Source organism: Micromonospora sp. NPDC049282 (assembly GCF_043197045.1).
Taxonomy (GTDB): Bacteria; Actinomycetota; Actinomycetes; order Mycobacteriales; family Micromonosporaceae; genus Micromonospora.
Genome location: NZ_JBICSL010000012.1, coordinates 1 through 113,392, shown reverse-complemented (window position 1 = coordinate 113,392; position 113,392 = coordinate 1). Strand labels below are relative to the sequence as shown.

The following is a 113,392-nucleotide window of genomic DNA, read 5'->3' as shown; positions in this document are numbered from 1 at the left end:
TGGTCACGTTGAGCCGTTCGGCGATCTCCCGGAGCGAGGTCTTCTCGTACCCCTGCTCGGTGAAGAGCTCCAGCGCGACGGCCTGGATCCGCTGCCGCGTGCCGCCTGTGCTCTCGCTCACTCGACCGACACCTTCCAATCCGCTTGACGTTGTCCTCGCACCGAGCTTACCGTGCGGCTGGTAAGTAACTAGCCGGGCGGCAAGTAAGTCGATCACCGATCTGCGGGGGAGCCTACCCATGAGTCAACCAGCCCCGGTCACCGCGAGACCGAACGTCCGGGTCGTCCTGTTCGGCCTGATGATCGCGATGATGCTCGCGATGCTCGACAACATGATCGTCAGCACCGCGCTGCCTCGCATCGTCTTCGAGTTCGGCGGCGCCGACCACTTCACCTGGGTGGTCACCGCGTACGTGCTGGGCACCACGGTCTCCACCCCGATCTGGGGCAAGCTCGGTGACCTCTACGGCCGCAAGACGGTCTTCCTCACCGCGGTGGTCGTCTTCCTCGTCGGCTCCGCGCTCTGCGGCATGTCCGGCTCCGGCGTCTTCGGCGGCACCGACAGCGGCATGATCGAGCTGATCGCGTTCCGGGCGGTCCAGGGCCTCGGTGCCGGCGGTCTGATGGTCGGCGTCATGGCGATCATCGGCGACCTGGTCCCGCCCCGCGAGCGGGGCCGCTACCAGGGCATGATCGCCGGCATCATGGCCATCGCCATGGTGGCCGGCCCGCTGGTCGGCGGCTTCATCACCGACCACCTCTCCTGGCGCTGGGCGTTCTACGTCAACCTGCCGCTCGGCGGCGTGGCGCTGCTGGTCCTCGCCACCACCATGCACCTGCCGAAGTACCGCACCGAGCACAAGATCGACTGGCTGGGCGCGGCGCTGCTCTCGGTCGGCATCACCTCGATCGTGCTGGTCACCACCTGGGGTGGCAACGAGTACGCCTGGGCCTCGCCGCAGATCCTCGGCCTGGCCGCGCTGGCGGCGGTCGCGCTCGTCGCGTTCGCGCTGGTGGAACGGCGGGTGCCCGAGCCGATCCTGCCGCTGGGCCTGTTCGCCAACCGCAACTTCGCCCTCATCTCGGTGATCGGCTTCCTGCTCGGCTTCGCCATGTTCGGCGCGATGAACTTCCTGCCGCTCTACCAGCAGACCGTGCAGGGCGCCTCGGCCACCAACAGCGGCCTGCTGCTGCTCCCGCTGATGTTCGGCATGCTGGTGGTCTCGCTGGTGGTCGGCCGGACGATCACCAAGACCGGCCGCTACCGCGCCTTCCCGATCATCGGCGGCGTGGTGATGGCGCTCGGCATGGGCCTGCTCAGCCTGCTCGACCTCGACACCAGCAAGGCGCAGTCCTCGCTCTACATGGTCGTGCTCGGCGTCGGCATGGGCTTCCTCATGCAGACCTCGATGCTGATCGCGCAGAACAGCGTCGAGCAGAAGGACCTGGGCGCGGCGAGCGGCGCGGCCACCTTCTTCCGGTCCATCGGCGGCTCGTTCGGCGTCTCGCTCTTCGGCGCCATCTTCGCCAACCGGCTGGCCGACTCGCCGGCCGGCCCGGCGTTCGCCGGCAAGGGTGGCGGCGAGGGCGGCGCGATGAACCTGGAGAACCTGAAGAAGCTCACCGGCCCGATGCGGGAGCTGGTGCTCGGCGCGCTCTCCGACGCCATCTCACACGTCTTCCTTTGGGCCGTCTTCTTCACCGTGGCGGTCCCGGTGCTCGCCTGGTTCATCAAGGAGGTGCCGCTGCGCGCGACGAACGACGTTCCGCCCGCCGGCACCACCCCCGAGGACGAGGCCGAGGTCGCGCTCGGCAAGGCCCCGGTCTGAGGAGGTAAGGAAGGGGCCCCGGTACAACGCCTGGCGTGGTACCGGGGCCCCTTCTTAACACCGCCGCCGCCCCGGGCGCGTGCTCAGGCGCGGCGGAACAGGGCGGTGAGGCGCCGCCACAGCCGGCCCAGCGGGCCGGCCCCGGCATCGGCGACCAGCGCGTCGGCCGTCGCACGCGTGGGCGGGTCGAGGGCCGGGGTGGCCCGCGCCAGGTGCGCCAGCGACACCGCCTCCGGGGTACGGCGGGCCGGGCCGACCGCCACCCCGGCGAGCCGCCCGGCCACCAGGGCGGCCACGTCGGCGCGTACGGCCGGGTCCACCCAGGCGGCGGTGACCAGGGCGAAGAGTGCTGCCTCGGCGATCGGCCCGGGCTCGCCCCCGGCCAGTTCCCGCAGCACCCGGCGACGGGTCGACTCCGCCCACGGCTCGTCGGTGCGGTGGTGCAGCAGGCCGAGACAGGCCCAGACCTGCGTGCAGCGCACCCAGAGCGCGGGATCCTGGTCGCCGAGCACCCGGCCCAGCGCGGTGGACGGCGCGTCCGGCGGGTACGCCAGCAGGCCGAGCAGGTCGGCCAGGTCCAGCGTGGCCAGTCCGACCGCGGCGTCGTAGGCGGCCGGGGGGTGCGGCCAGGCCGGGTGGGCCAGTTGCCGGAGTCGCCGCACCGCGCTCGCCGGCGGGCGCGTGGCATCGGCGGGCGGCGTCGGGACGGGTTCCGGGCCGGCCGGGGTGACCTGGCCGAGCCACGGGCGCCCCCGGCAGGACTCGGCGAGGTCCCCGTGCTCGTGCGAGTCGTCCGGGTGGTCGCGGACGAAGTCGGCGAGCGCCACCAGGTGGTCCACGTCGCCGTCGCGCTGGAAGCGCAGCCGGTGCGCGGTGTGCACGGCACAGTCGAACGTCGGGTCCTTGGCCAGCGCCCGGTCGACCCACTCCAGCGCCGCGTCGAGCCGGCCGTGGTCGGCCAGCGTGCCGGCGATGTCCGCGTAGACCGCCAGGTCGTCCGGGTCGAGCGCGACCGCGCGTTCCAGCGCGGCGAGCGCGTCGGTGGTGCGGCCGGCGCTGCGGTACGCGTACCCGAGCCACACCTCGCCGAGTTTGGTGGGCTCCGCGCGTACCCCCCTGGTGGCCCAGGCGACGGCGAGGGCGACCTCGCCGAGGCGCCGGGCCAGCGCGGACGCCGCGCCCAGCAGCAGCGGGTGGGCGGGGTGCACGGTGATCGCGTTGCGGGCCAGCGTGAGGTAGGGCAGCAGCGGCTCGTGCAGCCGGCGCGGAACGGGGTCGGGCGTGGCCGCGCAGACCTGCATGAGGATCCGGGCGGTGCGCTCCGGGTCGAGCCGCTCGGGCAGGTCGGCGGCGGTCACCCAGGGCACGGCGGCCCACGGCGCCCCGGGGGCGTAGCCGGTGGCGGCGGCCAGCAGGTCGAGCCCCTCGGCGGGGCGGCCGGCGGCGGCGAGCAGGTGCGCCCGGGCCACCACGGCGCCGACGAAGGCATGCTGGCCGAGGGGGAACAGGTCCAGGTCGCCGCCGCTGGCCGCGGCGAGCCGCGCGAGCGTCTCGTGCGCCTCGGGCAGCGTGGGGGAGCGCACCAGCGCGGCGGCGACGTGGTCGGCGGCGTGCCGGAGGTCACCCTCGCCCAGCGCCAGCCGGGCCAGCGCGAGTTCCTCCTCCGCGGAGAGCGCGGCGTCGTCCTCGGGCACGTCGTCCTTCCATCGCGGCGGGTCTGTCGGTCAGCCGGGCCAGCGTAGGGGATCTTGCCAACCAATGGTGATCCGCTGCGCAGTAGTGCTCGTTGCTTTGCTCGAAGTGGTCGAAACGTGCAAGGCTGAGCATCGAACGCGCGGCAATCGCGCAGAAGGGGGTGCGGGGTGACCCGTCCAGGAGCCGGCATGGCAGCCGACATCGACGAGCAGCCGGCGGCCTACGAGCGGCTGCTCTCCACCGAGCACGCCACGGCGATCGCCGAGGTCGCGGCCGTCATCGCCGAGCGACGACCCCGCCACGTGGTCTTCACCGCCCGGGGCACCTCCGACCACGCGGCGCTCTACGCCGCCTACCTCACCGAGATCCGCCTCGGGCTGCCCGCCGGGCTGGCCTCGCCCAGCGCGATCACCGTCTTCGGCGCCCGCCCCGACCTCTCCGACGCGCTCGTCGTCGGCGTCAGCCAGAGCGGCGGCTCGCCCGACCTGGCCGAGGTGCTCCGGGTGGCCCGGGCCTCCGGCGCGCTCACCCTCGCGGTCACCAACAACCCCGACTCGCCGCTGGTGGAGACCGCCGAACTCAGCGTGGACGTGGCCGCCGGCCACGAGCGCGCGGTCGCCGCCACCAAGACCTACACCGCCGAGCTGCTCGCCCTGCTCATGCTGGTCGAGGGGGTACGCGCCGGCGACGGCGCACTGCCCGCCGAGGAGCGTGCCGCGCTGGCCCGGCTGCCCGAACTGGCCGCGCGCACCCTGGCCGACGACACCTCGGCCCGGCTCGCCCCGCGCTACCGGTTCGCCGCCCAGCTCGTCACCACCGGCCGGGGCTACGCGTACCCGACCGCCCGCGAGGCGGCGCTGAAGCTGATGGAGACGTCCTACCTGCCCGCGCTCGCCTTCTCCGGCGCCGACCTGCTGCACGGCCCGCTCGCCATGACCGACCCGGACGTGCCGGTGCTCGCCGTGGTCGGCTCCGGCCCCGGCGGCACCTCGATGCGCGAGGTGCTGCCCCGGCTCGGCGAACGCCGGGCCGACGTGGTGGTGGTCGGCTCCGCCGACGTGGGCACGATCCGGATGGCGGTGCCGGACGTCGACGAGCGGTACGCGCCGCTGCTCGACATCCTGCCGCTGCAACGGCTCGCGCTGGCCCTGGCGCTGGCCCGGGGCGAGGACCCGGACGCCCCCCGCGGTTTGAAGAAGGTCACCGCGACGATGTGAGCCCGGCGTGGCACGCTGTGGAGCGTGTCCACCCTCCGTGACCTCGCCGAGGAGCACACCGCGCTCCGGCCGGCCGACATCGACCACCTGCACCGCATCGCCGGTGACTGGCAGCTGCTGTCCGACCTGTCCTTCGCCGACCTGCTGCTCTGGGTGCCGGTGGACGGCGACGGCACCTTCCTCTGCGTGGCCCAGGTGCGCCCGACCACCGCCCCGACCGCCTACCTGGACGACCAGGTCGGCCGCATCGTCGGCGGCCCCGAGGTGGCGCACCTGGAGGTCGCCCACCGGCAGGGACGGATCTGGCGGGAGGGCGACCCGGTCTGGTACGGCGACGTGCCGGCCCGGCACGAGGCCATCCCGGTGCGGCTGCGCACCGGCGACGGGGAGAACGGCGAGGTCATCGCCGTGGTCGGCCGGGACACCAACCTCTCCACCGCGCGTACCCCGAGCCAGCTCGAACTGAACTACCTGACCACCGCGGACGACCTGGCCCAGATGATCGCCGACGGCACGTTCCCGCCGCCCCGGCACCCGGGCGAGACCACCTCGGCGCCCCGGGTCGGCGACGGCCTGGTGCGGCTGGACGCCAACGGCAAGGTCACCTACGCCAGCCCGAACGCGCAGTCCGCGTACCGCCGGCTGGGTTACGCCTCCCACCTGGTCGGGGAGGACCTGGCCAAGCTGCAGCGCCGGCTGGCCGGCGACCCCCTCGAAGGCACCGACGCGGGCAACGCGGTGCTCGCCGCGCTACGCGGCGAGGCCCCGCCCCGGCGGGAGATCGACGCGCGCGGCGCCACCATGCTGACCCGGGCGCTGCCGCTGATGCCCGCCGGTGTGCCGATCGGCGCGCTGGTGCTGGTCCGCGACATCACCGAGGTACGCCGCCGCGACCGCGCCCTGATCACCAAGGACGCCACCATCCGGGAGATCCACCACCGGGTGAAGAACAACCTGCAGACCGTCGCCGCGCTGCTGCGCCTCCAGGCCCGCCGGGTGGCCATGCCGGAGGCCCGGGTCGCGCTGGAGGAGTCGGTACGCCGGGTCGCCTCGATCGCGCTGGTGCACGAGACGCTCTCCCTGTCCAGCGACGAGGCGGTGGAGTTCGACGGCATCGTGGACCGGGTGGCCAGCGCCGCGACCGAGGTGGCCGCCACCGAGGTGACCGTCGGCATGCGCCGCCGGGGCAGCTTCGGCGTACTGCCCGCCGAGATCGCCACCTCGCTGGTGATGGTGCTCAACGAACTGCTGCTCAACGCGGTCGAGCACGGCTTCCCGCCGGCCGACGAGGAGGCCGAGCCCGCGCCGGCCGACGCGCCGCGACCCGAGGTGGTGGTCTCGGTGCACCGGCACCGCAAGCAGCTGCACGTCTCGGTCGCCGACAACGGCCGGGGCCTGCCCGGGCAGTTCGACGCCGAGCGCGGCGGCAACCTCGGGCTCCAGATCGTCCGGGCGCTGGTCACCGGCGAGCTGCGCGGCACCATCGAGCTGCGCAACGGCGCGGCCGGCGGCACCGAGGCGGTCCTCGTCGTCCCGCTGGCGCGGGGCACCACCGACCGCCTCACCGGGCGAGCAGGGCCACCGTGAGGCCCGGGCGGGGCCAGACCTGGCGGACCGTGAAGCCGTCGCGCAGCGCCTCGCCCTTGGCGCCGGGCACCGCCGCCAGCGGGTCCGTCCGGCGGCCGGTGACCACGAGCCAGACCCGGTCCACGCCGGCCAGGCAGCGGGCCGGGTTGGCGCACTCGGTGGCCCAGAGGCTCGCGTGCGCCCGCTGGTCGCGGACCACCAGCACGTCGCGCGGCAGCCGCGACCCCAGGTGGTACGCCAGCCCCAGGTCCGGGAAGAGCCAGCCGTCCCGGGGCGAGTAGACGATCGCGTCTCCCGGCCGCTCGCCGGCGCCGATGATCCCGGCCGCGCCCGCGTAGTCGACCGGGGCGCTGCGGGGCCACTCGTGGGTACGCCGCAACGCCGCCTGGTCGGGCAGGCCGAGCAGCCCGGCCAGGGCGACCACGGCCAACGCCGCCCCGAGCCGTGTTCCGGCCGGTCCGGTACCGGCCGGGTCCGTTTCGGGCGGGCCCGCGGTGGCGGGTCGGTTGCCGGTCGGCGTCGCTCCGGCCAGCGCGGCGCCGGCCAGCAGGCAGGCGAACGGCACGGTGAAGACCAGATAGCGGGTCACCCAGAGCGGCACCACCGTGCCGGCGGCGAAGAGCAGCAGCACCGGCAGCAGCACCGCCGCCCCGGGCAGCAGCGCCCGCCGGCCGAGCCGGGCCGCGCCGAGCGCGGCGAGTCCCAGCAGGAAACCGCCCACCACGCCGCTCTGCGCCAGCCCGCCGGGCAGCGCCGCCAGGTCGGGCAGGCGGGCCGGATCGACCCAGTCGAGCTGCCGGCCGCGCTGTCCCCGGGCGACCAGCGCCAGCGGGGTGACGAGCACGACGGCCGGCACCAGCGCCAGCAGCCACCGCGCGAGCACCCGCCGTCCCGGGTCGGAGGAATCGGGGCCGGCGGCGGCCGGACCGCGTGCGGCGGTCAGCAGGACCGCCACGGCGTGCGCGGCGAGCAGGGTGAGCGCGATCAGGTGGAGCAGGCCGAGCGCGGCGACCGCGATCGCGTACCCGGCCCAGCGCCGCCGGGACGGCCGGCTCAGCGCCTCGACCAGCAGCAGCGTGGCGAGCACGGCGAGCAGCGTCGCGAGCGCGTACGGGCGGGCCTCCTGGCCGTACCGCGAGGTGGCCGGCAGCACGGCGAACAGCAGCCCGGCCAGCAGCCCGGCACGATCGCCCACCAGCCGCGCGCCGAGCCGGGCGGTCAGCGCGGCGGCGGCCGCCATGGCGAGCGCGGAAGGCAGCCGCAGCGCCGTGGGTGAGGTGCCGGCCAGCGTGGTCCACCCGTGCATGAGCAGGTAGTAGGGCCCGGTGGCGGCGTCGATGGTGCGGGTCAGCCGGCCCAGGTCCGGCAGCGGTCGGGTGGCGGCGCTCCAGGTGGCCAGCTCGTCCCGCCAGAGCTGGGCGTGCCCGAGCCCGACCAGCGTGAGCGCCAGCGTGAGCAGGCCGGGGACCGCCCACACCGGCCAACCGAGGCGGGCTCGGGGCGGCGCAGGCTCGGCGAACGCGCTCACACCCCGCAGCGTCACACGCCCGCCCGCCCCCGCCCTCCCGCTCCGCCGATTCCACCCCGACCGGTCCCTCCACCGGCCACCCGCCGGTCGATCCCGGGCGGGATCCGGGCTCGGTCCGGGGGTTGGGGCGGGAGTTGACCAAGGAGTTCGCGTCGGCGGAGGGCGGAGTCCGTGACGCGAACTCCTTGATCACGGGCGGGGGTGGAGGAGTGACGCTGGTCACGAGGGGTGCGGGGTGGATGAGTGTCGATCGAGGTGGGGCGCCCGTGATGTGGGATCACGGGGTCGGGCGGTGGTCGGTGGTCCGGCGGTGTGGCAGCATGAGGCACATGACCGCCGCTGTCGTCCGCCGCTTCGTGGCCCGTCGCCACGTCGACTACGGCCGCATGCGCAGCGCGATCTGTCCGGCCCACTGACGACGCCCGACCCATCCGTCTCGGGCGCGTATCCGCGCCGGCCGTCATCGACATCGCCGTCCACGGCCCTCCCGAAGGGCCGGCCGTCGCGTCCGCGCTCCGCAGGCACCGCAGCAGACAACGGAGGACGCCGCGATGGCGGTCAGCAGCACCCCGACCCGCTCGGACCAATTGGCTCCCGCCGCCCGGGCGCCCCGTCGGCCGCGCGGCGAAGGCCAGTGGGCGCTCGGGCACCGCGAGCCGCTCAACCCCAACGAGCGGAACAAGAAGGACGACGACCCGCTGAACGTGCGGGCCCGGATCGAGACCATCTACGCCCACCGGGGCTTCGCCTCGATCGACCCGCAGGACCTGCGCGGCCGGTTCCGCTGGTGGGGCCTATACACCCAGCGCCGGGCCGGCATCGACGGCGGGCGCACCGCCGTGCTGGAGCCGCACGAGCTGGAGGACGAGTTCTTCATGCTCCGGGTGCGGGTGGACGGTGGCCAGCTCAACCTGGCCCAGCTCCGCGTCGTCGCGGACATCTCCCGCGAATTCGCCCGGGACACCGCCGACATCACCGACCGGCAGAACATCCAGTTCCACTGGATCCGGATCGAGGACATGCCGGAGATCTGGCGGCGGCTGGAGGAGGTCGGCCTGCAGACCACCGAGGCGTGCGGTGACTGCCCGCGGGTGATCTGCGGCAGCCCGGTGGCCGGCGTGTCGGCGGCCGAGCTGCTCGACCCGACCCCGGCGCTCGACGAGATCGTCGACCGGCACATCGGCAGCAAGGAGTTCTCCAACCTGCCCCGCAAGTTCAAGACCTCCATCTCCTGGCTGGCCGACATCCCGTACGAGGCGAACGACGTCGCCTTCCTCGGCGTCGACCACCCGGAGCACGGCCCCGGCTTCGACGTCTGGGTCGGCGGCGGTCTCTCCACCAACCCGATGCTGGCCAAGCGGCTCGGCGTCTGGGTGCCGCTGGCCGAGGTGCCGGACGTCTGGGCCGGCGTGGTCGGCATCTTCCGCGACTACGGCTACCGCCGGCTGCGCAACCGGGCCCGGCTGAAGTTCCTGGTCGCCGACTGGGGCCTGGCCCGGTTCCGGGAGGTCCTGGAGAAGGAGTACCTGGGCCGGACCATGCTGGACGGCCCGCCGCCGCAGCTGCCCGACCGGCCGATCGACCACATCGGCGTGTACCGGCAGCGGGACGGCCGCAACTACGTCGGGGCGGCCCCGGTGGTGGGCCGGGTCTCCGGCACCCAGCTCGCCGAGCTGGCCGACGTGGTCGAGGCGCACGGCAGCGGCCGGGTCCGGCTCACGCCGTACCAGAAGCTCCTGGTCCTGGACGTGGCGCCGGAGCGGACCGAGGAGCTGGTGACCGCGCTGCGCGGGATCGGCCTGGAGGCCCGGCCGTCGGCCTGGCGGCGCGGCACCATGGCCTGCACCGGGATCGAGTTCTGCAAGCTCGCCATCGTGGAGACCAAGCGGCGCGGCGAGGAGCTGGTGGCCCGGCTGGAGGAGCGGCTGCGCGACTTCGACGCCGACATCTCGATCCACCTCAACGGCTGCCCGAACGCCTGCGCCCGCACCCAGGTCGCCGACATCGGGCTCAAGGGCCAGCTCGTGGTCGGTCCGGACGGCCGGCAGGTCGAGGGCTTCCAGGTGCACCTCGGCGGCGGCCTCGGCATGGCCGCCGGGCAGACCGCCGGCTTCGGCCGCAAGCTGCGTGGCCTGAAGACCACCGCCGACGAGCTTCCGGAGTACGTGGAACGGCTGGCCCGCCGCTACCTGGCCGGCCGGATCGAGGGCGAGAGCTTCGCCAACTGGGTTGTCCGGGTCGACGAGGAGGAATTGCGATGAGTGATGCCCGATCCGCGCCTCTCTACTGCCCGTACTGCGGGGAGGAGGACCTGCGACCGCACGAGGCCGGGCACGGCGCCTGGGAGTGCCACGCCTGCGCGCGGGTCTTCTCGGTGCGGTTCATCGGCCTGCTGAGCCGGGCGGTGAACCGATGACCGGGCTGCTCTCCGCCGCCGGTCTGGGCCTGGTCGGCGCCGCCGCGACCGCTCCGGCGGACCCGGCCCGCCGGGGTCCGGAGGAGCTGCGCGCGCTGGCCGAGGAGGCCGGGCGGGAGCTGGCGGACGCGCCCGCGCTGGAGATCGCCCGCTGGGCGGCGCAGACGTTCGGCGACCGCTTCTGCGTGACCAGCTCGATGGCCGACGGCGTGGTGGCGCACCTGGCCTCCCGGGTCGCCCCCGGCGTCGACGTGGTGTTCCTGGACACCGGGCTGCACTTCCCGGAGACGCTCCGGGTCCGGGACGAGGTGGCCCGGCGGATGCCGGTGCGGGTCCGCTCGATCCGGCCCCGGATGACGGTCGGCCAGCAGGACGGCCAGTACGGCCCCCGCCTGTTCAACAGGTCCCCGGACGAGTGCTGCCAGTTGCGCAAGGTGGAGCCGTTGGAGCGGGCGCTGGCCGGGTACGACGCCTGGGCCGCCGGGCTGCGCCGGGACGAGTCGCCGACCCGGGCCAACACGCCGGTGGTCGCCTTCGACGCCCGGCGCGGCAAGGTCAAGGTGAACCCGATCGCGGCCTGGACGCAGCGCGAGGTCGACGCGTACGTGGCCCGCCACGACATCCCGGTCAACGAGCTGTTCGCCCGGGGCTACGGCTCGATCGGCTGCTGGCCGTGCACCCGCCGGACCAAGGCGGGGGAGGACCCGCGGGCCGGCCGGTGGGCGATGTTCGAGAAGACCGAGTGCGGGCTGCACACCTGACCGGTACGCCGCCGGTGGTGCTGGTGGCGCACGGCAGTCGCGATCCGCGTGCGGCGGAGGCGACCCGGGCGCTGGCCCGGGCGGTGGCGGCCACCTGCCCGGGCCGGTCGGTGCTGCCGAGCTGGCTCGACCACACCGATCCCGGGCCGGGTGACGTGCTGCGGCAACTGGCGGAGGCGGGACACTCCCGGGTGGTCCTGGTGCCGTTGCTGCTGACCGCCGCGTACCACCGGAAGGTGGACATCCCGGCGGCGGTGGCGACGGCCGGCACGGGCCTCGACGTGCGGGTGACGGAGGTGCTGGGGCCGACCGGCGGCGTGGTCGACGGCCGGCTGCTGGCCGCGCTGCGGCGCCGGCTGGCCGAGGCGGCCGGGGAGAACGCGGATGCGGTGGTGCTGGCCGCGGCCGGCACCCGCGATCCCGGGGCCCGTGCCTCGGTGGGCAGAGTCGCCGCGGCGCTCGGCGGCGAGCTGGACGTGCCCTGCCGCGTCTCGTACGCCTCGGCCGCGCCCCCGGAGGTCGGTGGCGCGGTGGCGCGGCTGCGCGCGGCGGGCGCCCGCCGGGTCGCGGTGGCGGCCTACTTCCTGGCCCCCGGCCGGTTCCACGACGGGGTACGCGCGGCGGCCCGCTCGGCCGGCGCGGTGGCCGTCGCCGACCCGCTCACCGACCTGCCGGAACTGGCCGAGCTGGTGCGTCAGCGGGTGGCGGCGGGCTGAGCGACCCGGACAGCGCGACGCCCCGGCCGGAATCCCGGCCGGGGCGTTCGCGCGTGTGTGGGTCAGGCGGAGTGAGCGCGCAGCACCCGGAGACCGCCGCGGCGCTTCACCGCGCGGCGCTCCTCCTCGCTCATCCCGCCCCAGACGCCGGCGTCCTGACCGGACTCCAGCGCCCACTGCAGGCACTGGTCGGTCACGGGGCAGCGCCGGCAGACGGCCTTCGCCTGCTCCACCTGCAGGAGGGCCGGACCGGACGTCCCGATCGGGAAGAACAGCTCCGGGTCCTCGTCGCGGCAGACCGAATCGTGGCGCCAGTCCATGGCGGCAACACTCCTCATTATTAGTGGATGGCCAGATAACGTTTCGTTGCTATTCCTATATGCATCCGCATTGCCGAGAGGTGACGGTCAGCATCCGTCAATTCGGCGCTGCGTGAGCAGGCTGTGGGGCCCTGGACCTGCTGGAACAGCTCAACCTGCCGAGCATATCCAGGCAATGTCCCGGTAACACGAGTTCGCTTGTGAATACTTTCACGACCTACAGCGATGTCAAGGGTGGCGCTCGGAAAAACTCCGAACCGTGAGCGGGCTCACCACCCATTTGTCCCGGTTTGCGAGGGCTCTCGTTACCCGGCGTGCCACAGTCGAGGATCAATATAGTACGGTCTGCGTGACGTTGCTGACATTTCCGGCACCCTTCCTCGGCGTGGCGGCCACCTCACCGTGCGCGGTGGGGGGCCCGCGTCAACCAACGGGGATACCCGAGACCTAGCAGATTACTCTCAGTGCGGCCGGCACGGAGGTGAATCTGACTTTTTCCCGTTCGCCGAGATAGTCGCCGTCCAGCTGGAATGGCAGCGGACGCGTCGTGACCAGCGTGAACTCCGACAGGTCGTGCAACCGGAGCACCTGCTTGCCGTGTGGATCGGGCTGCCGGGAGAAGAACTGGGTCACCGTCCGTGCGGTGCTGGCCACCTTGAGCTGCCGGATGGCGAGCACGTCGAGCCCGAGGTCGAACGACGCCCCCGGATTCGGATTGATCTCCCGGTCGCCGAGGTAGGTCCACGGCGCGGTGTTCTGGATGATGGCGGTCGCCAACCCGGTCGCCGCAGCCTCGCCCGGACGCTCGAGCGTGATCGAGGGGTGACGGCGGTCCGAGCCGACGAAGTACTGGCTCGCCGTGGAGCGGAAGTAGAGCGCCGGGGTGGAGACGCGCCCCCGTTTGCGGGCCTGTTCCACCCGGCGGATGACGGCCGCGTCGAGCCCGAAGCCCGCGCAGAACGTGAAGTAGCGGTCGTCCGCCCGGCCCAGCCCGATGGTGCGCGACCGGCCCAGCCGCAGCCCCTCCAGGATCATGCTGGTGCCGTCCGGCCACTCCCGTGGCAGGCCGAGGGCGCGGGCGAAGACGTTCGTCGAGCCGCCCGGCACGGTGGCCAGCGCCGGCAACCGCTCGGCCGAGGTCGGCCCGGTGCGGAACGTCGGCGGCTCCGCCGCCATCAACCCGTTGACCACCTCGTTGACCGTGCCGTCGCCGCCGAGCGTGACCACCAGGTCGACGCCCTCCTGGGCGGCCTCCCGGGCCAGGTCCATGGCGTGGCCCCGTCGGCGGGTGTAGCGCACCGACAGATCGACTTCACTGCGCAGTGCCCGGACCAGTACGTCCCGGCTGCGCTCGCTTGTGGTGGTGGCCTTCGGATTGACCACCAGGACGGCCCGCATGGGCGGCACATTACCGCGCCTACCCACCGGTATCGTGGCGGCCGTGACGATCGACTCCGACCCGGTCCCCGGCCCGCTCCGCGCGGCGGTGCTCCTGCTGCGCGCCGAGGCGGTGGCGCTCGGGCTGGTCGCGGTGTGGCTGATCTGGTCCGACCTCACCGCCCGCAGCACCGACCTGACCTCGGCGCTGCTGGTGACCGTCTTCGCGGTCGCCGGTGCGACCGCGCTCTGGGCGCTCGGCGGCGCGCTGTCCCGGCGGCGGGCAGCCGCCCGCGCACCGGCCATCGTGCTCCAGCTCATGCTGCTGCCGATCGGGTGGTACATGATCCAGGGCGGGATGGCCTGGCTCGGGCTGCCGCTGATGGCGCTCGGGCTCGGCGTCGTCGGGCTGCTGGTCAGCGGCCCGGCCAACCGAGCGCTCGGCTTCGGCGACCCGGCCGGCCGGTAGCCGCCGGTCAGAAGCCGCCGGAGCGGCGGGTCAGCAGCGAGATGGTGGCCCGGCCGTCGGCCGCCCGGGCCCCGGCCGAGGTGGTCAACGCGGTGAGCACCTTCCAGGCGAAGGACGACTCGGACGGAAGCGTGGCCCCCCGCACGGTGGGCACCGTCACCTCGACGGTGAGCGCGTCCTCGGTGACCGCGAAGCGGCACTCCAGCTCGGCGTCGCGGGTGGCGATGGCGAGCAGCATGGCGCACGCCTCGTCGACCGCGATGCGCAGGTCCTCGATCTCGTCGAGGGCGAACTGGAGCCGGGCCGCGAGCCCGGCCGTGGCGGTGCGGAGCACGCCGAGGTAACCACCGTCGGCGGGCACGGTGAGGTGCACGACGTCGTCATCCGTCGTCGGCTGCCCGGTCAGTTGAGTCACGCCTCATCCCCCCGGTGCGGGACTCTACCCGGTCAGGTGGCCGGGCGGGTGGGTGCGGGCGTCGACAGCGCGGCGAGATCGCGCAGAGCGGCCCCGGCCAGCCGGTACGGCGTCCACTCGTCCATCGGCGTGGCGCCGATCGCGGCGTAGAAGCGGGCCGCCGGGTTCCAGTTGATCATCCACCACTCGAGCCGCTGGTAGCCGCGCTCGACACAGATCGCGGCCAGGGCGGCCAGCAGCAACCGACCGGCGCCGGTGCCCCGGGCGTCCGGCCGGACGTAGAGGTCCTCCAGGTAGACGCCGTGCACGCCGGCCCAGGTGGAGAAGTTGAGGAACCAGAGCGCGAAGCCCACCGGCTCGTCCGAGGCGTCCACCGCGACGTGCCCGAACAGCGCCGGGTTCCCGCCGAAGAGCGCGGCGTGGAGCTGGTCGGCGGTGAGGTGGCACTGCTCCGGGGCGCGCTCGTACGCGGCGAGTTCGTGCACCATGGCGACGACGGCCGGCACGTCCTCGGGACGTACCGGCCGGATCGTCGGTGCCGTGGCGGGCGAGGTCACGCCTGCTTGGTCTCCCAGAAGATCTTGGAGATCTCGTCGATCTTCGAGAGCAGCTCGTCGGCCTTGGCCGGGTCGGTGCCGCCCTTGGCGCCGGCCGCGCCGGCCAGCTTGGTGGCCTCGTTGAAGAGCTGGTGCAGGTGCGGGTACTTCTCGAAGTGCTGCGGCTTGAAGTAGTCGGTCCAGAGCACCCACAGGTGGTGCTTGACCAGGTCGGCCCGCTGCTCCTTGATCAGGATGGCGCGGGTGCGGAACTCCGGGTCGGTGTTCGCCTGGTACTTCTCGCAGATCATTTTGACCGACTCGGCCTCGATCCGGGCCTGGGCCGGGTCGTAGACGCCGCAGGGCAGGTCACAGTGGGCACTGGCGATCGTACTGGGCATGAGGATGCGAGGAAGGCGCATCAGGGTCCTCCACGGGATGTTTGCGATGATCCAGGACGACATTACTCCTGGAGATGCTTTCCGGCGGGCGGGAGGTGAAACCCGTGCTACCCGTGCTGATCACCGGTCCGTCCATGTCGCCGACGCTGCGCCACGGGGACGCGGTGCTGGTCCGCACCGGTGGCCGGCCGGTCCGCCCCGGCGACGTGGTGATCGCGGTCTTCCGCAGCCGGCCCGACCTGCTGGTGGTGAAGCGCGCGGTCGAGCCGCGCGACGGCGGCTGGTGGCTGCGCGGCGACAACGACCTGGTCACCGACGACTCCCGGGCGTACGGGGTGGCCGACGTGCAGGGCCGGGTGGTGGCCCGCTGGTGGCCGCGCCCCGGCCGGATCAGGGGCGGGCAGGGGTGGTCGTGGATATGACCCCGCTCACATCCTGGGAGCCGGTGCGTGACTATGCTCGGAAAGTGCCCGGGTGACCCCCGCACCGCCGCCCCGCCGGTCGCTGACCACCGCCGACCGCGCCGGCCGGTCCGTCTGCTCGACAGATCCTGGAGTCACCATGTCTGCGTCCACCCCGGACCCCGCCGATCCCGTCTTCCGACTGCACGTCGGCGGCAAGATGGCCGTCGCCTCCACCGTGCCGCTGACCAGCCGGGAGGACCTCTCCCTCGCGTACACCCCGGGGGTGGCCCGGGTCTGCGAGGCGATCGCCGCCGACCCCGACCTCGCCGACACCTACACCTGGGTGTCGCACACCGTCGCCGTGGTCACCGACGGCACCGCCGTCCTCGGCCTGGGCAACATCGGCCCGCGTGCCGCGCTGCCCGTGATGGAGGGCAAGGCGGTGCTGTTCAAGCAGTTCGCGGGCGTGGACGCGGTGCCGGTCTGCCTGGACACCCAGGACGTGGACGAGATCGTCGCGGCGGTCCGGGCGATCGCGCCCTCGTTCGGCGGGATCAACCTGGAGGACATCAGCGCGCCGCGCTGCTTCGAGGTGGAACGCCGGCTCGACGAGGCGCTGCCCATCCCGGTCTTCCACGACGACCAGCACGGCACCGCGATCGTGGTGCTGGCCGCGCTGCGCAACGCGGCGACGCTGCTCAACCGTAAGCTCGGCGACCTGCGGGTGGCGGTCAGCGGCGCCGGCGCGGCCGGCGTGGCGGTCACCAAGATGCTGATCGCCGGCGGCGTCGACCCGGCCCGGGTGGTGGTGTGCGACTCCCGCGGCATCATCGGCCGGCACCGCGAGCTCACCGGCACCAAGGCCGAACTGGCCGACCTCACCAACGCGGAGGGCCGCCAGGGTGACATCACCGAGGCGCTGCGCGACGCGGACGTGCTGATCGGCGTCTCCGGCGGCCAGATCCCCGAGGCGGCGGTGGCCGGCATGGCCCCCGGCGGCATCGTCTTCGCGCTGGCCAACCCCACCCCGGAGGTGCACCCCGAGGTGGCCGCCCGGCACGTCGCGGTGGTCGCCACCGGGCGCAGCGACTACCCGAACCAGATCAACAACGTGCTCGCCTTCCCGGGCGTGTTCCGCGGCGCGCTGGACGCCGGCGCCACCCGGATCACCGACGCGATGAAGGTGGCCGCCGCCGACGCCATCGCGGGCGTGGTGGCCGGATCGCTCACCGCGGACGCGATCGTGCCGTCCCCGCTCGACCCGCGCGTCGCCCCCGCGGTGGCCGAGGCGGTCGCCGAAGCCGCGCGGCGCGACGGGGTCGCCCGCCGCTGAGGGGGTAAGGAAGGGGCCCTTCTTATCGCCTTTTGCATAGGAAGGGCCCCTTCTTAACGGCCGCTCAGCTTGTTACCGTGCCGATCATGCGTGCTGCCTATGCCTCGGCCTTCGACGTCGACAACCCGCTCGCCGCGCTCGCCGTCGGCGACCGTCCCGAGCCGACCCACCCGCAGGACGACTGGGTCACCGTGCGGGTGCGGGCCAGCTCGCTCAACCACCACGACCTCTGGTCGCTGCGCGGCGTGGGCCTGACCGCCGACCAGCTCCCGATGATCCTGGGCTGCGACGCGGTCGGCACCGACCCGGACGGCAACGAGATGGTCATCTACCCGGTGGTGCCCACCCCGGGCGATCCGCGCGGGGTCTCCATCCTCTCCGAGCGCTTCCCGGGCACCTTCGCCGAGCTGGTCGCCGTACCCCGGATGAACCTGCTGCCGCTGCCCGACGGCCTGTCGCCGACCGACGCGGCGTGCCTGCCCACGGCCTGGCTCACCGCGTGGCGGATGCTCACCACCCGCGGCCGGGTCGCCGACGGCGAGTCGGTGCTGGTCCAGGGCGCCGGGGGTGGCGTGGCCACCGCGGCGGTCGCGCTCGGCGTCGCGCTCGGCAAGCGGGTGTACGCGACCAGCCGCGACGCCGCCAAGCGGGAGCGGATCGCCGAGCTGGGCGCCACCGCGCTGGAGCCCGGCGCCCGGCTGCCGGAGCGGGTCGACGTGGTGATCGAGACGGTCGGCGCGGCCACGTTCGACCACTCGCTGAAGTCGGCCGCCCCGATGGCCCGGATCGTGGTCTCGGGCGCCACCGCCGGGCACGAGCCCAAGGTCAACCTGCGTCGCGTCTTCGCCATGCAGCTGGAGATCCTCGGCACCTCCATGGGCACCCCGGACGAGCTGGCCGAGCTGCTCGCGTTCTGCGCCGAGCACGGGGTCCGCCCGGTGGTGGACCGGGTGGTGCCGTTCAGCCGCATCGAGGAGGCGTTCGCGCGGCTGCACTCCGGCGAGGTCTTCGGCAAGGTGGTCGTCGACCACACGGCGTGAGGTGTTGAGCGGGGCCCCCTCCGCTACCAGAGGCGTTGACAGGGGGCCCCGCCTTACAACCGGTCGTCGAGGGTGGCGACGCCGCCACGGGTGGCGTCAGCCGGGAGTCGCTTCTTCGCCGCCGGGTCGCCGTAGAGCGTCCAGCGGAGGAACTCGACAGTGGTGTCGGCGACCACCCGCAGCGCCCTGCCGTCGCCCAGCAACGCCCGGCCGTGGTCGCCCTTCGGCAGGCTGAGCATCGCCTTCGGCCACGGCACCGCGTCGAAGACGGCCTTGCCGGCGGCGTACGACACCACCTCGTCCGCCTCGCCGTGCACGAACATCTGCGGCGCGGCGGCGCCGGCGAACGCGGTGCCCACGCCGAGCGCCGTGCCGGCGAAGACGATCCCGGCGTCCAGCCGCTCGTCCCGGCCCGTGGTGAACAGCCCGATGGTGGTCACGCCGCCGGCGCTGTGCCCGGTCGCGGCCACCCGCTCCGGATCCAGCCGGCCACGCAGCGGGTCGCCCGCCGTCTCGCCGAGCGCGAGCACCCGGGTCAACACGTACGAGACGTCGGCCGGCTGGTTGAGCACGTCCAGCGGGTTGCCGTCGCCGCCCCGGCCGGTGTGCGGGAAGCGCGGCGCGGCGACCACGAACCCGGCGGCCGCCCAGCGGGTCAACAGCACCCGGTAGTCCTCCGGCCGGGCGCCCAGGCCGTGGCTGAACAGCACCACCGGGAACCGCCCGGTGGCCGCCGGGGCGGACCGCTCGGCCGTGCCGCCGGCCGCGCCCGTCGCCGGGTACCAGAGCGTCACCGGCAGCGGCCGGTCACCGTCGCGGTTCAGCTTCACCTGGCGTACGCCGACCGCGAAGCTCTTCGTGGGCGCCTTGCCGGCGGGTACCCGCGGGGCGGGCGTGGTGGCCTGCGGTGGGGCGCCGGGAGCGGGCCGCCCGGCCGGGGCGGTCGGCTCCGAGCAGCCGGCCAGACCGGCGCCGAGCAGGGCGGCGGTGACCAGGGCGACGGAACGACGGCGCATGACCCCGATTGTGCCTCGCGATTCTAAGGGAGGGGTCCCCTCTTGACGCGTGCGGTAGAGGCGGGCCCCTTGTTCACACCTTGTGCGGGCGGTGGGCGGGTCAGCCCGCCGGACGGTGGGCCCGCGACGCCCGCAGGCGGGCCAGGTCGGTCGCGTCCTTGGCGCGACGAGGACGCTCGGGCATCCAGACCGGGAACATCTCCTTGAACTCGATCTGGGCGGTGACACTGATCACCGGCGCCACGAGCGACCCGATCCGGCCGGGCGGGGCCGTCAGCATCCCGTCCGGCAGGGCGGTGCCGGCCCACGGCCCGGCGCCGACGACCACCCGGCCGGCCGGGTCCCGGTCCAGGTAGGCGAAGCTCAGCTCCACGTCGCCGCGGAGCAGGTCGAGCTGCTCGGCGGCCGGCATCCGCGGGTCCGGGCGCCAGCCCTGCCCGCCGAGCCGGGCGGCCAGCCGGTCGGCGTCGTGCCGCCAGCAGTACCAGTCGACGTCGACGTGCGGGCGGCTCACCGCGCCGAGGTGGAAGTCCATCGCCCAGCCACCGCGCAGCCAGACCTCGATCCCGGCCGCGCCGGCCAGGTCGACGACGTCCCGGATCGCCTCCAGTTGCCGCCGCTCCCGTTCGTCCATCTCGGCGAGTTTAAGGCGGGCCCCTTCTTGACGCCTGCGGTATAGGAGGGGGCCCCGCTTGACACCCGCCGTCCGAGCGAGCACGCCTCAGGTGGGGAAGGCGCGGGTGGTGAACCTGGTGGTGTCCGGCGCGGCGGAGTCGGCGGGGAGGCGGCGCAGGGCCGCCCGGTCGCCGTAGAGCGTCCAGCGGAGGAAGTCGGTGGTGGTGGCGATCACCTGGGCGAAACCGGGACGCCCCGGGGTGAGGTATTCCCCGTGTCCCTGCCGGAGCAGGCTGAGGAAGGCGGCCGGCCCGAGACAGCGGGCGTACGCGGCCCGACCGATCGACTGCGGGACGATCCGGTCGGCGGCGCCGTGCACGAACAGCACAGGAGCCAGCGGCCGGACCGGGCCGACGACCGACCGGCCCCCGGCGATCACGATGCCCGCCCGCAACGGAACCGGTGGCGCGGACGCGAACATGCCGAGGGTGGTGTGGCCGCCCGCCGAGTGCCCGGCGGCGGCGAGCCGGTCCATGGCCAGGTGCGCGCCGAGCGGATCACCTGCGCGGGTGCTGAGGCGGACGAGGTGGCGGACCAGCCGCCAGGCGTCGGCCGGTTGGTTGCGGACGTCGTCGCGGCTGAAGGTCCGGGCCCTCCGGTTCGTACGCGGATAGGTGGGCGCGACCACCACCAGGCCGGCGGCCGCCCAGCGGCTGGTCAGCGGCGCGTGCAGCGCGGGCAGGCTGCGCAGCCCGTGGCTGTAGACGACCACCGGGAAACGTCCGGCGGCCACCGGCGCTCCGGCCCACACCGTCGGCCCGGTCTGCGTGGCGGGGCTCGGCGCGACGGCCGGTCGACCCGGTCCGGCCCGACCGGGTGGGGACGGCGTGGGCGCCGAGCCGGTGGGGGCGTCGGCGGCCGGACCGGGGGAGGGCGGCAGGTCCACCGGGTACCAGACGGTGACCGGCAGGGGCCGGGGGCCGTCCGGGTCGACGGTGAACTGCAGGATCCCCACCGCGTACGGGCGCTCGGGCGCGGGGCGGACGGCCGCCGGGACCGGGTCGGAGGTGGCGACGGCCGGCCCGCAGCCGGCCAGCAGCGCCGTCATCAGCGCGGCCACCAGCCGCTGCCCCCTCACCCCTGCACGGTAGGCAGCCGAGTGGGCCGTGCGCGCCCGCCGTCCGGCCGGGCGGAGCCTCCACCGACCGGGCGGGATCACCGGAGCGGGTCGCCCGGGTTCGTGGGCACCGGCCCGGCGGGGCTACGCGGGCCCGGCCGGTTTCGCTAGGGTCACGCGCATGACTGAGAACTACACCGATCCGAGCGGCAACACGGCGCAGTTCCGTGCCTTCGTCGACGCGCCCGAGTCGGCCCCGGCGTCGTCGTCCGCCCCGTCCCGGCTGCCGCTGATCGCCGGCGTCGGCGTGGCCGTCGTGGTCGTCGTCGCCCTGGTCGCCTGGCTCGCGCTGGGCTGAGCCCGTCCGCACCGCGCCGGGCGGGGACCAGGCGAGCCGTCCGCATCGCCCCGGGCGGGGATCAGGCGAGCACGTCGCGGGTCTCGCGGGCGATTTCCCGCTCCTCGTCGGTGCCGACCACCAGCACGGTGACCTCCGCGCCCTCGGGGGAGACGACCCGGTCGCCCGTGCCGTCGTTGCGGGCCGGGTCGACGGCGATGCCGAGCCGGTCCAGGCCGGCCAGCGACGCGGCCCGGACCGCCGCGGCGTGCTCGCCGACCCCGGCGGTGAAGGCGATCGCGTCGACCCGCCCGAGCAGCGCGTAGTACGCGCCCACGTAGCCGGTGATCCGGCGGCAGTAGACGTCGAACGCCAACGCCGCCGCCGGGTCGCCGGCGTCCCGGCGGGCCAGCACCTCGCGCATGTCGTTGACGCCGGTGAGCCCGAGCAGGCCGCTGCGGTGGTTGAGCAGGTCGTCGATCTCGTCCACGCCCATCCCGCCCTCGCGGCGCAGGTGGAAGATGACGGCCGGGTCGAGGTCGCCGCTGCGGGTGCCCATCACCAGCCCTTCCAGCGGGGACATGCCCATCGAGGTGGCGACGCTGCGGCCACCCCGCACCGCGCACGCGCTCGCCCCGTTGCCCAGGTGCAGCGTGATGGTGTTCAGGTCGTCGTACGGCCGGTCCAGCAGCTCGGCGGCCCGCCGCGAGACGTACGCGTGCGAGGTGCCGTGGAAGCCGTAGCGGCGCACGCCGTAGCGTTCCGCGGTGGCCCGGTCGATGGCGTAGGTGGCGGCGGCCTCGGGCAGCGTGTGGTGGAACGCGGTGTCGAAGACCGCCACCTGCGGGGTGTCCGGCAGCGCCTCCCGGGCCACCCGGATGCCGGCCAGGTTGGCCGGGTTGTGCAGCGGGGCGAGCGGGACCAGTTCCTCGATCGCGGTGACGACCGCGTCGTCGATCAGCACCGGGGCGCTGAACCGCCGCCCGCCGTGCACCACCCGATGCCCGACGCCGGCGAGCCCGGTGAGGTCGAGCCGGTCGATGATCTCGCGGACCGCGCTCTCGTGGTCGGCCGGCCCGCCGCCCGCCTCACCGATCCGCTCCACGGTGCCCTTGTCGAGGACGTCGTCGCCGTCGTACAGCCGGTACTTGACCGACGAGGATCCGGTGTTGAGGACCAGGATGCGGCTCATCTAAGACGCCTCCGTGGCGGCCTGGATGGCGGTGATCGCCACCGTGTTGACGATGTCCGGCACGGTGGCCCCCCGGGACAGGTCGTTGACCGGCCGGCGCAGGCCCTGCATGACCGGACCGACCGCCACCGCGCCGGCCGAGCGCTGCACCGCCTTGTAGGTGTTGTTGCCGGTGTTCAGGTCCGGGAAGATGAACACGGTGGCCCGGCCGGCCACCGGGCTGTCCGGCAGCTTGGTGGCCGCGACCTGCGGGTCGATCGCCGCGTCGTACTGGATCGGGCCCTCCACCAGCAGGTCCGGCCGGCGTTCCCGGACCAGCTTCGTGGCCGTCGCGACCTTCTCCACGTCCGCGCCGGCGCCGGAGCTGCCGGTCGAGTAGGACAGCATGGCCACCCGTGGCTCGATGCCGAACCGGGCCGCGGTGTCGGCCGAGGAGATGGCGATGTCGGCGAGTTGGGCGGCGTCCGGGTCCGGGTTGACCGCGCAGTCGCCGTAGACCAGCACCCGGTCGGCGAGCAGCATGAAGAAGACGCTGGACGCGACCGAGACACCGGGCACGGTTCGGATGATCTCGAAGGCCGGGCGGATGGTGGCGGCCGTGGTGTGGGTGGCCCCGGAGACCATCCCGTCGGCGCGACCGGCCTGCACCATCATCGTGCCGAAGTAGTTGGGCTGCGCCACGATGTCGTGTGCCAGCTCCACGGTCACGCCCCGGTGCGCGCGCAGCTTCGCGTACCCGGCGGCGAACTCGTCCCGCCACTCGCTGGTCGTCGGGTCGACCACCTGCGCGTCGCCGACGTCGACACCCAGCTCCCGGGTCCGCCGGGCGATCTCGTCCGGCCGGCCGAGCAGGGTCAGGTCGGCGACGCCCCGCCGTAGCAGCACCTCCGCCGCGCGCAGGATCCGCTCCTCGGTGCCCTCGGGCAGGACCAGCCGGCGGCGTCGGGCCCGGGCTCGGTCGATCAGGTCGTTCTCGAACATCAGCGGGGTGACCCGCGCGGAGCGGGTGACCCGCAGCCGGCGGGCCAGGTCGTCGGTGTCCACGCACCGCTCGAACGCGCCCAGCGCGGCCTCCACCTTGCGCGGGTTGGCCGAGCTGGGGCGTCCCTCGATCCGGCTGGACGCCTCGACCGTGTCGTAGCTGTCGCTGGTCACCGAGAGCACGGCCAGCCCGGTGTTCATCCGCTCGACCAGTCGCATGGCCCGCGGGTCGGGCTGCTCGCCGAGCGTGAGCACCAGCCCGGCCAGCGAGACCTGCCCGGCCACGTGTGCGGCGCCGGCGGCCACCAGCAGGTCGGCCCGGTCGCCGGGGGTGATCACCAGCGCCCCGTCGGTGAGGTGGTCGAGCAGGGTCGGCACGTGCGCGGCACCGACCACGTAGTCGAGCACGTCGCGGTCCAGCGCGGCCTGGTCGCCGGCGAGCCGGGTGGCGCCGAGCGCCGCCGCCACCTCGGCCACCGTCGGCGCCGACACGGTCGGCACCTCCGGGATGGCGTACGCGGGGACCGGCAGCTCGGGCGGCGCCGTCGGCTCGGGCACCCGGTTGGCGACCACCGCGACCACCGTCGCGCCGAGGTCGGCCAGATCGTGGTACGCGCCACGCATCGCCGCCGCGATCGTCTCGGGCGGCTGCCCGAACCCGTCGACCACGGGCACCACGACACTGCCGAACTCGGTCGCGAGGCGGGCGTTGAAGGCCAGCTCGCGAGGGCCGGCGCCGTCGCCGTCGGCGAAGTCGCTGCCCACCACCACGACGGCGGGGCAGCGCCGCTCCACCTCCCGGTAGCGGGCCACGATCCGCGAGATCAGCTCCTCCCGCCGGCCGTTCGCGACCAGGTCGGTGGCCTCGGCGTACGTCGCGCCGTGCAGTTCGTCGACCGGCAGCTCCACCCGGTAGCGGTCGGTGAGCAGGGCCAGGATCGGGTCGGTGCCGTCGCCGGCGACCAGCGGCCGGAACGCGGCTATCCGGCCGACCTGCCGGGACAGCAGCTCGGCCAGCCCGAGGGCCAGGGTCGACTTCCCTCCGCCCGAGCCCACGCTGGTCAGGTACACGCTGCGCGCCACGCCCCCACGCTACAAGATCGCCCGTACCCCCGCCCGGGTCCTTGTACCCGGACCCCCGCCCGCGTCGATCTTGCGGTTGCGGCCCGGCGGATGCCGGAAAAGCGGCCTTCGCCGGTGCGGCAACTGCAAGATCGCGGAGGGGATCACGCGGGGGTGGGAGAGCGGGGGTCCGGCTCGGTGACGTCGAGGCCGTTGAGCGGTTCGGCGGCGCGCAGCAGGGCGTCGCTCTTCGCCACCCAGGCCGCGCCGAAGGCGAACACGGCGAGCGTCTCGCACCACAGCACCGGCTTGACGGTGTGGCGGACGTCGTCCGGAAGCTGCGTGCTGGCCAGCGCGATCGCGATCGCCAGCACGATCAGCCCGCCGCACACCCGGTAGAACACCACCGCCGAGCGGCGCGGCGGCACGCCTGCGGGGTCCGGGCGGACGAACAGGACCAGGCAGAAGATCGCGAGCAGGGCGAAGAGGCCGGCGGCCGCGATCTGGTGCACCAGGCCGGCCGTGCGGTCGAGCCCGTCGACCGTGGCGGCCGGCACGCCGGTCGCGGTGGGGAAGAGGGCTACCGTGATCGCCAGGACACCGGCGACGGTGCCCAACAGGTCCTCCGGCCGGCGGTAGCGGTAGCCGATCAGGAAGACGCCGACGGCGCACATCGAGCCGACGAAGACGTCCCGCATCTCGGAGTGGTAGTAGCCGCTGAGCGAGTCCAGCAGGGTGGGTCGCCGGGTGGCGGCGATGTGGCCGACCACCAGCACGACGGGCAGCGCGAGGCCGACCGATCCGACACCGAGGCGCAGGTGGCGCACCGTCAGCGCGTCCTGCGGCGGTTTGTGGCTCCCGGGGTTCATACCTCAACAGTGGACGTCACGCAGCGGAACTAGTCAAACGCGAACCGTCACTCGTCATCCTCGTCGTCGAGGCGGGCCAGCCAGGTGGCGAACCGCTCGACGGGGGTCTCGAACTCCGGGTTCAGGTCGACGAAGTCGCGCAGGCGCTCGGCCAGCCACTCCAGGCTGACCTGCTCGTCGCCCCGGCGCTCGACCAGCTCCTCGATGCCACGGTCGGTGAAGTACACGGTCGTCCTCTCGTCGTACGGCAGCGGCCCGCCCCGGTGCCGGGACGGGCCGCTGCCGGCGGTGTCACGGGCGGGGAAGAGCCGCCTCGATCAGCGCGTTCTGCTCGACCTCGTGCATCTTCGCCGAACCGACCGCCGGGGCGGCGGCGGCCGGCCGGGAGATGCGGCGCAGCCGGACCTCGGGCAGGTGCTCCAGCAGGTTGAGCGCGACGAACGACCAGGCGCCCTGGTTGGCCGGCTCCTCCTGGACCCAGGCGAAGTCCTCCGCGTTCGGGTACTGCGCCAGCGCGGCGCGGACCTCGTCCACCGGCAGCGGGTAGAGCTGCTCCATCCGGAGGATCACGGTGTCGGTGACGTCCCGCTCCTGGCGGGCCTGGAACAGGTCGTAGTAGACCTTGCCCGAGCAGAGCAGCACCCGCTTCACCTGCTCCGGCGCCGGGGCGCCGATGTCGCCCAGCACGGGCTGGAAGGTGCCGGTGGTGAAGTCCTCCACCGACGACACGCAGAGCTTGTGCCGCAGCAGCGACTTCGGCGTGAACACCACAAGCGGCTTGCGCTTGGGCGACAACGCCTGGCGGCGCAGCAGGTGGAAGTAGCTCGCCGGGGTGGTCGGGACGGCCACCCGCATGTTGTCCTCGGCGCAGAGCTGGAGGAACCGCTCCGGGCGGCCGGAGGTGTGGTCCGGCCCCTGGCCCTCGTGACCGTGCGGCAGCAGCAGGGTGACCGCGGAGCGCTGGCCCCACTTCACCTCGCCGGAGGAGATGAACTCGTCGATCACCGACTGGGCGCCGTTGACGAAGTCACCGAACTGGGCCTCCCAGGCGACCAGCGCGTTGACGTTCTCCACCGAGTAGCCGTACTCGAAGCCCATGGCGGCGTATTCGGACAGCAGCGAGTCGTGGATGAAGAAGCGGGACCGCTCGCCGTCGGCGGTGAACGTCTTCAGCGGCAGGTAGTCGTCGCCGGTACGGGCGTCGACGATCGAGGCGTGTCGCTGGACGAACGTGCCGCGGCGCGAGTCCTGCCCGGCGAGCCGGACGGTCACGCCGTCGTGCAGCAGCGCGCCCAGCGCGATGATCTCGCCGAAGCCCCAGTCGATGTTGCCCTCGACGGACATCTTCCGGCGCCGCTCCAGCAGCTGCTGGATCCGCTTGTGCGGGGTGAAGCCCTCGGGCAGGTTGACGTGCGCCTCGCCGATCGCCTTCACCACGGACGCGTCGGTGGCGGTGTCGACCTGCGGCTCCGGCTCGTCCTCCCGCTTCGGGCGGCCGAGCTGGCGCGGCGTGGTGGCGGCGTCCCGGGTGGCCTTGAAGACGCGTTCGAGCTGGGCCTGGTAGTCGCGCAGCAGCTCCTCGGCGTCCTCCACGGTGATGTCACCGCGCCCGATCAGCTCCTCGGTGTAGAGCTTCCGGACCGACCGCTTCGAATCAATGATCTTGTACATCTGCGGGTTGGACATCGACGGGTCGTCGCCCTCGTTGTGCCCGCGCCGGCGGTAGCAGACCAGGTCGATCACGACGTCCTTGTTGAACGCCTGACGGTATTCGAACGCGAGCCGGGCCACCCGGACGACCGCCTCCGGGTCGTCGCCGTTGACGTGGAAGATCGGCGCCTGGATCATCCGGGCCACGTCGGTGCTGTAGAGGCTGGACCGGCTGTATTCCGGGGCGGTGGTGAAGCCGACCTGGTTGTTGACCACCACGTGCACGGTGCCGCCGGTGCGGTAGCCGCGCAGCTGGGACAGGTTGAGCGTCTCGGCGACCACGCCCTGCCCGGCGAAGGCGGCGTCACCGTGCACCGCCAGCGGCAGCACGGTGTAGCCCTCCAGCTTGAGGTCGATCCGGTCCTGCTTGGCTCGGACTATGCCCTCCAGCACCGGGTCGACGGCCTCCAGGTGTGACGGGTTCGCCACCACCGACACCTTGACCGCGTGCTCGCCGTCCGGGGTGGTGAACTTGCCGTTCTGGCCGAGGTGGTACTTCACGTCGCCCGAGCCCTGCGTGGACCGCGGGTCGAGGTGCCCCTCGAACTCGGAGAAGATCTTCTCGTACGGCTTGCCGACGATGTTGGCCAGCACGTTGAGCCGGCCGCGGTGGGCCATGCCGATGACGACCTCGTCCAGCCCGGCCTCGGCGGAGGACTCCAGCACCTCGCCGAGCAGCGGGATCAGCGACTCGCCGCCCTCCAGCGAGAAGCGCTTCTGGCCGACGTACTTGGTCTGCAGGAACGTCTCGAACGCCTCGGCGGCGTTGAGCCGGTTGAGCACGTGCTTCTGCTCGTCGGAGCCGGGCTTCTCGTACTTGCGCTCGACCCGCTCCTGGATCCAGCGCCGCTCCTCCGGGTCCTGGATGTGCATGTACTCGATGCCGACCCGGCGGCAGTAGGAGTCGCGCAGCACACCGAGGATCGAGCGCAGCTTCATCCGCTGCTTGCCGGCGAAGCCGTTGACCGGGAAGACCCGGTCCAGGTCCCACAGCGTCAGCCCGTGCTGGAGCACGTCCAGGTCGGGGTGCTTGCGGATCTCGAACTCGAGCGGGTCGGTGTCGGCCATCAGGTGGCCGCGCACCCGGTACGCGTGTATCAGCTCGTGCACCCGCGCGGTCTTGTTGATCTGGCCTTCGCTGTCGACGGCCACGTCACGCATCCAGCGCACCGGCTCGTACGGGATGCGCAGCGAGGTGAAGATCTCGTCGTAGAAGCCGCGTTCGCCGAGCAGCAGCTCGTGCATCACCTTGAGGAACTCGCCGGACTGGGCGCCCTGGATGATCCGGTGGTCGTACGTGCTGGTCAGCGTGATGACCTTGCTGATCGCGTTCTCGGCCAGGGTGGCCTCGCTCATGCCCTGGTAGGGGGCCGGGTATTCCATCGCGCCGACGCCGATGATGGCGCTCTGCCCCCGCATCAGGCGGGGGATCGAGTGCACCGTGCCGATGCCGCCCGGGTTGGTCAGCGAGATGGTGGTGCCGGAGTAGTCATCCATGGTCAGCTCGTTGCGGCGGGCGCGCCGGACCACGTCCTCGTACGCCTGCCAGAACTGCCGGAAGTCCATCTGCTCGCAGGCCTTGATGGACGGCACGACCAGGTTGCGGGAGCCGTCCGGCTTGGCCAGGTCGATGGCGATGCCCAGGTTGACGTGCTCGGGGCGGAGCATCGCCGGCTTGCCGTCGACCTCGGTGAAGGAGTTGTTCATCTCCGGGTGCTCGATCAGCGCCCGGACCATGGCGTAGCCGATGAGGTGGGTGAAGCTGACCTTGCCGCCGCGGCCCCGGGCCAGGTGGTTGTTGATCACGATGCGGTTGTCGACGAGCAGCTTCGCCGGGACCGCGCGCACGCTGGTGGCGGTCGGCACGGTGAGCGAGGCGTCCATGTTCTGGACGATCTTGGCGGCCACACCGCGCAGCGGGGTGGTGCCGGCGGTGCTCGCGGCCGGCACCTTGGCGGCCGGCCTGGCCGGGGCCGCCTTCTTGGCCGGGGCCGCCTCGGCGGTCTTCGGCGCCGGCCGGGCGGCGGGCTTCTCGGCCGGCTTGGCCGGCGCGGCCTTGGCGGGAGCCGGCTTCTCGGTGACCCTGGCCACCGCCTCCTGCTGCTCGGCGGGCTCCGGCCTGGCGGCCGGCTTGGCCGGCTTCTCCGGACGCGGTGCGGCGGCGCCGGGCGCCGGCCGGTAGTCGGCGAAGAAGTCGTGCCAGGCCGAGTCGACGCTCGATGGGTCGGCGAGGTAGCGCTGGTACATGTCCTCGACGATCCACTCGTTCGGGCCGAAACCCGCCAGTGGGTTCTCCTGCGATGTCTGCTGGGTCGACACGGCCGCTAATCGCCTCTTTCACGCGGTTGTGAATGTCACGCGGTGGGCCCCGTGCCCGGTTCGCCGGCACAGGGGACGGATCCCAGGCTACGCCGTGCGATTGCCGCAGGCATTCTCGCCTCCGGCTGGTGGCCCGTTTCACAGAAGATGCCAGAAGTTCGGCAAACGCTACGTGTGCAGGCGACTCCTGCTAGACGGCACCAGGCCCCGACCGGTGACGCAGGGTCACCGGTCGGGGCCAGGGTCGGTCGGTGGCTCAGGAGATGTCGCGCCGCCGGATGGTCAGCACGCCGATCACGCCGGTCACCACCGCGTAACCGATCAGCACCGCGGCGCCCGCCCAGCGCGGCGGGTTGCCGGGGATCTCGACCCCGCTCACCATCAGCGAGGAGGCCAGCGACGGCACCAGCAACTGGAGTTCGTTGATCCAGTCACCGAACCGCGACGCCAGCAGCCCGATGGCGATGGCCGCGCCGATGGTGCCGCCCAGGTAGAGCAGGATGCCGGTCACGGTCGCGCCGATCTGGCTGCGGATCAGCACGCCGAGCCCGACACCGAGCACCGACCAGAGCAGGTAGGCCAGCCCGTTCAGGGCCACCGCGCGCCACACCGCCCCGCTGTCGAGATGCGAGCCGACGTCGGTGGCGTTCAGGATCAGCGGCGCGAAGATCAGGTTGAGCACCGTGGTGGCGATCCAGAAGAACAGCGCCAGCACGCCGGCGGCGGCCAGCTTGGCCAGCATCACCGCGGTGCGGTGCGGCGCGGTGAGGAACGTGGTGGTCACCGTCTGGTGGAAGAACTCGCTGGTCACCACCACGATGCCGAGCAGCATCACGATGAGCAGGCCGAAGAACTGGCCGTTGGTGTAGAGGTTGGCGGCGATGCTGTCGGCGCTCGAGACCGCCTGGACCTGGTCGGCCTTGTCGGCCGGCACGTCGCCCACGTTCCCGCTGGCCAGCGCGTCGGTCTGCAACCAGTTGAAGCCCAGCGCGAGCGCCCACAGCGGCAGGCTGATCAGCCCGAAGATCCACCAGGTGCTGGTGGTACGGATCTTGAGCAGTTCGGATCGGACCAGCGTCATCGGATCTCCGCCTTTCCGGCCGTCAGCTCCAGGAAGACCCCTTCGAGGTCCGGACGTTCGGTGGTCAGCTCGTGCAGCTCGACCTTCGCGGCCAGCGCGATCCGGCCCACGGTCGGCGCGTCCACGCCGCTGACCAGCAGCGCGCCGTGCGGGTCGGCGTCCACCGTGGCGGACTGCTCGCGCAGCGCCGCGGTCAGCTCGTCCGCCTGGGGGGTGCGCACCCGGATCCGGGCGCCGTGCGTCATCGAGCCCATCACCTGCTCGACCGGCCCCTGCCGGATCAGCTTGCCGGCCGCGATGATCACTACGTCGTCGGCGAGCAGCTGCATCTCGGAGAGCAGGTGGCTGGAGACCAGCACCGTGCGCCCCTCGGTGGCCAGGCCCTTGAGGAAGCCGCGCATCCAGCGGATGCCCTCCGGGTCCAGGCCGTTCGCCGGCTCGTCCAGGATCAGCACCTGCGGGTTGCCGAGCATCGCGGCGGCGATCCCGAGTCGCTGCTTCATGCCCAGCGAGTAGCCCTTGAACTTGCGCTTCGCCGCCGGGGAGAGCCCGACCAGGGCGAGCGCCTCGTCCGCCCGCTCCTTCGGCAGCCCGGCCGCCGCGCAGATCACCCGCAGGTGGTTGATGCCGGTGCGGCCCTTGTGCGCGCTCGATGCCTCCAGCACCGCACCCACCGTGCGCAGCGGGTCGGTCAGGTCGGCGTACCGGTGGCCGCCGATGGTGGCCGTGCCGGCGGTCGGCGTGACCAGGTTGAGCAACATGCGCAGCGTGGTCGTCTTTCCGGCGCCGTTCGGGCCGAGGAATCCGGTGACCCGGCCCGGCTCGACGGTGAACGACAGATCGTCGACCGCGCGGACGTTCTTGTACTGCTTGGTCAAGCCGGACACGATGATCTGGCCGGTCCCGGCACTGGGGCGTGGTTGCCCGTCGGACATCATTCTCCTCTCCTGCCCCGGCGCGCTCGACGCACGCCGGTGGGCGCCGTTGCGGGGGCGCCCCGCACAGCCTTCCAACCCGCCGCAAGCGGGTCAATCAGGCGGGATGTGTACGCGCCGTCCTCCTCAGGGAGGAGATCACCCGGTCGGCAGCGCGACCCAGGTGGCACGGGCCCGGCCGAGCAACGCGCCGTCCAGACCGTACAGGCTGGTGTGCACCTCGGCCTTCCGGCCCTCGCGGCCGACCGCGAGGCCGGTCACCACGCACGCGTCGCCGGGCCGCGGCAGCGCCGTGACCTGCGCGGCGATCCGACCCAGCACGTACGGGCGGCCGGCGGAGAGCACCGCCCACCCGCCGGGGCAGTCCAGCGCCGCCCAGACCGTGGCGGGCACCACCTCGGCCGGGGCGCGGAACGGCGCGGCGGTCCGCCCGTCCGGCAGCCGGCCGGGAAAGATCCGCAGCCCGTCCGGGTGGTCCGGGCCGCAGACGTAGCAGCCGGGGAACGGGTGGTCCACCAGCCCGGGGTACGCCCGCGCGGCGTCCTCGGCCGTGGCCGGGTCCACCGGCGGCACCACCGCGTCGACCGGCTCGACCCGACGCACCTCGGCGACCAGTCGGCCCTGCGGGTCGCGCACCTCGCCGTCGGCGGCGGCCAGCGGGGTGTCCAGCGGCGGCGGCCGGCGCAACGTGACCTCCACCGGCCCCCGGTCGTCGACAAGCGCGGCGAAGATCCCGGCGCTCCAGCCACCGTTGCCGGAGCCGTCCGGTCCGTGGAAACGGGCCTCGACCAGCACGTGCACCTCCGGGTTCGGGGCCGCCGGCGCCGCCGCCGGTGGTCGCCCGGCAGCCTCGCACACCCGCCGTCCCCGCTTCGCACGCCACCGCCGACGGGCGTTCACCGGATCGACACCCCTCACCCCGGGTACGGCAACCCGCGGCCCTTACACAGGACCCATGGCCGTTCTGCACGCCGCTGGCGCACCCATCACGACCAGCGGTTATACCCTGCTGATCGCCGACGACCCGACCCTGGTCGCGGCCGCGCAACGCCTGCGCCACGAGGTGTTCGCCGGTGAACTCGGCGCCTCCCTGCCGCCCGGGGCCGCCGGGCTCGACGCCGACGAGTTCGACGCGCACTGCGACCACCTGGTGGTGCTCCGCGAGGGTACCGGCGAGGTGGTCGGCACCTACCGGCTGCTGCCGCCCGGCCGCACCGACCGGCGGTACGCCGACGGCGAGTTCGACCTGCGCGCGCTGGCCCCGCTCCGCCCCCACCTGGTCGAGGCCGGCCGCTCCTGCGTGCACCCGGACCACCGCACCGGCGCCGTGATCAACCTGATGTGGGCCGGCATCTGCCGCTACCTGCACCTGCGTGGCTCCCGCTGGCTCGGCGGCTGCGCCTCGGTGCCGGTCGCCGACGGCGGGGTCGCGGCCGCCGAGGTGTGGGCACAGGCCACCGACCGGCACCTCGCCCCGCCGCCGCTGCGGGTGACCCCGCGCCGGCCCTGGTTCGCCGAGGCGCCGGCCGCCGCCGTGCCCGCCCCGCTCACCCCGGCCGAACGCCGAGGGCTCGTCCCGCCGCTGCTCCGCGGTTACCTGCGGCTCGGCGCCTGGGTGGCCGGCGAACCGGCGTACGACCCGGACTTCGGCTGCGCCGACTACTACGTGCTGTTCTCGCTGGACCGGATGAACCCGCGCCACCTGCGGCACTTCCTCGGTGAGGTGGGCTCGTGACGCTGCTCGTGGACGCCGCCCGCCCGAGCCGGGCCGGCGTCGCCGGTTTCCCGGCCGGCGTCCACCCGCCCGGCGACGGGCTGTGGCGGCCCGCCTCTGGCTGCGGGCCGTGCTGCCTGCCCCCGCCGGCCGCGCCGGACGTGTCCGCCCCGCGCCGGGCCGGCCGGCTGCTCGGCGTACTCGGAATGCTCGTGGCCGGGGCCGGTCTGGCCGCGCTGCTGCCGGTGCTGCCGGCGGCCGACCGGCAGGCCGCGCTGCGCGGTTGGGCCCGGGCGACGCTCCGTGCCCTCGGCGTGCGGCTGGAGGTCCGGGGCCGGCCGCCGCGCCGCCGCGCGCTGCTGGTCGCCAACCACGTCTCCTGGCTGGACGTCCTCGCGGTGCTGGCGGTGTCGCCGGCCCGGATGCTGGCCAAACGGGAGGTCCGGGGCTGGCCGGTCATGGGCGCGCTGGCCGCCGTGGCCGGCACCGTCTTCGTGGACCGGGCCCGGCCGCGTGAGCTGCCGGCCACGGTCGCCCGGGTGGCCGACGCGCTGCGCGCCGGGCATCCGGTGGCGGTGTTCCCGGAGGGTACGACGTGGTGCGGCGCGGCGGCCGGCTGCCGTCCCGGCCGCGGCTTCCGTCCGGCGATGTTCCAGGCGGCGGTGGTGGCCGGCGCGCCGGTGGTGCCGCTGACCGTCGCCTACCGGTACGCGGGCGACCCGAGCACGCTGCCCGCCTTCCTCGGTGCGGAGACGCTCTGGGCGTCGGTGCGCCGGGTGCTGGCCGCCCGGGACCTGACCGTGGCGGTGACCGTGGCCGCCGCGCTGCACCCGGCCGACGGCGCGGACCGCCGGCTGCTGGCCCGCGCCGCCGAGGCCGCGATCCACCTGTCGCGACCCCGGTGAGGCGCGGTCGGAGACGCGACACAGTCTTGTTGAGTCGCGATGTATCGCGTTATGCTCCTCCCGTGACTCGACGTGTCGGGCGACACGTCGTCGAGGGGAGGACGCCATGGCCAGCTGGACGGTCGACGGCCCGCAGCGGATCACGTTGGACGAGCCGGTCACCCGGCTGGACGTCCGGCTGGTCAGCGGCCGGCTCAACGTGGTCGGCACCGACGGTCCGGCCCGGGTCGACGTCACCCGGATCAGTCGCCGGCCGCTCGTGGTCGAGCTGCGCGACGGGCGGCTGAGCGTCCGGCACGAGCGGTTTCCCCGCTGGCCGGGCGTGCTCTGGTGGCTCGGTCAGCTCCGCCGCCGGTTCCGCGCCGAGGTGTCGGTCGCCGTGCCCGCCCAGGCGCTGGCCGACCTGCACCTGGTGGACGGCGCGCTGGTCGCCTCCGGGTTGCGCCGCGACACCCGGGTCGACGTCACCTCCGGCCAGGTCACCCTGATGGGGCTGCGCGGCCGCACCACCGCCAAGGTCGTCTCCGGCCCGGTGGAGGCGCTCGGCATCGGCGGCGACCTCGACCTGGAGACCGTCTCCGGCGAGCTGATCCTGGCCGACAGCGCGCCCGAGCGGGTCCGCGCCCACGCGGTCTCCGGCTCGATCACCTGCGACCTGGACAATCCCCGGGGCAGCGAGATCCGGCTCAGCGCCATCTCCGGCAGCATCACCGTCCGGGTCCGCGAGGACAGCGACCTCAGCGTGCACCTGCACACCACCTCCGGCCGGATCACCAGCGGCTTCCCGCAGATCTGCGGCGGCCAGCACGGCTTCGGCGCGGTCAAGGACAGCCACGGGGTGCTCGGCGGGGGCGCGGGTAAGCTCTGGGCGTCCGCGACGTCGGGCAGCATCGCGCTGCTGGCCCGCCCGGTCACGGACGTCGACGATCAGGAGGACCTGCCGTGACCGCCGTGTTCAGCCACGGGCGGCTCCGGCTCTACCTGCTCAAGCTCCTCGACGACGGTCCCAAGCACGGCTACGAGCTGATCCGTCTGCTGGAGGAGCGCTTCCTCGGGCTCTACGCGCCCAGCGCCGGCACCATCTACCCCCGCCTGCAACGGCTGGAGGTGGAGGAACTGGTCACCCACACCGCGGCGGGCGGGCGCAAGGTCTACGAGATCACCGAGGCCGGGCGCGCCGAGCTGCGGCAACGCGCCGACGAGCTGGCCACCCTGGAGGCCGACATCAGCGCCTCCGTCGAGGATCTCTCCGCGCTGGCCGGCGAGATCCGCACCGAGGTACGCGGCTCCGCGCGCGACCTGAAACGCGAGCTGCGCGAGGTGGCCCGGCAGACCCGGCAGGGCCGCTGGACGCCGCCGCCGACCGTCCGGTCCGGCGGCAACGGGGGCGCGACCCGGCCCGCCGGGTCGCCGCTGCTCGCCGAGTTCGACGAGCGGCTGGCCGCGTTCACCGTCGAGGTCGGCGCGCTGGTCCGGGCCGGGCGGCTGAGCGACAACCAGCTCCGCACCGCGATCCGGCTGCTCGACGGCGCGCTCGACGGGCTGCGGCGACTGCTCCGCTGAGCTCACAGGTTGTTTCCAGCTTCCGCCCAGCGCGACCGCAGCCGGAGCGCGGATGATGGGAGCCATGGCGGCTACCCAGACCGAGGCCCGACTTCTCGTCGTCGAGGACGATCCCAACATCCTCGAACTGCTCTCCGCGAGCCTGCGCTTCGCGGGCTTCGACGTGGCCACCGCGACCAGCGGCAGCGCGGCGCTGCACGCCGCCAAGGACCACCGGCCCGACCTGGTCGTGCTCGACGTGATGCTGCCCGACCTCGACGGCTTCGAGGTCATCCGGATGCTCCGCCAGGGCGGCACGCGTACCCCGGTGGTGTTCCTGACCGCCCGGGACGCCACCGACGACAAGATCCGAGGGCTGACCCTGGGCGGCGACGACTACGTCACCAAGCCGTTCAGCCTGGAGGAGCTGACCGCCCGGATCCGGGCCGTGCTGCGGCGCACCGCGACCGGCGAGCAGGCCCCGTCCCGGCTCACCTTCGCCGACCTGGAGCTGGACGAGGAGACCCACGAGGTGCACCGGGCCGGCCAGCGGGTGCAGCTCTCGCCGACCGAGTTCAAGCTGCTGCGCTACCTGATGCTCAACGCCAACCGGGTGCTCAGCAAGGCGCAGATCCTCGACCACGTGTGGAACTACGACTTCCGCGGCGACGACAACATCGTCGAGTCCTACATCTCCTACCTGCGGCGCAAGGTCGACAACACCCAGCCCCGGCTCATCCACACCCTGCGCGGGGTCGGGTACGTGCTGCGCAAGCCGGCGGCGTGAACGCCCTCCACGACGCGAAGGGCTGGGTGCGCACCGTCCCGCTCCGCCTGAAGCTGGTCGCCTCGGTGCTCGCGCTGGTCGCCCTGGCGCTGGTGGTGATCAGTGGCCTGACCGCCTTCCTGCTGCGCAACTACCTGATCGGGCAGGCGGACGACCAGCTCCGCGGCGGCGCCATCAACGTGGCTCGCACCCTGGACCAGGCAAACGGCAACCCCGTCAAGGTCAACATTCCGTCCGACTACGTGGCCACCACGGTGGCGCCCGACGAGTCGCCCGCCGCGCCCGCGCGCTACGCCGGTCTGCGCGACGAGGAGTTGCCCCGGTTCCCCGCCGACTACGCCGGCTACAAGGACCAGGTGGGTGACCCGTTCACCGTGCGCTCGGAGGACGGCCGGAGCCGGTGGCGCATGTTGTACACCACCCTTCCGGACGGCCGGATCATCGCGTTCGGTCAGCACCTCACCGGCGTCGACGCCGCGGTCCGGCAACTCGTATGGATCGACCTGCTGGTCGGAGGGGCGGTGCTGATCTCGCTCGCGTCGGTCGGCGCGGGCATCGTGCGTACCAGTCTCAAGCCGCTGGTGGAGATAGAGCGGACCGCGGCGGCCATCGCCGGCGGCGACCTGACCCGGCGGGTGCCCGACCCGGAGGAGGGCCGGCCGTGCCCGACCTCCGAGCTGGGCCGGCTCTCCCGGGCGTTGAACGCGATGCTGGCGCAGATCGAGGCCGCGTTCACCGCGCGGGCCGCCTCCGAGGCGGCGGCGCGCAGCGCCGAGGTGGGCGCCCGGGACGCCGCCGCGTACGCGCAGGCGTCCGAGGCGCGGGCCCGCCGCTCCGAGGAGCGGATGCGGCAGTTCATCGCGGACGCCTCGCACGAGCTGCGGACCCCGCTGACCACGATCCGCGGCTTCGCCGAGCTGTACCGGCAGGGCGCGGCGCGGGCCCCGGAGCAGACCGCCGACCTGCTGCGCCGCATCGAGGACGAGGCGTCCCGGATGGGGCTGCTGGTCGAGGACCTGCTGCTGCTCGCGCGGATGGACCGGGAGCGGCCGATCGCGCTGGCCCCGGTGGAGCTGCCGGTGCTGGCGTCGGACGCGGTCGAGGCGGCCCGGGTGGTCGACCCGGACCGGCGGATCGAGCTGGAGCGGGAGCCGGGCGCGGGCCAGTTGGTGGTGCTCGGCGACGACGCCCGGCTGCGGCAGGTGATCGGCAACCTGATGACCAACGCGCTCACCCACACCCCGTCGGACGCCGCGGTGACGCTGCGGCTGCGGGCGGAGCCGGGGAACCTCGCCGTGGTGGAGGTTTCGGACACCGGCCCCGGCCTCACCTCGGAGCAGGCCGAGCGGGTCTTCGAGCGGTTCTACCGGGTGGACGCCGCCCGGACCCGCCGGGCCGGCCGGCCGGCCAGCACCGGCCTCGGCCTGGCCATCGTCGCCGCGCTGGTGGCGGCGCACCACGGCACGGTGGAGGCGGCGGAGACGCCGGGCGGCGGAGCGACGTTCCGGGTGAAGCTGCCGCTGCTGACCGAGGCGCCCGAGCCGGGCGAGTGACTTACAGAAAACATTCAGGCGGATCCCAGGCTGGTGACAGTGCCACGGGGAAAGCTGTAGGCATGACCGACCACGAGACCGAGCCGCAGCGGTCGCCGGCCCCCGCCGACGCCGAGCCGTCGCACCACACCGCCGAGCTGCCCCGCGCCCAGAGCGGGACATCGGACTCCACCCCGGCCGCCGCGTCGGTTCCGGCCGACTCCCCGGCCGCCGGAACCACCGCACCCGCCGACACCCCGGCCAGCCCGTACGCGCCCGCGTCCGGCGCGCCGGCCGGCCCGTACGGTCCGCCGGCCGGCCCGTACGGTCCGCCGGCCGCGACCCCGGCCAGCCCGTACGCCCCGCAGTACCCGGTCTCCGGGCAGCCGCAGCAGCCGCATCCCTGGTACGGGGGGCAGCAGCACGGCGGCTGGGCCCAGCAGGGCGGCGCCGGCTACCCACCGGCCCAGCACGCCGGCGGGCCGGTGCCTTCCTACCAGGCGCAGCCGGAACACCAGCCGTATCACCAGCACCAGCACCAGGCCGGCCAGCCGGTCCCGCCGTGGGGCCAGCAGCAGCCGGCGCGGCCGAGCCGGGCCGGCAAGTTCGTCGGCGCGGGCGCGCTGGCGCTGGCCCTGATGCTCGGCTCGGGCGTGGCCGGTGGCGCGCTGGCGCTCGCCCTCGACGACGGCGGCGGGATCACCCGCACCTACTCCGCCGCTCCGGTGATCAACAGCGCCGATCTGCCCAAGATCGCGGCGTCCGTGCAGGACAGCATCGTCACGATCATGACGGACAGCGGTGAGGGCTCCGGGGTGATCCTCAGCGCCGACGGGTTCGTGCTGACCAACAACCACGTGGTCGCCTCCGCCGCCGGCAACACCGTGAAGGTGGTCTTCGCCGACGGCAGGACCGCCTCGGCGAAGATCGTCGGGACCGACCCGAAGACCGACCTCGCGGTGGTCCAGGCCAGCGGCGTGAGCGGCCTGAAGGCGGCGAAGTTCGGCGACAGCGACGGCATGCAGGTCGGCGACCAGGTGCTCGCGCTGGGCAGCCCGCTCGGCCTGCAGGGTTCGGTGACCGCCGGCATCCTCAGCGCTCGCGACCGCACCATCTCCGCCGGTGAGGGCGGCCAGCAGCAGCAGAGCCCGCAGGGCGCCAGCTCGATCTCCGGCCTGCTGCAGACCGACGCCCCGATCAACCCGGGCAACTCCGGCGGCGCGTTGGTCAACACCCGGGGTGAGGTGATCGGCATCAACACCGCGATCGCCACCGCCGGGCAGGGCAGCAACGGCAACATCGGCGTCGGCTTCGCCATCCCGAGCAACAAGGCCAAGGACGTGGCCGAGAAGCTCCAGCGCGGCGAAAAGATCAGCCACCCCTCCCTCGGGGTCAGCGTGAACGCGGCCGAGGACGGCGGCGCGCTGGTCGCCGCCGTCACCCCGGGCAGCGCCGCCGAGAAGGCCGGGCTCCAGCGGGGCGACGTGATCACCAAGTTCGGTGACAAGCCGGTCAACGACTCCAACGACCTGGTCGGCGCGGTGCAGGCCGGCAAGGTCGGCGACCGGGTCGAGATCCAGTTCAAGCGAAACGGATCCGACGAGAAGGCAACCGTGACGCTCGCCGAGACGTCATAGTCCACGAGACCTGCCTCCCTCCCGGGCGGCGGGCGACGGAGCCAAGGGGGTTGGCTCCGCCGCCCGCCGCCCCTCCTCGTCTGCTCACCCGATGCGGGTGAGCCCGGCCGACCTGGCCGGCGGGCCGCCGTTTACCGCCTGCCGCCTCGGGAACCCGTCGCCGATCGGGTACGCCGGGGTACCAGCGGGGAGGGACTCGTGGCCGTGAACCAGCCGCCGTCCGAGCGCGCGCGGGCCGGGCCGCTCCGGATCGCGATGGTGGTCCCGCCGTGGCTGTCCGTGCCGCCACCCGGCTACGGCGGGCTGGAAACCCTGGTGGCCGGTCTGGTCGACACGCTCGTCGACCACGGGCACGCGGTGACGCTCTTCGGCGCCGGCACGGAGCACGGCACCGCCGCCGAGTTCGTCTCGACCTGCGCCGAGCTGCAGTACGACAGGCTGGGCGAGTCGCTGCCCGAACTGGCCCACCTGGCCCACGTCGACCGGCTGGTCGGCCCGGCGGACTTCGACCTGGTGCACGACCACAGCACCATCGGCCCGCTGGTGGCGGGCCGGCGTCGCGTCCCCACCGTCGCCACGGTGCACGGCAACCCGGTCGGCGAGTACGGCACCGTGCTGAGCAACACCGACCGGGGGGTCGGCCTGATCGCGATCTCGCACGCCCAGCGCCGGGCCAACCCCGGCCTGCCCTGGGTCGGCACGGTGCACAACGCGATGCCGCTGCGGGACTTCCCGCGCAAGCGGGCGCCGGGGCGCGGGCCGGTGCTCTGGCTCGCCCGGTTCAGCCCGGACAAGGGCCCCGACGTGGCGATCCGCGCCTGCCGGGCGGCCGGGTTGCCGCTCACCCTGGCGGGCAAGTGCAACGAGCCGGCCGAGCGCCGCTATCTCGAGCAGGTGGTGGAGCCGCTGCTGGGCGACGACGTCAGCCTGGTGGTGAACGCGGACCGCGAGGTCGTGCTGCGGCTGCTGCTCGAGGCTCGGTGCCTGGTCATGCCGATCCAGTGGGCCGAGCCGTTCGGCATGGTGATGGTGGAGGCGATGGCGACCGGCACGCCGGTGGTGGCGTTGCGCCGCGGTGCCGTGCCGGAGCTGGTCCGTACCGGGATCACCGGGCTGGTCTGCGACCACGCCGAGGAGTTGCCGGCGGCGCTGCGCGCGGCGGCCGACCTGGACCCCGCCGACTGCATCGCGCACGTGGCCCGGAACTTCTCGGTGGAACGGATGGCCGCCGACCACGAGGCGGTCTACCGGGGCTTCCTGGCCGGGCGGGCGACGGCGGACGGCCCCTGGGCGGTCGCCCCGCTCCTCGCCGGCTGACCGCTGCTCAGGCGCGTCCGGCCACCAGTGCCGCCGCGGCGGCGTCGAGCTGCCGCGCGTACCCGGGGGCGATGCTGCCCTCGCGCCGGCGCTCGACGATCTTGCCGCGGAGCCGTTCCACGGCGGCGGTCACCGCGCCCTCGTCACTCGCGGCCACCGCGTTGCGCAGCAGGTTGCGCAGGTCCACCCCGACGTCCTCGCGGATCTGACCGTCCGCCAGCCCGGCCTCGATCAGCCCGTCCACCCGCTCGGCCGGATCCGTCGCGTCGCCCGCCGGCGGCGTCGGGGCGGCGGTGGTCGGCGCGCCGGTCGGCTCGGTCGGCGCCGTGGCGGTCGGGTCCTGCGTCGCCGGCGGCGCGCCGGTGGGCGCCTCCACCGGCCCGGCGGTCGGCAGCACCCGCGGGTCGACCGGCCGGTCCGGGGTCAGCGCCGGCACCAGCAGCGCGGCGGCGGCGACCAGCACCACGCCGGCGCCCGCCAGCACCAGGCCCCGCCGCCGCGCCGGCGGGGACGGCGGCTCCGGGGGCGTGGACGTCGACGTCGACGGCGTCGGCGCCGACGCCGGCCGGGTCGGCGCGGACGTCAGCGCGGGCAGCGTCATCGTCGGCGCCAGCATGGTGGTCGCCTGCGGGTCGGCGGGCAGCAGCTGGTCACGCAGCGCGGCCGCGACCTGGTGCGCGGTGGGCCGCTGCCGTGGGTCGCGGGCCAGGCAGCGCAGGCAGATGTCCGCGACCGGCCGGGGCAGCCCCGGTACGCCGTCGAGCGTGGGCGGCGGGCTCTCCGCCAGCGCCGCGCTGAGTTGCTCCCAGGTGTCCGCCGGGTACGGCGGTTGGCCGGTCAGCGTCTCGAAGAGCAGCACGCCGAGCGAGTAGACGTCGGTGGCCGGCTGGGCCGGCGCCCCGTCCAGCCGTTCCGGCGCCACGTACGCCGGGGTGCCGAACGTGCCGCCGTCCTCGTCCTCGTCCGGCGCGCCGACCCGGGTGGCGATGCCGAAGTCGAGCACCTTCGCCCCGACGCCGGTCATCATCACGTTGGCCGGGGTGACGTCCCGGTGCACGATGCCGAGCCGGTGCGCCGCGGCCAGCGCCTCGGCCACCTGGGCGCCCGTCTCCACCGCCGTCGGCCAGGGCAGCGGGCCCTCGGTCAGCCGGTGTTCCAGCTCCTCGCCACTGAGCAGCTCCATCACCACGAACGAGGTGATCGAGCCGTCCGGGGCCACCGTCTCGCCGTAGTCGTGCACGGCGGTGACGTGCGGGTGGTCGAGCTGGGCGGCCGAGCGGGCCTCCTCGCGCACCATGTCGCGGAACCGGGCGTCGGCGGCGAGCGAGGGGGCGAGGACCTTCACCGCCACCACCCGGTCGAGGACCTCGTCGCGGGCCCGCCAGATCACCGACATGCCGCCGGCGCCGATCCGGTCGATGAGCCGGTACCGCCGGGCCAGCAGACGGCCGGCCTGGAGTGTCGCCTTCACCTCGCACCTGCCCTGGGCTCGGGAGCGCTATCAGGTTGCGGGAATGTGTCCGACCTGTCAACGGGCCTCGATCTCCGGTGGCGCTGCGCGCCGCCGCGATGGCGTGGGGTGACCGGCCGTCCGGCCCGGTGGCACCGGCGGGCCGGGCTGTGGGCCGCGTGCCAGGATGAACGGCATGGCAGGCGGTCCGGTGGCGTTCGTGCTCGGCGGCGGGGGAGTGCTGGGCGCGGTCGAGGTGGGCATGCTGCGTGCCCTGTTCCGCGCCCGGATCCACCCCGACCTGGTGCTCGGCACGTCGATCGGCGCGGTCAACGGCGCGCTGGTCGCCGCCGACCCGACCGAGTCGGTCACCGACCGGCTGGTCCGGCTCTGGGCCTCCCCGGAGGCGAGCGAGGTGTACGGCGACTCGGTCGCCCGGCAGCTACGCCGGTTCGCCGCGCGCACCCACCTGCACTCGCCGCGCCCGCTGCGCCGGCTGCTGGAGAGCGAGCTGGGCGAGGCGACCACGTTCGCCGACCTGGCCGTGCCGTTCCGGTGCTGCGCCGCGAACATCGAGCGCGCCGCCGAGCACTGGTTCTCCGCCGGGCCGGTGGTGCCGGCGGTGCTCGCGTCCGCCTCGGTGCCCGGGCTGCTGCCGCCCGCCCAGATCGCCGGGCAGCACTACATCGACGGCGGGGTGGTCAACTCGATCCCGGTCGGCGAGGCGGTGGCGGCCGGGGCGACGCGGATCTTCGTACTCCAGGTGGGCCGGATCGAACGCGAGCTGAGCCCGCCCCGCCGGCCGTGGGAGATCGCCCAGGTCGCGTTCGAGATCGCCCGAAGGCACCGGTTCGCCCGGGAGATGGCGGCGCTGCCCGACGGCGTCGAGGTGCACGTGCTGCCGACCGGCGGGCTGGACCCGCGCGACGACAGTCCCTGGGCATACCGGGACATGGCGGCGGTGGGGCGGCGGATCAGCCGGGCGTACACCGCCTCCCGCCGCTACCTGGACACCGCGCTGGACCGCTGATGCCGCTGCCACCCCGCTGGGTCCGCCGGCTGCTGCTCGCGCCGGGCGTCGTGCTGCTCGCCTTCGCCGTGGTGATCACGCTGCCGGGCTGGGCATTGCTGGCGCTGGCCGCGTCGCCGCTGGTACCGGGGCGGCTGCGCCCGCTGCGGCTGCTCTGGATCGGCGCCGTCTACCTGGTCTGGGACGCCGCCGCGCTGCTCGCCCTCTTCCTGCTCTGGCTGGCCTCCGGGTTCGGCCGGCACAAGCGGTCGCCGGCCTTCCAACGGGCTCACTACGTGGTCGCCGGCCGCTTCCTGCGGGCGCTGTTCTGGCAGGCCCGGTGGACGCTGCGGCTGAGCATCGACGTGGTCGGCACCGACCCGGACACCGCGCTGCCCGGCCGGCCCGAGCTGGTGCTCTGCCGGCACGCCGGACCGGGTGACTCGTTCATCCTGATCCACGCGCTGGTGAACTGGTTCCACCGGGAGCCCCGGATCGTGCTCAAGGAGAGCCTCCAGTGGGACCCGGCCATCGACGTGCTGCTCAACCGGTTGCCCAACCGGTTCATCGCGCCCGGCCCGGACGGCCGTGACTCGGCGGTGCGGCAGATCGGGCACCTGGCCACCGGCCTCGACGACGACGACGCCTTCGTGATCTTCCCGGAGGGCGGCAACTTCACCCCGTCGCGCCGGCTGCGCGCGATCGCCCGGCTGCGCGCGCTCGGCCTGGAGCGGATGGCGCTGCGCGCCGAGCGGATGCAGCACGTGCTCGCGCCGCAGCCGGGCGGTCTGCTCGCCGTGCTCGACGCCGCGCCGGACGCCGGGGTGATCTTCGTGGCGCACACCGGCCTGGACCAGATGCTCACGGTCGCGGACGTGTGGCGTGAGCTGCCGATGGACAAGCGGATCGTGATGCGGTTCTGGTCCGTGCCGCCCGAGGAGATCCCGGCCGGCAGGCAGGAACGGATCGACTGGCTGTTCGACTGGTGGGCTCGGATCGACAGGTGGGTGGCGGCGAACCGGGACGGCACGACCGACGCCTGAGCGGGCTTTCCCGCCCGGGTCCGGCGCGGCGGCCCGGTCGCCGCGTAGGGTGCGCTGGTGGAGCAGATCTGCGTGGTGACGACGGTGGTGGACGCCCGCCGGGTGGCGGACGTGTTGGCGGCCGCGGCCGTCGCCGGCCGCCTGGCGGCGTGTGCCCAGGTCGGCGGGCCGGTCGACAGCACCTACTGGTGGCAGTCGGCGATCCAGACCACCGCCGAGTGGTGGGTACGGTTCAAGACCACGCCGGACCGGGTGGACGCGCTTGTCGACCAGCTCCGCGCCAACCATCCGTACGAGGTGCCGGAGATCCTGGTCAGCCGGGAGGACAGCGGCAACCCCGACTACACGGCCTGGGTGCGCGAACACACCCGCCCCTAGGTACGCCTACTCTGTCCGCCCACCGTGCCGTCCGCGAGGCTGGCGGGGTGGAGAACACCGGCTACCCCTGCCCCGGTTGCGGCGCACCGGCCGACCTCGTCGTCGGCTGCCGCGCCTGCGGTCGCCCGCCCTACCCGCCCGCCGCCGAGGTGCTGCGGCTGGACCGGGAGATCGTCGCGTTGACCCCGCGGGTGGACGCGGCCCGGCTCGCGTACCAGGAGTTGTCCGGCCGGCTGTCCACGGTCCGCCAGCGGCGCTCGGCGCTGGCCGCCCGGATCCGGCAGGAGATCCCCGCCCCGCGCCCGGTCGCCGCTCCGGTGCCGGTGCCGGCCCGGCCGGCGCCGCCCGCCGCCGTCCCGGTGCGCCCCGGCGGCGCGGAAACCTCCACCCGGGCGGTGCAGGGCCTGCTTTTCGTCCTCGGTGGACTGCTGCTCGGCACCGCCGCGGTGGTCTTCACCGCGGTCGCCTGGGCGGCGTTCGGGGTGGCCGGCCGGGCGCTGATCCTGCTCGGCGTCACCGTGCTGGCGCTCGCCGCGCCGCTGCCGGCCCGGGCGCGCGGCCTGCGCGGCACCGCCGAGACGATCGCCGCGGTCGGGCTGCTCCTGGTGCTCCTGGACGGGTACGCGGCGTGGTCGGTGGACCTGCTCGGGGTGGCCGGCTGGCCGGGTAGCCGGTATGCCGCGCTGGTCGCGGCCGTGACCGGGGTGGTGGCGGCCGGGTACGCGCGGCTGAGCCGGCTCACCGCGCCGTGGTTCGCGGCGTGGCTGGCCGCGCAGCCGGTGCTGCCGCTGGCCGTGGCGGCGGCCCGGCCGACGGCGGCCGGCTGGGCGCTGGCCCTGACCGCGCTGGCGCTGGGCGACCTCGTGGTGGTGGTCGTCCTGCGCCGCCGGGTCGCCGGCGGCGCGTCGCGAGGGGGCGACGCGCCGCCGGTGGCGGCCGGTCCGGCGGCCCGGGCCGGGGTGGTGCTCGGCTGGCTCGGATACGGCGGGGCGCTGGTCCTGGCGGCCGGTTGCGCGCTGGTGCCGCTGGCCGTGGGCCGCGCCGCCGGTACCGCGCTGCTCGCCGGTGGCCCGCTGCTGGTGGTGGCGTCGGCCCTGGTGGTGGGCGCGTTCGCGGCCGGCGGCCCGGTGCTGCGCGCGGAGGCCACCGGACTGCTGGTGCCGGTGCTCGCCGCCGCGCTGGTGCGACCGGTCGCCGCCGGGCGGCCCGGGCTGCTGCTGCTCGCGGCCGGGCTGGTGGTGGCGGCGCTGGCCGGGGCGGTCCGCGCGCTGCCGGCCCGGCTCCGGACCGGTCCCCGGCTGGGGGCCCTCACCGTGGCCGCCGGCCTGGGGGCGCTCGCCGTGGTGCTGACCGGCCTGGTCGCCGCCGCCACCGCGATCGCGGCGTTCCCGGCCTGGCAGGGCGGCCGGGCCGTGCCGGTCCCGTCCTGGGGCTGGCAGTTGCCGCCGGCGCTGCTGCTCGTCGCCGGGGCGGTGGCGTTGCTCGCGCCCCGGGCCGCCCGGCCGCTGGTCGGGGTGCTCGCGGCCACGCTGACCGTCCTCGCCGCGCCGGCCGTGGTGGCCGTGCCCTGGCCGGCGGTGCTGGTCGCCGACCTCGCGGTGGCCGCCGTGCTGCTGCTGGGCGCCGTGCTCCGGCCACGCCGAGGCGCGGTCACCGTGACGGTCGCCGCGTCGACCGCCGCGCTGCTGGCCGGGCACGCGCTGCTGGTCGGCTGCGCGGCGCCGGCCGGCGCCGGTGCCGTGCTCGCGGTGACCGCCGGGCTCGGCGTGGCGGTGGCCGCGCTGGGCCGGCGCGGGTCGGGGGCGCAGCCGGTCGTCGCCGGGATCGCGTTGGCCGTGGCGCTGCTCGCCGTGCCGGCGGGCGTGGCCGTCGCGCTGTTCGGCCTGGGCGCGCCGCCCTGGTGGCAGTTGCGGGGCGGGACCGCCGCCGTCGTGCTGCCGGTGCTCGCCGTCGTCGCGGTCCGCCGCCGGTGGCCCGACCTTCGCCGGTACGCCTCGGCAGGACTCGCGGTGGCGCTCGCCGGGGTCGGCCTCGGGCCGCTGGTCGCCTCCGGCGGCGAGCCGGTGGGGCTCTACGCGGTGGCGGGGGCGCTGCTGGCGCTCGCGGCCGGTGGCGGGGCCCGCCCGCCGCTGGCCCTCCGGGTGGTCGGCGTGGTGCTGGCCGGCCTGGCGTTGCTGGCCGCCGCCCCGGCCGCGCTGACGGTGCTGGGGGGCCTGCCGGTCCGGCCCTGGTCGGGCGCGCCCGCCGGCACGGCGGTCCCGGTGGGGACGGGCCGCGCCGGGCTGGTGCTGCTGCTCCTGGGTGTCGCCGCGGCGGCGTACGCCCGGTCGGCGGCGACGCCTGCCCGGGCTGCTGCGGCGGGCCCGACCCGGGCTGCGGCGGGCCCGGCCGGGCCGGGTGCCGGTGCTCCGGCGTACGGCGGGGGTTCCGGCTGGTGGTTGTCGGCGCCGGCCGGGCTGCCCTTCGGCGCGGTGGCGCTGCCGGTGCTGCTCGCTGCGGCCGGCGCGCCCTGGCCGGTGGTGCCGGCGGTGGCGTTCGGGACCGGGCTCGCCGCGCTGCTGACCGCCGCGCTCGTCGGCGTGCGCGCGGTGCTGCCCGCTGGGGCGCGTCCGGAGGCGGGCGCCCAGGCGGTCGCGCTGCCCGGCGCGCGTTCAGCCGGGGCACCGGCTGCGCGCGCGGCGGCGGTGCTGCTGCCGCTGGGGGCGGTGCTCGGTGGCTTCGGGTTCGGCGGGCTGCTCGCCACCCGGGCCGGGACGCTGGTCGGGCTGGGGGCGCTGGTGGTGGCCGGCATCGTGGCGGGGATTGCGGGCCGCTCGCCCGGGGTCCGGCTCACCGGCTGGCTCGGCGCCGTGTCGGCGGCCACCGGCTTCGCGGTCACCGCGCCGCTGGCCGGCGGGCTGCCGCTGCGTACGGCCGGGTTCACGGTCCTGGCCGTCGCGGCCCTGACCCTGCACGCGGCGCCGGCCCTGCGGACCACCCCCGGGTTCGTCGATCTTGGACTTGTGGTCGTTGACGAAAGGCGCGAACCCGACAACGTGGGCGCCACAACTCCTGGATCGACGAGGCGGGTGGCGGCGGCGCTGGAGGGGGTGGCGCAGGGGGTGGCGCTGCTTGCGTTGCTGCTCACCGGTGGGGCGCTGCGGCACGCGGCGGGGGTGTGCGTGCTGTGGGGCGTGGCGGTGGCGGTCCGGGTGCTGCGCCGGGGCGAGACGCCCGCCCGGCGTCGAGGGCTCGCGGCGGTCGCGGCCGGCAGCGAACTGCTCGGTGGCTGGCTGCTGCTGGCCGCCGGTCAGGTGGCGGTGCTGGAGGCATACACGGTGCCGGCGGCGCTGCTCGCCCTCGGCGCCGGCCTGGTGGCGCTGCGACACCGGCCGGGGCTGACCAGCTGGCTGGCGCTCGGCCCGGGGCTCGCTGCGGCGCTGCTGCCCAGCCTGGTCTCGGTGCTGGCGGCGCCGGACCCGCAACCGTTGCGGCGGCTGGCGCTCGGCACGGTGGCGGTCGGCGCCGTGTTCGGTGGGGCGGTCCGGCGCTGGCAGGCGCCGGTCGTGCTGGGCGCGGCGACGCTGGTGCCGTTGGCGCTGCACGAGCTGGCCCGGGGGTGGGACCTGCTGCCCCGATGGATCTTCCTCGCGCTGGGCGGGTTGGCGCTGATCGGCCTGGCGGCCACGTACGAGCGACGCCGGCGCGACCTGGCGCGGCTGCGGGCGGCCGTCGCCCGGCTGGGCTGACCGGCATCGAACGGTGGACCCTGGTGGGGTGGCCGGAGCCCGGTCAGGACGCTGCCGCCACCGGCCCGTCGACGCGGGTGGCGGGGGCCGGGCGGCGGGTCAGCACCCGGGGGCCGGCTTCGGTGACCGCGACCGTGTGCTCGGAGTGGGCGGTGCGGGAGCCGTCGGCGGAGCGGATGGTCCAGCCGTCGTCGTCGACCCGGATCGCGTCGGTGGATCGGCAGAGCCAGGGCTCGATGGCGATGGTGAGGCCGGGGGCGAGCCTCATGCCCCGGCGGGGCCGGCCGCTGTTGGCCACGTGCGGGGCCTCGTGCATGGTGCGACCGATGCCGTGGCCGCCGAACTCGCCGTTGACGCGGTAGCCGTAGGAGTGGGCGACCTCGCCGATCGCGGCGGAGACGTCGCCGAGGCGGCCGCCGGGCTGGGCGGCGGCGATGCCGGCCTCCAGCGCGACCTCGGTGGCCTCGATCAGCGTCAGGTCGGCCGGGTCGGGGTCGCCGACGACGAAGGAGAGCGCGGAGTCGGCGGCCCAGCCGTCGATGGTGACCGCCATGTCGATGCTGAGCAGGTCGCCGTCGCGCAGCGCGTAGTCGTGCGGCAGGCCGTGCAGCACCGCGTCGTTGACCGACAGGCACAGCACGTTGCGGAACGGACCGCGACCGAACGAGGGGGAGTAGTCCCAGTAGCAGGATTCGGCGCCCCGTTCGGCGATCCGGCGGCGGGCGTGGTGCTCGATGTCCATCAGGTTGACGCCGACCGCGGCCACGCCGCTCAGCTCGGCGAGCAGTTCGCCGACGAACTGGCCGGTCACCGCCATCCGGTCGATCTCCGCGGCGGACTTCAGCTCGATCACGATACTCTTCCTCTCCCCGATGCGGTATTTTTATACCACGCCCGGTCCGGGCGCTCCCGGAGGGTTATCCTGCTGCCATGGTTCGCCAGCCACTGACGCCCGAACAGATCGCCGCGGGCCGGCGCCTCGGTGCCGCGCTGCGGTCGGCACGGGCCGGCCGCGGCCTCGTCGAGGTGGCGCTGGCGGCCGGCATCTCACCCGAGACGCTGCGCAAGATCGAGGCGGGTCGCCTGCCCGCGCCGGCCTTCGGCACCGTGGTCGGCCTCAGTCGCGCCCTCGACGTCCCCCTCGCCGACCTGGCCGACGTCTGGCTGGCCGACCTGTCCGCCCGCCGGGCGTCCTGACCGCGCCGGCCGGCCGGAGGTAGGGGCAGCACCACCCTGAACGTGGGGGCTGACGGGATTACCCAGCGCTACCAATCATGGCAGCATCAGTAACGGAGAGTCGCCTACCGGAGCGCGACTCGCGGCACCGGAGGGCGACATCGGATGAGTTCTTCGACGTTGGCGGCACCGAACGTCCGGCGGGGCAGCGACTACGCGCGCCTGTCCCGCCAGGTCGCCGAGGCGGGGTTGTTCGACCGGCGGCCCGGCCGGTACGCGGTCCGTATCGCGCTCACCCTGGGCGCGTTCCTGGCCGGCTGGGTGCTGGTGGCGGCCGTCGGCGACTCCTGGTGGCAGCTCCCGCTGGCGGTCGTGATGGCGGTGGCCACCACCCAGGTCGCGTTCCTCGGGCACGACGCCGGGCACCGGCAGATGTTCCGCCGGCGCGGGCCGAGCGAGGCGGCCGGCCTGGTCGCCGGCAACCTCGCCGTGGGGCTCAGCTACGGCTGGTGGGTGGACAAGCACAACCGCCACCACGCCAACCCGAACCACGCCGACGAGGACCCGGACGTCGGCGCGGGCGCGCTGGTCTGGACGCACGAGCAGGCGCTGGCGACCCGGGGCCTGAGCCGGTGGATGGCCCGCCGGCAGGCGTGGCTGTTCTTCCCGATGCTGCTGCTGGAAGGGCTGGCGCTGCACGTGGCGAGCGTCCGGGCGCTGACCGGACGGGAGCCGGACGGCCGGTGGCGCGTCCCGATGCGGCACCGGGCCGTGGAGGCGCTGCTGCTCGCGGCGCACGGCGTCGGCTACGTCGGCCTGCTCCTGGCGGTGATGTCACCGGGCAAGGCGTTGCTCTTCGCGGCCGTGCACCAGGGACTCTGGGGCCTCTACATGGGGTGCGCGTTCGCCCCGAACCACAAGGGCATGCCGATGCCCACCGCCGACGACGGGCTCGACTACCTGCGCAAGCAGGTGCTCACTGCCCGTAACGTGCGCGGCGGCCGGCTCGTCGACCTGGCGCTGGGCGGCCTGAACTACCAGATCGAACACCACCTGTTCCCGAACCTGCCCCGCGCCAACCTGCGCCGGGCCCAACCGCTGGTCCGGGCGTACTGCGGCGAGCAGGGCATCCCGTACGCGGAGACCGGGCTGATCGAGTCGTACCGGCAGGGTCTGGCGCACCTGCACGACGTGGGGCGACCGCTGCGCGCGGGCTGAGCGCGGCGGGCCGGGCGGGGTGTCGGGGGCACCCCCGCCCGGTGGCGCGTGTCCCTTACCGGCGTACGCGGAAAGCCGCCGGTGAGGGCGGCCGGTAGGGTCGTCGCATGGTGGACGGGCGCGACATCGTGCGGAGCGCGGCATGAGATTCGAGATCAGCAAGGTGCTGGACGCCATCGAGGGACGGGTCTGCACCGACCCCTCGCTGGCGCGGGCCGTGGTCGACCTGGCCGAGGTGATCCGGTGGCAGAGCCTCGACGGCGGGCGGCCGGCCAGCCTGTTGCGGCTCGGAATGGTGATCGACGCGTTGTCCCGGCAGATCGGGGAGGACAGCGTCCAGGTCTACGCGATCGTGCACCGGGCGCTGCTGTCCGACGCCGACCTGACCTCCAACGAGCGGATGGTGGTCCGCCGCTGGGCCGACGACGGCCTGGTCGAGGTGCTCGACCAGCCCGGGGACCGGATGCTGGAGGTGGCCGACCTGCTCGGCCTGCCGGTGCTCACCCGGGCCCGGCTCGACGGGCTGATCGGCCGGTACCCGTGGGTCGGCCAGGCCGGCCGGGTGCTCGCCCCGGTCCCCGGCGCCGGCGGACCGGTCTTCATCGCGCACGTCGGCGGCGGCCAGGACCCGGCCACGGGCAGCCGCTCACCGGCCGGGGTCAAGCTGCTCTCCCGGCAGTGGCGTTGTCCCGAGTCGGGCTGCGCGCTCTTCGGCGGCGGTGGGGGCGGCGGCGCCTTCGCCGACCTGGCCGGGATCGACCGGGCCCCGTCCGAGCAGCCGCCGCCCACGCTGCGTACCGGCGCGCCGACCTGCCCCCGGCACGGCGCGCGCCTCTCCGACGCCGGTCAGCGCCCGCGCAGCGAGGTGCTGGCGGTGCGGATCGGCGGGTTGGTGCGGCAGCGGTTCGTGCTCACCGAGACCGAGCCGGTGGCGGTCGGGCGGGCGCCGGACGGGCCCGGCGGGGTGCAGCTCGGCCAGTGGCTCAACGACGAGGCCCGGCGCTGGGTCAGCCGCAGCCACGTCCGCTTCGACCTGGGGCGCGCGGGCGAGGTGGTGGTCACCGACACCAGCACCAACGGCTCCGGCGTACGGCCGGGCGGGTCGATGGTCGAGGCGGAGCGGATCCCGCTGCCGCCGCAGCAGTCCCGGACGCTCGGCGAGGGGGACCTGATCGAGCTCTACCCGGGCGTGCAGATCGGGCGGGCCGCCGAGACGGCCAGCGACGCGACGTACACCCCGAACTCGGTGATGGCCGAGGCGCCGACCATGGCGATGCGGCTGCCGCGCGCCTGACCGACGTGCGAGAAGGGCGCCGGGACCGTCGTGGTCCCGGCGCCCTTCTTCGGGTACGAGGTCAGCCGGCCAGCACGGCGGCGAGCTGCGCCACCGCGTGGTCGATCTCGTCGGCGGTGATCACCAGCGGCGGGGCGAGCCGGATGGTCGAGCCGTGGGTGTCCTTGGCCAGCACCCCCCGCTCCATCAGCCGCTCGCACGCCTGCCGGCCGCTCATCAGCGCCGGGTCGATGTCGACGCCGGCCCACAGGCCGCGCACCCGGACCGCGACGAGGCCCTTGCCGAGCAGCCCTTCCAGGCCGGCCCGCAGCCGCTCACCCAGCTCGGCCGAGCGGCGCTGGAACTCGCCGGTGGCGAGCAGCCGGACCACCTCGGTGGCGACCGCGCAGGCCAGCGGGTTGCCGCCGAACGTCGAGCCGTGCTGGCCCGGCTGGAGCACACCCAGCACGTCGGCGTTCGCGGCCACCGCGGAAACCGGCACGATGCCGCCGCCGAGCGCCTTGCCCAGCAGGTACATGTCCGGGACGACGCCCTCCAGGTCGCAGGCGAACGTGGTGCCGGTGCGGCCCAGGCCGGACTGGATCTCGTCGGCGACGAACAGCACGTTGCGCTCGGTGCAGACCGCGCGGACGCCCGGCAGGTAGCCCTCCGGCGGCACCACGACGCCCTGCTCGCCCTGGATCGGCTCCAGCAGCACGGCCACCGTGTTCTCGTCGATCGCCGCGGTCAGCGCGGCCAGGTCGCCGTAGGGGACCACGGTGAAGCCCGGCGTGTACGGCCCGAAGTCGGCGCGCGCGTCCTCGTCGGTGGAGAAGCTGACGATCGTGGTCGTACGGCCGTGGAAGTTCCCCTCCGCCACCACGATGTTGGCCTGACCCGGGGTGACGCCCTTGACCTGGTAGCCCCACTTGCGGGCGACCTTGATGCCGGTCTCCACCGCCTCGGCGCCGGTGTTCATCGGCAGCACCAGCTCCTTGCCGCAGAGCGCGGCGAGTTCCCGGCAGAAGTCGGCGAACTGGTCGTGGATGAACGCGCGGCTGGTCAGCGTGAGCCGGTCGAGCTGCGCGTGCGCGGCCTCGATCAGCTTCGGGTGCCGGTGGCCGAAGTTCAGCGCCGAGTAGCCGGCCAGGCAGTCCAGATAGCGGCGGCCGTCCACGTCGGTCAGCCAGGCGCCCTCGGCCGACGAGATCACCACGGGCAGCGGGTGGTAGTTGTGCGCCGTGTGGCGCTCCGCGTCCCGGACCGCGGAGGGCGTCCGCAGCATGTCGTCGATGATCACTTGATTGCCTTTCCCTGGCGGAGTCGCAACGTGCAGCACTTCGGTCCGCCGCCGGCCTTGCGCAGCTCGGACAGGTCGATCCCGATGGTCTGGTAACCCCGGTCGCGCAGCTTCGCGGCCAGGTCGGTCGCCTGCGCCGGCAGCACCACGTGCCGGCCGTCGCTGACCGCGTTCAGGCCGAGCACCTCGGCGTCGGCCATGGTGGCGTGGACCGCGTCCGGGAACAGGCGGCGCAGCACCGCCCGGCTGCCCGGGGAGAACGCCTCCGGCAGGTACGCCACGGTCCGCTCGTCGAGCACGGTGAGCGCGGTGTCCAGGTGGTAGAAGCGCGGGTCCACCAGCTGCATGGTGACCACCGGGTAACCGAAGACCTCCTGGAGCTGGGCGTGCGAGGCGTGCGCGGTGCGGAACCCGGTGCCGGCGAGCAGGTGGTCGCCGACCAGCAGGACGTCGCCCTCACCCTCGTTGACGTGCTTCGGGTCGTACATCTCGAAGCCGGCGGCCTCGAACCAGGCCCGGTAGGCGGGGGCCTCGTCGGCGCGCTGCGGGTCGCGGAACTGCACCGCCATCGCCCGGCCGTCGATCACCGTGCCGCCGTTGGCCGCGAAGACCATGTCCGGCAGGCCGGCGACCGGGTCGATCAGCTCGACCTCGTGACCCAGGTCGAGGTACGTCTGGTGGAGCTGCTCCCACTGCCGGATCGCCAGGTCGGGGTCGACCGGGGCGGTGGGGTCCATCCACGGGTTGATCGCATAGTCGACGGCGAAGTACGTCGGCCGGCACATCAGGAAGCGCTGGCGGGTGGCGTCCATCGTCATGTGGTGCTCCCAGAGTCGGGCGCGCCCGGCCACGGTCGGCCCACGGGCTGGCGCCGTGGTCCAACCGTATGCGGCCCGGCGCGTCGACTTCCACCGTGAGGCTTTGCGTTGAGCAGCGGATCGTTGCGTTTGCCGGCTCGGCTCCGGCCGATCGTTGCGTCCAGGCGCTCTCCGACCGCACAGCTTCCTCGGCTGGCCTTCTCGCGGGCCTCGCGGGCTCGCGGGCCTCGCGGGCCTTCCGCGCCGGGCTCGCCACTTCGGGGAGGTGGCGGTGTCGAGCGCCCACCGTTGCCGCCACTCCGGCGAACCGGCGTCGCTCGACGCACCTCGCGCGCCGATTTCCCCGCCAACTCCCACCCGCAGAGACGAACGTTCGTCAGTTGAGACGCTTAGAGATCTTGGAAAGTTCGGGCCCCTACAGGGGCCATTCCGTACCAAGATCTCGCCGCCTCGCCGCCTCGCCGCCTCGCCGCCTCGCCGCCTCGCCGCCTCGCCGCCTCGCCGCCTCGCCGCCTCGCCGCGTAGGTCGCTTGGGTCACGTGGGCCGCCTGGGCCGGCGAGGGTTGGCCGGGCTGAGGGCGCGTAGACCGGGCCCGGGAAACACTTCGGGGGCGGCGAACCGCCGCCCCCGAAAGAGGTGTTGCCCGGCCGGTGAACCACCGGATCTGGTCGGGCTGCCGGTCGCTGCCGGCGATCGGAACAGTGCCCTCAGAAACGATCGGCAAACTGTGAATCAAGCCACTCGCGGAGCCGGCCCACCCACTCGCCATCCGTGGTCGGCCAGTCGAACTGGCCGGTCATCGCCACGATGCCGAGCACCACGGCAGCCAAGCCGACCACGGTGCCGATCAGCGCGTCCGTCTTGCCGGCCACGTGCCGGCGTCGGGTGGCGAGCAGGCCCAGCACGGCGAGCACCGCGCCGATCGCGCCGAGCCCGATGCCGTAGCCGGCAAGCGTGCCGGAGAGCACGAAGAGCGCGCCCACCACGGACACGATCAGGCCGAGCGTGGCCAGCAGGCTGGCGCGCGGCTTCTTCGCCGGTGCCGGGTCGAGTTCCCGGTCGGGACGGCCGTCGCCGTCCAGGTCCGCGTGGCCGTTCCGGTCCAGGTCGACGGCACGGTCGGTTCGACCGTCCCCGTTCAGGTCGACGGCACGGTCGGTTCGGTCGTCGCGGTCCAGGTCGACGGCACGGTCCGGACGGCCGTCCCCGTTCAGGTCGACGGTGTGCTCCGGGGTGTGCTCCGGGTCGACGGTCCGGGTGTTCCGGCCCAACGGCCGGCTGGTCGCCGCCCGTGCCGAGGCGGCCCGCCGTGTCGCCCGTCGCTCCGCCTCGCCGGTCCGCGCCACGGTCTCGACGCGCCCGCCGTCGGTGACCGGCCCGGCCGCGCCGACCCGTCCGCCGTCCCGGACCCGCTCGGCGTCGGCGGTCCGCTCGGCGTCGGCGGTCCGCTCGGCGTCGGCGGTCCGCCCGGCGTCTGCGGTCCGCTCGGCGTCGGCGGTCCGCCCGGTGTCCGCGGTCCGTTCGGCGTCGGCGGCGCGCTCTGCCTCGGTCGCGTCGCTGCGGTACGTGGTCCGCGCCGCGTCGCGGTCGGTCACCACCGGTCGGCCGGTCGTTCCGTCCGCGACCGGGTCACCGTCGCGGGCGTCCACGACACCGTCGCCGTTCACATCGGTACTACGCGCCGGAGAGTTCCGGCGGGAAAGAATGTTCACGTTGGCACCTCCTGATGCAGGCGCGGAGGCCGCGCATGACAGGGAGGTGGTACCCAGGCGTGTGGAAGTCGACACCCGTCGACGGAGCACGGCCCCTCCCGGCCGGCGTGGTGGGGCCGGGAGGGGCCGCGATTCCCGCCGACCGTCAGGACTGGGTACGCGACCACTGCTGGTTGGTGCCGGCCCCGCAGGTGTACTGCTGGACGTCCGCGCCGTCGCCGGTGGCGGAGTTGACCACGTCCAGGCACTTGCCGCTGTGCCGGGCCCGGAGCTGGAACCAGCTACCGGTCGCGGCCCACTGCCACTGCTGGTTGGCGCCGGCGCCGCAGGTGTACTGGATGATGTTGGCGCCGTCGGCGGTGGACGCGTTGGCCACGTCGAGACACTTCCCGCTGTTGGCGTTGACGAGCCGGAACCAGCCGCCGCCGGCGTCCTGGAACTCCCACCGCTGGTTGCTGCCGCCGTTCCACGACCACTGTTTGACCTCGGCGTTGTTCGCGGTGGAGTTGTCCATCACGTCCAGCACCCGCCCGCTGTGCCGGGCGGTGACCCGGTAGGTGGTGGGCGAGCTGCCGGTGACGGTGCCGGTGGCGGTGTCGATGGTGACGGACGGATACCAGGTCAGGCTCATGCTGGTGGCGGTCGGGAAGCTGATCGGCAGCCACACGTACTGCGAGTCGTTGACCGGGCCGCCCCAGGCGCCCGCCCAGCGGTCACCCAGGTAGAGATAGCTGGTCGTGGCGGTGCCCTGGATCGGCAGCACGAAGGCCGGCTGGGAGCTGAACGTGTTGCTGTTGCCCACGTCGGACCAGCCGCTCCACGGGCCCGAGATGCTCGGCGCGGTGGCGTACCTGGCCTGGTTCGGGCTCCAGCCGGTCGCCCCCGAGGTCAGCAGGAAGTAGGTGCTGCCCCGCTTGAACATCGCGGGCGCCTCGCGGGTCGCGCCGGCCCAGAAGTTGCCCACCAGGCTGGCCACGTTGAGGTAGTCCGAGGTGAGCCGGTAGATGTTCAGATCGCGGTTCTCGTTGGCGGCCGAGATCATGTACGCGGTGCCGTTGTCGTTGTACAGCGTGATGTCCCGCGACATGTGCTGCCCGAGCGGCCGGAAGCTGCCGTGGTAGGTGTAGTTGCCGTCCACCGTGGCCGACGAGGCGACGGCGGCCCGCGCCTCGTTGTAGTCGGACCCGTTCTCCTTGTGCATCCACATCACGAACCGGCCGGTGGCGGCGTTGTAGATGACCTTCGGCCGCTCGATGTTGGCCCGTTGCAGCTCGGTGGCCGACGACGGGGTGAGCACGTTGTTGCGGAACTCCCAGGTGCGAAGGTCCGTGGAGCGGTATACGGACACCGCCCGGAAGGTGTTGTCCGGGTTACGGTTCTCACCGAACCAGTAGTAGTAGTTGTCGACCTTGAGGACGCCGCCGCCGTGGGCGTGCACCACCCCGCCGCTGGTGTCGGTGAACTGCGTGCCGTTGGTGACGGTCACCGGTGCCGCCAGCGCACCCGTGGCCGGCCAGACCGCCGCCGCGACGGCCACGACGAGCGCCATCCCGGCCGCCAGGAGGCGTCCGCCACCGCCCGTCCGAGCGGTCCTTCCGTGCGTCCGGTCCGTCGACCGCATGCCGGTCACCGACCGCAGACCGGCGTGATGCCGCCGGGAGACGTGGTGGACGCCACGTACAGGCCGAACATCGCCGAACCACCCGGGGCGATCGTCCCGTTCCAGGAGGCGTTGCGGACCACGACGTTCTGACCGGAACCCTCGGCGACCCCGCCCCAGATCGTCTGGATGCGCTCGTCACCGGACCAGCGCCACGAGACGAGCCAGCCGCGGGTCGGCTCGGTCCCGGTGTTGCGCACGGTGACCGTGGCGATGAAGCCACCGCTCCAACGACTGTCGATCGTGGCCGTCGCGACGCACGTCGACGTCGGCAGCGTCCGGTCCGGCCCACCGATGATGTACGGATCGCGCGTGCCGTGCGTGTCGCTGAACCGGAACCAGTATTCGGTGTCGGGGGTGAGCCCGCCGACGGTCACCGTCCCGTAGCGTTCCGGCCCGGAGATGCCCTCGGCCACCGGGTTGCGCCACCCGGTGGCGTCCTCGCGGCTGGCGAAGAGGGTGACGACCATCGGCGGGTCGTAGCCGCAGGGCGGGCTGAGAATCATCGAGTAGGTGACGGTGAGGCTGGTGGCGGTGGCCCCGGTCACCCGGCCGCTGACCGGCAGTGCCGGCGGGCAGGCCACCGTCGGGGTGGGCGTGGGGGTCGCCACCGTGGTGGCGGGCGACCGGACGGCCCCGGTCGAGGTGGCCAAGCCGGTCAGGGTGAGGGCGGCGGCCAGCGCCGCGCCGAGCGTACGAAGCATCTGTTTCTCCTGCACTGAGAGCCCCGCCCCGCAGCGCGATCGGCGGGAATGGCGGCACGGCGGATGAACCGGAGAGGACTGCCCGGCGCCGGGTGGCGCATCACCCCGCGCGTCACTCTCCTGCTGGACCGAGCGGATCGCACCGGCTCCCGAGTGCGACCGGAGTCAGTCTCTCAGTCGACAACCGTCGATTCAACGACGTCCCACGGCCCGGCCACTACCGCTGCTCGGCGACGAAGGTTCCCCGCGCGTGCACGGTCACCACGAGGCCCCGGTCGCGTAGCTCACGCATCGCCATCCGCACGGTTCCCCGGGCCACACCGTAGGTCTGCTGCAGGTGCAGTTCGCTCGGTAGCGGCTGGCCGGGCCGCAGCTTACCCTCTTCGATCTGCTTGGCAAGCAGGTCCGCCAACTGCCGGTAGAGCGGCACGCTGTTGAGCGGACTCGTCATGGGCGGCAGCGTAGACACGCACACCATCTGTACGTGTCCGGGGATGTCCAGCCAATAGACGTCTAGCATCTAGACGTCTATTGGCTGTACGTTCATTCAGGCCGTACGAAGGCGGCCCTCGGACAGCGATTGCGCCGCTGGCCGAGGGCCTTGACCGCCTACGAGGAGGCGACCCGTGAGCACCCTACCCACGCTGCCCGACTGCGGAGAACCGGCGACCACGCGGATCGAGCTGTACACGGCGGACTCCCTGGACGCTTGCGCGTACACCTGTGCCGCACACGCCCGGCAGGTCACCGCCGCGATCGGCGGAGCCGGGCTGGAGGCGTACCCCTCGGGTCTGGGGTTCGGGGTGTCCCGGCCCTGCGGGCACGTCTACGTCTATCCGACCGGCGCCCTCGCCGCCGCCCCGGACCATCCGCGCTGGTGCGACCGCGACGGTTGCCGGCTGCGGGGACGACACCGCTCGCGTGCCCGCCAGGTCGACACCAACCGGTCGGAGGCGTTCCCCGTCGGAGCCGGGCTGGTGCGGGCGCTGCACCCCGCCGCCGAGACGATGGTGCACCTGAGCGGCGCGGGGGCCGTCGTGGTGCTGTCGATCGGGCAGGCGCGGGTCTTGCGGTACCGGCTCGCCCACCTGCTCGACCTGGCGGCGGTCCGTCGGCAGCCGTGATCGGGGCTGGCTACCCTTGGTAGCTGTGCCAGAGGGACACACCATCCGCCGCCTCGCCGCCCGCCACGCCGAGCTGTTCGCCGGCGACAAGGTGCACGCGGACAGCCCGCAGGGGCGCTTCGCCGAAGGCGCCGCGCGGCTCACCGGCACCGTCCTGGACGGCATTGAGGCGTACGGCAAGCACCTGCTGCACCACTACGCCGGCGAGCTGACCCTGCACGTGCACCTCGGGCTGTACGGGAAGTTCGCCGACGGGCCGGGGGAGCCGCCGAGCCCGGTCGGCCAGGTGCGGCTGCGCCTGCACAGCGACCGCAACTGGTTGGAGCTGCGCGGCCCCACCGCCTGCGAGCTGCTCACCCCGCCGGAGGTGGCGGCGCTGCGCGGCCGGCTCGGCCCGGACCCGCTGCGCGCCGACGCCGAGCCGGACCGGGCGTACGCGCGGATCCGGCGCAGCCCCACCCCGCTCGCCGCGCTGCTGCTGGACCAGTCCGTGGTCGCCGGCACCGGGCTGATCTTCGTGACCGAGGCGCTGTTCCGGGCCGGGCTGCCGCCGCTGCTGCCCGGACGGGAGCTGACCCCGGCCGGCTGGGCGGAACTCTGGGCGGACCTGGTGGCGCTGATGACCCGCGCGGTCGAGCGCGGCCGGATCGACACCGTGCGTGACGCGGACCTGCCCGAGGCGACCGGCCGGGCGCCTCGGGTCGACCGGCACGGCGGCGAGGTCTACGTCTATCGGCGACCCGGCGCGCCCTGCCACGTCTGCGGCGCAGAGGTGAGCCGGGGCTCGCTCGCCGGGCGCAACCTCTACTGGTGCCCCACCTGCCAGGCCGGCTGAGTCACCTCGATTCGAGCAGCCAGCGGGCCGCCTCGACGTTGCCGGGGAAGACCTGGTCGCCGTCGATGCTCCAGGCCAGCGTCTGCCCGATCGCCCAGCCGCGTACCCGTTCCGGGTCCAGGCCCAGCTCGGCGCTGAGCCGGTCGAGCCGGTGCCGCACCGCCGCCGGGGAGTGGCCCAGCTCGGCGCCGCGGACCAGTGGCACGACCGCGAACTCCCGCTCGCCGACCAGCGGCTTCGGGTCGATCACCAACCACGGCTCGCGGCCGGCGGCCAGCACGTTGCCGGCGTGCAGGTCCTGGTTGACCAGCACCTGCCCGCCCTGGCTCGGCGCGAGTTCGGCGAGCATCCCGAGCGCCGCGTCGAGCAGCCGCCGCTCGTACGGGCGGTTGGCCCGCGCCCACTTGACCGGCATCCGTTCGGCCCAGCCGGCCGCCTCCTCGGCGAGCGGCGTGAACGGCGGGCCGGCCGGCACCCCGAGCTTGGGCAGCAGTCCGACCGCCGCGTCGAGCGCGGCGTCGGCCGGCAGCGCGTGCAGCGGGGTGCCCGGGTCGCAGCGCTCGACCAGCAGCGCGCGACGGTCGACGTCGTACGCGAGCAGCCGGATCGCGCCTCGCCCGGCCCAGTGTGCCAGCGCGGTGGCCTCGTGGACGCTGTCGTCGTCCGGGTACTGCAGCTTCAGCACCGCCCGCGTCCCGTCCGGCAGCTCCGCCGGCAGGGCCAGCGAGGCGAACGCGTAGTCGAACGGCGGGCCGAGCGCCAGCTCCCACCTCGCGACACACTCGGCCAGCCGGTCGGGCAGCTCCGCCAGCCACGCCCGCCCGACCGGCGTCCGCTCGACCCACCGCAACCCGGCCGGGATCTCCCATCGCACCCGGCCATCCTGCCCTATGGGCTTTGGGTGCGGTGGTGGTCGTAGGGGCGACGACAGCTGCACCCAAAGGGTGCTCAGGGGCGCCAACCGGCGGCGGTCAGGGCGGCGCGGAGCTGGCTGACCACCTCGGACGGTCGGTGCCGGACGTCGAACGCGGTGAAGCGCAGGATGCGGTCGCCCTCGATCCAGACCCGGTTCTGCCGGCGCAGGTCCGCCGCCCACTGGCGGACGTCCATGTGATGCGCGCCGTCCACCTCGACATGTAGCCGCCAGCGCCGCCAGTAAGCATCCAGGTAACGCTGCCGGCCGTCGGCGTCCCGGCGGCGCTCCTGCCCGTCCGGGACCGGCAGCCCGTAGCGGCGGCAGAGCCGCACCAGGTCGATCTCGGACAGCGCCTCCGCGCCACCGGCCACGTCGTGCAGCGTCTGCCGGATCAGGTGGCGCCGCCGGGCCCGGGGCAGCCGGTCGAGCACCGCGCCGAGCTCCGCCGGGGTCACCCGCCGCTGCTGGCAGCCGGCCGCCACGATTGCCTGCGCCTCGTCGTCGGTGCCCGCCCACCCCGCCGCGTCCACCAGGGAGCGCGCCATGCCGGTGCGATCCGGCCGGCCCAACTGCCGGTCCGCGGTGGACAGGTGCCGCACCCGGCGGACCCGCACCGTCGGCAGGCCCAGCGGCAGCCGGCGGATCAGGTCGGCCGCCCGGCGCTGGTGCGGGACCAGGACGTCCACCGCGTCGTACCGCCAGGTGCCGCGCAGTCCGCCGGCCCGCGCGGCGGCCAGCCCGGCGAGCATCGCGCCGTCACCGGCCGCCAGCACCGCGACCCACCACTGCTGCTCCCGGGTGTACGGACCGCCCGGTGCGGCTCGCAGGATTCCGCGGCACACCCGATGCCAGCGGCCGCTCACCAGCAGGTGCCGGACCCGACCCGGCGGAAGGATCGCTGTCGCCTGGGCCCAGTGAGCACCTCGGACTGCCCGAACAACAGCCACTCCAGCCGCGACGCGTCGTCTCCCGGTATCCGCACCGATCGAGTCCACAGGGCAATGAGGCGCACGTCAGCCCCGAAACGGCACACGGTGCGGCGCGGCGCGGCGACCGCCCGAGCGAGTGTCAAGCGGGGGCCCCTCCCATACCGCAGGCGTTGGCAGGGGGCCCCGCCTTACCGCCCGGTGTCGGCGAGGGCGTCGACGGCCTTGCGGGCGGCGATCAGCACCGGGTCCCAGACCGGGGCGTACGGCGGCGCGTAGCCCAGGTCGAGCGCGGTCATCTCGTCCACCGTCATCCTGTTCCACAGCGCCACGGCCAACGCGTCGATCCGCTTGGCCGCCTCGGACCAGCCGACGATCTGCGCGCCCAGCAGCCGCCCGCTGGGCCGCTCGGCGATCAGCTTCACGGTCATCGGCCGGGCCCCCGGGTAGTAGCCGGCCCGGTTCGTCGACTCGGCGGTCACGGTGACGAACTCGAAGCCGGCCTCGGTGGCGTCCCGCTCGCGCAGGCCGGTGCGCCCCACCTCCAGCTCGCAGACCTTGGTGACGGCGGTGCCGACCACACCGGGGAAGGTGGCGTAGCCGCCGCCGATGTTGATCCCGGCGACCCGGCCCTGCTTGTTGGCGTGCGTGCCGAGCGGGACGTGCACCGGCATGCCGCTGACCCGGTGCAGGGACTCCACGCAGTCGCCGGCCGCCCACACCCCGGGCACCCCGGGCACCCGCATCCGGCGGTCCACCCGGATCCCGCCGGACGGCCCGATCGGCAGGCCGGCGGCCTCGGCGAGCGCGGTGTTGGGGCGTACGCCGAGGCCCAGCACCACGACGTCGGCCGGGATCGGCCCCTCGTCGGTGACCACCGCGGCGATCCGGCCGTCCCGCTCGGAGAGGCCGGTTACCGTCATGCCGGTGCGGATGCTGATGCCGGCCCCGCGCATCGCCTCGGCCACCAGCTCGCCCATGTCCGGGTCGACGGTGGCCATCGGCTGCGCGGCCTGCTCGACCAGTTGGACCGAGAGCCCGCGCTGCACCAGCGCCTCGGCCATCTCGACGCCGACGTAGCCGCCGCCGACCACCACCGCGTGCCGGGGCCGCGGCTCCCGTTCGAGCCAGTCGAGCAGCGCCGCGCCGTCGTCGAGCGTCTGCACGCCGAACACGCCGGCCACCTCGTCGCGCGCCCACTCCGGCTGCACCGGGGTGGCGCCGGTGGCGTACACCAGGGTGTCGAAGCCGGCGCGGACCTCGCCGCCGCCGTCCAGGTCCCGGGCGACCACCTCGCGGCGGGCGAGGTCGATGGCGGTGACCTCGTGGCGGGTCCGGATGTCGATGTCGTACTCGTCGCGGAAGGCCGCCGGCGTCCGGGCCACGAGCTGGTCGCGTTCCGGCACCAGGCCGCTGATCCAGTAGGGGATGCCGCAGGCCGAGTAGGACGTGAAGTGCCCCCGCTCGAACGCGACGATCTCCAGCTCGGCCCGGCCGCGGCGACGCCGCGCCTGGGAGGCCGCCGACATGCCGGCGGCGTCCCCGCCGATGACGATCATGCGCTCCGCCACGCCGCTCATCCTGTCACGCCTCCCGCCCGTCGCGGGGGAGCTCAGCCACGGGTCTGCCGGGACACGTCCGCGACCACGTCGACCAGCTTGCCGGTCCGCGCGAACACCGCCCGCTGCCGCGCCGCGCCGCTGCCGTGCCGGCGCAGCCCGCCCAGCAGGTCGGTCACCCGGTCGAGGTCGCCGTGCCGGTCCAGCTCCGGGCGGAGCCGGTCGACGAGCCGGTCCAGCAGCTCCCAGGCCGGGCGCAGCTCGCCGTCGGTCAGGTCGACGCCCTGGCCCTCCAACCCGTCGTGGGCGGCCCGCCAGTGCGCCGCGACCAGCAGGTGGTGGTCGGTGTTGACGGCCGGCCGGCCGGCGGCGATGTCGGTCAGCGCGGTCGCGACGAGCCCGCGCACCAGCGCGGCCACCAGCACCGCGTCGTCCACGGCCGGGCAGACGTCACCGATCCTGATCTCCACGGTGGGGTACTTGGCGGAGAGCCGGGCGTACCAGTAGAGCATTCCCTCGTCGAGCATCACCCCGCTGGCGATGAGCTGCCGGATCAGCCGCTGGTAGTGCTCGTGCGACTCCAGGTAGGGGGTGGGCGCGACGGACGGCCAGCGTTCCCACTCGATCGAGCGCCAGCTCGCGTAGCCGGTGTCCTCGCCCCGCGCGAACGGGGAGTTGACGGTGACCGCCTGCAGGATCGGCAGCCAGGGACGGACGTGGTTGAGCACCTGCACGCCGGTGTCCGGGTCGGGCACGCCGACGTGCACGTGCATGCCGTTGTTGCCGGGGCCGGGCACCAGCAGCTGGAACCGCTCGATCATCCGGTCGAAGCGGGGCTTGTCCACCACCGGCGGGACCGGCCCGTCGACCGGGCCGGTGCCGATCGCCAGCAGCCGTACACCGGCCCGCTCGGCCGCGTCGGCCAGTTCGGCGCGGAGCATGCCCAGCGAGTGCCGGATCGAGGACAGGTCCAGCCCCGGCGGGCTGCCGATCTCGATCTGGCTGGTCTGGAACTCGCGTTCCACCTGGCCGCGCAGCTCGGCCGGCACCTGCTCCATCACCAGCTCGACGGCGGGCACGGCGGTGCCGGTGTGCGGATCGGCGAGCAGGAACTCCTCCTCGACGCCGACCGTCAGCAGGTCCGTCCCGCCCGGCGCGGCGTCCCGCTCCCGCTCCGCCACTGGGCCGCTCATCGTCACCACCGTCTCCTCCCGACCGGGCACGGCACCGTGCCGCCTGGTCGACGCTCTGTTACCCACCGTGTCGACGCCCGGAAACGCGCCGGTCGGCGTGTCGGCCCGATTCGCCCGTCCGGGTCGCCGCCGCGAGCCGGCGGAGGGCCGCCGCGGGACGGGAATCCGGGTCTAGGATGAGCCGGCCCGGCGGGCCGCCGCCGGCGGCGGAGGAGGTCGCGGTGACGGCGAACGGCACGTCGCGGACGGTGACCGGCGTTCGCGCCCAGGTCCCGCGCGCCTTCGCGATCCTGCTCGCGGTGTTCGCGGCGGTGTGCGCGCTCGCGGCGCTGAGCAGCGCCGTGGCCGCCGACGTGCAGCCGGTCCGCACCGCGATCGACGCGCTGCTGGTGCCGGCGCCGGCCAACCTGGCGTACGCGGTGTTCCTCGGCGTGCTGGCCGCCGCGGCCCGGCGGCGCAAGCGGCTGGCCTGGTGGGTGCTGCTGGTCTACTTCAGCCTCACGCTGGTGGTCGGGTTGACGGCCGGTGGGCTGCTGCTGATGGTGGGCGCCAACGAGCTCAACCACGCCGCCGGTCAGCGGCTCTTCGGCACCCTGGAGACCATCGGTGTCTGGGTCGGCATCGCGTTCGCCGCCGCCGCGGTGGCGTTGCTGAGCACCGCCCGGCGGGAGTTCTACGCCCGGGTCCGGCCGGGCAGCACCTGGCGGGCGCTGGGCGTCCTCGCCGGTCTGGCCGCCGTCTTCGTCGGCCTCGGCTATCTGCTGCTCATGGTCGAGCCGGGCAGCCTGCACACCTGGTCGGACCGGCTGGGCTACGCGGTGGAGAAGGTCTTCGGTGGGGCCGTCACGCTGGACCTGACCCGGCGGGGGCAGGCGCCCGGCTGGGTCAACCTGGTGCTCGGCGCGTTCGGCGCGACCGCGTTCCTGGCCGCCCTGTTCACCCTGGTCCGCTCGCAGCGGGCCAACGCGGTGCTGCACGCCGGTGAGGAGGAACGGATCCGGGAGCTGCTGGCCCGGCACGGCGAGCGGGACTCGCTCGGCTACTTCGCCACGCGGCGGGACAAGGCGGCCGTCTTCTCGGCCAGTGGTAAGGCCGCGCTCACCTACCGGGTGGTCAACGGCGTCAGCCTGGCCAGTGGCGACCCGGTGGGCGACCCGGAGGCGTGGGGGCCGGCCATCGAGGCGTGGCTGGAACACGCCCGGGTGTACGCGTGGACGCCCGCGGTGCTCGGCGCCAGCGAGGCCGGCGCGCGGGCGTACCGCCGGCACGGCCTCAAGGTGCTCCAGCTCGGCGACGAGGCGATCCTGCTGACCCGGGAGTTCGACCTGGACGGCCGGGACATGCGGCCGGTCCGTCAGGCGGTGCACCGGGTCGAGCGGGCCGGCTACACCGCGCTGGTCCGTCGGCACGCCGAGATCCCGCCGGAGGAGCTGGCCCGGCTGGCCGCGCTGGCGACCTCGTGGCGGGACACCGGGCACGAGCGCGGCTTCTCGATGGCGCTGGGCCGCCTCGGCGACCCGGCCGACGGCGACTGCGTGCTGGTCGAGGCGCGCGACGGCACCGGCCGGGTACGCGGGCTGCTCTCGTTCAGCCCGTGGGGCACGCGCGGGGTGTCGCTGGACCTGATGCGCCGGGACCGGACCGCCGACAACGGGGTCACCGAGTTCATGGTGGCCGCGTTGCTGGCCGCCGGCCCGCGCCTCGGCGTCGACCGGGTGTCGCTCAACTTCGCCGCGTTCCGAGCGGTGTTCGAGCAGGGCGCGCGGATCGGCGCCGGCCCGGTCATCCGGGCCTGGCGGCACACCCTGCTGTTCTTCTCCCGCTGGTGGCAGCTGGAGTCGCTCTACCTCTCCAACGCGAAGTACCAGCCGCACTGGACGCCGCGTTACCTCTGCTTCGCCGAGCGCCGGGAGCTGGCCCGGGTAGGTCTCGCGGCGGCCGCCGCCGAGGGTTTCCTGGCGCTGCCCGGTGGCCGGCCCACCCCGTTGCACGGGATGCCGCCGGCCGGCGGCGGGGTCGGCTACGTGCCGCCGGCCGCCGCGGCGGTCCGGGCCGTCCCGCCGGAGCTGCCCGCCGCGCGCCGGCCGGAGCAGATCCGGGTACGCCTGGCGAAGCTCGACCGGCTGCGGAGCGAGGGCGTCGACCCCTACCCGGTGGGCTACCCGCGCACGGCGAGCTGCGCGGCGGTGCGGGAGCGGCACGCCGGGCTGGCCCCGGACACCGGCGCCGGCGAGACGGTGGCGGTGGCCGGTCGGGTGCTGCTGGTCCGCGACCACCGGCGCCTGCTCTTCGTCACCGTGCGCGACGGCAGCGGCGACCTCCAGCTTCTGCTGGAGCACGATCTGGACCGGTGGCGGTCCACGATCGACATCGGGGACCACGTGGGCGCGACCGGCGAGGTCTACGCGACCCGGCGCGGCGAGGTGTCGGTGCGGGTGGCCGGCTGGGACCTGACCGCCAAGTGCCTGCGACCGCTGCCGGACAAGCACCACGGGCTGGCCGACCCGGAGGCGCGGGTCCGGCAGCGCTACCTCGACCTGGCGCTGGACCCGGGTGCCCGGGAGATGCTGCGGGCGCGCGGCGCGACGCTGCACAGCCTGCGCGCCGGGCTGGCCGGGCGGGAGTTCCTGGAGGTGGAGACGCCGATCCTGCAACGGGTGCACGGCGGCGCGAACGCCCGCCCGTTCGTCACCCACATCAACGCGTACGACCTGCGGCTGAGTCTGCGCATCGCGCCGGAGCTCTATCTGAAGCGGCTCGCCGTGGGCGGGATCGAGCGGGTCTACGAGCTGGGCCGGGCGTTCCGCAACGAGGGCGTGGACGCCACCCACAACCCGGAGTTCACCGTGCTGGAGGCCTACCAGGCGTACGCCGACTACCACGACATGCGCGAGCTGGCCCGGGAGCTGATCGTGGCGGCGGCCACCGCGGTGCACGGTGAGCCGGTGGCCCGCCGGCCGGGCGGCGAGCTGGTCGACCTGGGCGGGGAGTGGCCGGCGCGCACGGTGCACGAGGCGGTCTCGGCCGCGCTGGGCGAGGAGGTCACCGCCGACACCGAGCTGGCCGTGCTGCGCAAGCACTGCGACGCGGCCGGGGTGCCGTACGACCCGCGCTGGGCGGCCGGCGCGGTGCTGCTGGAGCTGTACGAGCGGTTGGTCGAGGCGCGCACCGAGGCGCCCACGTTCTATCTGGACTTCCCGACCGAGGTCTCGCCGTTGACCCGCCAGCACCGGCGGGACCCGCGGCTGGCCGAGCGCTGGGACCTGGTGACGTACGGGATGGAGCTGGGCACGGCCTACACCGAGCTGGTGGATCCGACCGAGCAGCGGCGCCGGCTCACCGCGCAGTCGTTGCAGGCGGCCGGCGGCGACCCGGAGGCGATGGAGCTGGACGAGGACTTCCTCACCGCGTTGGAGTACGCCATGCCGCCGACCGGTGGCCTGGGGCTCGGCGTGGACCGCCTGGTGATGCTGCTGACCGGCCGTTCGATCCGGGAGACGCTGCCCTTCCCGCTGGTCCGCGAGTCCTCCTGACCCGTTCCGTCCCGCCGCCCGGCCCGGCCTGCCCGGCGGGCGCTCGCTTCGCCAGTTCGGCGAGGTGGAGAGGTCAGGGCGGGGTGGATGCCGCCATTTCGCCGGGCTCGCGGTCACGGGGCTGCCGGGCGTGACACGGCGTTCTAGGGTGGTCGTGTGGTGGGCATGCTGGGGCTGGTGACCGGGACGTGGGCGTACGCGCTCGCCCTGTTGGCGGACCGGCCGGCCGGGCTGCTGGCCGGCGCGGCGGTCGCCGCCGCCCTGCTGCTGGCCACGTTGCTGGCGCTGCGGGTGCGGCTGGTGCCCCCGCCGCCCGGCACCCGGCACGCCGCTTCCCTGCGCGCTCGCGTCCGGACCCGCCGGGTGCCCCGGCAGGTCGATCCGGACGCGCCGGGCCGTCCGCGCCCCCGCGCGCCGGGGCTGCGCCCCTCGGCCGTCTAGCCACGCCCCGACCGGACCTCCGCCGCCGGCGTGTCCCGCCGGTGTCGCCGATGCCCCCGGGCAGGGACCCGTCGCTCCGCGCCGGACAACGCCCGCCGGCGCCTCCGCGGGTATCCGTCGCTCCGCGCCGGACGACGCCCGCCGGCGCGTCCGGCATCAAGGGGCGGCGCCGCCGCCGGGCGTCGTCCGTCCGTCCACGTGGCTCGCGGCCGATTCCGCCGTCATCCGTCCCGCCGTGCCGCGCCGTCGCGCGCCCGGGGCATCCGGAATCGGACCGAGGGGTCTATCCATGCTCGCCTTCGCACCGTTGCACACCGCGGCCTCGGCCGCCGCGGCCGTCGTCACCTGGCTCGCCGACGCGCTCGTCCCGCTCACCGGCGGGGCCGCGACGGCCGCCGCCATCGTCCTGTTCACCGCCGGCGTCCGGCTGCTGATCTCGCCGCTCACGCTGGCCCAGGTCCGCGGGGAACGCCGTCGTGCGGCGCTCGCGCCCGAGGTCCGCGAACTCCGGCGCCGGTACGCCGACGATCCCACCCGGTTGCAGAGCGAACTGTTCGCGCTCTACCGGCGGGCCGGGGCGAGCCCGGTCGCGGGTTGCCTGCCGGCGCTGTTGCAGGCGCCGTTCTTCCTGGTCATGTACCGCGTCTTCGCCACCGGGGACGGCGCGCCGGAGTTGCTGGGGGAGCGGCTTGCCGGCGTACCGCTGGGGTGGCGCCTCGGCGACGGGCTGGCCGGCTCGGTGCCGGTGGTGTTCGGGGTGCTGCTGGCCGCGCTGCTCGCGTTGGCCTGGTGGTCGTCGCGCCGGGCCCGCCGGCTGGCCGCCGCGACCGGCACGGTCGGTGGCGCGCCGGCCGACGGGCCGGGGGCGGCGGTGCTCGGCCGGCTGTTGCCGCTGTTGCCGTTCGGCACCGTGCTGGTGGCGCTTGTGGTGCCGCTCGCGGCGGTGCTCTATCTGGTCACCACCACCGCGTGGACCGCGTTGGAGCAGGGTGTACTGCGCCGGCCGCAGCCGGCAGCCATCGACAAGCGTTGACAAATGCGGGGGCGGGCGCGTAGAAATCGCTCTCAGAGAGCGCTCTCCGCCCCGTCCCCGCAGAGAGGCACCCCGAATGAACCCGATCCCGGCGGCTCCGGCCGCCCCCACCACCATGTCCCGGTCCCGCCGCCGGCTCGGCCTGGCCGCTGCCGTGCTGGCCGCCACCACCGCGCTCGCCGGCGGATCGATGACCGCGCAGGCGGCCGTCCCGGCCCCGCCCTCCGGGTGGAGTCTGGTGTGGAGCGACGACTTCACCGGCGCGGCCGGCACCCTGCCCTCGTCGGCCAACTGGATCGTCGACACCGGCACCAGCTACCCGGGCGGCCCGGCCAACTGGGGCACCGGCGAGATCCAGACCTACACCTCCAGCACCGCCAACCTGGCCCAGGACGGCGGCGGCAACCTGCGCATCACCCCGTTGAAGGACTCCGCCGGCCGCTGGACCTCCGCCCGGATCGAGACGGTACGCAGCAACTTCAAGCCGCCGACCGGCGGCGTGCTGGCGATCGAGGGTCGGATCCAGATGCCCAACGTGACCGGCGCCGCGGCGGCCGGCTACTGGCCGGCGTTCTGGGCGCTCGGCTCGCCCTACCGGGGCAACTACCAGAACTGGCCGGGCATCGGCGAGTTCGACGTGATGGAGAACGTCAACGGGATCAACTCCGTCTGGGGCGTGCTGCACTGCGGCGTAGCGCCGGGCGGCCCGTGCGACGAGTTCAACGGCCGCGGCGCGTCCCGGGCCTGCCCGGGCAGCACGTGCCAGTCGGCGTTCCACACCTACCGGTTCGAGTGGGACACCTCGGTGAGCCCGCAGCAACTGCGCTGGTACGTCGACGGCCAGCAGTTCCACACCGTCACGCAGGGGCAGGTGGGTGAGCCGTACTGGACTCAGATGACCAGCCACGCCGGCTACTTCCTGCTGCTCAACGTGGCGATGGGCGGCGGCTTCCCGGACGGGGTGGCCGGCTCGGCCACGCCTACCGCGTCGACCGTCTCCGGCCGGCCCATGCTCGTCGACTATGTGGCGGTCTACTCCCGCGGCGGCGGGGGCAACCCGTCACCGACGCCGACCACGCCGCCACCGGGCGGCGTGCGCAACGCGTACGCCACCATCGAGACCGAGTCGTTCAACGCGCAGAACGGCGTGCAGGTGGAGACGTGCGCCGAGGGTGGGCAGGACATCGGCTGGCTGGCCAACGGTGACTGGGCCCGCTACGACAACGTGGACTTCGGGTCGACGCCGCCGCGCGACTTCGTGGCCCGGGTCGCCTCCGGCGCGGCGTCCGGGGTGAGCGGCCTGGTCGAGGTGCGGGTGGACAACCCGACCGCGACACCGATCGGCAGCTTCGCGGTCGGCAACACCGGCGGTTGGCAGACCTGGCGCTCGGTGCCCGGCAACGTCGGCGCGGTGACCGGCCGACACACGGTCTATCTCACCTTCAGCAGCGGCCAGCCGGCCGACTTCGTCAACGTCAACTGGTTCACCTTCCGTCGCTAGGCGGACGGGGTCAGCGCCCGGCGGTCACCGACTGCCGGGCGCGTCGCCGGCGTACCTTCTTCACCGCCCAGCTCACGATCATCACGCCGAAGACCGCGAAGATCGCGTAGTTGAACCACTGGCTGTAGCGGTCCACGTTCTCCCAGCGCGACCCGAGCAGGAAGCCGGCGCCGACGATCAGCGTGTTCCACACCCCGCTACCGAGCGTGGTGAGCAGGACGAACTCGCCAAGCGGCATCCGGTTCGCGCCGGCCGGGATGGAAACCAGGCTGCGCACCACCGGCACCAACCGGCCGATCAGCACCGCCAAGCGGCCGTGCCGCTCGAACCAGCGGTCCGCCTTCTCCAGATCCTCCCGGTCGACCAGCGGGATGTGGTCCAGCCACCGCTTGAGCCGGTCCTCGCCGAGCGCCGCGCCGAGCCAGTAGAGCACCAGCGCGCCGAGCAGCGAGCCGACGGTCGCGGCCAGCACGATCACCACCACGTTGAACCGGCCCTCGGCGGAGAGGTAGCCCGCCATCGCCAGCACGATCTCGCTCGGGATCGGCGGGATGATGCTCTCCAGCGCCACCAGCAGCGCCACGCCGACCGCGCCCAGCGAGTCGATCACGCTCGCCACCCACCCGGTCAGCCCGGTGAACTGGTTCGGATCGACGTCTTGGGCCAGGGCCATGGCGGTCCTTCCACACGGGTGCCGGAGATCCGGGGGTAGTACCCGGGCCCGCCCGGCTCACACCCGCCGGTGACCGGGCTAACCCTCCGGGTGCAGCGCCGCGTCCGCCGGCCCCCGCCGCCAACCGGTGAAGCGGACCAGCAGCCCGCCGTGGCTGGGCGAGCAGCAGTACGGCCCGGCCGTCGCCTCGGCCGCCGGGTCCAGCGGCGCGACCCGCACCAGCCGCCACGGCTCGTCGTCCACCCGGGCGCGGACGGTCAACGCGTCCCCGGCCCGGCTCACCCGGACCGTCACCTCCCGCCCCGCCCAGTCCGGCACCGGCGCCACCGACCAGTCGGAGAACTCGTCGGTCACCACGGCGCCGACCTGCGGCGACCCGTCGCTGACCTCGACGCCGGCCTTGGTCCACCGCCGCTCGTCCACCCGCACGAGCACACCGGCCTGGTCGAACTGGGCGGCGTAGTCGAGCCGGAAGGAGACCTCGACGGCCGTGTCCACGGGCAACGGCGCCAGCAGCGCCGAGCCGTCGTCGTGCACGAAGCCGTAGCTGGTGCGCCGCCAGAAGTCGCTGCCGCCACGCGGCTCGACCAGGAGCGCGCCGTCGACCGCGTCGGCCCGCTCGGGCGGGTTCAGCCAGGCGCCGCAGGACCAGTCGGTGACCGAAGCGTCCGCGCTCATGGGGGCACCGTACCGGGTTTGCCGAACGTCGCGGCCGGAGAAGTAGTCGTCGCATGGGTGACAGGTGGTATCAGGAGGCGGTCGTCTACTGCCTCGACGTCGACACGTACGCGGACTCCGACGGCGACGGGGTGGGTGACTTCCAGGGGCTGATCAGCCGGCTCGACTACCTGGCCCGGCTGGGGGTGACCTGCCTCTGGCTCAACCCGATCCATCCCTCGCCGAACAAGGACGACGGATACGACGCGACCGACTTCTACAACGTCGACCCGCGGCTCGGGACCCTCGGTGACTTCGCCGAGCTGCTGCACCAGGCGCAGAACCACGGCATCCGGGTGATCATCGACCTGGTCGTCAACCACACCTCGGACCAGCACCCGTGGTTCCAGTCCGCCCGCTCCTCGCCCGACTCGCCGTACCGCGACTGGTACGTCTGGGCCGACCACGAGCCGGCCGACCGGCACCAGGGCATGGTCTTCCCCGGTGAGCAGCACGAGACCTGGACCTACGACCGCACCGCCAAGGCCTGGTTCTACCACCGCTTCTACAAGTTCCAGCCGGACCTGAACATCGAGAACCCGAAGGTCCGCGCGGAGATCAAGAAGATCACCTCGTTCTGGCTCCAGCTCGGCGTCTCCGGCTTCCGGATGGACGCCGTGCCGTTCATCATCGAGCAGACCGAGCCGGGCAACCCGAACGCGCCCAAGGACTTCGACTTCATCACCGACCTGCGCCAGCACGTGCAGTGGCGGCGCGGCGACGCGGTCCTGCTGGCCGAGGCGAACGTCGAGCCGGACCAGTTGCCGGTCTACTTCGGCGACGGCAGCGGCTCCGGCAACCGGATCCACATGCTCTTCGACTTCATGCTCAACGGCCGGCTGATGCTCGCGTTCGCCCGGGAGGACCCGGAGGCGATCATCGACGCGCTGCGGGACACCCCGAAGCTGCCCACCGGCGGGCAGTGGGCCACGTTCCTGCGCAACCACGACGAGATCGACCTGTCCCGGCTCACCGCCGACCAGCGCAACGACGTGCTGGCGAAGTTCGGGCCGGACGAGAACATGCAGCTCTACGGCCGGGGCATCCGCCGCCGGCTCGCCCCGATGCTCGGCAACGACCGCCGGCACATCGAGCTGGCGTACTCGTTGCAGTTCTCGCTGCGCGGCACGCCGGTGCTGCGCTACGGCGAGGAGATCGGCATGGGGGAGGACCTGTCGCTGGACGGGCGCGACGCGATCCGTACCCCGATGCAGTGGTCCTACAAGGACAACGCCGGCTTCTCCACCGCGGAGCCGGAGAAGCTGGTCCGCCCGGTGATCGACAAGGGCGAGTACGGCTACCAGCAGGTCAACGTCACCGCCCAACGCAAGGACCCGCGCTCGCTGCTGGGCTGGTTCGAGCGGATGATCCGTACCCTGCGGGAGGCCCCGGAGGTCGGCTCGGGCAGCACCACCCACATCGACGTGCCGGTGCCGGTCGGCGTGCTGGCGCACCGCGCCGACGGGCGAACCGGGACCATGGTCTTCCTGCACAACCTCGGCACCTCCGACGTCGAGGTCGACCTGAGCACGCTGGCGCCGGAGGCGGACATGCCGACAGACGTGCTCAGCGACCGCAACTACGAGGACGTGGGCAAGCTGGACCGGCTCAAGCTGGCCGGTCACGGCTACCGGTGGATCCGGTTGTGCCGGGGAGGGGCCCGCTGACGGACGCGACGGCGGGTTAGGCTCCTTCGATCAGCTCAAGTTACCGGGAGGTAATCATGTCGGAGGAGCCCCGCGTCGCCATCGTGACCGGAGCCGCGCGCGGCATCGGCGCGGCCACCGCCCGCCGGCTGGCGGCCGACGGCATGGCCGTCGCCGTGGTCGACATCGAGGAGTCGGCCACCAAGGAGACCGTCGACGGCATCGCCGCCGCCGGTGGCCGGGCGCTCGGCGTCGGCGCCGACGTGGCCGACCGGACCCAGGTGGAGGCCGCCGTCGAGCGGGTCGCCGCCGAGCTGGGCGCGCCCACCGTGCTGGTCAACAACGCCGGCGTGCTCCGCGACAACCTGCTGTTCAAGATGGCCGACGCCGACTGGGACACGGTCATGGCCGTGCACCTGCGCGGCGCGTTCCTGTTCAGCCAGGCCGCGCAGAAGCACATGGTCGAGCGGAAGTGGGGCCGGATCGTCAACCTCTCCAGCACCTCGGCGCTGGGCAACCGGGGGCAGGCGAACTACGCGGCCGCCAAGGCCGGCCTGCAGGGCTTCACCAAGACGCTCGCGATCGAACTCGGCCCCTACGGGGTGACCGTCAACGCGGTCGCGCCGGGCTTCATCGTCACCGACATGACCGCGGCCACGGCGGCCCGGATGAAGGTCGACTTCGCCGCGCTCCAGGAGCACGCCGCCGCCGAGATCCCGGTGCGCCGCACCGGCCGCCCGGAGGATGTCGCGCACACCATCTCGTTCCTGGCCGGCGAGGGCGCGTCCTTCGTCTCCGGCCAGGTCATCTACGTAGCCGGCGGCCCCAAGGACTGACCGTTGCCCGGCGCGGCCCCGCTCAGGCGGGGTCGCGCCGGGTGCGGTGGAGCCAGAAGAGGCCGAGCACCGGCAGCACCAGCGGGACGTAGCCGTAGCCGCCGCCGAAGTCGGACCAGACCGTCTCGTCCGGGAACAGCTCCGGGTCGGCGATGCTCAGCACGCCCACCGCCAGCACCCCGGCCAGCTCGACCGAGCAGCACACCAGCGCGACCCGGCGGCCGGCGTGCCCGGCCCGGGCCAGCCCGACCGCCGCCACGATGTAGATCAGCGCGGCGAGCGCCGACAGCAGGTACGCCACCGGCGCCTCGCCGAACTTCGTGGCGATCTGCAACCCGGCCCGCGAAGTCGCGGCGATGGCGAAGACGATGTAGACCGCGATCAGCAGCCGGCCCGGGCCCCGGTTCGTGGCGCGCTCCGGCACCTGCGTCTCAGCCACCGACGACCTCCCAGGTCTGCTGCAGCCGCACCACCACGACCGGCGTGACCAGGCAGATCGCGCAGACGATGGCCGAGCCCCACCGGGTCGGCTCCATCCGGGCCAGCACCCAGGCCAGCGGCGGCAGGCACACGAGCGTCACCAGGTAGCCGAAGAACGCCCCCGGCTCGCCCGGCCGCTCGCCGCCGCCGAGCGCGACCAGCGCCACCACGGTCAGCGCCAGCAGCGCCACCTCCAGCAGGGCCAGCCCGGCGGACTGGACCCGGTCCGGCGGGCGGTGGCGTACCGCCGCCACCAGGGCCCAGACCGCGACCGCCAGCGAGAGCACGATCGCGAGCGTGGCGAGGAACCCGTCCACCGGCGACCCGGCCGCCGCCGCGCTGGTCATCGACGCAGTGTCGTTCACCGGCCCAGCCTACTAAGCCGTGTAGTAGCGGCTTCCCGCGCGGGTCCGGGCGCGCCGGGCGGTTCGGACGACTAGCGTGGATCACGGTCCCGGCGTACGCCGGGCCGACGACGACAGCAGGGAGTCGCGGTGCGGTTCGGGTTGTTCGGCACCGGTCACTGGGCGGCGGAGACGCACGCCGCGGCCATCGACGCCCACCCGCGGGCCCAACTGGCCGGCGTGTGGGGGCGGAACCCGGCGAAGGCGGAGGCGCTGGCCGCCCGGCACGGCGTACCGGCCTTCACCGACGTGGACGCGCTGCTCGCCGCCGCCGACGCGGTCGCCGTGGCGCTCCCGCCGGACGTGCAGGCCGACATCGCCGTGCGGGCCGCCACCGCCGGGCGACACCTGCTGCTGGACAAGCCGCTGGCGCTCGGCCTCGCGGACGCCGACCGGGTGGTCGACGCGGTCCAGGCGTCCGGGGTGGCCTCGATGGTCTTCTTCACCCAACGCTTCCACCCCAACGTCACCGGCTTCCTCGCCTCGACCGCGGCGGCCGGTGGCTGGCAGCACGCCCGCGCCACCATGTTCGCCTCCATCTACCAGCCCGGTAACCCGTACGGCGACTCGCAGTGGCGGCGCGACCGGGGCGCGCTGTGGGACATCGGCCCGCACGCGCTGTCACTGATCCTGCCGGTGCTCGGCCGGGTCACCCGGGTCGCCGCGATGGACGGGCCGAGCGGCCTGGTGCACCTGCTGCTCACCCACGACGGCGGCGCGACGAGTTCGCTCTCGCTCACCCTCGACGCGCCCGCCGAGGCGGTCACCCGGGACTTCGTCTTCTTCGGCGAGAACGGCGTCGAGAGCGCACCGCCCGGCGACGGCAGCGTGCTCCAGGCGTTCGGCGCCGCGCTGGACCAGCTGCTGGAGGAGGTCGACGCGGGCACCCGCGACCACCGCTGCGACGTCCGGTTCGGCCGCGAGGTGGTGGCGGTGCTCGACGCCGCCGAGACCGCCCGGACGCAGGGCCGCACGGTCGACCTCTAGGAAATCCGGTCGCGGGCGGGGCGCCGCGCCGCTAGCCTGGCCGGCATGTTCACGCATGCCCTGATCGACGTGGCCGTCGCGCCGGCCGCGCGGGGGCTCCTCCTGGTCGCCCGCCCGCGGGTCCGGCGCCCGGCCCTGGCCGGCCGGGACGCCCACCGCGCCTGACCTGACCACCGGCCGCTGAGCACAACAGGCTCAGCCGCCGCCGGTCACGCCACCTCGCCGAGGTGGTGGCTTCAGGCACGCACCGACCCCACCATCTCGCCGAGGTGGCCGCGTCGGTCCGGTCTGTCCGCGTCCCGACCACCTTCCAGGGTCGTCCGAGTCCCGATCCGCTCGGACCGCCCGCACCTTCGAGCCACGCCGACCCGTCGGGCCGGCTGTCCGGCACGCCCGGCGTGGCACATCAGCGCAGCGGTCCGTACCCGTCGCCGCCTCGGCGACAGACAGGACGAACCCGTGGCGCCCCGCCGACCCACCGCACGCGACCGGTCCCGTCGCGTACTGTCCCAGAACTTCCTCGCCGACCCGGCCGTCGTCGCCCGGATGGTCCGGGCCGCCCGACCCGGACCGGACGATCTGCTGATCGAGGTGGGCGCCGGACGCGGCCGGCTGACCCGGCCGCTCGCCGCGCGCTGCGGCCGGCTGATCGCGTACGAGATCGACCCGGCCGTGCTGCCGGAGCTGACCGCGGCCTGCGCACCGCTGCCGGGCGTCGAGGTGCGGGCGGCCGACTTCCTGGCCGCGTCCCCGCCCGGCGAGCCGTTCTCGGTGGCCGGCAACATCCCCTGGTCACTGACCGCGGCAGTGGTCCGGTGGTGCCTGGCCGCGCCCGGGCTGCGCGCGGCGACACTGCTCACCCAGCTGGACTACGCCCGCAAACGCACCGGCGACCACGGCCGGTGGAGCCGGCTCACGGTGCTCACCTGGCCGGAGCACCACTGGCGGCTGGCCGGCCGGGTGCCCCGGGCGGCGTTCCGGCCGGTGCCGGCCGTGGACGGCGGCATCCTGCGCCTGGAGCGCCGGACCGCGCCGCTGCTGGCGCCGGCCGCGCTGCCCGCGTACCGGAGGATGGTGGAGCTGGGCTTCGGCGGTGTCGGCGGTTCGCTCGCGGCCTCGCTGTGCGCGGCCCACCCGGGCCGGCGGGTCGACGGCGCGCTGCGCGCCGCCCGGATCGCGCCGGACACCCCGGTCGGGCTGGTCTGGCCCGAGCAGTGGCTGGTGCTGTTCCGGCTGCTGCACGCGGGCGGACCCCGCGCCTAGCCGGTCAGGGTGACCAGGGCCTCGCCCAGCTCGGCCGGGGTGTCGAACTCCTCGGCCGGCAGCGTCCGGAGCGTCTGGAGCGCCTCGGTGCTGGCGCCGTTCTCCTGACCCCAGCGGACCAGATCCTCCCGGGAGACCGGGTAGTCGAGCCCGGCCAGGAACTCCTGCAACTGCGCGCCGGTGACGGTCATACCGCGCGCCTACCCGCTGGGCGGACGGGCATGCCCGGCCCGGCGGGTAGGCCGGCGGTTTGTCCCGGCGGGCCCCGGGTAGCCGCTCCCATGCTGGTACAGCGGCTCGGCGCGCCGAGCGACTTCGACCCGCTGCTGGAACGCGTCCGGGACGCCCGCATCGTGATGATCGGCGAGGCGACGCACGGCAGCTACGACTACTACCGGCTGCGGGAGCAGTTGACCCGCCGGCTCATCGCCGAGCAGGGCTTCGACTTCGTCGCGGTGGAGGGGGACTGGCCGGACTGCGACCGGGTGCACTGTTCGGTGGTGGGCGCACCGGGTGGACCGGCCGATCCGATCGTCGCGTTGGAGCGGTTCGAACGCTGGCCCACCTGGATGTGGGCGAACGCCGAGGTGGCCCGGTTCTGCCGCTGGCTGCGAGCCTGGAACCTGGAGCGGCCCGAGGGCGAACGCGCCGGCTTCCACGGCCTCGACGTCTACTCGCTGTGGGAGTCGATGCAGGCCATCTTCGACTATCTGGGCGAGGAGGACCCGGCCTCGCTGGAGGCGGCCCAGGAGGCCTACCGCTGCTTCGAGCCGTACGGCAAGCGGATCGAGGAGTACGGGGCGGCCAGCCGGTTCGTCTCCGCCCGGTGCGAGGAGGAGGTGGTCCGGCTGCTGGCGCGTACCCGGGAACAGGCCGCCGCGGACGGCCCGGACCGCTTCTCGGCGTGGCAGAACGCGGAGGTGGTGGCCGGCGCGGAGCGCTACTACCGGGCCATGGTCGGCGGCGGCCCGGAGTCGTGGAACGTCCGCGACATCCACATGGCCGACACGCTGGACCGGCTGCTCGACCGCTACGGGCCGGACGCCCGCGGCATCGTGTGGGCCCACAACACGCATGTCGGCGACGCGCGGGCCACCGAGATGGCGGCGGACGGCATGGTGAACATCGGTCAGCTCGGCCGGGAGCGACACGGCCGGGACGCGGTGGCACTGATCGGCCTGGGCAGTTACCGGGGCACCGTGGTCGCCGCCCCGCGCTGGGGCTCGCCGGCCGAGACGATGGTGGTGCCGCCGGCTCGTGAGGGGTCGGTCGAGCGCCGGCTGCACGAGCTGATGCCGGACCGGGCGGTGCTGGTCTTCGGCGGCCCGGACGAGCCGGACTGGGTGACCGGCGAGGCGGACCACCGGGCCATCGGCGTGGTGTACGACCCGAGCTTCGAGTCCTGGGGCAACTACGTGCCGACCCGGCTGGGCGAGCGGTACGACGCGTTCATCTGGTGCGACGAGACGACCGCCCTGCACCCGCTGCCGGCGTTGGTGACGCCGGGCGAGATGGAGACGTATCCCGCTGGTGTGTGAGGTGGGGTGTTGAAAGGGGCCCCCTGCTGTACGCCAGGCGTCAGCAGGGGGCCCCTCCTTTCACTTCACCTGGGCGGGCTCGCGGTTGGCCAGGTGGGCGCGGAGGCCCTCGCCCTCGACGTCCACGTTGGGCAGCGCCTTGTTCAGCCAGCGCGGCAGCCACCAGGCGGCGTTGTTCAGCAGTGACATCACCGCCGGGACGATGGTCATCCGGACCACGAACGCGTCGATGGCGACACCGATCGCGAGCGCGAAGCCCATCGACTTGATGATCGGGTCGTCCAGGAAGACGAAGCCGCCGAACACCGACATCATGATGAGCGCCGCGGCGGTGACCACCCGGGCGCCGTGCCCCATGCCGTTGAGGGTGGCCTGGCGGGCGGTGTCGCCGTGCACGAAGTCCTCACGCATCCGCGAGACCAGGAAGACCTCGTAGTCCATGGCCAGGCCGAACAGGATGCCGATGAGCAGGATCGGCAGGAAGCTGACCAGCGGCGCCGGCGTGTCCACGCCGAGCAGGCCGGCCAGGTGGCCCTGCTGGAACACCGCGACCGTGATGCCGAACGTGGCCGCCACGGTGAGCAGGAACCCGAGCGCCGCCTTGAGCGGCACCAGGATCGACCGGAACACCAGCATCAGCAGCAGCACGGACAGGCCCACCACCAGCAGCAGATAGATCGGGAGGGCGTCGGAGAGCTTCTCCGAGACGTCGATGCCGATCGCGGTGACGCCGGTCAGCATCACCTCGGCGTTCCCGATGCCGCCGACCTGCCGGCGGATGTCGTGCACCAGATCCTCGGTCTTCTCGTCGGTCGGCCCGGTCTTCGGGATCACGCCGAGCAGCGCGGTGCGGCCGGACGGGTCGAGCTGCGGCGGGGCCACCGCCAGCACCCCGTCGGTCTTCTGGATCAGCGCCGCGACCTGCGGCACGGCCGCCTGGGTGGCCTGCGGCGAGTCGGCGGTGACGACGACCGCGAGCCGGCCGGTGAAGCCGGGGCCGAAGCCCTCCCGGATCAGGTCGTTGCTGACCCGGGCCGGGGTGCCCTCGGCCGCGGTGGAGGCGTCCGGCAGCGCCAGGCGCATGTCCTGGGCGGGGATGGCGAGCAGGCCGAGGCCGAGCAGGCCGACCAGGATCACCGGGATGCGGAACCGGGTCACCCAGTGCGCCCAGCGGAACCCGAAGCCGGAGCGGTCCTCCGAGCCGGTGTTCGGGTCGGCGACGGCCTCCCGGTTGCGCAGCTTGCGCGGCAGCACCTTGCGACCGGCGAAGCCGAGCAGCGCCGGGGCCAGCGTGATCGCCACCAGCACGGCCACGGTGACGGTGCCGGCGGCGGCCAGGCCCATCACGGTCAGGAACGGGATGCCCACCACGGCCAGGCCGGCCAGCGCCACCACCACGGTGGCGCCGGCGAAGACCACGGCGGAGCCGGCGGTGCCGACCGCGCGGCCGACCGCCTCCTCCGGGGAGAGCCCGTCGAGCAGGTTCTGCCGGTGCCGGGAGGTGATGAAGAGCGAGTAGTCGATGCCGACCGCGAGGCCGAGCATCAGCGCCAGGATCGGCGCGGTGCTGGTCAGCTCGACCGCGCCGCTGAGCGCGAAGAGGCCGGCCATGCCGACGCCGACGCCGATCAGCGCGTTCAGCATGGTCATCCCGGCCGCCACCAGGGAACCGAACGTGATGACCAGGACGATCGCCGCGACCAGTACGCCCAGCGCCTCGGTCGAGCCGACCTCCGGCTCGCCGTTGAGCACCTCGCCGCCGGGGGCGATCTGCCAGCCCTGCGCCTCGGCCTGCTGACCGACCTTCTCGTACGCGTCGCGCTGTTCGGTGGTGACGTCGTCCGCGCGCCCGGCGAACTGTACCTGGATCAGCGCGTACCGGCCGTCCGGCGTGATCGCCTGCGCCTGGTAGGGGTCGATCGCGCCGACCACCCCGGGCAGTGTGGCCGCCTCCTGGGTGACCTGCTTGACCACCGCCTGGCCGGCCGGCGCGGTGAGCGCGCCGTCCTGCGGCGCCTTGACGGCGATGGTGCCGGTGGCGCCGCTGGCCGCCGGGAACCGGTCGGCGAGGAGGTCGATCGCCTTCTGCGACTCGGTGCCGGGCATGGTGAAGTTGCTCGCCGTCGGGCCGCGCAGCGTGGCCGCGGCCAGACCGAGACCGACGAGTACGACGAGCCAGACGACAGCGACGAGTCGCCGCCGGCGCAGGGATGCCCGGCCGAGCCGGTACAGCAGGGTCGCCATGGACCTTCCTTCGTCCTCGGGATTGCGACAGTGGGATCAGGTGGTGGGTTCGAGCGCGCGGTGCGCCACGGCGAGCAGCGCGGGTCGCAGCTCCTCGTCGGGGATGTCCAGGAACTCGCCGCAGGTCTCGGCGATGCCGGCCAGGACGACGAGCGCGGCGATGCGTGCCGCCGGCCGGTCGGAGAAGCCGGCGAAGGCGGCGATCAGCCGTTCGGAGATCTGTTGGATGTGCGCGAACGCCGGCTGCTGGAGCAGGTCGGGAAACTCGCCCCGGAGCAGCGCGATCTCCCGGCGGAACCGGACCGCCAGGTCGACGAAGCCCTCGGCGGCGACCCGCTGGGCCTCGGCGGCGGTGAGGTCGGCGAGTCGGGCGTCGAGCTCCTCCAGCACCGCGATGGCGGGTGCCATCAGCTCGCAGAGCAGGGCGTCCTTGCTGGCGAAGTGGTAGAGCACGGTGGCCTTGGAGCAGCCGACCTCGCGGGCGATGTCCTGCAGTGAGGTGCCCTTGTAACCGGTTACGGCGAACCGGCGGGCCGCCGCGGTGAGCAGCTCGTCGTGGGTGGCCGGGGTTGGGCGCGCCATGCCCTCCAGCATGCCTGACCGATCGGTCAGCAACTGACCGATCGGTCAGGTGGATTGCGTGGGCTTCGCCACAGGCGCCTGGTGCTCCCGGTCGTACGCCGCCCGGGCCGCGCTGATCGCGTCGCTGTGCCGCTCGGCCCAGTGGGTGAGCGCGACCAGCGACTCGTACAGCTCCCGGGCCATCGGGGTGGCGGTGTACTCCACCCTCGGCGGCACGGTGGCGTGCACGTGCCGCAGCAGCAGGCCGTCCCGCTCCAGGTTGCGCAGGGTCAGCGTGAGCATCCGCCGGCTGATCCCCTCGACCCGCCGCTCCAGCTCGGTGAAGCGGATCGGACCGGTCGAGGCGGCGATCAGGATGCCGATGCTCCACTTGCCGCCGACGCGGTCCAGCGCCTCCCGCACCGTGCAGGCCCGCGCCTGCGTCCCACCGGAGGTCCGGCCGGCCGGGTCGGACGCGCACCGGTCGTCCTGGGTCGTCACCGCATCTCCTTCCGCTCGGCCCCGACGGGAGCCTCGGTGACCATCATGCGCCACGGGTGGCAGCCGACCGCCGGAGTGCGTCCGGCGATCGCCTGCTGAGTCGGGCGAAGACCTCGTGTTCATCCGCCTACAAACTTGATGGCATGAATGGATCAGCCGCCGTGCGGCCAGCCCGGCGACCCATCCCGTGCCCGGACCCTGCCGTGCCGTGCCGTTGCGACCTCAGCGGTGCCGAGCCGGACCGGAGCCGACCCGCACCGTGGCTCCGGACGTGCGTCGCGCCCCCACCCGGACGGGCTCGGGTAACCTGACCCCCCGTTGACCGCCGTGTCGGGGTTGCCGGGCCGGGCCCGGCCCGGGAAGGTGAACGGATGGGCGCCGCTGACGAGACCCGCGACGGGGTCGCGCTGACCAACCTGGACCAGCCGCTGTTCGACTCCGCCGGCGCGACCAAGCGCGACCTGGTCGACTACCTCGACGCGGTGCACGGCCGGATCCTGCCGGAGCTGCGCGACCGGCCGCTGTCGGTGCTGCGGGTCCGACCCGGCCAGGAGCCGTTCATGCAGAAGAACCTGCCGAAGTACACGCCGGACTGGGTGCGCCGCACCGAGGTCTGGGCGGAGGCGTCGCACCGCCGCATCTCGTACGCGCTCTGCGACGACCGGCGGACGCTGCTCTGGTTCGCCAACCAGCGCGCGGTGGAATACCACGCCCCACTGGCCCACGCCGGTCGGCCGGAACACCCGACCCACCTGGTGCTCGACCTGGACCCGCCGGAGGGCGACCCGTTCACGGCAGTGGTGCGGGTCGCGCTGCTGGTGCGGCAGGCGCTCACCGAGGCCGGGCTGGCCGGCGCGGTCAAGACCAGCGGGGCGAAGGGCCTGCACGTGATCGTACCGGTCGAGCCGGCGACCACGGCGGAGGAGGCCGCCGCCGCGACCCGCGCGCTCGCCGCCCGCGCCGAACGGCTCGACCCGGCGCTGGCCACCACCGCGTTCATCGTGGCCGACCGCGGGGGCCGGGTCTTCGTCGACTCCACCCGGGCGTACGGGGCCACCGTGGTGGCCGCGTACAGCCCCCGGATCCGGCCCGGCACGCCGGTGTCGTACCCGATCGGCTGGGCCGACCTGGAGTCGGCGACCCCGGCCGACTTCACCGTGCGGACCGTGCCCGCGCTGCTCGGTGATCGGGATCCGTGGGCGGAGGCGCTGCCCGCGCCGCAGTCGCTGCCAACGGAGCTGGTCGACGAGGGGCGGAGCATCCCGGTGGCCCGGGTGCAGGCCATGCACGAGGGCAAGCGGCGGGCCCGGGCCCGGCGGGAGGCCGGCTGAGCCGACGCGAAAGCCCGGGCGCGGCGGCCCGGGCTTCGACGTCTTCTGGTGCCCCCGGCAGGATTCGAACCTGCGCCCCCGCCTCCGGAGGGCGGTGCTCTATCCCCTGAGCTACGGGGGCTCAGCGACCCGAGAAGAGTAGCAAACCCCCTCCCGGATCACCGAATCGGTATCGCCGAGGAGTCGATCTCCACGGTCAGGCGGCGGCGACGGCGCGACCGCAGCTCGGCAGCGGATGCAGCGCGATGCGACGGGGCAGCCGGCGGGGCCACTCGTTGCGTGGCCAGGAGCCGTCCACGATCAGGTGCACGGTGCGTTCCTCGGCGCCGCTGAGCCGCAGCACGAAGTCCCGGGGCAGCGGTGGGTCCACCGAGGGCGTGGTGACCATGAACCGCACCCGTCCCCGGGAGGAGACCGCCGAGACCACGTCGGCGGCCGGCATGGTGCCGCGCAGCCGCACCCGGCCGATCCAGTAGATGTCCGCGGCGTGCTCCTGCGCGGCTCGCGTGATCGCCGGGTACTCGCTGCGCACCCACCGCTCGACCGCGCCGACGCAGAGGCCGCAGGCCCGCTCGCGCGGCTCGCGCGGCCCGAGCCCCCAGGCCCGGAGGTACGCCCCGACGGTGCCGGCGTCCATGGCCAGCGCGAACCGACGTTCGATGAGCGTGGTCAGGCTCTGCCGGGTCCAGAGCTCCTCGTCGATGCCGAACTCGTCGGGGTGGACGCCCCGCAGCACGTCGATGAGTTCGAGTTCCTGTTCGCGGCTGAGCGTTCCCGGCTCGCCCTGCCGCAGTCCGCGACGGACGGCTGCCACCGCTCCGTCACCGCCGATGGTGTGGCGTCGGCACCAGCTGGTCACCGACCGCCCTGCGTCTCTGAGTGCAACCCCCACGTCCTGCGCAACGAGCCCGAACCATAACCGGTCACGATATGTATGGAGAAACTTCCCGAAGCAGTGCAATGGGGTGTTATCCCCAAAACGTTACAAACGGGCATAGCGGGCAAGTGGGACGTCAGAGGGTGCCGCCCAGGCGCTTCAGCGCCGCGTTCAGGTTGGTCAGGTCGTTCTGCTGGGTGTTCTTCATGACCTGGGCGACCGCCAGCACGTCGTCGTCGTGCCCCTGGTCGAGGATGCCGTCGATCATGTGCACCCCGCCGATGTGGTGGCGGATCATCATCTGGAGGAACAGCACGTCGAACTCGCGACCGCTCGCGGCTCGCAGCTTCGCCATCTCCTCGGGCGTGGCCATGCCCGGCATCAGGCCGTCCTTCACCACCCCGGCGCCGTCCGGCATCCAGGCCATCGGGGCCTGCTCGCCGGTCGGGTCCAGCTTCCAGGAGCGCAGCCAGGTCTGCATGGTGCCGATCTCACCCTGCTGCCCGGTGGCGATGTCCACGCCGACCTGGCGCACCTCCGCGTCCTGGCCCTGGCGGAACGCCAGCAGCCCCATGGCCACCGCCTGGTGGTGGTGGGCGGTCATGTCCCGGGCGAAACCGGCCTCGGCCGAGGTGTCGCCCGGGCGGGTGAGCGTCGGGGTGAGCAGGCCGCCGGCGTACCCGAGGAGCAGCCCCACCACGACGGCGGCGGCCAGGGCCAGCAGGCCGTAGCGGCGCGCCGCCGGCCGGCCGCCCTCGTCGGCGGCCGGCACCTCGTCGAACTCGCTGGCGGTGGTCACCGGAGCGGTCATCGTGGCGTCCTCACTGGGTGGGCTGCTCGGCCATGTTCGGCTGCACGTTGTCCCGCGGGGTGGTGCCGGTGGCGGTGATGCCCTGGTCGCAGAGCGCGTTCGGGCCCTCGATCGAGGCGTTCACCCGCAGCGTCTTGATGAAGTCGTCGATCCGGCCGTCGTCGGCGTTGTCCACCTTGAGCTGGAAGCCCCAGGCCTGCAGCGAGATCGGCTTGTCCAGCCCCTCGTACGGGCTGAGCATCAGCTTCTCCTTGCCCTTCACCTTGCTCTCGAGCTTCGCCACCTGGTCGGCGGGCAGGTCGGGGCGGTAGGTGATCCAGACCGTGCCGTGCTCCAAGCTGTGCACCGCGTGCTCGTTGGCGATCGGGGCGGGATAGACGTCGCCCATGCAGTTCTGCCAGGCCTGGTTGTGCGGGCCGGCGACCGGCGGGGACACGTCGTACTTGATCGTGCCGGGCTGGTGGTTACCGCCCTTGACCAGGTTCTTGTCCTTCTTGCGGAAGTCGACCACGCCGTTGATCGCGTCGGCCCGCTTCTGCCACGGCTGAGCGCCCTGGTAGACCGACCAGGCGCCGATCCCGATGATGGCGACGGCGAGTACGCCGACCGCGGCGAAGAGCGCGATCGGCCCCCACGGGCGACCCTGGCTCACCTTCACCGGGGTCACCGGCTTGCGGCCCTTGCCCCCGGCGCCCGGCCGTGGCGCGCCCTTGCCGCCGCCGGGCTTGCCCGCACCGGCCTTGACGGCGGGCTTGTCGCCAGGCGCGGGCCGGCCGGCGGCCGGCTTCTTGCCGGTGCTGACCACGGTGGGACGGCGTTCCGGGCCGCCCGGGGTGCTGATGCTCATCGTGCCTCGTCAGGTCGGTCGGTCAGGGGAGCGCGGGGCCGGTTCACATGCTGGGTCGCCGCCGCGGTGCCCGAGTCTACCCCCGATAACATGGTTCGGTGACTCCCGCAGAACTCGCCGAGGTCGTCCTCGCCGCAGCCCACGCCGTCTTCGACGAGCGGGGTCTGGACCGCGCCGCGCTGCCCGCGCAGACCACCGTCGAGCGACCCCGTAACCCCGATCACGGCGACTACGCCTCCACGCTGGCGCTGCAGCTCAGCAAGAAGGTCGGGGTGCCCCCGCGGGAGCTGGCCGCCGCGCTGGCCGAGCAGCTCGGCAAGGCGCCGGGAATCAAGTCGGTGGAGATCGCCGGCCCGGGATTCCTGAACATCCGGCTCGACGCGGCCGCCGCCGGCCAGCTCGCCAGGGTCATCGTCGAGGCCGGCCCGGCGTACGGGCGCAGCGACACCCTGGCCGGGCAGCGGATCAACCTGGAGTTCGTCTCGGCGAACCCGACCGGCCCGGTGCACATCGGCGGGGTCCGCTGGGCGGCCGTCGGCGACGCGCTCAGCCGCCTGCTGCGGGCCACCGGCGCCGACGTGGGCACGGAATACTACTTCAACGACGCCGGCTCCCAGATCGACCGCTTCGCCCGCTCGCTGCTGGCTGCCGCCAAGGGCGAGCCGGCCCCGGAGGACGGCTACGGCGGGGCGTACATCGCGGAGATCGCCGCCGAGGTGGTCAACCGCCGGCCCGAGGTGCGGGAGCTGCCGGACGACGCCGCCCAGGAGGTGTTCCGGGTCGAGGGCGTCCAGCTCATGTTCGACGAGATCAAGTCCTCGTTGCGCGACTTCGGCGTCGAGTTCGACACCTACTTCAACGAGAAGGACCTGCACGACCGGGGCGAGCTGGAGCAGGCGCTGACCCGGCTGCGCGAGCAGGGGCACGTCTTCGAGTCCGAGGGCGCGACCTGGCTGCGCACCACCGACTTCGGCGACGACAAGGACCGGGTGCTGCGCAAGTCCAACGGTGAGTGGACCTACTTCGCCGCCGACTGTGCCTACTACCTGGACAAGCGGGAGCGCGGCTTCGAGCGGGTCGTGATCATGCTGGGCGCGGACCACCACGGCTACCTCGGCCGGATGAAGGCGATGGCCGCCTGCTTCGGCGACGACCCGGCGCGCAGCCTGGAGATCCTCATCGGGCAGCTGGTCAACCTGGTCCGCGACGGCGCCCCGGTGCGGATGAGCAAGCGGGCCGGCACCGTGGTCACCCTGGAGGACCTGGTCGACGCGATCGGCGTGGATGCCGCCCGCTACGCGCTGGCCCGCTACTCCAGCGACTCGCCGATCGACATCGACGTGGAGCTGTGGACCCGGGCCACCCGCGACAACCCGGTCTACTACGTGCAGTACGTGGCCGCCCGCACCGCCAGCGTCAACCGCAACGCCGCCGAGGTCGGGCTGACCCGGGGCGACGCCGTCGGCTTTTGCGCCGAGCTGCTCGACCACGAGAAGGAGAACGAGCTGCTCAAGGCGCTGGCCGCGTTCCCGTCCGTGGTGGCCGCCGCCGCCGAGCTGCGCGCCCCGCACCGGCTCTCCCACTACCTGGAGGACCTGGCGCAGGCCTACCACCGGTTCTACGACAACTGCCGGATCCTGCCGCGCGGCGACGAGGAGGTCACCGACCTGCACCGGGCCCGGCTCTGGCTCAACGACGCCACCCGGGTGGTCATCGCCAACGGCCTGCGCCTGCTCGGCGTCTCCGCGCCCGAGAGGATGTAATCATGCGAGCCCATGAGGCCGGAGCCCTGCACGGCGACATCGGCAACCGGGGGCCCGCCTGGCTGCGTACCCCGGTCGACGTCAACTTCCTGGTGCCGCACCTGTGGCCGCGCCACGTGGCGCGCGGCGAGGCCGGCGCGCTGACCGTGGCCGGGCTGGACGTCCGCGACCTGGCCGCCGAGTTCGGCACCCCGGCGTACGTGCTGGACGAGGACGACCTGCGCGGGCGCTGCCGCGAGTTCCGGGCCGCCTTCCCGGACGCGGACGTCTACTACGCCGGCAAGGCGTTCCTTTGCCGGGCGGTGGTCCGCATGATCGCCGAGGAGGGCATGTTCCTCGACGTCTGCACCGGCGGTGAGCTGGCCACCGCGCTGTCGGCCGGGATGCCGCCGGAACGGCTCGGCTTCCACGGCAACAACAAGTCGGTGGCCGAGCTGACCCGGGCGGTGGACGCCGGGGTGGGGCGGATCATCGTCGACTCGTCCACCGAGATCGACCGGCTCAACGCGCTGGCCCGGGAGCGGGGCGTCCGCCCCCGGGTGCTGCTCCGGGTCACCGTCGGCGTGGAGGCGCACACCCACGAGTTCATCGCCACCGCGCACGAGGACCAGAAGTTCGGCTTCTCGCTGGCCGGCGGCGCGGCCGCCGCGGCGGCGTTCCGGATCCTCGACGAGGACGTGCTGGAGCTGCGCGGGCTGCACTCGCACATCGGGTCGCAGATCTTCGACGCCAGCGGCTTCGAGGTTTCCGCCCGCCGGGTGCTGGCCCTGCAGGCGCAGATCCGCGACGCCCGTGGCGTGGAGCTGCCCGAGCTGGACCTGGGCGGCGGCTTCGGCATCGCGTACACCACGCAGGACGACCCGGCCTCGCCGCACGACCTGGCCAAGCGGCTCCGCAAGATCGTCGACGGGGAGTGCGCGGCGGAGAACCTGGCCGTGCCGCACCTCTCCGTCGAGCCCGGCCGGGCCGTCGTCGGCCCGGCCGTGTTCACGCTCTACCAGGTCGGGACCGTCAAGGAGCTGGACGGCCTGCGGACGTACGTGAGCGTCGACGGCGGGATGAGCGACAACATCCGCACCGCGCTCTACGACGCCTCCTACTCGGCCACCCTGGCCAACCGCGCGTCGACGGCGCCGCCGTTGCTCGCCCGGGTGGTGGGAAAGCACTGTGAGTCCGGGGACATCGTGGTGAAGGATGAATTCCTGCCCGCCGACGTGCAGCCCGGAGATCTTGTCGCGGTGCCCGGCACCGGGGCCTACTGCCGGAGCATGGCCAGCAACTACAACCATGTGCCGCGCCCCCCGGTCGTCGCGGTGCGTGACGGATCGGCCCGGGTGATCGTTCGCCGGGAGACGGAAGACGACCTGCTTGCCTTGGATGTGGGATGACCTCACCGGTTCGCTTGGCGTTGCTCGGCTGCGGCACGGTCGGCAGCGATGTCGTGCGCCTGCTGCACGAGCAGTCGGCCGACCTCGCCGCCCGGATCGGCGCGCCGCTGGAGATCGCCGGCATCGCCGTACGCCGGCTCGGCCGTGACCGCGGCGACCTGCCGGTCGAGGAGAGCCTCTTCACCACCGACCCGCTGGGGCTGATCAAGCGGGACGACGTGGACGTGGTGGTGGAGGTCGTCGGCGGCATCGAACCGGCCCGCGGCTGGCTGGTCGAGGCGCTGCGCGCCGGCAAGAGCGTGGTCACCGCCAACAAGGCGCTGCTCGCCGAGGACGGCGCCACGCTGCACGACGCGGCCGCCGAGGGCGACGCCGACCTCTACTACGAAGCAAGCGTCGCCGGGGCCATTCCGCTGCTGCGCCCGCTGCGCGAGTCGCTGCACGGCGACCGGATCACTCGGGTCACCGGCATCGTGAACGGCACCACCAACTTCATCCTCTCCGCGATGGACGCGACCGGCGCCGGCTTCGCCGAGGCGCTTGAGGAGGCCACCGAGCTGGGGTACGCGGAGGCGGACCCGACGGCCGACGTGGAGGGTTTCGACGCCGCCGCCAAGGCCGCCATCCTCGCCTCGTTGGCGTTCCACACCCGGGTCACCGCCGCCGACGTGCACCGCGAGGGCATCACCGAGGTGACCGCGGCCGACGTGGCCAGCGCCAAGGCGATGGGCTGCACGATCAAGCTGCTCTGCATCGCCGCCCGGGGCGTCGACGCCGCCGGGCGCGAGACGGTGAACGTCCGGGTGCATCCCGCGATGATCCCGCTGACCCATCCGCTCGCCCGGGTGGGCGACGCGTTCAACGCCGTCTTCGTCGAGGCCGAGGCGGCCGGGCAGCTCATGTTCTACGGCCGCGGCGCGGGCGGCGCGCCCACCGCCAGCGCCGTCCTCGGCGACGTGGTCGCGGTGGCCCGCAACCGCATCGCCGGGGTACGCCAGGCCAGCGAGTCGGCGTACGCGGACCTGTCGGTGCGGCCGTTGGGGGAGGCGCTCACCCGCTACCACATCAGTCTCGACGTGGCCGACCGGCCGGGTGTGCTGGCGGCGGTGGCCGGGGTGTTCGCCCGGCACGAGGTCTCCATCGCCACCGTGCGGCAGGGGCCGGCCGGCGGCGACGCCGAGCTGGTCGTCGTCACCCACGTCGCGCCGGACGCCGCGCTCGCGACCACCGTGCGTGAGCTGCGCGGGCTGGACACCGTCCGCTCGGTCACCAGCGTGCTGCGGGTCGAGGGCGGTGCGTAACCCGGCCGTCCCGCCTGATGGTTAGGGCAGGGTGTGGCGGTGGCCGGCCGGGAAGGCTGGGCCACGCTGTTGGCAGACCCCGTGACCGGGGCGACGGAGGCGAGGAGCGCGACATGTGGCGAGGGCTGATCGAGGCGTACCGGGACCGGCTGCCGATCACCGACGCCACTCCCGTCGTGACCCTGCACGAGGGGAACACGCCACTGCTGCCGGCGCCGGTGCTCTCCGCCCGGGTCGGCGCCGACGTGTGGCTCAAGGTCGAGGGCGCGAACCCGACCGGCTCCTTCAAGGACCGGGGCATGACGGTCGCCGTCTCCAAGGCCGTCGAGGGCGGTGACAAGGCGATCATCTGCGCCTCCACCGGCAACACCAGCGCCTCGGCCGCCGCGTACGCGGCCCGCGCCGGGATCACCTGCGCGGTGCTGGTGCCGCAGGGCAAGATCGCGCTGGGCAAGCTGGCCCAGGCGCTGGTGCACGGCGCGAAGCTGCTCCAGGTGCAGGGCAACTTCGACGACTGCCTGGCGCTGGCCGGCAAGCTCGCCCAGGACTTCCCGGTCGCGCTGGTCAACTCCGTGAACATCTACCGGCTGCACGGGCAGAAGACGGCCGCCTTCGAGATCGTCGAGGCGCTCGGCGACGCGCCCGACATCCACTGCCTGCCGGTCGGCAACGCCGGCAACATCTCCGCCTACTGGATGGGCTACTCGGAGGACCTGCGCGACGGCAACGCCACGAGGGCGCCCCGGATGTACGGCTTCCAGGCGGCCGGCGCGGCCCCGATCGTCACCGGTCAGATGGTGCCCGAGCCGTCGACCATCGCCACCGCCATCCGGATCGGCAACCCGGCGAGCTGGACCAAGGCCGTCGACGCGCGGGACGCCTCCGACGGGCTGATCTCCGCGGTCACCGACCGGGAGATCCTCTCCGCCTACCGGCTGCTGGCCCGCGAGGTGGGGGTCTTCGTCGAGCTGGGCAGCGCGGCCAGCGTGGCCGGCCTGCTCCAGCAGGCCGACCAGGGCCGGGTGCCGGCCGGGTCGCGGGTGGTGTGCACGGTCACCGGGCACGGCCTGAAGGACCCGGAGTGGGCCATCTCGACCGCTCCCGCACCGCTGACCATCGCCAACGACGCGATCGCCGCCGCGCGCGCCCTCGACCTGGCCTGACCGACGCCACCTCGCCGACGTGGTGGTATCCGGCCTGTTGATCCACTCCGGCTCGCCGTCATGGCGGGGTGGGCGTGCGTTCGATGTCGCCACTACGGCGAACTCGAGTGGATCAAGCTGGTGGTGGGGTATGGCGGCCGGGACACTCCCCAGGGCGGATGCGGGGAACGCGAGCGGGTGCGGCAGACTCAGGGCAACCCCGCAGACCCCTCTTCAGGAGTGACCAACGCCCATGTCGTTGCTCGCCAGATTCAGTCTTGCCAACCGGGGCCTGATCGCCCTGATCGCGTTGGTGACCGCGGCGTTCGGCGCGTTCGCCGTGCCGTCGCTCAAGCAGCAGTTGCTGCCGTCGCTGGAGTTCCCCGCCGCGTTCATCGTGGCGCCGTATCCGGGCGCCGCGCCGGAGATCGTCGAGTCCCAGGTCGCCGAGCCGATCGAGAACAGCCTCCAGGGCATCCCGGGGCTGGAGAAGGTCACCTCCACCTCCCGCGAGGGCGCCGTCACCGTCCAGGTGCAGTACGAGTTCGGCACCGACCTGGACGACGTGGTCAACAAGATGGAGACCGCGCTCAACCGGACCCAACTCCCCGAGGGCGTCGACCCGCAGGTGATCGCCGGCAGCACGGACGACCTGCCCGCGGTGGTGGTGGCCGCGACCGGTGACGGCGACGAGCGGGCACTGGCCGAGAAGCTGCGCGCCACCGTGGTGCCGGAGCTGGAGGGGCTGGACGGGGTCCGCTCGGTGGACGTCACCGGCGCCCGGGACCAGGTGGTGGCGATCACGCCGGACCCGGCGAAGCTGGCCGCCGCCCGGGTGGCGCCGACCGCGATCGCGCAGGCGCTGAAGACCAACGGGGTGGCGGTGCCGGCCGGCGCGCTGGCCGACGGCGACCGGTCGCTGCCGGTGCAGGTCGGCACCCCGATCCGCACCGTGGACGACCTGCGCGGCATCGTGCTCACCACCGCGCCCGCCACCCCGGTACGACTCGGTGACGTGGCCCGGGTGGAGCAGCAGCTCGCCCCGGCGACGTCGTTCACTCGCACCAACGGCAAGCCGAGCCTCGGCATCGCGGTCACCGCGAGCCCGGACGGCAACGCGGTCGGCATCTCGCACGACATCCGGGACCGGCTGGCCGACCTGAAGGCCGCCTCCGGCGCCGAGCTGACCGTGGTCTTCGACCAGGCCCCGTTCGTCGAGCGGTCCATCGAGAGCCTCACCACCGAGGGCCTGCTCGGCCTGCTGATGGCGGTGGTGGTGATCCTGGTCTTCCTGCTCTCGGTGCGGTCCACGGTGGTCACCGCGGTCTCCATCCCGCTGTCGGTGCTGGTCGCGCTGCTCGTGCTCTGGGCCGGCGACTACTCGCTGAACCTGCTCACGCTCGGCGCGTTGACCATCGCGGTCGGCCGGGTGGTCGACGACTCGATCGTGGTGCTGGAGAACATCAAACGGCACCTGGAGTACGGCGAGGAGAAGCGGGAGGCGATCCTGACCGCGGTCCGTGAGGTGGCCGGCGCGGTGACCGCCTCCACCCTCACCACGGTCGCCGTGTTCGCGCCGATCGCCCTGGTCGGCGGCTTCGTCGGGCAGCTCTTCGCGCCGTTCGCGATCACCGTGACGGTGGCCCTGCTGGCCTCGCTGCTGGTGTCGCTGACCGTCATCCCGGTGCTGGCCTACTGGTTCCTCCGGCCGCGTCACGGCGCGGACGACGAGGCCGCCCGCCGGGCCGCCGAGGAGAAGGAGCTGCGCAGCCCGTTGCAGCGGGCGTACCTGCCGGTGATCGGGTTCGCCACCCGGTCCCGCAAGAGCCGGTGGGCCACCGTGGCGCTGGGCCTGCTGGTGCTGCTGGGCACGTTCGGGCTGGCCCAGAAGCTGGAGACGAACTTCCTGGACGACTCCGGCCAGGACACCCTCGCGATCCGGCAGGAGATGCCGGCCGGCACCGGGCTCGCCGGCACCGACCGGGCCGCCGCCCGGGTGGAGGAGGTGCTGCGGCGTACGTCGGGGGTGGAGACCTACCAGGTCAGCGCCGGCGGCGGGGACAACCCGTTCGCCGGTGGCGGTAGCGACAGCGCCTCCTGGTCGCTGGCGCTCTCCGACGACACCGACGCGGCGACCGTGCGGCAGGCCCTGCGCAAGGAGTTCGACGCGCTCGGCCCGGAGGTCGGCGAGCTGACCTTCGGCGGCGGGCAGAACGCCTCCGCGAACCAGGTCGAGGTGGTGGTGCAGGCCGCCGACCAGGAGACGTTGGTCCGGGCGGCGGAGGAGGTCCGGGCCGCGACGGCCGGCATCCCGGGCGTCGAGGACGTCACCACCGGCCTGGCCACGCGCGTGCCCCGGGTGGAGGTGACCGTGGACCGGGTCGCCGCGGCCCGGGCCGGCCTCACCGAGGCGGCCGTGGGGCAGCTCGTGGCGCAGACGTACCGCGGGGCGCCGCTCGGCCAGGTCACGCTGGACGGCACCGCGCAGGACGTGGTGCTGAGCACCGGGGCCCGGCCGCCGGTGAGCGTGGCCGAGCTGCGGGCGCTGCGGGTGGGACCGGTGACGCTGGACGCGATCGCCGACGTCGACCAGGTCGACGGTCCGCAGCAGGTGACCCGGATCGACGGTGAGCGCAGCGTCTCGGTGACCGGCACGGCCACCGGCTCGAACCTCGGCGCCACCACCCAGGAGCTGCAGAAGAAGCTGGACGCGTTGGACGTGCCGGGCGCCACCTTCGTCATCGGTGGGGTGAGCGCCGACCAGGCGGACGCGTTCGCGGACCTCGGCCTGGCCGTGCTGGCCGCCATCGCGATCGTCTTCCTGATCATGGTGGCCACGTTCCGCAGCCTGACCCAGGCGTTGATCCTGCTGATCTCGGTGCCGTTCGCGGCGACCGGGGCGATCGCGTTGCTGCTGGCCACCGGGACGCCGCTGGGCGTGCCGGCGCTGATCGGCGTGCTCATGCTGGTCGGCATCGTGGTGACCAACGCGATCGTGCTGCTGGATCTGATCAACCAGTACCGGGCGCAGGGCATGGGTGTCACCGAGGCCGTGGTCGAGGGCGGCCGGCGGCGGTTGCGACCGATCCTGATGACCGCGGTCGCCACCGTGTTCGCGCTGCTGCCGATGGCGTTCGGCCTGACCGGCGAGGGCGGCTTCATCTCCAAGCCGCTGGCGATCGTGGTGATCGGTGGCCTGCTCAGCTCGACGTTGCTGACGCTGGTCCTGGTGCCGACGCTCTACACGATGGTGGAGCGCACCAAGGGCTCGCTGTGGGCCCGCCGGGACCGCCGTCGTGGCGCCCCGGAACCGGTCGAGGAGGTCGGGGCGCCGGCCCTGGCCGAGACCCCGACGCCGGTGACCGTGGGCGGCGGGGACGGGCCGGCCGAGCCGGTCGCGCCGCCGGCCCGCCCGTCCGGGGCGCTGATCGACGGTACGGACCAGTTCGAGGTGCTCCGCCTGCCGAAGAGCAGCCGTTCCCCCCTTCCCCCGACCGAGTGAAAGGAGGGGGCCCCGCTTGACGCATTCTGCATAAGCGGGGCCCCCTCCTAACACCTCCGCCGCGGGGGGCACCCCTGAACCACCCCGGGCGGTACGCTCGGTCAGCTGGTGCCTACATGGGGTGCGGGGGGCGCGATGGCGGACGGCGCGGGCAAGTGGGGTCGGCGCACGCTGCTGCGTCGGTCCGCACTGGTGCTCGGCGGCGCCGCGCTGGGTTCCGCGACCACGCTGGAGAGCACGTGGGTGGCCGACCGCCGGCTCCCGCTGGCCGGCGGCCCGGCCAGCGCCACGCTCGGCAACCGTCGCCAGGACGTCGGCGGGGGCGGGGTGCAGGTGGTCTGGGGGGTTCGGGCCGACGCGCCGCTGGTGGCGCTGACGTTCGACGACGGCCCCCGGCCACAGTGGACCCCGATGGTGCTGGACACGCTGGCCGAGCACCGGGTGCCGGCGACGTTCTTCCTGGTCGGTGAGCGGGCCCGCCGGCACGCCGCGCTGGTGCGGGGCCGGATGGGCGAGCACGAGGTGGGCAACCACAGCTGGGCGCACCACGACCTCGCCCGGATGGACGCCACGAGGGCGCACGACGACCTGAGCCGCAGCCACGACGCGATCACCGCGGCCACCGGTTCGGCGCCCCGGCTGCTCCGTCCACCCTGGGGTCACCTGGGCGGCGCGGTGCTCCACGCCGCGGCCCGGCTGGACTACCGGGTGGTGCTCTGGACGCTGCAGATGGTCGAGGGCGAGTTCCCGCACGATCCGGCCGGCCATGCCCGACGGATCGTCGCCGACGTGCGGCCCGGCACCATCCTGCTCGGCCACGACGTCGGCGACGAGCGGCGGCTGGTGGCGCTGCGCGGCCTGCCCGACATGATCGCCGGGCTGCGCGCCCGGGGCTACACCTTCGTCACGGTCTCCGACCTGCTGCGCCGCGCCACCGGCCCGGGAGCGGCCCGGTAGGGTGCCGGCGTGTCACCCACCCTCTCGGTCCTCGTCCGCAACCGCGACTTCCGGAACCTGTTCTTCGCCGAGCTGGTGGTCTTCGGCGCCGACTGGTTCGTCATGGTGCCGCTGCTGGTGCTCCTGCCGGACCTGACCGGCAGCGGGGTCTGGGGGGCGTTGGTGCTCGCCGTGGACACCGGCACCACCGCGCTGCTGCTGCCGTACGCCGGCACGATCGCCGACCGGTTCGACCGCCGCCGGGTCATGATGGCGGCCAACGTGGCCGCGCTCGTCGGCATCCTGCTGCTGCTCGGCGTCCGCTCCGGTCAGACGGCGTGGCTGGCGCTGGTGGCGATCGCGATCGTGGCGGTGGCGAAGGCGTTCTACTCGCCCGCCGCCCAGGCCGCCCTGCCCAACGTGGTCGACCCGGCGGACCTGGCGGCGGCCAACGCGGTCGCCGGCTCGGCCTGGGGCACGATGACCGTGGTCGGCGCCTCGCTCGGCGGCATCCTCAGCGCCGCGTCCGGGCCGTACGTCAGTTTCTGGGTGGCCGCCGTGGGCCTGGCCGGGGCGGCGGTCCTGGCCGCGCTGATCCGTCGGCCCCTGCAGGCGCCCCGGGACCCGGCGGCGAGCGTGCCGCGCACCGTGGCGGCGATCCGCGAGGCGCTCGGCTACATCGCCCACCGGCCACGCGTGCTGGCGCTGGTCACGGTGAAGTCGGCGGTCGGCCTGGGCAACGGCGTGCTGACCGTCTTCCCGCTGCTCGCGGGCGTCTACGGGGTCGGCGCGGTCGGCGCCGGTCTGCTCTTCGCGGCCCGGGGCGCCGGCGCGCTGGTCGGCCCGATCCTGATGCGCCGGGTGCTCAGCAACCGGGCCTGGCTGCTCACCGGCCTCGCGCTGTCCATGTCGATGTACGGCCTGGCCTATGTGGGCGCCTCGGCGGTGTCCTGGTTCCCGCTGGTGCTGGTTCTGGTCTTCCTGGCCCACCTGGGCGGCGGCAGCAACTGGGTGCTGTCCAACTACGCCCTGCAGGGCGAGGTGCCGGACCGGCTGCGCGGCCGGGTCTTCGCCACCGACATGATGCTGGCCACGCTGGCCATCGCGGTCAGCCAGCTGGTGGTGGCGCTGGTGGTGGACCGGGTGGACGAGCGCACCGTGCTGGCCGGCTGCGGCCTGGTCACCGTCGTCTACGCGATTGGCTGGCGCTTCGCCACCCGGCGCCTCTCCCTGACCGACCCGGCCGAGGCGTCCGCCCCCGGACGGGCCGGCTGACCGGCCGTTCCCAGGCTCCGGGCGGTTCGGGCGGTGGTCGTACCCAGGTCATAGCATGATCCGGTGCCGACGACTTTCGCCTCCGGTCCGGTCCGGGTCCGGGTGCCCGCGACCAGCGCCAACCTCGGCCCCGGCTTCGACGCGCTGGGGCTGGCCCTCGGCCGGCACGACGACGTCACCGCCGAGGTGACCGACGGCGACGTGCGGGTGGTGGTCACCGGTGAGGGCGCCGGTGAGCTGCCGTCGGACGACCGGCACCTGGTGGTGACCGCCATGCGGGCCGCCTTCGACGTGCTCGGCGCGCAGCCCGCCGGCCTGGCGCTGGAGTGCGTCAACCGGATCCCGCAGGCCCGCGGTCTCGGCTCGTCCTCGGCGGCGATCGTGGCCGGGGTGCTGGCGGCCCGCGCGCTGGTGGCGGACGGCGCGCGGCGGCTGGACGACGACGCGGCGCTGCGGCTGGCGGCGGAGCTGGAGGGGCATCCGGACAACGTGGCGCCCTGCCTGCTCGGCGGGTTCACGATCGCCTGGACGGAGTCGACCGGCGCTCGGGCGGTGTCGCTGCCGGTGGCGCCGGCCGTCCGTCCGACCGTCTTCGTGCCGGCCGAGCGGGGTCTGACCTCGGTGGCCCGGGCCGCGCTGCCGGCCACCGTGCCGCACGCCGACGCGGCGTCCAACGCCGGTCGGGCCGCTCTGCTGGTGCACGCGCTGACCGCCGACCCGGGTCTGCTGCTGCCGGCCACCGTCGACCGCCTGCACCAGGAGCAGCGGGCCCCGGGGATGCCGGGCACCGCGAAACTGGTGGCTGAGCTGCGTGAGGCTGGTGTGGCGGCCGTGGTCAGCGGGGCGGGGCCGACGGTGCTGGCGCTCTCCGACGTGCCGACCGGGTTCGAGGCGGGAACAGATTGGCGCCGTTGGGAGTTGCCGACAGATGTCAGCGGGGCCCGGGTTTTCCGGGGTAGACTTTGACACGCCGAGCGGGACCCTGTTGCCGCAGGTCGGAAGAGTTGATTACGCTCTAGACCGAGCACAGCCGCGAAGCATGCGATCTTCCTGCGGTTCGGCGCACCCCCGAAGCTCTCGGCGGTCAGCCCGTCACCCCTGCCCAAGGCCTACGCCGCACCGCAGTTTCCACAGGTCGCCGCAGACGGCGAGACCTGCTCACCGAGGTTGGTGAGTCGGGAGACCGCCCGGCTGCTGTGTTACAGACTCCCGCGACGCGTCCATGCGAGGCGGGTGCACCGAGGCCGCCCGGCCACCTGGTTCCACGACTCCGGGCAGTCCCGGCCTATCGAGGGAAGGAATCCATTGAGCGACACCACCGACGTGACGTCGGATGTTTCCAACGTCGCTGGCGATGCCACCACCGCCGCCCCCACGCGCCGTCGGCGTAGCGGTACCGGCCTGTCGGCGATGCTGCTGCCGGAGCTCCAGAGCCTGGCCGCGTCGCTCGGCATCTCTGGTACGGCTCGCATGCGCAAGGGCGAGCTGATCAGTGCGATCACCGAGCGGCAGGGCGGCGCCGCCGCCGGAACCCCTCGACCGCGGGCCGAGGTCGCGGCCGCGGCGGCTCCCGCACGCGAGGAGGTGCACGCCGAGGTCCGCGAGGAGCGGGCCGAGGGCGAGCGTCGTACCGCCGAGCAGGCGCCGGCCGCCGAGGTGACCGAGGGTCGTACCCGCGGACGCCGCAGCCGGGCCACCGCCGCGCCCGCCGAGACGCGCCCGACCGAGACGCGCGCCGAGGAGGCCCCCGCCGAGACCGGCGACCGGGCCGAGCGCGGCGGCGACCGGGCCGAGCGCAACGAGGACCGGGGCCGTGAGCGGGCCGAGCGCGGCGGCGAGCGTGCCGACCGCGGTGACCGCACCGAGCGGGGCGAGCGGGGCGAGCGGGGCGAGCGTGCCGAGCGGGGCGATCGTGCCGAGCGGGGCGACCGCAACGAGCGGAGCGATCGTGCCGAGCGCAACGATCGGGGCGAGCGCAACGACCGTGGCGAGCGTGCCGAGCGCAACGATCGGGGCGAGCGCAACGACCGTGGCGAGCGTGCCGAGCGCAACGATCGGGGCGAGCGCAACGACCGGGGCGACCGTAACGACCGGGGTGACCGCAACGACCGGGGTCCCCGCGCCAACGACAACGACGACGACGACGAGGGCGGCGGCCGGCGGGGCCGGCGCAGCCGGTTCCGGGACCGTCGGCGCGGTCGTGGCGAGCGTGGCGAGGGCGGCGACGGCGGTGGCGGCGGTGGCGCCCGCGAGCCGCAGGTCGGCGAGGACGACGTGCTCGTCCCGGTCGCCGGCATCATCGACGTGCTCGACAACTACGCCTTCGTCCGGACCACCGGCTACCTCGCCGGCCCGAACGACGTGTACGTCTCGATGTCCCAGATCAAGAAGTACGGCCTGCGCCGCGGTGACGCCATCACCGGCGCGGTGCGGGCGGCCCGGGACGGCGAGCAGCGGCGCGACAAGTACAACCCGCTGGTCCGGCTGGACACGATCAACGGCATGGAGCCGGACGAGGCGCGGCGCCGGCCGGAGTTCTACAAGCTGACCCCGCTCTACCCGCAGGAGCGGCTGCGGCTGGAGACCGAGCCGCACATCCTGACCACCCGGGTGATCGACCTGGTGATGCCGATCGGCAAGGGTCAGCGGGCGCTCATCCAGTCGCCGCCCAAGGCGGGCAAGACGATGGTGTTGCAGGCGATCGCGAACGCGATCACCCGTAACAACCCGGAGTGTCACCTGATGGTGGTGCTGGTGGACGAGCGGCCCGAAGAGGTCACCGACATGCAGCGGTCGATCAAGGGCGAGGTCATCGCGGCCACGTTCGACCGTCCGCCGCAGGACCACACCACGGTGGCCGAGCTGGCGATCGAGCGGGCGAAGCGGCTGGTCGAGCTGGGTCACGACGTGGTCGTGCTGCTCGACTCGGTGACCCGGCTCGGGCGGTCGTACAACCTGGCGGCGCCGGCGAGCGGCCGGATCATGTCGGGCGGTATCGACTCCACCGCGCTCTACCCGCCGAAGCGCTTCCTGGGCGCCGCCCGCAACATCGAGAACGGCGGCTCGCTGACCATCATCGCCACGGCGCTTGTGGAGACCGGTTCGATGGCGGACACGGTCATCTTCGAGGAGTTCAAGGGCACCGGCAACGCGGAGCTGAAGCTGGATCGGAAGATCGCGGACAAGCGCGTCTTCCCGGCGATCGACATCAACCCCACCGGTACGCGTAAGGAAGAGGTCCTGTTCGCGCCGGAGGAGCTGGCGATCATCCACAAGCTCCGCAAGGTGCTGCACTCGCTGGACTCGCAGGCGGCGCTCGACCTCCTGCTGGACCGGCTCAAGCAGTCCCGCACCAACATCGAGTTCCTGATGCAGATCGCGAAGTCCACCCCGGGCGAGTGACCTGACGGATCCGACGACGAGGGGCACGGCCGCCGGCCGTGCCCCTCGTTCGCGCGGGCGTGTCGCGGACCGAAGCCGGCCTGGGTTCGGACGGTATACCGCTCTTGAGAAGAGCGTGGGCGCCGGTCGACACGCCCACGCTCAGCGCGGGGGATGAAGTTTTTCTACGGTTAAGCCATGGGGTATTGAAACTTCTGTTCATCGTCGGGTTGACTGTCGTCCATGCGAATCCGCAGACGATCCGTCCGTCTCACCGGCGTCCTGCTGCTCACCCCGCTGCTCACCCTCGCCGCTCCGGCGCCGTCCGCCGCAGGGTCGGCCGCGACGCTGTCGCCCCAGGTCCAGGCCCAGGCCACGGCGGCCGAGGACGCGCCGGCGGCGTCCTCCCGTCCCGACTCCGCGGTCGCGCTGGCCGGCGTCGAGCCCGCCGACGGCCTGGAGACCGCCAGGACCACCCGTCCGGTCGCGCCCGGCCTGGACCTGACCTCCTTCGACCGGTACGACGCCGCCGGCTGGCTGCGGGCCGACGCCCTCACCGCCGACCTGTCCGGCGGGTTGACCGTGGACTACGTCAACTCCGGCGCGGTCACCCGGGACGAGCCGCTACGGACCGCGGTGGACCGGTCCCGCGCCGTGGCGGCGGTCAACGGCGACTTCTTCGACATCAACAACTCCGGCGCTGCCCAGGGCGTCGGCATCCGGTCCGGCGAGCTGGTGCAGTCGCCGGTCGCCGGCCACCCCAACGCGGTCGGGATCGACGCCCGGGGCGTCGGGCGGGTCGTCGAGGTCGGCTTCGAGGGCGCCGCCGCGCTGCCCACCGGGCCGCTGTCGCTGACCCAGTTCAACAACATGGTGCAGCGCGGCGGAGTGGGTGTCTTCACCCCGCTGTGGGGGTCGTACCCCCGGCAGCGGGCGGTGGAGGGCGCCGCCCGGGTGGTCGAGGTGACGCTGACCGGCGGCCGGGTGGCCGGCGTGGCCACCACGGCGGGGGAGGGACCGATCCCGGCCGGCAGCATCGTGCTGCTCGGCCGCGAGGCCGGCGCCGACGCGCTCGCCGCGCTGCGTCCCGGCGACGCGGTGGACGTGTCCTGGCGTCCGCGTTCCTCCGACGGCGGCGACCTGCGCGCCGCGGTGGGCGGCGGCAACGTGCTGGTCCGCGACGGGGTGGTGCAGACCGTCGCCGACCAGTCGCTGGCCCCGCGTACGTCCGTGGGCTTCTCCGCCGACGGCCGCAAGATGATCATGCTGACGGTGGACGGGCGGCAGGTGGACAGCCGTGGCGTCACGCAGACCGAGATGGGCCGGATGATGGCCGAGCTGGGCGCGGCGAACGCGCTCAACCTCGACGGTGGCGGCTCGTCCACGCTGCTGGCCCGCGAGCCGGGCGCGGCGGCGGTCCAGGTGGAGAACAGCCCGTCCGACGGCACCGAGCGGGAGGTGCCGAACGGGCTGGCGGTCTACGCGCCGAAGGGCAGCGGCCGGCTCACCGGCTACTGGCTGGAGACCGCGAGCGACCCGACCGCCGCGCCGGGCGTGGCCCCGGTGCGCGGCGGGCGGCCGGACCGGGTCTTCCCCGGCCTCACCCGGCGGCTCACCGCCGCCGGCTACGACGAGACGTACGGGCCGGCTGCCGGCGAGCCGCGGTGGCGAGCCACCCACGGCCGGGTGGACGGCGACGGCGTGTTCCGGGCCGGCAGCCCCGGCCGGAGCACCGTCACCGCCGCGCGCGGGCGGGCCCGTGGCACGCTCGACCTGACCGTGCTCGGCCCGCTGGAGCGGGTCGACGCCACGGTCGACCGGGTCGGCCTCGACCGGTCGGGCGACACCGGCCTGTTCGGCGTGGTCGGCTACGACGCCGAGGGGAACACCGCACCGATCGAGCCGGCCGACCTGACCCTGGATTACGACCGCGACCTGCTCTCCGTCACGCCCACCACCGACGGCAACCTGGCCGTCAAGGCGCTCGGTGGCGCCGGATCCGCGCTGGTCACCGCCCGGGTGGGCGCCCGCACCACGGTGCTGCCGGTGACCGTCGGGTTGACCGACGTGCCGGTGGCCGGTTTCGACGACGCCGCGTCCTGGCGGTTCAGCCAGGCCCGGGCCGCCGGCTCGGTCGCCCCGGCCGACGGGCACACCGGCACCGGCCTGCGGATGTCGTACGACTTCGACCAGTCCACCGGCACCCGGGCCGCGTACGCCGACCCGCCGGCCTGGATCGACGTGCCCGGCCAGCCGCAGGCGTTCGGCATGTGGATCAAGGCCAACGGCGCCGGCGAGTGGCCGAGCCTGCACCTGCACGACGCGCAGGACACCCAGTTCGTGCTCCGCGGCCCGTACCTGGACTGGACCGGCTGGAGGTACGTCGAGTTCGCGGTGCCACCCGGCGTGCAGTACCCGGTGCGGGTGCGCCGGTTCTACGTGGCCGAGACCGACCCGGCGAAGCAGTACCGCAGCGAGGTGGTCATCGACGACCTGGTGGCCCGGGTGCCGCCGGACGTGCAGGCGCCGCCGGAGCCGAACCGCACCGACCGGGTGGTGCTGCGCGACGGCACCGTGGACGCCGCGCCCTGGCGTTTCGCGGTGCTCTCCGACGCCCAGTTCGTCGCCGCCGACCCGGACAGCGAGCTGGTCGCCCAGGCCCGCCGTACGCTGCGCGAGGTCCGTGCCGCCCGGCCGGACTTCCTGATCATCGACGGGGACTTCGTGGACACCGCCTACCCGGCCGACTTCGCGCTGGCCAAGCGGATCCTCGACGAGGAGCTGGGCGGCCAGGTGCCCTACCACTACGTGCCGGGCAACCACGAGATCATGGGTGCGCCGATCGACAACTTCCGGAGCGTCTTCGGGGACACCTCCCGGGTCCTCGACCACCGGGGCACCCGCTTCGTCACCCTGTCCACGGCCACCGGTTCGCTGCGCGGGGGCGGGTTCGACCAGGTGGAGCTGCTGCGCCGGACGCTTGACGAGGCGGCCGCCGACCGGTCCGTGGGCTCGGTCGCGGTGCTCTTCCACCACCCGCCGCGCGACCCCAGCCCGGCCAAGGCCAGCCAATTCGGTGAACGGAAGGAGGCGGCCCTGGTCGAGCAGTGGCTGGCCGACTTCCAGCACCGCACCGGCAAGGGCGCTTTGATGGTCAACGGGCACGTGGGCACGTTCCACGCCGACCGGGTGGACGGTGTGCCGTAGGTGGTCAACGGCAACGCGGGGAAGGACCCGTCGACGCCGGCCGGGCAGGGCGGGTTCACCGGCTGGACCGAGTTCGGAGTCGATCCGGTGACGCCCCGGGAGGCGGAACGGGCCCGCCGTGACCCGCTCGCGGAGGGCCCGGCGTGGGTCGCCGCGGAGACCCACGCCCACGTCGACCGGTTGGCGCTGAGCGCGCCGGCCGAGGTGCGGGTCGGCGCCCCGGCGGCCGTCGCCGCCACGCTGACCCAGCCGGGCGGCCGGCGGGTGCCGGTGACCGCGCCGGTCAGCGCCGACTGGGCCGGCTCGCCGAACCTGCACGTCGGGAGCGCCTCCGGGGTGCGGCCCTGGCACGTGGCCCGGTTCGACCCGGCGACCGGGCAGCTCACCGCGCTGCGGCCGGGCGGACGGGTGTTGCTCACCGTCACCGTCAACGGCGTCCGCGCCGAGGCGACGGTCACCACGGCGGCGGCGCAGGCGCGCGCTGCCGCGTGAGTCCCGGCGAGGGCTCCTCGACCTGGGGGAGGAGCCCTCGCCGAGCCCTCGCATCCCGCCTCCGTCCCTCGTCGGTCATGACGTTGGCTGCGACAGAACGGACAGACGTCCCCGTCAACTTCGTGATCGACAGGGTCGGGGGCCGGGTGCGGGAGTGGCGGGGCGGAGGGTGGGAATGCGGGGAGATGGCCGGGCGTTGTGGCGGGCGGACCTGCTGTGCCGGCTGGCCGTCGCCCATGGCACACTGGTCAATCGGCCACCGGTTCCGGTTCACGCCCGAGCCCGTCGCGACGACGGGAGCACCGAGGGCGACCCGGCGACCACCCACGAAAGGACCGAGGCGACATGAAGTCGAACATTCACCCGGAGTACACGACCACCGAGGTCCGCTGCTCCTGCGGCAACACGTTCACGACCCGCAGCACCGCCAAGGGCGGCGCCATCAGCGTCGAGACCTGCAGCGCCTGCCACCCGTTCTACACCGGTAAGCAGCGCGTGCTGGACACCGCCGGTCGGGTCGCGAAGTTCCAGCAGAAGTACGCCAAGGTTCAGGCGAAGAAGGCCAAGTAGCTCCGTCGACGACGCCCGTGTCCGGCTCTGTGCCGGGCGCGGGCGTTCGTCCGTTTTCGCCGGTTTCATCCGAAGGAGCCTCCGCAGCATGAGCAGTGAGCGCCTGGTCGCCCTCCTCGACGAGTACGCCGAGCTGGAGAAGCGGCTGGCCGACCCGGCCCTCCACACCGACCAGGGCACCGCCCGGCGGGTCGGCCGGCGGTACGCCGAGCTGGTCCCGCTGCACAAGGCGGCCGGCGAGCTGGAGCAGGCCCGGGCCGACCTGGTCGCCGCCCGCGAGCTGGCCGCCGAGGACGCCTCGTTCGCCGTCGAGGCGGACACCCTCGCGGCCGCCCTGCCGGCGTTGGAGGAGCGACTCGCCGAGCTGCTCATCCCGCGTGACCCGCACGACGCCAAGGACGTGATCGTCGAGATCAAGGCCGGCGAGGGCGGCGAGGAGTCGGCGCTCTTCGCCGGCGACCTGCTGCGGATGTACACCCGGTACGCGGAGCGGCGGGGCTGGCTCACCGAGGTGATCGACGCCCAGGACTCCGACCTCGGCGGGGTGAAGGACGTCTCCCTGGCGATCAAGACCAAGGGCGTGCCCGACGGCGGTAACGGGGTGTGGTCCCGGCTCAAGTGGGAGGGCGGCGTGCACCGGGTGCAGCGGGTGCCGGTGACCGAGTCGCAGGGCCGGATCCACACCAGCGCGGCCGGTGTGCTGGTGCTGCCCGAGGCGGAGGACGTGGACGTCACCATCGACCCGAACGAGCTGCGGATCGACGTGTTCCGCTCGTCCGGGCCGGGCGGCCAGTCGGTCAACACCACCGACTCGGCGGTCCGGATCACGCACGTGCCGACCGGCATCGTGGTCTCCTGCCAGAACGAGAAGTCGCAGCTGCAGAACCGCGAGCAGGCGATGCGGATCCTGCGCGCCCGGCTGCTCGCCGCGGCGCAGGAGCAGGCCGACGCGGCGGCCTCGGACGCCCGCAAGGCGCAGGTCCGCACCGTGGACCGCTCGGAGCGGATCCGCACCTACAACTACCCGCAGAACCGGATCACCGACCACCGGATCGGCTACACCGCGTACAACCTCGACCTGGCCCTGGCCGGCGAGCTGGACGGGGTGCTCGACGCGCTGGCCGAGGCGGACCGCGCGGCCCGGCTCGCCGGCGGGACCGAACTGTCCCGCCACTGACCGCTGGGTGTTGACCGGGGGCCCCGCCTGTACCGGAGGCGTTAACAGGGGGCCCCGCCTTGCACCTCAGCTGGCGCGGAGCCGGTCCTTGGCGCGCAGCATCTCCCGGTCGGCCAGCTCGAACGCGGCGCCGAGCGCCTCCCGGACGCTGATCGTGGTGCTGCCGTCGACCTCGGCGAAGCCGATGGTCACCCCGACCGGGGTGCCCGGGACCAGGGACTCCCAGTCCTCGGTGCGCACCGCCGCCTCGATCCGCCGGGCCACCTCGACCGCCTCCGACATGCCGGTGTCGGGCAGCACCACGACGAACTCGTCGCCGCCGTAGCGGGCCACGAAGTCACCCCGCCGCATCACCCGGTTGATCACACCGGCCACCCGTTGCAGCACGAGGTCGCCCGAGTGGTGGCCGTGGCGGGTGTTGACCGCCTTGAACCCGTCGAGGTCGCAGACGCCGATCACCACCCGCTCGCCCCGGGACACCACCGCGCCGAGGTAGCGCTCCAGCCGGCGCCGGTTGGGCAGCCCGGTGAGCGGGTCGGTGAGCGCCTCGCCCTCGTACCGGGCCGCCTCGCGGCGCATCTCCTCGTGGTCGATCCGGGCGGCGATGCCGTCGATGTAGACGTCGCGCAGGCGGTCGCTGCGCCGGGCGGCCAGCCGGAACGCGTGCCGGTCCGCGCGGTGCGCGCCGGCGTGGTCGCCGGCCCGGGCGAGCGCGATGCTGCGCAGCCGGGGCGGTTCGGCCGCGCCCAGCGTCTCGTCGGAGACCCGGATCGCGTCCAGCCGGGTGACCGCCTCGATCGGCCGGCCGGCCGCCACCGCCAGGCAGACCTGGCCGAGCTGGCGCAGGTCGCGGGCGCGGGCGCTGTCCCCGCCGTGGCCGAGCAGCCGGTTCGGGTCGGCGTCCCCGGCGGACTCCACCCGGTCGCCGAGCGCGGCCCGCCGGGCGGCGGCGTACCCGTAGGCGGCCAGGCTGCTGGGCCGGATGTTGCCGGCCCGCCCGCCGCGCAGGAACCGGGCCAGGTCGCCGGCCACGTCCCGGAGCACCCGGAGGCAGCCGTCGCTGTCGCCGTTGTGGTCCAGCGCCACCGCGTTGCGCAGCCGGATGCCCGGCGCGGCGAACGTCTCCTCGGGAATGCCGGCGCTCAGCCCGACCTCGCGGGCCCGTTCGATCGCGCCGAGCGCGTGGCCGTGGAAGCTGAGGTAGGAGTAGGCCATCGCCAGGTCGTGCCAGCCCCAGGCGGTGTCCCGGTCCGGGGTGTCGTCGGCGCCCAGCGCGCGGGCGGCCCGGACCAGGTGCATGACGCACCGGTCGAGCGCGCCCTGGTGGTGGGCGGCGAGCGCGGCGAGCGCGTTGAGGTGCCCGTGCAGGTAGGGCTCGGCCAGGTCCCGGACGGCGGCGGAGGCGTCCTCGACGGCCCGGGTGAACTCGGCGGTCCGACCGAGATTGATCAGCGCGGACAGGCGCTGCACCAGCGCGTCGGCCCGGGCGTACGGGTCGGCGGTGGTGCGGATCACGCGATCCAGCAGGACGCACGCCTCGGCGGAGCGGCTGGCCTCCTGCAACGCGCGCGCGCTCCGGAGGGCGTCAACCTGGTCCTCGACCTGGTCGAGCCAGCCCACTCGCGACCTCCCTGCCGTGTGCGCCCGGACGCACCCGCTCGTGTGGTGACCCGCGACGCTTCATGATTATTGCGTGAGCACACTGCCGCAACACCCGTCCGAAGGGACAGAACGCGAACGCGTCTCGATGGTGGTCGCCCGGACGGCCCGGGCGCTGGCCGAGGCCGGCGTCGAGTCGCCCCGGGCGGAGGCCGAGCAACTGGCCGCGTACGTGCTCCAGGTGCCGCGCGGCCGGCTGGCGCTGGCCGACGGGTTCACCGCGGACCAGCGCGACCGCCTCGACGCGCTGGTCGACCGCCGGGTGGCCCGGGAGCCGTTGCAGCACCTCACCGGCACGGCCGGTTTCCGGCACCTGGAGCTGGCGGTCGGCCCGGGCGTCTTCGTGCCCCGGCCGGAGACCGAGCTGCTGGCCGGCTGGGGGATCGACGCGGCCCGGCGGCTCGCCGCGCCGCTCGTGGTCGACCTGTGCAGCGGCTCCGGCGCGATCGCGCTGGCGGTCGCGCAGGAGGTGCCGTCGGCCCGGGTGGTGGCGGTGGAGCGGGGCCCGGCCGCGCTGGCCTGGCTGCGCCGCAACGCCGCCGCGCGGGCCGACGCGGGGGACCGGCCGGTCGAGGTGGTGGCCGCCGACGTCACCGACCCGGAGCTGCTGGCGGAGCTGGCCGGCCGGGTCGACGTGCTGCTCTGCAACCCGCCGTACGTACCGCGGTCGGTGTCGGTGCCGCCGGAGGTGGCCGGCCACGATCCCGACGAGGCGGTGTTCGGCGGCGCGGACGGGCTGGACGTCATCCGCCCGGTGGTGCGGCGGGCCGGGACGCTGCTGCGACCGGGTGGGGTGATCGGCGTCGAACACGACGACACGCATGCCGCGGCGGTGCCGGCGGTGTTCGCCGGCGACGGCCGGTACGAGCGTGTCGAGGCGTATCGGGACCTGACCGGGCGGCCCCGGTGGGCGACCGCGTCCCGGCGTGCGGACGGCCGTCACGCCGACCCCGCCCCGGCGTGGCAGACTGACTTCTCGTGATGCTCTACGACTGTCGGTCGCCCGCCGACCGGGACCGCGGCATCGCCGCTGCCATCGAGGCGGTCAAGAACGGGGAACTCGTCGTCCTGCCGACCGACACGGTCTACGGCATCGGGGCGGACGCGTTCACGCCGTACGCGGTGAAGGCCCTGGCGGACACCAAGGGTGGCGCCCGGCAGGCGCCCCCGGTGCTGATCGGTTCACGGCACACGCTCGACGGCCTGGTCTTCTCGCTGCCGCAGGTGGCCCGCGACCTGGTCGAGGCGTTCTGGCCGGGCGCGCTGACGATCGTGGTGGAGCACTCGCCGAGCCTGGCCTGGGACCTGGGCGACACCAGCGGCACGGTCGCGGTGCGGATGCCGTTGCATCCGGTCGCGCTCGAGGTGCTGCGGGAGACCGGGCCGATGGCGGTGGCCTCCGCCAACAAGATCGGCCAGCCGGCCGCGCTCACCGCCGAGGAGGCCCGCGACCAGCTCGGTTACGGCGTCCGGGCCTACCTGGAGGCCGGGCCGGCGGTGGATCCGGTGCCGAGCACCATCGTCGACCTGACCGGTGAGGTGCCGCGGGTGCTGCGGCAGGGCGCGGTGACGTTGGCGAAGCTGCGTGAGGTGGCGCCGGGCCTCCTCGACGAGCGGGGGTTCTGAGTGCCGCCGTTCACCGTCCTGCACGTCTGCATGGGCAACATCTGCCGGTCGCCGATGGCCGAGCGGCTGCTGCTGCTCGCCGTCCGGGAGCGGCTGGCCCGGCTCGACGTCGACCCGGCCGGCTCGGACGCGTTGGTGCACAGCCACAGCGCCGGCACCGGCGGGTGGCACGCCGGTGAGGAGATGAACCCGCCGGCGGCGCGGCAGGTGACCGCGCGCGGTGGCGAGGTGGCCGGGTTCGCCGCCCGGCGGCTGCGCTCCGACCTGATCGACGCCGCCGACCTGGTGCTCACCGCCACCGCCGACCAGCAGGAGTACGTGGTGGCGCTGCGGCCGGACGCCGCCGGGCGCACGTTCGTGCTGGGTGAGTTCGGCCGGCTGCTCGGCGCGCTGGACCGGTCCGCCCTGCCGCCGGCCGAGCCGACGCCGGAGGCGGTGCACGCCCGGGGCGTGGCGTTGGTGGCGGCCGCCGAGGCGGCCCGGCAGGGCGCCTCCGCGTTGTCCACCGACGATCTCGACGACCCGTGGGGTCGGGGCGACCAGTGTTTCAGCCGGGTGGCCGACGAGATCGAGGAGACGGTCCAGCCGCTTGCCGCGGCGCTGCTGCCCTGAGGTTCATCCTTTCTCGCGAACTTCCTGCGCATTTCCCGGAACGTGACGGCGGAAAGCGTGGATCCGGTCATTCTGGACGGGTCCGTACGGCCGGCTCCTGCGGGGAGAGCTGATGAACCGCGCCCATCTCGACAAGCTGTTCACCGTTCTGTTGGCCGGCGTGCTCGCCGGCCTGGCGCTGGCCGCCGCGGCGCTGCCGGCCGCGCTGGTCCTCGGGCTGGGCGTGCGGAACCTGATGCCGTACACCGAGCTGCCGGAGGCGCTCAAGGCGCCGCAGCCGGCGCAGCGCTCCAACCTGTACGCCGACGACGGCCGCACGCTGATCACCTCGTTCTACGTCGAGGACCGGGTGGACGTGCCGGTCGGCGAGGTCGCGCCGGTGATGCGCGACGCCATCGTGGCCGCCGAGGACGCGCGCTTCTACGAGCACCACGGCGTCGACGTGCGCGGCGTGGTGCGGGCGTTGACGGCCAACCGCAAGGAGGGCACCCGGCAGGGCGCCTCCACGCTGACCATGCAGTACGTGCGCAACGCGCTGGCCGGTGACCCCCGGCTGACCGAGCGGCAGCGGGCCGCGGCCACCGAGATCACCGCCGGGCGCAAGATCCGCGAGATGCGGTACGCGCTGACGCTGGAACGGCGGATCGGCAAGGACGAGATCCTCGGGCGCTACCTCAACATCGCCTACTTCGGAGCCGGGGCGTACGGCATCGCCGCCGCCAGCAAGCGCTACTTCTCCACCACCCCGGACCGGCTCACGCTGGGCCAGGCGGCCATGCTCGCCGGGCTGGTGCGGGCGCCGGACCACGACGACCCGATCAACGGCGACTCCGGCGCGGCGCTGGACCGCCGCGCGTACGTGCTGGACCGGATGGCGGAGACCGGCCGGGTGAGCCCGGCGGACGCGGCGGCGACCAAGGGCACGCCGCTCGCCCTGAAGCCCAACGCCACCCCGAACGACTGCGCCGCGGTGCCCGCCGGCCACAACGACTGGGGCTTCTTCTGCGACTGGTTCACCCAGTGGTGGAACGCCCAGCCGGCCTTCGGCAAGACCGTCGACGAGCGGCAGCGCACGCTGCGCCGCGGCGGCTGGTCAATCGTCTCCTCGCTCGACCCGGACGTGCAGGCCAAGGCGAGCGAGCAGGTGCGGACGATCTACCCGGAGACGATCCAGCGCGCCGCGCCGACGGCGGTGGTGCAGCCGGGCACCGGGCGGGTGCTGGCGCTGGCCGTGAACCGCGGCTACGGCTCCGACAACCCGGACGGGCAGCAGAACTACCCGAACACGGTCAACCAGCTCGTGGCCGGGGGCGGCGGCATCGTCGGCTATCAGGCCGGCTCGACGTTCAAGCTCTTCGCCCTGCTGGCCGCGCTGGAGGCCGGGATGCCGCTGGACACCGAGTTCGACGCGCCCCGCGTCTACGTCACCAAGTACCCGGTCGACGGCGGCCCGGCCAGCTGCGGCGGCCGGTGGTGCCCGGCGAACGCCAACACGTACTGGATGGACGGCGACCGGGACATGTGGGACGCGTTCGGCCGCTCGGTGAACACCTACTTCGCCTGGCTGACCGAGCGGGTCGGCGCGGACCGGGTGGTCGAGATGGCGGAGCGGCTGGGCATCGTGTTCCGCTCGCCGCAGGACGCCCGGATGGCCCGCGAGGGGGCGGCGAGCTGGGGGCCGTTCACCCTGGGGGTCTCCGCCACCACGCCGCTGGACCTGGCCAACGCGTACGCCACCGTGGCCGCCGAGGGCACCTGGTGCCGGCCCACCCCGGTCGCCTCGATCACGGATGCGACCGGCCGCCGGGTGGCCGCCGGTGACACCGACTGCCGGCAGGTGCTCGACACCGAGGTGGCCCGCGCGGCGGCCGACGCCAGCCGCTGCCCGGTGGGCGACCAGTCGATGTACCGGCGCTGCGCCGGCGGCACGGCCGAGGAACTGGCCCCGGGCCTGCGCCGGCCGCTGGCCGGCAAGACCGGCAGCTCGGAGCGGAACGCCACCGAAACCGTGGTCGCGTTCACCCCGCAGCTCGCCGTGGCCACCATCGCCGCGAACCCGGACGACCCGCGCGACGCGGTCGGCGGCGGCGTGCAGAAGCGGCAGATCCCCGCCGTCGGGCGCATCCTCGCCTGGGCGCTGCGCGACCAGCCGGTCCGCGACTTCGTCCCACCCGGCGAGCCCGTCGCCTTCCACCAGACCACCCCCCGAACCGGCAACTGACCCCGCGCACCCCCACCCCCACCCGCCCCCGCGCGCTGTTTCATGGAAAGAGTGGCCACTCCGCCTGGAATGGCCACTCTTTCCGTGGAGTAGTTCCATCTTGTTTGGGCTGGTGGGGTGGGGTTGACGGTGGGGTGTCTGGTAGTTGGTGGGCTGGTCGGGGGGTGGTTGATCTTCGGTT

Annotated in this window: 98 protein-coding genes, 1 tRNA gene and 1 pseudogene (1 of these 100 cut by a window edge); 56 read left to right on the top strand and 44 right to left on the bottom strand. The window is 74.0% G+C overall.

Features of this window, described 5'->3' with window-relative positions:
- Window positions 1-121: the start of a TetR/AcrR family transcriptional regulator gene (locus ACGFI2_RS20050; protein WP_393519045.1), read on the bottom strand. 449 nt of this gene lie to the left of the window's left edge; 121 of the gene's 570 nt are visible here — the first part of the coding sequence; its start codon is at window positions 119-121; the stop codon falls past the left edge of the window.
- Window positions 122-239: 118 nt separating this feature from the next.
- Between ACGFI2_RS20050 and ACGFI2_RS20045 the strand changes: the two genes are divergently transcribed.
- A complete protein-coding gene (locus ACGFI2_RS20045) occupies window positions 240-1,829 on the top strand; it encodes an MDR family MFS transporter (RefSeq protein WP_393519043.1) in 1,590 nt (529 codons plus the stop codon).
- Window positions 1,830-1,912: 83 nt separating this feature from the next.
- Here ACGFI2_RS20045 and ACGFI2_RS20040 read toward each other — a convergent pair whose 3' ends face one another.
- Window positions 1,913-3,523 (bottom strand): tetratricopeptide repeat protein, encoded by a 1,611-nt coding sequence (locus ACGFI2_RS20040; RefSeq protein WP_393519040.1) that lies wholly within the window; start codon window positions 3,521-3,523, stop codon window positions 1,913-1,915.
- A gap of 189 nt (window positions 3,524-3,712) precedes the next feature.
- Here ACGFI2_RS20040 and ACGFI2_RS20035 point away from each other — a divergent pair, with 189 nt between their 5' ends.
- Together ACGFI2_RS20035 and ACGFI2_RS20030 are read left to right on the top strand one after the other, a co-directional pair.
- Window positions 3,713-4,741, top strand: coding sequence for an SIS domain-containing protein (locus ACGFI2_RS20035; protein ID WP_393519038.1), 1,029 nt, complete (start codon window positions 3,713-3,715; stop codon window positions 4,739-4,741).
- Window positions 4,742-4,765: 24 nt separating this feature from the next.
- The gene (locus ACGFI2_RS20030) at window positions 4,766-6,328 is read left to right on the top strand and encodes a histidine kinase N-terminal domain-containing protein (protein ID WP_393519035.1); all 1,563 of its coding nucleotides are present in this window, start codon (window positions 4,766-4,768) and stop codon (window positions 6,326-6,328) included.
- On the opposite strand, the gene ACGFI2_RS20025 is transcribed toward ACGFI2_RS20030, so the two are convergent.
- Window positions 6,303-7,856, bottom strand: coding sequence for a glycosyltransferase family 39 protein (locus ACGFI2_RS20025; protein ID WP_393519032.1), 1,554 nt, complete (start codon window positions 7,854-7,856; stop codon window positions 6,303-6,305). The genes ACGFI2_RS20030 and ACGFI2_RS20025 overlap by 26 nt on opposite strands.
- A gap of 551 nt (window positions 7,857-8,407) precedes the next feature.
- Between ACGFI2_RS20025 and ACGFI2_RS20020 the strand changes: the two genes are divergently transcribed.
- From ACGFI2_RS20020 to ACGFI2_RS20005, 4 genes are read left to right on the top strand one after another with little or no spacing between them, the layout of a single operon-like run.
- Entirely contained in the window at window positions 8,408-10,117 is a 1,710-nt protein-coding gene (locus ACGFI2_RS20020) for a nitrite/sulfite reductase (RefSeq protein ID WP_393519029.1), read from the top strand.
- Window positions 10,114-10,272 carry a hypothetical protein gene (locus ACGFI2_RS20015; protein ID WP_393519026.1) on the top strand — a complete coding sequence of 53 codons (159 nt, stop codon included), beginning with the start codon at window positions 10,114-10,116 and terminating at the stop codon, window positions 10,270-10,272. Before ACGFI2_RS20020 ends, ACGFI2_RS20015 begins: the two co-directional genes overlap by 4 nt.
- Window positions 10,269-11,033, top strand: a complete 765-nt coding sequence (locus tag ACGFI2_RS20010) for a phosphoadenylyl-sulfate reductase (protein WP_393519023.1) — start codon at window positions 10,269-10,271, stop codon at window positions 11,031-11,033. Before ACGFI2_RS20015 ends, ACGFI2_RS20010 begins: the two co-directional genes overlap by 4 nt.
- Window positions 11,015-11,749: a sirohydrochlorin chelatase gene (locus tag ACGFI2_RS20005; RefSeq protein WP_393519020.1), complete on the top strand. Its 735-nt coding sequence runs from the start codon at window positions 11,015-11,017 to the stop codon at window positions 11,747-11,749. The genes ACGFI2_RS20010 and ACGFI2_RS20005 overlap by 19 nt, the downstream gene beginning before the upstream one ends.
- A gap of 62 nt (window positions 11,750-11,811) precedes the next feature.
- Here ACGFI2_RS20005 and ACGFI2_RS20000 read toward each other — a convergent pair whose 3' ends face one another.
- Entirely contained in the window at window positions 11,812-12,069 is a 258-nt protein-coding gene (locus ACGFI2_RS20000) for a WhiB family transcriptional regulator (protein ID WP_013288358.1), read from the bottom strand.
- Window positions 12,070-12,516: 447 nt separating this feature from the next.
- On the bottom strand, window positions 12,517-13,467 hold the full coding sequence (locus tag ACGFI2_RS19995; protein WP_393519017.1) for a diacylglycerol/lipid kinase family protein: 951 nt from the start codon (window positions 13,465-13,467) through the stop codon (window positions 12,517-12,519).
- 43 nt (window positions 13,468-13,510) lie between these two features.
- On the opposite strand from ACGFI2_RS19995, the gene ACGFI2_RS19990 reads away from it, so the two are divergent.
- Complete coding sequence (locus ACGFI2_RS19990) at window positions 13,511-13,915, top strand: hypothetical protein (protein WP_393519014.1); 405 nt, start codon at window positions 13,511-13,513, stop codon at window positions 13,913-13,915.
- A gap of 7 nt (window positions 13,916-13,922) precedes the next feature.
- Here ACGFI2_RS19990 and ACGFI2_RS19985 read toward each other — a convergent pair whose 3' ends face one another.
- The 3 genes from ACGFI2_RS19985 to sodN are packed head-to-tail and all read right to left on the bottom strand — an operon-like array spanning window position 13,923 to window position 15,288.
- Entirely contained in the window at window positions 13,923-14,330 is a 408-nt protein-coding gene (locus tag ACGFI2_RS19985) for an ATP-binding protein (RefSeq protein WP_091068748.1), read from the bottom strand.
- A gap of 32 nt (window positions 14,331-14,362) precedes the next feature.
- Window positions 14,363-14,887 (bottom strand): GNAT family N-acetyltransferase, encoded by a 525-nt coding sequence (locus ACGFI2_RS19980; RefSeq protein WP_393519011.1) that lies wholly within the window; start codon window positions 14,885-14,887, stop codon window positions 14,363-14,365.
- The gene (gene sodN, locus ACGFI2_RS19975; protein WP_393519009.1) at window positions 14,884-15,288 is read right to left on the bottom strand and encodes a superoxide dismutase, Ni; all 405 of its coding nucleotides are present in this window, start codon (window positions 15,286-15,288) and stop codon (window positions 14,884-14,886) included. Before sodN ends, ACGFI2_RS19980 begins: the two co-directional genes overlap by 4 nt.
- Before the next feature lie 53 nt (window positions 15,289-15,341).
- On the opposite strand from sodN, the gene ACGFI2_RS19970 reads away from it, so the two are divergent.
- The 3 genes from ACGFI2_RS19970 (at window position 15,342) to ACGFI2_RS19960 (ending at window position 18,044) form a co-directional block, all read left to right on the top strand.
- Window positions 15,342-15,689, top strand: coding sequence for a S24/S26 family peptidase (locus tag ACGFI2_RS19970; RefSeq protein ID WP_393519006.1), 348 nt, complete (start codon window positions 15,342-15,344; stop codon window positions 15,687-15,689).
- A gap of 139 nt (window positions 15,690-15,828) precedes the next feature.
- Entirely contained in the window at window positions 15,829-17,004 is a 1,176-nt protein-coding gene (locus tag ACGFI2_RS19965) for an NADP-dependent malic enzyme (protein WP_393519003.1), read from the top strand.
- Between the two features lie 86 nt (window positions 17,005-17,090).
- Window positions 17,091-18,044, top strand: a complete 954-nt coding sequence (locus ACGFI2_RS19960; protein WP_393519000.1) for a zinc-binding dehydrogenase — start codon at window positions 17,091-17,093, stop codon at window positions 18,042-18,044.
- 53 nt (window positions 18,045-18,097) lie between these two features.
- Here the strand turns inward: ACGFI2_RS19960 and ACGFI2_RS19955 are convergent, their stop codons facing one another.
- The 3 genes from ACGFI2_RS19955 to ACGFI2_RS19945 form a co-directional block, all read right to left on the bottom strand.
- Window positions 18,098-19,060, bottom strand: coding sequence for an alpha/beta hydrolase family protein (locus tag ACGFI2_RS19955; protein WP_393518997.1), 963 nt, complete (start codon window positions 19,058-19,060; stop codon window positions 18,098-18,100).
- A gap of 100 nt (window positions 19,061-19,160) precedes the next feature.
- Window positions 19,161-19,694, bottom strand: a complete 534-nt coding sequence (locus ACGFI2_RS19950; RefSeq protein WP_393518995.1) for a nucleotidyltransferase domain-containing protein — start codon at window positions 19,692-19,694, stop codon at window positions 19,161-19,163.
- A gap of 87 nt (window positions 19,695-19,781) precedes the next feature.
- Complete coding sequence (locus ACGFI2_RS19945; protein WP_393518992.1) at window positions 19,782-20,813, bottom strand: alpha/beta hydrolase; 1,032 nt, start codon at window positions 20,811-20,813, stop codon at window positions 19,782-19,784.
- A gap of 160 nt (window positions 20,814-20,973) precedes the next feature.
- On the opposite strand from ACGFI2_RS19945, the gene ACGFI2_RS19940 reads away from it, so the two are divergent.
- Complete coding sequence (locus tag ACGFI2_RS19940) at window positions 20,974-21,150, top strand: hypothetical protein (RefSeq protein WP_393518989.1); 177 nt, start codon at window positions 20,974-20,976, stop codon at window positions 21,148-21,150.
- 61 nt (window positions 21,151-21,211) lie between these two features.
- Here ACGFI2_RS19940 and ACGFI2_RS19935 read toward each other — a convergent pair whose 3' ends face one another.
- The 8 genes from ACGFI2_RS19935 to ACGFI2_RS19900 all read right to left on the bottom strand — a co-directional run bounded on the left by ACGFI2_RS19935 (window position 21,212) and on the right by ACGFI2_RS19900 (window position 32,073).
- Window positions 21,212-22,321 (bottom strand): acetate/propionate family kinase, encoded by a 1,110-nt coding sequence (locus ACGFI2_RS19935; RefSeq protein WP_393518986.1) that lies wholly within the window; start codon window positions 22,319-22,321, stop codon window positions 21,212-21,214.
- Entirely contained in the window at window positions 22,322-24,385 is a 2,064-nt protein-coding gene (pta, locus tag ACGFI2_RS19930; RefSeq protein ID WP_393518983.1) for a phosphate acetyltransferase, read from the bottom strand.
- 143 nt (window positions 24,386-24,528) lie between these two features.
- The gene (locus ACGFI2_RS19925) at window positions 24,529-25,233 is read right to left on the bottom strand and encodes a DUF998 domain-containing protein (protein ID WP_393518980.1); all 705 of its coding nucleotides are present in this window, start codon (window positions 25,231-25,233) and stop codon (window positions 24,529-24,531) included.
- 47 nt (window positions 25,234-25,280) lie between these two features.
- Window positions 25,281-25,460, bottom strand: a complete 180-nt coding sequence (locus ACGFI2_RS19920; RefSeq protein ID WP_393518978.1) for a DUF6104 family protein — start codon at window positions 25,458-25,460, stop codon at window positions 25,281-25,283.
- Between the two features lie 64 nt (window positions 25,461-25,524).
- Window positions 25,525-29,262: a multifunctional oxoglutarate decarboxylase/oxoglutarate dehydrogenase thiamine pyrophosphate-binding subunit/dihydrolipoyllysine-residue succinyltransferase subunit gene (locus tag ACGFI2_RS19915; RefSeq protein WP_393518975.1), complete on the bottom strand. Its 3,738-nt coding sequence runs from the start codon at window positions 29,260-29,262 to the stop codon at window positions 25,525-25,527.
- 256 nt (window positions 29,263-29,518) lie between these two features.
- On the bottom strand, window positions 29,519-30,343 hold the full coding sequence (locus ACGFI2_RS19910; RefSeq protein ID WP_393518972.1) for an ABC transporter permease: 825 nt from the start codon (window positions 30,341-30,343) through the stop codon (window positions 29,519-29,521).
- The gene (locus ACGFI2_RS19905; protein WP_393518969.1) at window positions 30,340-31,281 is read right to left on the bottom strand and encodes an ABC transporter ATP-binding protein; all 942 of its coding nucleotides are present in this window, start codon (window positions 31,279-31,281) and stop codon (window positions 30,340-30,342) included. Before ACGFI2_RS19905 ends, ACGFI2_RS19910 begins: the two co-directional genes overlap by 4 nt.
- A gap of 135 nt (window positions 31,282-31,416) precedes the next feature.
- Window positions 31,417-32,073 (bottom strand): hypothetical protein, encoded by a 657-nt coding sequence (locus tag ACGFI2_RS19900; RefSeq protein WP_393519303.1) that lies wholly within the window; start codon window positions 32,071-32,073, stop codon window positions 31,417-31,419.
- Between the two features lie 160 nt (window positions 32,074-32,233).
- Here ACGFI2_RS19900 and ACGFI2_RS19895 point away from each other — a divergent pair, with 160 nt between their 5' ends.
- The 8 genes from ACGFI2_RS19895 (at window position 32,234) to ACGFI2_RS19860 (ending at window position 40,712) form a co-directional block, all read left to right on the top strand.
- Complete coding sequence (locus tag ACGFI2_RS19895) at window positions 32,234-33,013, top strand: GNAT family N-acetyltransferase (RefSeq protein WP_393518966.1); 780 nt, start codon at window positions 32,234-32,236, stop codon at window positions 33,011-33,013.
- Window positions 33,014-33,093: 80 nt separating this feature from the next.
- Complete coding sequence (locus ACGFI2_RS19890; RefSeq protein WP_393519301.1) at window positions 33,094-33,897, top strand: lysophospholipid acyltransferase family protein; 804 nt, start codon at window positions 33,094-33,096, stop codon at window positions 33,895-33,897.
- A 106-nt stretch (window positions 33,898-34,003) separates the two neighbouring features.
- Window positions 34,004-34,843 carry a DUF4097 domain-containing protein gene (locus ACGFI2_RS19885; RefSeq protein WP_393518964.1) on the top strand — a complete coding sequence of 280 codons (840 nt, stop codon included), beginning with the start codon at window positions 34,004-34,006 and terminating at the stop codon, window positions 34,841-34,843.
- Window positions 34,840-35,460 (top strand): PadR family transcriptional regulator, encoded by a 621-nt coding sequence (locus ACGFI2_RS19880; protein WP_393518961.1) that lies wholly within the window; start codon window positions 34,840-34,842, stop codon window positions 35,458-35,460. Before ACGFI2_RS19885 ends, ACGFI2_RS19880 begins: the two co-directional genes overlap by 4 nt.
- Window positions 35,461-35,524: 64 nt before the next feature.
- The gene (locus ACGFI2_RS19875; RefSeq protein WP_393518958.1) at window positions 35,525-36,226 is read left to right on the top strand and encodes a response regulator transcription factor; all 702 of its coding nucleotides are present in this window, start codon (window positions 35,525-35,527) and stop codon (window positions 36,224-36,226) included.
- On the top strand, window positions 36,223-37,779 hold the full coding sequence (locus ACGFI2_RS19870) for a sensor histidine kinase (protein ID WP_393518955.1): 1,557 nt from the start codon (window positions 36,223-36,225) through the stop codon (window positions 37,777-37,779). The genes ACGFI2_RS19875 and ACGFI2_RS19870 overlap by 4 nt, the downstream gene beginning before the upstream one ends.
- A 62-nt stretch (window positions 37,780-37,841) precedes the next feature.
- Complete coding sequence (locus ACGFI2_RS19865) at window positions 37,842-39,395, top strand: trypsin-like peptidase domain-containing protein (RefSeq protein WP_393518952.1); 1,554 nt, start codon at window positions 37,842-37,844, stop codon at window positions 39,393-39,395.
- A 255-nt stretch (window positions 39,396-39,650) separates the two neighbouring features.
- Window positions 39,651-40,712, top strand: coding sequence for a glycosyltransferase family 4 protein (locus tag ACGFI2_RS19860; RefSeq protein WP_393519300.1), 1,062 nt, complete (start codon window positions 39,651-39,653; stop codon window positions 40,710-40,712).
- Window positions 40,713-40,719: 7 nt separating this feature from the next.
- On the opposite strand, the gene ACGFI2_RS19855 is transcribed toward ACGFI2_RS19860, so the two are convergent.
- Complete coding sequence (locus tag ACGFI2_RS19855; RefSeq protein ID WP_393518949.1) at window positions 40,720-42,183, bottom strand: serine/threonine-protein kinase; 1,464 nt, start codon at window positions 42,181-42,183, stop codon at window positions 40,720-40,722.
- A 175-nt stretch (window positions 42,184-42,358) separates the two neighbouring features.
- On the opposite strand from ACGFI2_RS19855, the gene ACGFI2_RS19850 reads away from it, so the two are divergent.
- Genes ACGFI2_RS19850 through ACGFI2_RS19835 form a run of 4 tightly spaced genes read left to right on the top strand, consistent with a single transcriptional unit; the run spans window position 42,359 to window position 48,320 of the window.
- Window positions 42,359-43,192 (top strand): patatin-like phospholipase family protein, encoded by an 834-nt coding sequence (locus ACGFI2_RS19850; RefSeq protein WP_393518946.1) that lies wholly within the window; start codon window positions 42,359-42,361, stop codon window positions 43,190-43,192.
- Complete coding sequence (locus ACGFI2_RS19845) at window positions 43,192-44,214, top strand: 1-acyl-sn-glycerol-3-phosphate acyltransferase (protein ID WP_393518943.1); 1,023 nt, start codon at window positions 43,192-43,194, stop codon at window positions 44,212-44,214. The genes ACGFI2_RS19850 and ACGFI2_RS19845 overlap by 1 nt, the downstream gene beginning before the upstream one ends.
- Before the next feature lie 57 nt (window positions 44,215-44,271).
- Window positions 44,272-44,592, top strand: coding sequence for a divalent-cation tolerance protein CutA (gene cutA / locus ACGFI2_RS19840; RefSeq protein WP_358032031.1), 321 nt, complete (start codon window positions 44,272-44,274; stop codon window positions 44,590-44,592).
- Between the two features lie 47 nt (window positions 44,593-44,639).
- Window positions 44,640-48,320, top strand: a complete 3,681-nt coding sequence (locus ACGFI2_RS19835; RefSeq protein WP_393518940.1) for an SCO7613 C-terminal domain-containing membrane protein — start codon at window positions 44,640-44,642, stop codon at window positions 48,318-48,320.
- 43 nt (window positions 48,321-48,363) lie between these two features.
- On the opposite strand, the gene map is transcribed toward ACGFI2_RS19835, so the two are convergent.
- Window positions 48,364-49,173: a type I methionyl aminopeptidase gene (gene map / locus ACGFI2_RS19830; protein ID WP_393518937.1), complete on the bottom strand. Its 810-nt coding sequence runs from the start codon at window positions 49,171-49,173 to the stop codon at window positions 48,364-48,366.
- A 77-nt stretch (window positions 49,174-49,250) separates the two neighbouring features.
- Here map and ACGFI2_RS19825 point away from each other — a divergent pair, with 77 nt between their 5' ends.
- From ACGFI2_RS19825 to ACGFI2_RS19815, 3 genes are all read left to right on the top strand, one after another.
- Entirely contained in the window at window positions 49,251-49,517 is a 267-nt protein-coding gene (locus tag ACGFI2_RS19825) for a helix-turn-helix transcriptional regulator (protein WP_393518934.1), read from the top strand.
- Between the two features lie 144 nt (window positions 49,518-49,661).
- Window positions 49,662-50,714 carry a fatty acid desaturase family protein gene (locus ACGFI2_RS19820; RefSeq protein WP_393518931.1) on the top strand — a complete coding sequence of 351 codons (1,053 nt, stop codon included), beginning with the start codon at window positions 49,662-49,664 and terminating at the stop codon, window positions 50,712-50,714.
- A gap of 142 nt (window positions 50,715-50,856) precedes the next feature.
- On the top strand, window positions 50,857-52,008 hold the full coding sequence (locus ACGFI2_RS19815; protein ID WP_393518928.1) for an FHA domain-containing protein: 1,152 nt from the start codon (window positions 50,857-50,859) through the stop codon (window positions 52,006-52,008).
- Window positions 52,009-52,069: 61 nt separating this feature from the next.
- On the opposite strand, the gene rocD is transcribed toward ACGFI2_RS19815, so the two are convergent.
- From rocD to ACGFI2_RS19785, 6 genes are all read right to left on the bottom strand, one after another.
- On the bottom strand, window positions 52,070-53,284 hold the full coding sequence (gene rocD, locus ACGFI2_RS19810) for an ornithine--oxo-acid transaminase (protein ID WP_393519298.1): 1,215 nt from the start codon (window positions 53,282-53,284) through the stop codon (window positions 52,070-52,072).
- Window positions 53,284-54,099, bottom strand: coding sequence for a dimethylargininase (ddaH, locus tag ACGFI2_RS19805; protein ID WP_393519296.1), 816 nt, complete (start codon window positions 54,097-54,099; stop codon window positions 53,284-53,286). The genes rocD and ddaH overlap by 1 nt, the downstream gene beginning before the upstream one ends.
- A 714-nt stretch (window positions 54,100-54,813) precedes the next feature.
- On the bottom strand, window positions 54,814-55,773 hold the full coding sequence (locus tag ACGFI2_RS19800) for a thrombospondin (protein ID WP_393518925.1): 960 nt from the start codon (window positions 55,771-55,773) through the stop codon (window positions 54,814-54,816).
- Window positions 55,774-55,963: 190 nt separating this feature from the next.
- The gene (locus tag ACGFI2_RS19795) at window positions 55,964-57,367 is read right to left on the bottom strand and encodes an RICIN domain-containing protein (RefSeq protein ID WP_393518922.1); all 1,404 of its coding nucleotides are present in this window, start codon (window positions 57,365-57,367) and stop codon (window positions 55,964-55,966) included.
- 77 nt (window positions 57,368-57,444) lie between these two features.
- A complete protein-coding gene (locus ACGFI2_RS19790; protein WP_393518919.1) occupies window positions 57,445-58,182 on the bottom strand; it encodes a cellulose binding domain-containing protein in 738 nt (245 codons plus the stop codon).
- 217 nt (window positions 58,183-58,399) lie between these two features.
- Window positions 58,400-58,633 (bottom strand): GntR family transcriptional regulator, encoded by a 234-nt coding sequence (locus tag ACGFI2_RS19785; protein ID WP_393518916.1) that lies wholly within the window; start codon window positions 58,631-58,633, stop codon window positions 58,400-58,402.
- A gap of 175 nt (window positions 58,634-58,808) precedes the next feature.
- Between ACGFI2_RS19785 and ACGFI2_RS19780 the strand changes: the two genes are divergently transcribed.
- Both ACGFI2_RS19780 and ACGFI2_RS19775 read left to right on the top strand, forming a co-directional pair.
- The gene (locus tag ACGFI2_RS19780) at window positions 58,809-59,306 is read left to right on the top strand and encodes a hypothetical protein (RefSeq protein WP_393518913.1); all 498 of its coding nucleotides are present in this window, start codon (window positions 58,809-58,811) and stop codon (window positions 59,304-59,306) included.
- Between the two features lie 25 nt (window positions 59,307-59,331).
- The gene (locus ACGFI2_RS19775; protein ID WP_393518911.1) at window positions 59,332-60,141 is read left to right on the top strand and encodes an Fpg/Nei family DNA glycosylase; all 810 of its coding nucleotides are present in this window, start codon (window positions 59,332-59,334) and stop codon (window positions 60,139-60,141) included.
- 1 nt (window position 60,142) lies between these two features.
- On the opposite strand, the gene ACGFI2_RS19770 is transcribed toward ACGFI2_RS19775, so the two are convergent.
- From ACGFI2_RS19770 to ACGFI2_RS19755, 4 genes are all read right to left on the bottom strand, one after another.
- Complete coding sequence (locus tag ACGFI2_RS19770) at window positions 60,143-61,015, bottom strand: aminoglycoside phosphotransferase family protein (RefSeq protein ID WP_393518908.1); 873 nt, start codon at window positions 61,013-61,015, stop codon at window positions 60,143-60,145.
- A 74-nt stretch (window positions 61,016-61,089) separates the two neighbouring features.
- The gene (locus tag ACGFI2_RS19765) at window positions 61,090-61,899 is read right to left on the bottom strand and encodes an endonuclease domain-containing protein (RefSeq protein ID WP_393518905.1); all 810 of its coding nucleotides are present in this window, start codon (window positions 61,897-61,899) and stop codon (window positions 61,090-61,092) included.
- A 275-nt stretch (window positions 61,900-62,174) separates the two neighbouring features.
- A complete protein-coding gene (locus tag ACGFI2_RS19760; protein WP_393518902.1) occupies window positions 62,175-63,554 on the bottom strand; it encodes an FAD-dependent oxidoreductase in 1,380 nt (459 codons plus the stop codon).
- A 41-nt stretch (window positions 63,555-63,595) separates the two neighbouring features.
- Entirely contained in the window at window positions 63,596-64,744 is a 1,149-nt protein-coding gene (locus ACGFI2_RS19755; RefSeq protein ID WP_393518899.1) for a glutamate--cysteine ligase, read from the bottom strand.
- 212 nt (window positions 64,745-64,956) lie between these two features.
- On the opposite strand from ACGFI2_RS19755, the gene lysX reads away from it, so the two are divergent.
- The 4 genes from lysX to ACGFI2_RS19735 all read left to right on the top strand — a co-directional run bounded on the left by lysX (window position 64,957) and on the right by ACGFI2_RS19735 (window position 71,243).
- Entirely contained in the window at window positions 64,957-68,268 is a 3,312-nt protein-coding gene (gene lysX / locus ACGFI2_RS19750) for a bifunctional lysylphosphatidylglycerol synthetase/lysine--tRNA ligase LysX (RefSeq protein ID WP_393518896.1), read from the top strand.
- A gap of 165 nt (window positions 68,269-68,433) precedes the next feature.
- Entirely contained in the window at window positions 68,434-68,709 is a 276-nt protein-coding gene (locus ACGFI2_RS19745) for a DUF6412 domain-containing protein (protein ID WP_393519294.1), read from the top strand.
- Window positions 68,710-68,998: 289 nt separating this feature from the next.
- Window positions 68,999-69,742, top strand: coding sequence for a YidC/Oxa1 family membrane protein insertase (locus tag ACGFI2_RS19740; protein ID WP_393518893.1), 744 nt, complete (start codon window positions 68,999-69,001; stop codon window positions 69,740-69,742).
- A gap of 76 nt (window positions 69,743-69,818) precedes the next feature.
- A complete protein-coding gene (locus ACGFI2_RS19735; protein ID WP_393518890.1) occupies window positions 69,819-71,243 on the top strand; it encodes a carbohydrate-binding protein in 1,425 nt (474 codons plus the stop codon).
- A gap of 10 nt (window positions 71,244-71,253) precedes the next feature.
- Here ACGFI2_RS19735 and ACGFI2_RS19730 read toward each other — a convergent pair whose 3' ends face one another.
- Both ACGFI2_RS19730 and ACGFI2_RS19725 read right to left on the bottom strand, forming a co-directional pair.
- Window positions 71,254-71,916, bottom strand: a complete 663-nt coding sequence (locus ACGFI2_RS19730; RefSeq protein ID WP_393518887.1) for a DedA family protein — start codon at window positions 71,914-71,916, stop codon at window positions 71,254-71,256.
- A gap of 78 nt (window positions 71,917-71,994) precedes the next feature.
- The gene (locus tag ACGFI2_RS19725; protein WP_393518884.1) at window positions 71,995-72,594 is read right to left on the bottom strand and encodes a DUF1349 domain-containing protein; all 600 of its coding nucleotides are present in this window, start codon (window positions 72,592-72,594) and stop codon (window positions 71,995-71,997) included.
- Window positions 72,595-72,647: 53 nt separating this feature from the next.
- On the opposite strand from ACGFI2_RS19725, the gene ACGFI2_RS19720 reads away from it, so the two are divergent.
- Window positions 72,648-74,300, top strand: coding sequence for an alpha-amylase family protein (locus ACGFI2_RS19720; protein ID WP_393518881.1), 1,653 nt, complete (start codon window positions 72,648-72,650; stop codon window positions 74,298-74,300).
- 56 nt (window positions 74,301-74,356) lie between these two features.
- Window positions 74,357-75,115 carry a 3-oxoacyl-ACP reductase FabG gene (gene fabG / locus ACGFI2_RS19715; protein ID WP_393518878.1) on the top strand — a complete coding sequence of 253 codons (759 nt, stop codon included), beginning with the start codon at window positions 74,357-74,359 and terminating at the stop codon, window positions 75,113-75,115.
- Here fabG and ACGFI2_RS19710 read toward each other — a convergent pair.
- Window positions 75,088-75,554 (bottom strand): annotated as a pseudogene (locus tag ACGFI2_RS19710) (hypothetical protein). The gene fabG and the pseudogene ACGFI2_RS19710 sit on opposite strands and share 28 nt — an antisense overlap.
- Window positions 75,547-75,942: a hypothetical protein gene (locus ACGFI2_RS19705; RefSeq protein ID WP_393519292.1), complete on the bottom strand. Its 396-nt coding sequence runs from the start codon at window positions 75,940-75,942 to the stop codon at window positions 75,547-75,549. Before ACGFI2_RS19705 ends, ACGFI2_RS19710 begins: the two are co-directional and overlap by 8 nt.
- A 147-nt stretch (window positions 75,943-76,089) precedes the next feature.
- Between ACGFI2_RS19705 and ACGFI2_RS19700 the strand changes: the two genes are divergently transcribed.
- Both ACGFI2_RS19700 and erm read left to right on the top strand, forming a co-directional pair.
- Window positions 76,090-76,986: a Gfo/Idh/MocA family protein gene (locus tag ACGFI2_RS19700; RefSeq protein WP_393518875.1), complete on the top strand. Its 897-nt coding sequence runs from the start codon at window positions 76,090-76,092 to the stop codon at window positions 76,984-76,986.
- Between the two features lie 459 nt (window positions 76,987-77,445).
- A complete protein-coding gene (erm, locus tag ACGFI2_RS19695; RefSeq protein ID WP_393518872.1) occupies window positions 77,446-78,249 on the top strand; it encodes an ErmE/ErmH/ErmO/ErmR family 23S rRNA (adenine(2058)-N(6))-methyltransferase in 804 nt (267 codons plus the stop codon).
- Here the strand turns inward: erm and ACGFI2_RS19690 are convergent.
- Window positions 78,246-78,440, bottom strand: a complete 195-nt coding sequence (locus ACGFI2_RS19690) for a DUF2795 domain-containing protein (RefSeq protein WP_393518869.1) — start codon at window positions 78,438-78,440, stop codon at window positions 78,246-78,248. The two genes, erm and ACGFI2_RS19690, sit on opposite strands and share 4 nt — an antisense overlap.
- Window positions 78,441-78,530: 90 nt before the next feature.
- Between ACGFI2_RS19690 and ACGFI2_RS19685 the strand changes: the two genes are divergently transcribed.
- Window positions 78,531-79,787 (top strand): erythromycin esterase family protein, encoded by a 1,257-nt coding sequence (locus ACGFI2_RS19685; RefSeq protein ID WP_393518866.1) that lies wholly within the window; start codon window positions 78,531-78,533, stop codon window positions 79,785-79,787.
- Between the two features lie 60 nt (window positions 79,788-79,847).
- On the opposite strand, the gene ACGFI2_RS19680 is transcribed toward ACGFI2_RS19685, so the two are convergent.
- The 3 genes from ACGFI2_RS19680 to ACGFI2_RS19670 are packed head-to-tail and all read right to left on the bottom strand — an operon-like array spanning window position 79,848 to window position 83,015.
- A complete protein-coding gene (locus tag ACGFI2_RS19680) occupies window positions 79,848-82,031 on the bottom strand; it encodes an MMPL family transporter (RefSeq protein WP_393518863.1) in 2,184 nt (727 codons plus the stop codon).
- A 36-nt stretch (window positions 82,032-82,067) separates the two neighbouring features.
- Window positions 82,068-82,613: a TetR/AcrR family transcriptional regulator gene (locus tag ACGFI2_RS19675; protein WP_393518861.1), complete on the bottom strand. Its 546-nt coding sequence runs from the start codon at window positions 82,611-82,613 to the stop codon at window positions 82,068-82,070.
- 45 nt (window positions 82,614-82,658) lie between these two features.
- Window positions 82,659-83,015, bottom strand: a complete 357-nt coding sequence (locus ACGFI2_RS19670) for a winged helix-turn-helix transcriptional regulator (RefSeq protein ID WP_393519290.1) — start codon at window positions 83,013-83,015, stop codon at window positions 82,659-82,661.
- 449 nt (window positions 83,016-83,464) lie between these two features.
- Between ACGFI2_RS19670 and ligD the strand changes: the two genes are divergently transcribed.
- A complete protein-coding gene (gene ligD / locus ACGFI2_RS19665; RefSeq protein WP_393518858.1) occupies window positions 83,465-84,424 on the top strand; it encodes a non-homologous end-joining DNA ligase in 960 nt (319 codons plus the stop codon).
- 46 nt (window positions 84,425-84,470) lie between these two features.
- On the opposite strand, the gene ACGFI2_RS19660 is transcribed toward ligD, so the two are convergent.
- From ACGFI2_RS19660 to ACGFI2_RS19645, 4 genes are all read right to left on the bottom strand, one after another.
- A tRNA-Arg gene (locus ACGFI2_RS19660) sits at window positions 84,471-84,545 on the bottom strand.
- Between the two features lie 75 nt (window positions 84,546-84,620).
- Complete coding sequence (locus ACGFI2_RS19655) at window positions 84,621-85,316, bottom strand: winged helix-turn-helix domain-containing protein (protein WP_393518855.1); 696 nt, start codon at window positions 85,314-85,316, stop codon at window positions 84,621-84,623.
- Window positions 85,317-85,437: 121 nt separating this feature from the next.
- A complete protein-coding gene (locus tag ACGFI2_RS19650) occupies window positions 85,438-86,112 on the bottom strand; it encodes a DUF305 domain-containing protein (protein WP_393518852.1) in 675 nt (224 codons plus the stop codon).
- A gap of 10 nt (window positions 86,113-86,122) precedes the next feature.
- The gene (locus tag ACGFI2_RS19645; RefSeq protein ID WP_393518849.1) at window positions 86,123-86,959 is read right to left on the bottom strand and encodes a DUF3105 domain-containing protein; all 837 of its coding nucleotides are present in this window, start codon (window positions 86,957-86,959) and stop codon (window positions 86,123-86,125) included.
- Window positions 86,960-87,057: 98 nt separating this feature from the next.
- On the opposite strand from ACGFI2_RS19645, the gene argS reads away from it, so the two are divergent.
- The 13 genes from argS to prfA all read left to right on the top strand — a co-directional run bounded on the left by argS (window position 87,058) and on the right by prfA (window position 107,093).
- Complete coding sequence (argS, locus tag ACGFI2_RS19640) at window positions 87,058-88,722, top strand: arginine--tRNA ligase (RefSeq protein WP_393518846.1); 1,665 nt, start codon at window positions 87,058-87,060, stop codon at window positions 88,720-88,722.
- A 2-nt stretch (window positions 88,723-88,724) separates the two neighbouring features.
- On the top strand, window positions 88,725-90,110 hold the full coding sequence (gene lysA / locus ACGFI2_RS19635) for a diaminopimelate decarboxylase (RefSeq protein ID WP_393518843.1): 1,386 nt from the start codon (window positions 88,725-88,727) through the stop codon (window positions 90,108-90,110).
- Window positions 90,107-91,411 (top strand): homoserine dehydrogenase, encoded by a 1,305-nt coding sequence (locus ACGFI2_RS19630; RefSeq protein WP_393518840.1) that lies wholly within the window; start codon window positions 90,107-90,109, stop codon window positions 91,409-91,411. Before lysA ends, ACGFI2_RS19630 begins: the two co-directional genes overlap by 4 nt.
- 113 nt (window positions 91,412-91,524) lie before the next feature.
- The gene (gene thrC / locus ACGFI2_RS19625) at window positions 91,525-92,574 is read left to right on the top strand and encodes a threonine synthase (RefSeq protein ID WP_393518837.1); all 1,050 of its coding nucleotides are present in this window, start codon (window positions 91,525-91,527) and stop codon (window positions 92,572-92,574) included.
- A gap of 232 nt (window positions 92,575-92,806) precedes the next feature.
- Window positions 92,807-96,055, top strand: a complete 3,249-nt coding sequence (locus ACGFI2_RS19620; RefSeq protein ID WP_393518834.1) for an efflux RND transporter permease subunit — start codon at window positions 92,807-92,809, stop codon at window positions 96,053-96,055.
- A gap of 135 nt (window positions 96,056-96,190) precedes the next feature.
- Window positions 96,191-97,012 carry a polysaccharide deacetylase family protein gene (locus ACGFI2_RS19615; protein WP_393518832.1) on the top strand — a complete coding sequence of 274 codons (822 nt, stop codon included), beginning with the start codon at window positions 96,191-96,193 and terminating at the stop codon, window positions 97,010-97,012.
- 9 nt (window positions 97,013-97,021) lie between these two features.
- Complete coding sequence (locus ACGFI2_RS19610) at window positions 97,022-98,266, top strand: MFS transporter (RefSeq protein WP_393518829.1); 1,245 nt, start codon at window positions 97,022-97,024, stop codon at window positions 98,264-98,266.
- A gap of 63 nt (window positions 98,267-98,329) precedes the next feature.
- Window positions 98,330-99,232, top strand: a complete 903-nt coding sequence (gene thrB / locus ACGFI2_RS19605) for a homoserine kinase (protein WP_393518826.1) — start codon at window positions 98,330-98,332, stop codon at window positions 99,230-99,232.
- 339 nt (window positions 99,233-99,571) lie between these two features.
- Window positions 99,572-101,668 carry a transcription termination factor Rho gene (rho, locus tag ACGFI2_RS19600; RefSeq protein WP_393518823.1) on the top strand — a complete coding sequence of 699 codons (2,097 nt, stop codon included), beginning with the start codon at window positions 99,572-99,574 and terminating at the stop codon, window positions 101,666-101,668.
- A gap of 222 nt (window positions 101,669-101,890) precedes the next feature.
- The gene (locus tag ACGFI2_RS19595; RefSeq protein ID WP_393518820.1) at window positions 101,891-104,854 is read left to right on the top strand and encodes a phosphodiester glycosidase family protein; all 2,964 of its coding nucleotides are present in this window, start codon (window positions 101,891-101,893) and stop codon (window positions 104,852-104,854) included.
- On the top strand, window positions 104,855-105,346 hold the full coding sequence (locus tag ACGFI2_RS19590) for a hypothetical protein (protein ID WP_393518817.1): 492 nt from the start codon (window positions 104,855-104,857) through the stop codon (window positions 105,344-105,346).
- A 345-nt stretch (window positions 105,347-105,691) separates the two neighbouring features.
- Window positions 105,692-105,916, top strand: coding sequence for a 50S ribosomal protein L31 (gene rpmE, locus ACGFI2_RS19585; protein WP_393518814.1), 225 nt, complete (start codon window positions 105,692-105,694; stop codon window positions 105,914-105,916).
- Window positions 105,917-106,004: 88 nt separating this feature from the next.
- Window positions 106,005-107,093: a peptide chain release factor 1 gene (gene prfA, locus ACGFI2_RS19580; RefSeq protein ID WP_393518811.1), complete on the top strand. Its 1,089-nt coding sequence runs from the start codon at window positions 106,005-106,007 to the stop codon at window positions 107,091-107,093.
- A gap of 66 nt (window positions 107,094-107,159) precedes the next feature.
- On the opposite strand, the gene ACGFI2_RS19575 is transcribed toward prfA, so the two are convergent.
- A complete protein-coding gene (locus tag ACGFI2_RS19575) occupies window positions 107,160-108,713 on the bottom strand; it encodes a diguanylate cyclase domain-containing protein (RefSeq protein ID WP_393518808.1) in 1,554 nt (517 codons plus the stop codon).
- A 73-nt stretch (window positions 108,714-108,786) separates the two neighbouring features.
- Here ACGFI2_RS19575 and prmC point away from each other — a divergent pair, with 73 nt between their 5' ends.
- The 4 genes from prmC to ACGFI2_RS19555 all read left to right on the top strand — a co-directional run bounded on the left by prmC (window position 108,787) and on the right by ACGFI2_RS19555 (window position 113,211).
- Window positions 108,787-109,734 carry a peptide chain release factor N(5)-glutamine methyltransferase gene (prmC, locus tag ACGFI2_RS19570; RefSeq protein WP_393518805.1) on the top strand — a complete coding sequence of 316 codons (948 nt, stop codon included), beginning with the start codon at window positions 108,787-108,789 and terminating at the stop codon, window positions 109,732-109,734.
- Window positions 109,734-110,378 carry an L-threonylcarbamoyladenylate synthase gene (locus ACGFI2_RS19565; RefSeq protein ID WP_393518803.1) on the top strand — a complete coding sequence of 215 codons (645 nt, stop codon included), beginning with the start codon at window positions 109,734-109,736 and terminating at the stop codon, window positions 110,376-110,378. The genes prmC and ACGFI2_RS19565 overlap by 1 nt, the downstream gene beginning before the upstream one ends.
- A complete protein-coding gene (locus ACGFI2_RS19560; RefSeq protein ID WP_393518801.1) occupies window positions 110,379-110,990 on the top strand; it encodes a phosphotyrosine protein phosphatase in 612 nt (203 codons plus the stop codon). It begins immediately after the preceding gene.
- A gap of 112 nt (window positions 110,991-111,102) precedes the next feature.
- Window positions 111,103-113,211, top strand: a complete 2,109-nt coding sequence (locus tag ACGFI2_RS19555) for a transglycosylase domain-containing protein (RefSeq protein ID WP_393518798.1) — start codon at window positions 111,103-111,105, stop codon at window positions 113,209-113,211.
- Window positions 113,212-113,392 lie beyond the last annotated feature (181 nt).

What these genes read in the sequence shown, in the direction of transcription:
- ACGFI2_RS20045 (WP_393519043.1), top strand. Translation starts at nt 240, where the DNA reads ATGAGTCAACCAGCCCCGGTCACCGCGAGACCGAACGTCCGGGTCGTC.
- ACGFI2_RS20035 (WP_393519038.1), top strand. Translation starts at nt 3,713, where the DNA reads ATGGCAGCCGACATCGACGAGCAGCCGGCGGCCTACGAGCGGCTGCTC.
- ACGFI2_RS20020 (WP_393519029.1), top strand. Translation starts at nt 8,408, where the DNA reads ATGGCGGTCAGCAGCACCCCGACCCGCTCGGACCAATTGGCTCCCGCC.
- ACGFI2_RS20015 (WP_393519026.1), top strand. Translation starts at nt 10,114, where the DNA reads ATGAGTGATGCCCGATCCGCGCCTCTCTACTGCCCGTACTGCGGGGAG.
- ACGFI2_RS20010 (WP_393519023.1), top strand. Translation starts at nt 10,269, where the DNA reads ATGACCGGGCTGCTCTCCGCCGCCGGTCTGGGCCTGGTCGGCGCCGCC.
- ACGFI2_RS20000 (WP_013288358.1), bottom strand. Translation starts at nt 12,069, where the DNA reads ATGGACTGGCGCCACGATTCGGTCTGCCGCGACGAGGACCCGGAGCTG.
- ACGFI2_RS19995 (WP_393519017.1), bottom strand. Translation starts at nt 13,467, where the DNA reads ATGCGGGCCGTCCTGGTGGTCAATCCGAAGGCCACCACCACAAGCGAG.
- sodN (WP_393519009.1), bottom strand. Translation starts at nt 15,288, where the DNA reads ATGCGCCTTCCTCGCATCCTCATGCCCAGTACGATCGCCAGTGCCCAC.
- ACGFI2_RS19970 (WP_393519006.1), top strand. Translation starts at nt 15,342, where the DNA reads ATGCTTTCCGGCGGGCGGGAGGTGAAACCCGTGCTACCCGTGCTGATC.
- ACGFI2_RS19965 (WP_393519003.1), top strand. Translation starts at nt 15,829, where the DNA reads ATGTCTGCGTCCACCCCGGACCCCGCCGATCCCGTCTTCCGACTGCAC.
- ACGFI2_RS19960 (WP_393519000.1), top strand. Translation starts at nt 17,091, where the DNA reads ATGCGTGCTGCCTATGCCTCGGCCTTCGACGTCGACAACCCGCTCGCC.
- ACGFI2_RS19955 (WP_393518997.1), bottom strand. Translation starts at nt 19,060, where the DNA reads ATGCGCCGTCGTTCCGTCGCCCTGGTCACCGCCGCCCTGCTCGGCGCC.
- ACGFI2_RS19950 (WP_393518995.1), bottom strand. Translation starts at nt 19,694, where the DNA reads ATGGACGAACGGGAGCGGCGGCAACTGGAGGCGATCCGGGACGTCGTC.
- ACGFI2_RS19940 (WP_393518989.1), top strand. Translation starts at nt 20,974, where the DNA reads ATGACTGAGAACTACACCGATCCGAGCGGCAACACGGCGCAGTTCCGT.
- ACGFI2_RS19935 (WP_393518986.1), bottom strand. Translation starts at nt 22,321, where the DNA reads ATGAGCCGCATCCTGGTCCTCAACACCGGATCCTCGTCGGTCAAGTAC.
- ACGFI2_RS19925 (WP_393518980.1), bottom strand. Translation starts at nt 25,233, where the DNA reads ATGAACCCCGGGAGCCACAAACCGCCGCAGGACGCGCTGACGGTGCGC.
- ACGFI2_RS19910 (WP_393518972.1), bottom strand. Translation starts at nt 30,343, where the DNA reads ATGACGCTGGTCCGATCCGAACTGCTCAAGATCCGTACCACCAGCACC.
- ACGFI2_RS19905 (WP_393518969.1), bottom strand. Translation starts at nt 31,281, where the DNA reads ATGATGTCCGACGGGCAACCACGCCCCAGTGCCGGGACCGGCCAGATC.
- ACGFI2_RS19895 (WP_393518966.1), top strand. Translation starts at nt 32,234, where the DNA reads ATGGCCGTTCTGCACGCCGCTGGCGCACCCATCACGACCAGCGGTTAT.
- ACGFI2_RS19885 (WP_393518964.1), top strand. Translation starts at nt 34,004, where the DNA reads ATGGCCAGCTGGACGGTCGACGGCCCGCAGCGGATCACGTTGGACGAG.
- ACGFI2_RS19875 (WP_393518958.1), top strand. Translation starts at nt 35,525, where the DNA reads ATGGCGGCTACCCAGACCGAGGCCCGACTTCTCGTCGTCGAGGACGAT.
- ACGFI2_RS19865 (WP_393518952.1), top strand. Translation starts at nt 37,842, where the DNA reads ATGACCGACCACGAGACCGAGCCGCAGCGGTCGCCGGCCCCCGCCGAC.
- ACGFI2_RS19860 (WP_393519300.1), top strand. Translation starts at nt 39,651, where the DNA reads ATGGTGGTCCCGCCGTGGCTGTCCGTGCCGCCACCCGGCTACGGCGGG.
- ACGFI2_RS19850 (WP_393518946.1), top strand. Translation starts at nt 42,359, where the DNA reads ATGGCAGGCGGTCCGGTGGCGTTCGTGCTCGGCGGCGGGGGAGTGCTG.
- ACGFI2_RS19845 (WP_393518943.1), top strand. Translation starts at nt 43,192, where the DNA reads ATGCCGCTGCCACCCCGCTGGGTCCGCCGGCTGCTGCTCGCGCCGGGC.
- ACGFI2_RS19825 (WP_393518934.1), top strand. Translation starts at nt 49,251, where the DNA reads ATGGTTCGCCAGCCACTGACGCCCGAACAGATCGCCGCGGGCCGGCGC.
- ACGFI2_RS19820 (WP_393518931.1), top strand. Translation starts at nt 49,662, where the DNA reads ATGAGTTCTTCGACGTTGGCGGCACCGAACGTCCGGCGGGGCAGCGAC.
- ACGFI2_RS19815 (WP_393518928.1), top strand. Translation starts at nt 50,857, where the DNA reads ATGAGATTCGAGATCAGCAAGGTGCTGGACGCCATCGAGGGACGGGTC.
- ddaH (WP_393519296.1), bottom strand. Translation starts at nt 54,099, where the DNA reads ATGGACGCCACCCGCCAGCGCTTCCTGATGTGCCGGCCGACGTACTTC.
- ACGFI2_RS19795 (WP_393518922.1), bottom strand. Translation starts at nt 57,367, where the DNA reads ATGGCGCTCGTCGTGGCCGTCGCGGCGGCGGTCTGGCCGGCCACGGGT.
- ACGFI2_RS19790 (WP_393518919.1), bottom strand. Translation starts at nt 58,182, where the DNA reads ATGCTTCGTACGCTCGGCGCGGCGCTGGCCGCCGCCCTCACCCTGACC.
- ACGFI2_RS19785 (WP_393518916.1), bottom strand. Translation starts at nt 58,633, where the DNA reads ATGACGAGTCCGCTCAACAGCGTGCCGCTCTACCGGCAGTTGGCGGAC.
- ACGFI2_RS19745 (WP_393519294.1), top strand. Translation starts at nt 68,434, where the DNA reads ATGCTGGGGCTGGTGACCGGGACGTGGGCGTACGCGCTCGCCCTGTTG.
- ACGFI2_RS19740 (WP_393518893.1), top strand. Translation starts at nt 68,999, where the DNA reads ATGCTCGCCTTCGCACCGTTGCACACCGCGGCCTCGGCCGCCGCGGCC.
- ACGFI2_RS19735 (WP_393518890.1), top strand. Translation starts at nt 69,819, where the DNA reads ATGAACCCGATCCCGGCGGCTCCGGCCGCCCCCACCACCATGTCCCGG.
- ACGFI2_RS19730 (WP_393518887.1), bottom strand. Translation starts at nt 71,916, where the DNA reads ATGGCCCTGGCCCAAGACGTCGATCCGAACCAGTTCACCGGGCTGACC.
- ACGFI2_RS19725 (WP_393518884.1), bottom strand. Translation starts at nt 72,594, where the DNA reads ATGAGCGCGGACGCTTCGGTCACCGACTGGTCCTGCGGCGCCTGGCTG.
- ACGFI2_RS19720 (WP_393518881.1), top strand. Translation starts at nt 72,648, where the DNA reads ATGGGTGACAGGTGGTATCAGGAGGCGGTCGTCTACTGCCTCGACGTC.
- fabG (WP_393518878.1), top strand. Translation starts at nt 74,357, where the DNA reads ATGTCGGAGGAGCCCCGCGTCGCCATCGTGACCGGAGCCGCGCGCGGC.
- ACGFI2_RS19705 (WP_393519292.1), bottom strand. Translation starts at nt 75,942, where the DNA reads ATGACCAGCGCGGCGGCGGCCGGGTCGCCGGTGGACGGGTTCCTCGCC.
- ACGFI2_RS19690 (WP_393518869.1), bottom strand. Translation starts at nt 78,440, where the DNA reads ATGACCGTCACCGGCGCGCAGTTGCAGGAGTTCCTGGCCGGGCTCGAC.
- ACGFI2_RS19685 (WP_393518866.1), top strand. Translation starts at nt 78,531, where the DNA reads ATGCTGGTACAGCGGCTCGGCGCGCCGAGCGACTTCGACCCGCTGCTG.
- ACGFI2_RS19680 (WP_393518863.1), bottom strand. Translation starts at nt 82,031, where the DNA reads ATGGCGACCCTGCTGTACCGGCTCGGCCGGGCATCCCTGCGCCGGCGG.
- ACGFI2_RS19675 (WP_393518861.1), bottom strand. Translation starts at nt 82,613, where the DNA reads ATGGCGCGCCCAACCCCGGCCACCCACGACGAGCTGCTCACCGCGGCG.
- ligD (WP_393518858.1), top strand. Translation starts at nt 83,465, where the DNA reads ATGGGCGCCGCTGACGAGACCCGCGACGGGGTCGCGCTGACCAACCTG.
- ACGFI2_RS19650 (WP_393518852.1), bottom strand. Translation starts at nt 86,112, where the DNA reads ATGACCGCTCCGGTGACCACCGCCAGCGAGTTCGACGAGGTGCCGGCC.
- ACGFI2_RS19645 (WP_393518849.1), bottom strand. Translation starts at nt 86,959, where the DNA reads ATGAGCATCAGCACCCCGGGCGGCCCGGAACGCCGTCCCACCGTGGTC.
- lysA (WP_393518843.1), top strand. Translation starts at nt 88,725, where the DNA reads ATGCGAGCCCATGAGGCCGGAGCCCTGCACGGCGACATCGGCAACCGG.
- ACGFI2_RS19630 (WP_393518840.1), top strand. Translation starts at nt 90,107, where the DNA reads ATGACCTCACCGGTTCGCTTGGCGTTGCTCGGCTGCGGCACGGTCGGC.
- thrC (WP_393518837.1), top strand. Translation starts at nt 91,525, where the DNA reads ATGTGGCGAGGGCTGATCGAGGCGTACCGGGACCGGCTGCCGATCACC.
- ACGFI2_RS19620 (WP_393518834.1), top strand. Translation starts at nt 92,807, where the DNA reads ATGTCGTTGCTCGCCAGATTCAGTCTTGCCAACCGGGGCCTGATCGCC.
- ACGFI2_RS19615 (WP_393518832.1), top strand. Translation starts at nt 96,191, where the DNA reads ATGGCGGACGGCGCGGGCAAGTGGGGTCGGCGCACGCTGCTGCGTCGG.
- ACGFI2_RS19595 (WP_393518820.1), top strand. Translation starts at nt 101,891, where the DNA reads ATGCGAATCCGCAGACGATCCGTCCGTCTCACCGGCGTCCTGCTGCTC.
- rpmE (WP_393518814.1), top strand. Translation starts at nt 105,692, where the DNA reads ATGAAGTCGAACATTCACCCGGAGTACACGACCACCGAGGTCCGCTGC.
- prfA (WP_393518811.1), top strand. Translation starts at nt 106,005, where the DNA reads ATGAGCAGTGAGCGCCTGGTCGCCCTCCTCGACGAGTACGCCGAGCTG.
- ACGFI2_RS19565 (WP_393518803.1), top strand. Translation starts at nt 109,734, where the DNA reads ATGCTCTACGACTGTCGGTCGCCCGCCGACCGGGACCGCGGCATCGCC.
- ACGFI2_RS19555 (WP_393518798.1), top strand. Translation starts at nt 111,103, where the DNA reads ATGAACCGCGCCCATCTCGACAAGCTGTTCACCGTTCTGTTGGCCGGC.